The sequence below is a fragment of the Corynebacterium sp. A21 genome (genome assembly GCF_052266655.1).
In the GTDB taxonomy this organism is placed as follows: Bacteria; Actinomycetota; Actinomycetes; order Mycobacteriales; family Mycobacteriaceae; genus Corynebacterium.
This window is the reverse complement of record NZ_JBQPQY010000003.1, coordinates 1-113,810: the sequence shown is the minus strand read 5'-3', so window position 1 is coordinate 113,810 and position 113,810 is coordinate 1. Positions and strand designations below refer to the sequence as shown.

The 113,810-nt window shown below is 62.7% G+C and carries 104 protein-coding genes, 1 pseudogene and 1 riboswitch (1 of these 106 running past the window's edge); of the genes and pseudogenes, 42 read left to right on the top strand and 63 right to left on the bottom strand.

The genetic code is table 11. From position 1 onward, the window contains the following. On the top strand, positions 1 to 650 hold the 3' portion of the coding sequence (locus tag ACTU46_RS06900; protein WP_443380511.1) for a sucrase ferredoxin. The gene continues 208 nt to the left of window position 1, outside the view; the window shows 650 of its 858 coding nt (coding positions 209–858); the start codon falls outside the window, past its left edge; the stop codon is at positions 648 to 650. On the opposite strand, the gene ACTU46_RS06895 is transcribed toward ACTU46_RS06900, so the two are convergent. The 4 genes from ACTU46_RS06895 to ACTU46_RS06880 form a co-directional block, all read right to left on the bottom strand. Next, positions 637 to 1,314, bottom strand: coding sequence for a methionine ABC transporter permease (locus ACTU46_RS06895; RefSeq protein WP_443380510.1), 678 nt, complete (start codon positions 1,312 to 1,314; stop codon positions 637 to 639). The two genes, ACTU46_RS06900 and ACTU46_RS06895, sit on opposite strands and share 14 nt — an antisense overlap. Next, entirely contained in the window at positions 1,311 to 2,369 is a 1,059-nt protein-coding gene (locus tag ACTU46_RS06890; RefSeq protein WP_443380509.1) for a methionine ABC transporter ATP-binding protein, read from the bottom strand. Before ACTU46_RS06890 ends, ACTU46_RS06895 begins: the two co-directional genes overlap by 4 nt. Positions 2,370 to 2,443: 74 nt before the next feature. Beyond that, positions 2,444 to 3,322 carry a MetQ/NlpA family ABC transporter substrate-binding protein gene (locus tag ACTU46_RS06885; protein WP_443380508.1) on the bottom strand — a complete coding sequence of 293 codons (879 nt, stop codon included), beginning with the start codon at positions 3,320 to 3,322 and terminating at the stop codon, positions 2,444 to 2,446. A 122-nt stretch (positions 3,323 to 3,444) separates the two neighbouring features. Further along, positions 3,445 to 3,882: a hypothetical protein gene (locus tag ACTU46_RS06880; RefSeq protein ID WP_443380507.1), complete on the bottom strand. Its 438-nt coding sequence runs from the start codon at positions 3,880 to 3,882 to the stop codon at positions 3,445 to 3,447. 127 nt (positions 3,883 to 4,009) lie between these two features. Here ACTU46_RS06880 and ACTU46_RS06875 point away from each other — a divergent pair, with 127 nt between their 5' ends. Continuing rightward, positions 4,010 to 7,132, top strand: a complete 3,123-nt coding sequence (locus ACTU46_RS06875; RefSeq protein WP_443380506.1) for an error-prone DNA polymerase — start codon at positions 4,010 to 4,012, stop codon at positions 7,130 to 7,132. On the opposite strand, the gene ACTU46_RS06870 is transcribed toward ACTU46_RS06875, so the two are convergent. From ACTU46_RS06870 to ACTU46_RS06855, 4 genes are read right to left on the bottom strand one after another with little or no spacing between them, the layout of a single operon-like run. Beyond that, on the bottom strand, positions 7,115 to 7,972 hold the full coding sequence (locus tag ACTU46_RS06870) for a metal ABC transporter permease (RefSeq protein WP_443380505.1): 858 nt from the start codon (positions 7,970 to 7,972) through the stop codon (positions 7,115 to 7,117). The two genes, ACTU46_RS06875 and ACTU46_RS06870, sit on opposite strands and share 18 nt — an antisense overlap. Continuing rightward, positions 7,973 to 8,884, bottom strand: a complete 912-nt coding sequence (locus ACTU46_RS06865) for a metal ABC transporter permease (RefSeq protein WP_443380504.1) — start codon at positions 8,882 to 8,884, stop codon at positions 7,973 to 7,975. Then, on the bottom strand, positions 8,881 to 9,615 hold the full coding sequence (locus tag ACTU46_RS06860) for a metal ABC transporter ATP-binding protein (RefSeq protein ID WP_443380503.1): 735 nt from the start codon (positions 9,613 to 9,615) through the stop codon (positions 8,881 to 8,883). The genes ACTU46_RS06865 and ACTU46_RS06860 overlap by 4 nt, the downstream gene beginning before the upstream one ends. Next, entirely contained in the window at positions 9,616 to 10,554 is a 939-nt protein-coding gene (locus ACTU46_RS06855; protein ID WP_443380502.1) for a metal ABC transporter substrate-binding protein, read from the bottom strand. It lies immediately after the preceding gene. Between the two features lie 126 nt (positions 10,555 to 10,680). Between ACTU46_RS06855 and ACTU46_RS06850 the strand changes: the two genes are divergently transcribed. Further along, positions 10,681 to 11,352 (top strand): metal-dependent transcriptional regulator, encoded by a 672-nt coding sequence (locus tag ACTU46_RS06850; RefSeq protein ID WP_443380501.1) that lies wholly within the window; start codon positions 10,681 to 10,683, stop codon positions 11,350 to 11,352. Here the strand turns inward: ACTU46_RS06850 and ACTU46_RS06845 are convergent. Further along, positions 11,349 to 12,152 (bottom strand): glycine betaine ABC transporter substrate-binding protein, encoded by an 804-nt coding sequence (locus ACTU46_RS06845; protein ID WP_443380500.1) that lies wholly within the window; start codon positions 12,150 to 12,152, stop codon positions 11,349 to 11,351. The two genes, ACTU46_RS06850 and ACTU46_RS06845, sit on opposite strands and share 4 nt — an antisense overlap. Before the next feature lie 146 nt (positions 12,153 to 12,298). On the opposite strand from ACTU46_RS06845, the gene ACTU46_RS06840 reads away from it, so the two are divergent. Further along, on the top strand, positions 12,299 to 12,748 hold the full coding sequence (locus tag ACTU46_RS06840; RefSeq protein ID WP_443380748.1) for a PH domain-containing protein: 450 nt from the start codon (positions 12,299 to 12,301) through the stop codon (positions 12,746 to 12,748). Beyond that, positions 12,745 to 14,151 (top strand): PH domain-containing protein, encoded by a 1,407-nt coding sequence (locus ACTU46_RS06835; RefSeq protein ID WP_443380499.1) that lies wholly within the window; start codon positions 12,745 to 12,747, stop codon positions 14,149 to 14,151. Before ACTU46_RS06840 ends, ACTU46_RS06835 begins: the two co-directional genes overlap by 4 nt. 11 nt (positions 14,152 to 14,162) lie before the next feature. Here ACTU46_RS06835 and ACTU46_RS06830 read toward each other — a convergent pair whose 3' ends face one another. Beyond that, the gene (locus tag ACTU46_RS06830) at positions 14,163 to 14,639 is read right to left on the bottom strand and encodes a tRNA (cytidine(34)-2'-O)-methyltransferase (protein ID WP_443380498.1); all 477 of its coding nucleotides are present in this window, start codon (positions 14,637 to 14,639) and stop codon (positions 14,163 to 14,165) included. A gap of 33 nt (positions 14,640 to 14,672) precedes the next feature. Here ACTU46_RS06830 and ACTU46_RS06825 point away from each other — a divergent pair, with 33 nt between their 5' ends. After that, the gene (locus tag ACTU46_RS06825; RefSeq protein ID WP_443380497.1) at positions 14,673 to 15,527 is read left to right on the top strand and encodes a bifunctional methylenetetrahydrofolate dehydrogenase/methenyltetrahydrofolate cyclohydrolase; all 855 of its coding nucleotides are present in this window, start codon (positions 14,673 to 14,675) and stop codon (positions 15,525 to 15,527) included. Next, positions 15,520 to 15,852: a DUF3017 domain-containing protein gene (locus tag ACTU46_RS06820; RefSeq protein ID WP_443380496.1), complete on the top strand. Its 333-nt coding sequence runs from the start codon at positions 15,520 to 15,522 to the stop codon at positions 15,850 to 15,852. Before ACTU46_RS06825 ends, ACTU46_RS06820 begins: the two co-directional genes overlap by 8 nt. A 9-nt stretch (positions 15,853 to 15,861) precedes the next feature. On the opposite strand, the gene ACTU46_RS06815 is transcribed toward ACTU46_RS06820, so the two are convergent. The 3 genes from ACTU46_RS06815 to ACTU46_RS06805 form a co-directional block, all read right to left on the bottom strand. Next, on the bottom strand, positions 15,862 to 17,097 hold the full coding sequence (locus ACTU46_RS06815; protein WP_443380495.1) for a hypothetical protein: 1,236 nt from the start codon (positions 17,095 to 17,097) through the stop codon (positions 15,862 to 15,864). A 185-nt stretch (positions 17,098 to 17,282) separates the two neighbouring features. After that, positions 17,283 to 18,431, bottom strand: a complete 1,149-nt coding sequence (gene metX / locus ACTU46_RS06810; RefSeq protein WP_443380494.1) for a homoserine O-acetyltransferase MetX — start codon at positions 18,429 to 18,431, stop codon at positions 17,283 to 17,285. 35 nt (positions 18,432 to 18,466) lie between these two features. Further along, positions 18,467 to 19,783 carry an O-acetylhomoserine/O-acetylserine sulfhydrylase gene (locus ACTU46_RS06805; RefSeq protein WP_443380493.1) on the bottom strand — a complete coding sequence of 439 codons (1,317 nt, stop codon included), beginning with the start codon at positions 19,781 to 19,783 and terminating at the stop codon, positions 18,467 to 18,469. Positions 19,784 to 19,991: 208 nt separating this feature from the next. Here ACTU46_RS06805 and ACTU46_RS06800 point away from each other — a divergent pair, with 208 nt between their 5' ends. Beyond that, positions 19,992 to 20,468 (top strand): GbsR/MarR family transcriptional regulator, encoded by a 477-nt coding sequence (locus tag ACTU46_RS06800; protein ID WP_443380492.1) that lies wholly within the window; start codon positions 19,992 to 19,994, stop codon positions 20,466 to 20,468. Here the strand turns inward: ACTU46_RS06800 and ACTU46_RS06795 are convergent. The 6 genes from ACTU46_RS06795 to ACTU46_RS06770 form a co-directional block, all read right to left on the bottom strand. Next, complete coding sequence (locus ACTU46_RS06795; protein ID WP_443380491.1) at positions 20,465 to 21,253, bottom strand: ABC transporter ATP-binding protein; 789 nt, start codon at positions 21,251 to 21,253, stop codon at positions 20,465 to 20,467. The genes ACTU46_RS06800 and ACTU46_RS06795 overlap by 4 nt on opposite strands. Further along, on the bottom strand, positions 21,253 to 22,275 hold the full coding sequence (locus tag ACTU46_RS06790) for a FecCD family ABC transporter permease (RefSeq protein WP_443380490.1): 1,023 nt from the start codon (positions 22,273 to 22,275) through the stop codon (positions 21,253 to 21,255). Before ACTU46_RS06790 ends, ACTU46_RS06795 begins: the two co-directional genes overlap by 1 nt. Beyond that, positions 22,272 to 23,252 (bottom strand): FecCD family ABC transporter permease, encoded by a 981-nt coding sequence (locus tag ACTU46_RS06785; RefSeq protein WP_443380489.1) that lies wholly within the window; start codon positions 23,250 to 23,252, stop codon positions 22,272 to 22,274. Before ACTU46_RS06785 ends, ACTU46_RS06790 begins: the two co-directional genes overlap by 4 nt. A gap of 7 nt (positions 23,253 to 23,259) precedes the next feature. Further along, complete coding sequence (locus ACTU46_RS06780) at positions 23,260 to 24,303, bottom strand: iron-siderophore ABC transporter substrate-binding protein (RefSeq protein WP_443380488.1); 1,044 nt, start codon at positions 24,301 to 24,303, stop codon at positions 23,260 to 23,262. A gap of 199 nt (positions 24,304 to 24,502) precedes the next feature. Continuing rightward, entirely contained in the window at positions 24,503 to 26,719 is a 2,217-nt protein-coding gene (locus ACTU46_RS06775) for an NADP-dependent isocitrate dehydrogenase (RefSeq protein WP_443380487.1), read from the bottom strand. 83 nt (positions 26,720 to 26,802) lie between these two features. Beyond that, positions 26,803 to 27,711, bottom strand: a complete 909-nt coding sequence (locus ACTU46_RS06770) for a siderophore-interacting protein (RefSeq protein WP_443380486.1) — start codon at positions 27,709 to 27,711, stop codon at positions 26,803 to 26,805. A gap of 138 nt (positions 27,712 to 27,849) precedes the next feature. On the opposite strand from ACTU46_RS06770, the gene ACTU46_RS06765 reads away from it, so the two are divergent. From ACTU46_RS06765 to ACTU46_RS06750, 4 genes are all read left to right on the top strand, one after another. Beyond that, the gene (locus tag ACTU46_RS06765) at positions 27,850 to 29,064 is read left to right on the top strand and encodes an MFS transporter (RefSeq protein ID WP_443380485.1); all 1,215 of its coding nucleotides are present in this window, start codon (positions 27,850 to 27,852) and stop codon (positions 29,062 to 29,064) included. Positions 29,065 to 29,073: 9 nt separating this feature from the next. Continuing rightward, complete coding sequence (locus tag ACTU46_RS06760; RefSeq protein WP_443380484.1) at positions 29,074 to 29,970, top strand: exodeoxyribonuclease III; 897 nt, start codon at positions 29,074 to 29,076, stop codon at positions 29,968 to 29,970. Between the two features lie 11 nt (positions 29,971 to 29,981). Further along, the gene (locus tag ACTU46_RS06755; RefSeq protein WP_443380483.1) at positions 29,982 to 30,899 is read left to right on the top strand and encodes a trimeric intracellular cation channel family protein; all 918 of its coding nucleotides are present in this window, start codon (positions 29,982 to 29,984) and stop codon (positions 30,897 to 30,899) included. Between the two features lie 109 nt (positions 30,900 to 31,008). Then, on the top strand, positions 31,009 to 31,203 hold the full coding sequence (locus ACTU46_RS06750) for a hypothetical protein (protein ID WP_443380482.1): 195 nt from the start codon (positions 31,009 to 31,011) through the stop codon (positions 31,201 to 31,203). Here the strand turns inward: ACTU46_RS06750 and ACTU46_RS06745 are convergent. Both ACTU46_RS06745 and ACTU46_RS06740 read right to left on the bottom strand, forming a co-directional pair. After that, entirely contained in the window at positions 31,200 to 31,523 is a 324-nt protein-coding gene (locus ACTU46_RS06745; protein WP_443380481.1) for a hypothetical protein, read from the bottom strand. The two genes, ACTU46_RS06750 and ACTU46_RS06745, sit on opposite strands and share 4 nt — an antisense overlap. After that, a complete protein-coding gene (locus ACTU46_RS06740) occupies positions 31,520 to 31,795 on the bottom strand; it encodes a hypothetical protein (RefSeq protein WP_443380480.1) in 276 nt (91 codons plus the stop codon). The genes ACTU46_RS06745 and ACTU46_RS06740 overlap by 4 nt, the downstream gene beginning before the upstream one ends. Positions 31,796 to 31,871: 76 nt before the next feature. Between ACTU46_RS06740 and ACTU46_RS06735 the strand changes: the two genes are divergently transcribed. The 6 genes from ACTU46_RS06735 to ACTU46_RS06710 all read left to right on the top strand — a co-directional run bounded on the left by ACTU46_RS06735 (position 31,872) and on the right by ACTU46_RS06710 (position 38,144). Further along, entirely contained in the window at positions 31,872 to 32,750 is an 879-nt protein-coding gene (locus ACTU46_RS06735) for an MmyB family transcriptional regulator (RefSeq protein WP_443380479.1), read from the top strand. Between the two features lie 32 nt (positions 32,751 to 32,782). After that, positions 32,783 to 33,805 (top strand): tryptophan--tRNA ligase, encoded by a 1,023-nt coding sequence (gene trpS / locus ACTU46_RS06730; RefSeq protein WP_443380747.1) that lies wholly within the window; start codon positions 32,783 to 32,785, stop codon positions 33,803 to 33,805. Between the two features lie 115 nt (positions 33,806 to 33,920). Continuing rightward, positions 33,921 to 35,000, top strand: a complete 1,080-nt coding sequence (locus tag ACTU46_RS06725) for a YhjD/YihY/BrkB family envelope integrity protein (protein ID WP_443380478.1) — start codon at positions 33,921 to 33,923, stop codon at positions 34,998 to 35,000. Between the two features lie 83 nt (positions 35,001 to 35,083). Then, positions 35,084 to 35,941, top strand: a complete 858-nt coding sequence (locus tag ACTU46_RS06720; protein ID WP_443380477.1) for an RDD family protein — start codon at positions 35,084 to 35,086, stop codon at positions 35,939 to 35,941. Positions 35,942 to 35,951: 10 nt separating this feature from the next. Then, positions 35,952 to 36,845 carry an adenosine deaminase family protein gene (locus tag ACTU46_RS06715; RefSeq protein WP_443380476.1) on the top strand — a complete coding sequence of 298 codons (894 nt, stop codon included), beginning with the start codon at positions 35,952 to 35,954 and terminating at the stop codon, positions 36,843 to 36,845. Positions 36,846 to 36,854: 9 nt separating this feature from the next. Further along, on the top strand, positions 36,855 to 38,144 hold the full coding sequence (locus ACTU46_RS06710; RefSeq protein ID WP_443380475.1) for an MFS transporter: 1,290 nt from the start codon (positions 36,855 to 36,857) through the stop codon (positions 38,142 to 38,144). 35 nt (positions 38,145 to 38,179) lie between these two features. Here the strand turns inward: ACTU46_RS06710 and ACTU46_RS06705 are convergent, their stop codons facing one another. From ACTU46_RS06705 to ACTU46_RS06695, 3 genes are read right to left on the bottom strand one after another with little or no spacing between them, the layout of a single operon-like run. After that, positions 38,180 to 39,409 (bottom strand): hypothetical protein, encoded by a 1,230-nt coding sequence (locus tag ACTU46_RS06705; protein ID WP_443380474.1) that lies wholly within the window; start codon positions 39,407 to 39,409, stop codon positions 38,180 to 38,182. 21 nt (positions 39,410 to 39,430) lie between these two features. Continuing rightward, complete coding sequence (locus ACTU46_RS06700) at positions 39,431 to 40,330, bottom strand: C40 family peptidase (protein WP_443380473.1); 900 nt, start codon at positions 40,328 to 40,330, stop codon at positions 39,431 to 39,433. After that, positions 40,331 to 40,615, bottom strand: coding sequence for a hypothetical protein (locus tag ACTU46_RS06695; protein ID WP_443380472.1), 285 nt, complete (start codon positions 40,613 to 40,615; stop codon positions 40,331 to 40,333). Positions 40,616 to 40,676: 61 nt separating this feature from the next. Between ACTU46_RS06695 and upp the strand changes: the two genes are divergently transcribed. The 4 genes from upp to ACTU46_RS06675 all read left to right on the top strand — a co-directional run bounded on the left by upp (position 40,677) and on the right by ACTU46_RS06675 (position 44,560). Beyond that, the gene (gene upp / locus ACTU46_RS06690; protein ID WP_443380471.1) at positions 40,677 to 41,312 is read left to right on the top strand and encodes a uracil phosphoribosyltransferase; all 636 of its coding nucleotides are present in this window, start codon (positions 40,677 to 40,679) and stop codon (positions 41,310 to 41,312) included. A 70-nt stretch (positions 41,313 to 41,382) separates the two neighbouring features. Beyond that, positions 41,383 to 41,862, top strand: a complete 480-nt coding sequence (locus ACTU46_RS06685) for a helix-turn-helix domain-containing protein (protein ID WP_443380746.1) — start codon at positions 41,383 to 41,385, stop codon at positions 41,860 to 41,862. Between the two features lie 40 nt (positions 41,863 to 41,902). After that, a complete protein-coding gene (locus ACTU46_RS06680) occupies positions 41,903 to 43,093 on the top strand; it encodes a M20 family metallopeptidase (RefSeq protein ID WP_443380470.1) in 1,191 nt (396 codons plus the stop codon). A gap of 57 nt (positions 43,094 to 43,150) precedes the next feature. Beyond that, the gene (locus ACTU46_RS06675) at positions 43,151 to 44,560 is read left to right on the top strand and encodes an NAD(P)H-quinone dehydrogenase (protein WP_443380469.1); all 1,410 of its coding nucleotides are present in this window, start codon (positions 43,151 to 43,153) and stop codon (positions 44,558 to 44,560) included. Here the strand turns inward: ACTU46_RS06675 and ACTU46_RS06670 are convergent, their stop codons facing one another. The 3 genes from ACTU46_RS06670 to ACTU46_RS06660 all read right to left on the bottom strand — a co-directional run bounded on the left by ACTU46_RS06670 (position 44,561) and on the right by ACTU46_RS06660 (position 49,050). Then, positions 44,561 to 45,733 carry a hypothetical protein gene (locus ACTU46_RS06670; RefSeq protein WP_443380468.1) on the bottom strand — a complete coding sequence of 391 codons (1,173 nt, stop codon included), beginning with the start codon at positions 45,731 to 45,733 and terminating at the stop codon, positions 44,561 to 44,563. A 33-nt stretch (positions 45,734 to 45,766) separates the two neighbouring features. Then, the gene (locus ACTU46_RS06665) at positions 45,767 to 47,575 is read right to left on the bottom strand and encodes a flavin-containing monooxygenase (RefSeq protein WP_443380467.1); all 1,809 of its coding nucleotides are present in this window, start codon (positions 47,573 to 47,575) and stop codon (positions 45,767 to 45,769) included. 107 nt (positions 47,576 to 47,682) lie between these two features. Next, the gene (locus ACTU46_RS06660) at positions 47,683 to 49,050 is read right to left on the bottom strand and encodes a short-chain fatty acyl-CoA regulator family protein (RefSeq protein ID WP_443380466.1); all 1,368 of its coding nucleotides are present in this window, start codon (positions 49,048 to 49,050) and stop codon (positions 47,683 to 47,685) included. Positions 49,051 to 49,215: 165 nt separating this feature from the next. Between ACTU46_RS06660 and prpD the strand changes: the two genes are divergently transcribed. The 5 genes from prpD to ACTU46_RS06635 all read left to right on the top strand — a co-directional run bounded on the left by prpD (position 49,216) and on the right by ACTU46_RS06635 (position 57,225). Next, positions 49,216 to 50,715, top strand: a complete 1,500-nt coding sequence (prpD, locus tag ACTU46_RS06655; protein WP_443380745.1) for a 2-methylcitrate dehydratase PrpD — start codon at positions 49,216 to 49,218, stop codon at positions 50,713 to 50,715. Continuing rightward, complete coding sequence (prpB, locus tag ACTU46_RS06650; RefSeq protein WP_443380465.1) at positions 50,715 to 51,632, top strand: methylisocitrate lyase; 918 nt, start codon at positions 50,715 to 50,717, stop codon at positions 51,630 to 51,632. Before prpD ends, prpB begins: the two co-directional genes overlap by 1 nt. A gap of 74 nt (positions 51,633 to 51,706) precedes the next feature. Next, complete coding sequence (locus ACTU46_RS06645; protein ID WP_443380464.1) at positions 51,707 to 52,843, top strand: bifunctional 2-methylcitrate synthase/citrate synthase; 1,137 nt, start codon at positions 51,707 to 51,709, stop codon at positions 52,841 to 52,843. Positions 52,844 to 52,999: 156 nt separating this feature from the next. After that, positions 53,000 to 56,398 (top strand): pyruvate carboxylase, encoded by a 3,399-nt coding sequence (locus tag ACTU46_RS06640; protein WP_443380744.1) that lies wholly within the window; start codon positions 53,000 to 53,002, stop codon positions 56,396 to 56,398. A 221-nt stretch (positions 56,399 to 56,619) separates the two neighbouring features. Continuing rightward, on the top strand, positions 56,620 to 57,225 hold the full coding sequence (locus ACTU46_RS06635; protein ID WP_443380463.1) for a PadR family transcriptional regulator: 606 nt from the start codon (positions 56,620 to 56,622) through the stop codon (positions 57,223 to 57,225). Here ACTU46_RS06635 and ACTU46_RS06630 read toward each other — a convergent pair. From ACTU46_RS06630 to ACTU46_RS06615, 4 genes are all read right to left on the bottom strand, one after another. Next, positions 57,222 to 57,749 (bottom strand): GNAT family N-acetyltransferase, encoded by a 528-nt coding sequence (locus ACTU46_RS06630; RefSeq protein ID WP_443380462.1) that lies wholly within the window; start codon positions 57,747 to 57,749, stop codon positions 57,222 to 57,224. The two genes, ACTU46_RS06635 and ACTU46_RS06630, sit on opposite strands and share 4 nt — an antisense overlap. A gap of 34 nt (positions 57,750 to 57,783) precedes the next feature. Next, on the bottom strand, positions 57,784 to 58,218 hold the full coding sequence (locus ACTU46_RS06625) for a DUF1707 SHOCT-like domain-containing protein (RefSeq protein ID WP_443380461.1): 435 nt from the start codon (positions 58,216 to 58,218) through the stop codon (positions 57,784 to 57,786). A gap of 53 nt (positions 58,219 to 58,271) precedes the next feature. Then, positions 58,272 to 60,044, bottom strand: a complete 1,773-nt coding sequence (locus ACTU46_RS06620; protein ID WP_443380460.1) for an acetyl/propionyl/methylcrotonyl-CoA carboxylase subunit alpha — start codon at positions 60,042 to 60,044, stop codon at positions 58,272 to 58,274. Between the two features lie 208 nt (positions 60,045 to 60,252). After that, a complete protein-coding gene (locus ACTU46_RS06615) occupies positions 60,253 to 61,110 on the bottom strand; it encodes a sulfurtransferase (protein ID WP_443380459.1) in 858 nt (285 codons plus the stop codon). Positions 61,111 to 61,412: 302 nt separating this feature from the next. On the opposite strand from ACTU46_RS06615, the gene ACTU46_RS06610 reads away from it, so the two are divergent. Continuing rightward, the gene (locus ACTU46_RS06610) at positions 61,413 to 62,480 is read left to right on the top strand and encodes a Cj0069 family protein (RefSeq protein ID WP_443380458.1); all 1,068 of its coding nucleotides are present in this window, start codon (positions 61,413 to 61,415) and stop codon (positions 62,478 to 62,480) included. Here ACTU46_RS06610 and ACTU46_RS06605 read toward each other — a convergent pair. Together ACTU46_RS06605 and ACTU46_RS06600 are read right to left on the bottom strand one after the other, a co-directional pair. Continuing rightward, positions 62,477 to 63,331: an endonuclease/exonuclease/phosphatase family protein gene (locus ACTU46_RS06605; protein ID WP_443380457.1), complete on the bottom strand. Its 855-nt coding sequence runs from the start codon at positions 63,329 to 63,331 to the stop codon at positions 62,477 to 62,479. The genes ACTU46_RS06610 and ACTU46_RS06605 overlap by 4 nt on opposite strands. Continuing rightward, positions 63,294 to 63,707, bottom strand: coding sequence for a DUF3151 domain-containing protein (locus ACTU46_RS06600; protein ID WP_443380456.1), 414 nt, complete (start codon positions 63,705 to 63,707; stop codon positions 63,294 to 63,296). The genes ACTU46_RS06605 and ACTU46_RS06600 overlap by 38 nt, the downstream gene beginning before the upstream one ends. 91 nt (positions 63,708 to 63,798) lie before the next feature. Here ACTU46_RS06600 and ACTU46_RS06595 point away from each other — a divergent pair, with 91 nt between their 5' ends. Further along, positions 63,799 to 65,919, top strand: coding sequence for an acyltransferase family protein (locus ACTU46_RS06595; RefSeq protein WP_443380455.1), 2,121 nt, complete (start codon positions 63,799 to 63,801; stop codon positions 65,917 to 65,919). 10 nt (positions 65,920 to 65,929) lie between these two features. On the opposite strand, the gene ACTU46_RS06590 is transcribed toward ACTU46_RS06595, so the two are convergent. From ACTU46_RS06590 to ACTU46_RS06565, 6 genes are all read right to left on the bottom strand, one after another. Then, entirely contained in the window at positions 65,930 to 66,331 is a 402-nt protein-coding gene (locus tag ACTU46_RS06590) for an META domain-containing protein (protein ID WP_443380454.1), read from the bottom strand. A gap of 67 nt (positions 66,332 to 66,398) precedes the next feature. Next, a complete protein-coding gene (locus ACTU46_RS06585; protein WP_443380743.1) occupies positions 66,399 to 66,659 on the bottom strand; it encodes an META domain-containing protein in 261 nt (86 codons plus the stop codon). A 368-nt stretch (positions 66,660 to 67,027) separates the two neighbouring features. Further along, positions 67,028 to 67,624 (bottom strand): Maf family protein, encoded by a 597-nt coding sequence (locus ACTU46_RS06580; RefSeq protein ID WP_443380453.1) that lies wholly within the window; start codon positions 67,622 to 67,624, stop codon positions 67,028 to 67,030. After that, the gene (locus ACTU46_RS06575; protein WP_443380452.1) at positions 67,625 to 67,849 is read right to left on the bottom strand and encodes an acyl-CoA carboxylase subunit epsilon; all 225 of its coding nucleotides are present in this window, start codon (positions 67,847 to 67,849) and stop codon (positions 67,625 to 67,627) included. It lies immediately after the preceding gene. 28 nt (positions 67,850 to 67,877) lie between these two features. Beyond that, the gene (locus tag ACTU46_RS06570; protein WP_443380451.1) at positions 67,878 to 69,482 is read right to left on the bottom strand and encodes an acyl-CoA carboxylase subunit beta; all 1,605 of its coding nucleotides are present in this window, start codon (positions 69,480 to 69,482) and stop codon (positions 67,878 to 67,880) included. Between the two features lie 118 nt (positions 69,483 to 69,600). Then, positions 69,601 to 71,235 (bottom strand): acyl-CoA carboxylase subunit beta, encoded by a 1,635-nt coding sequence (locus ACTU46_RS06565; protein ID WP_443380450.1) that lies wholly within the window; start codon positions 71,233 to 71,235, stop codon positions 69,601 to 69,603. Positions 71,236 to 71,359: 124 nt separating this feature from the next. Between ACTU46_RS06565 and ACTU46_RS06560 the strand changes: the two genes are divergently transcribed. Genes ACTU46_RS06560 through ACTU46_RS06545 form a run of 4 tightly spaced genes read left to right on the top strand, consistent with a single transcriptional unit; the run spans position 71,360 to position 74,978 of the window. Then, positions 71,360 to 72,130 (top strand): biotin--[acetyl-CoA-carboxylase] ligase, encoded by a 771-nt coding sequence (locus ACTU46_RS06560; RefSeq protein WP_443380449.1) that lies wholly within the window; start codon positions 71,360 to 71,362, stop codon positions 72,128 to 72,130. 11 nt (positions 72,131 to 72,141) lie between these two features. After that, the gene (locus ACTU46_RS06555) at positions 72,142 to 72,633 is read left to right on the top strand and encodes a PH domain-containing protein (protein ID WP_443380448.1); all 492 of its coding nucleotides are present in this window, start codon (positions 72,142 to 72,144) and stop codon (positions 72,631 to 72,633) included. 4 nt (positions 72,634 to 72,637) lie between these two features. Further along, positions 72,638 to 73,831: a 5-(carboxyamino)imidazole ribonucleotide synthase gene (locus tag ACTU46_RS06550; RefSeq protein WP_443380447.1), complete on the top strand. Its 1,194-nt coding sequence runs from the start codon at positions 72,638 to 72,640 to the stop codon at positions 73,829 to 73,831. Between the two features lie 52 nt (positions 73,832 to 73,883). Continuing rightward, on the top strand, positions 73,884 to 74,978 hold the full coding sequence (locus ACTU46_RS06545) for a serine hydrolase domain-containing protein (protein ID WP_443380446.1): 1,095 nt from the start codon (positions 73,884 to 73,886) through the stop codon (positions 74,976 to 74,978). Here ACTU46_RS06545 and ACTU46_RS06540 read toward each other — a convergent pair. After that, positions 74,975 to 75,475, bottom strand: coding sequence for a VOC family protein (locus tag ACTU46_RS06540; RefSeq protein WP_443380445.1), 501 nt, complete (start codon positions 75,473 to 75,475; stop codon positions 74,975 to 74,977). The genes ACTU46_RS06545 and ACTU46_RS06540 overlap by 4 nt on opposite strands. Before the next feature lie 5 nt (positions 75,476 to 75,480). Here ACTU46_RS06540 and ACTU46_RS06535 point away from each other — a divergent pair, with 5 nt between their 5' ends. From ACTU46_RS06535 to ACTU46_RS06520, 4 genes are read left to right on the top strand one after another with little or no spacing between them, the layout of a single operon-like run. Next, on the top strand, positions 75,481 to 75,633 hold the full coding sequence (locus ACTU46_RS06535; RefSeq protein ID WP_443380444.1) for a helix-turn-helix domain-containing protein: 153 nt from the start codon (positions 75,481 to 75,483) through the stop codon (positions 75,631 to 75,633). 41 nt (positions 75,634 to 75,674) lie between these two features. Further along, a complete protein-coding gene (gene purE, locus ACTU46_RS06530) occupies positions 75,675 to 76,175 on the top strand; it encodes a 5-(carboxyamino)imidazole ribonucleotide mutase (RefSeq protein WP_443380443.1) in 501 nt (166 codons plus the stop codon). Next, positions 76,172 to 76,630 carry a YdcF family protein gene (locus tag ACTU46_RS06525; protein WP_443380442.1) on the top strand — a complete coding sequence of 153 codons (459 nt, stop codon included), beginning with the start codon at positions 76,172 to 76,174 and terminating at the stop codon, positions 76,628 to 76,630. The genes purE and ACTU46_RS06525 overlap by 4 nt, the downstream gene beginning before the upstream one ends. 27 nt (positions 76,631 to 76,657) lie before the next feature. Beyond that, on the top strand, positions 76,658 to 78,064 hold the full coding sequence (locus ACTU46_RS06520) for an aldehyde dehydrogenase family protein (protein WP_443380441.1): 1,407 nt from the start codon (positions 76,658 to 76,660) through the stop codon (positions 78,062 to 78,064). 240 nt (positions 78,065 to 78,304) lie between these two features. Here the strand turns inward: ACTU46_RS06520 and ACTU46_RS06515 are convergent, their stop codons facing one another. The 4 genes and pseudogenes from ACTU46_RS06515 to ACTU46_RS06500 form a co-directional block, all read right to left on the bottom strand. Beyond that, on the bottom strand, positions 78,305 to 78,502 hold the full coding sequence (locus ACTU46_RS06515; RefSeq protein WP_443380755.1) for a hypothetical protein: 198 nt from the start codon (positions 78,500 to 78,502) through the stop codon (positions 78,305 to 78,307). After that, positions 78,482 to 78,860, bottom strand: a pseudogene (locus ACTU46_RS06510) (LLM class flavin-dependent oxidoreductase); the annotation flags it as partial. The gene ACTU46_RS06515 and the pseudogene ACTU46_RS06510, both read right to left, overlap by 21 nt. A 7-nt stretch (positions 78,861 to 78,867) precedes the next feature. Next, positions 78,868 to 79,647: a 3-oxoacyl-ACP reductase gene (locus ACTU46_RS06505; RefSeq protein WP_443380440.1), complete on the bottom strand. Its 780-nt coding sequence runs from the start codon at positions 79,645 to 79,647 to the stop codon at positions 78,868 to 78,870. Between the two features lie 70 nt (positions 79,648 to 79,717). Further along, positions 79,718 to 79,816, bottom strand: a riboswitch (TPP riboswitch). 37 nt (positions 79,817 to 79,853) lie between these two features. Next, on the bottom strand, positions 79,854 to 80,414 hold the full coding sequence (locus ACTU46_RS06500; RefSeq protein WP_443380439.1) for a dihydrofolate reductase family protein: 561 nt from the start codon (positions 80,412 to 80,414) through the stop codon (positions 79,854 to 79,856). An 85-nt stretch (positions 80,415 to 80,499) separates the two neighbouring features. Here ACTU46_RS06500 and ACTU46_RS06495 point away from each other — a divergent pair, with 85 nt between their 5' ends. After that, positions 80,500 to 80,940: a VOC family protein gene (locus ACTU46_RS06495; protein WP_443380438.1), complete on the top strand. Its 441-nt coding sequence runs from the start codon at positions 80,500 to 80,502 to the stop codon at positions 80,938 to 80,940. 10 nt (positions 80,941 to 80,950) lie between these two features. Here the strand turns inward: ACTU46_RS06495 and ACTU46_RS06490 are convergent, their stop codons facing one another. The 5 genes from ACTU46_RS06490 to ACTU46_RS06470 all read right to left on the bottom strand — a co-directional run bounded on the left by ACTU46_RS06490 (position 80,951) and on the right by ACTU46_RS06470 (position 84,106). Continuing rightward, entirely contained in the window at positions 80,951 to 81,166 is a 216-nt protein-coding gene (locus ACTU46_RS06490; protein ID WP_443380437.1) for a hypothetical protein, read from the bottom strand. A 10-nt stretch (positions 81,167 to 81,176) separates the two neighbouring features. Beyond that, a complete protein-coding gene (locus tag ACTU46_RS06485) occupies positions 81,177 to 81,620 on the bottom strand; it encodes a DUF3995 domain-containing protein (protein ID WP_443380436.1) in 444 nt (147 codons plus the stop codon). Beyond that, positions 81,620 to 82,456 (bottom strand): carbohydrate ABC transporter permease, encoded by an 837-nt coding sequence (locus ACTU46_RS06480; RefSeq protein ID WP_443380435.1) that lies wholly within the window; start codon positions 82,454 to 82,456, stop codon positions 81,620 to 81,622. The genes ACTU46_RS06485 and ACTU46_RS06480 overlap by 1 nt, the downstream gene beginning before the upstream one ends. After that, positions 82,453 to 83,451: a carbohydrate ABC transporter permease gene (locus ACTU46_RS06475; RefSeq protein WP_443380434.1), complete on the bottom strand. Its 999-nt coding sequence runs from the start codon at positions 83,449 to 83,451 to the stop codon at positions 82,453 to 82,455. The genes ACTU46_RS06480 and ACTU46_RS06475 overlap by 4 nt, the downstream gene beginning before the upstream one ends. A gap of 148 nt (positions 83,452 to 83,599) precedes the next feature. Further along, positions 83,600 to 84,106: an SRPBCC domain-containing protein gene (locus ACTU46_RS06470; protein WP_443380433.1), complete on the bottom strand. Its 507-nt coding sequence runs from the start codon at positions 84,104 to 84,106 to the stop codon at positions 83,600 to 83,602. 117 nt (positions 84,107 to 84,223) lie between these two features. Between ACTU46_RS06470 and ACTU46_RS06465 the strand changes: the two genes are divergently transcribed. After that, complete coding sequence (locus tag ACTU46_RS06465; protein ID WP_443380432.1) at positions 84,224 to 84,466, top strand: hypothetical protein; 243 nt, start codon at positions 84,224 to 84,226, stop codon at positions 84,464 to 84,466. A gap of 163 nt (positions 84,467 to 84,629) precedes the next feature. Here ACTU46_RS06465 and ACTU46_RS06460 read toward each other — a convergent pair whose 3' ends face one another. The 4 genes from ACTU46_RS06460 to ACTU46_RS06445 all read right to left on the bottom strand — a co-directional run bounded on the left by ACTU46_RS06460 (position 84,630) and on the right by ACTU46_RS06445 (position 88,492). Beyond that, a complete protein-coding gene (locus ACTU46_RS06460) occupies positions 84,630 to 85,907 on the bottom strand; it encodes an ABC transporter substrate-binding protein (RefSeq protein WP_443380431.1) in 1,278 nt (425 codons plus the stop codon). A 96-nt stretch (positions 85,908 to 86,003) separates the two neighbouring features. After that, entirely contained in the window at positions 86,004 to 87,008 is a 1,005-nt protein-coding gene (locus ACTU46_RS06455; protein ID WP_443380430.1) for an ABC transporter ATP-binding protein, read from the bottom strand. A gap of 82 nt (positions 87,009 to 87,090) precedes the next feature. Continuing rightward, positions 87,091 to 87,597, bottom strand: coding sequence for a DUF4282 domain-containing protein (locus ACTU46_RS06450; RefSeq protein WP_443380429.1), 507 nt, complete (start codon positions 87,595 to 87,597; stop codon positions 87,091 to 87,093). Positions 87,598 to 87,691: 94 nt separating this feature from the next. Beyond that, on the bottom strand, positions 87,692 to 88,492 hold the full coding sequence (locus tag ACTU46_RS06445; RefSeq protein ID WP_443380428.1) for an alpha/beta fold hydrolase: 801 nt from the start codon (positions 88,490 to 88,492) through the stop codon (positions 87,692 to 87,694). A 229-nt stretch (positions 88,493 to 88,721) separates the two neighbouring features. Between ACTU46_RS06445 and ACTU46_RS06440 the strand changes: the two genes are divergently transcribed. After that, positions 88,722 to 89,141, top strand: a complete 420-nt coding sequence (locus tag ACTU46_RS06440; RefSeq protein ID WP_443380427.1) for a hypothetical protein — start codon at positions 88,722 to 88,724, stop codon at positions 89,139 to 89,141. A gap of 80 nt (positions 89,142 to 89,221) precedes the next feature. On the opposite strand, the gene ACTU46_RS06435 is transcribed toward ACTU46_RS06440, so the two are convergent. Together ACTU46_RS06435 and ACTU46_RS06430 are read right to left on the bottom strand one after the other, a co-directional pair. Beyond that, the gene (locus ACTU46_RS06435; RefSeq protein ID WP_443380426.1) at positions 89,222 to 89,872 is read right to left on the bottom strand and encodes a TIGR03089 family protein; all 651 of its coding nucleotides are present in this window, start codon (positions 89,870 to 89,872) and stop codon (positions 89,222 to 89,224) included. Between the two features lie 169 nt (positions 89,873 to 90,041). Next, positions 90,042 to 91,433, bottom strand: a complete 1,392-nt coding sequence (locus ACTU46_RS06430; RefSeq protein WP_443380425.1) for an NAD-dependent succinate-semialdehyde dehydrogenase — start codon at positions 91,431 to 91,433, stop codon at positions 90,042 to 90,044. A gap of 264 nt (positions 91,434 to 91,697) precedes the next feature. Here ACTU46_RS06430 and ACTU46_RS06425 point away from each other — a divergent pair, with 264 nt between their 5' ends. Further along, complete coding sequence (locus tag ACTU46_RS06425; protein ID WP_443380424.1) at positions 91,698 to 92,585, top strand: hypothetical protein; 888 nt, start codon at positions 91,698 to 91,700, stop codon at positions 92,583 to 92,585. A gap of 102 nt (positions 92,586 to 92,687) precedes the next feature. On the opposite strand, the gene ACTU46_RS06420 is transcribed toward ACTU46_RS06425, so the two are convergent. After that, positions 92,688 to 93,140, bottom strand: a complete 453-nt coding sequence (locus ACTU46_RS06420; RefSeq protein ID WP_443380423.1) for an Lrp/AsnC family transcriptional regulator — start codon at positions 93,138 to 93,140, stop codon at positions 92,688 to 92,690. A gap of 118 nt (positions 93,141 to 93,258) precedes the next feature. Here ACTU46_RS06420 and ACTU46_RS06415 point away from each other — a divergent pair, with 118 nt between their 5' ends. Then, complete coding sequence (locus ACTU46_RS06415; protein ID WP_443380422.1) at positions 93,259 to 93,870, top strand: LysE family translocator; 612 nt, start codon at positions 93,259 to 93,261, stop codon at positions 93,868 to 93,870. Positions 93,871 to 93,958: 88 nt separating this feature from the next. Here the strand turns inward: ACTU46_RS06415 and ACTU46_RS06410 are convergent, their stop codons facing one another. The 7 genes from ACTU46_RS06410 to ACTU46_RS06380 form a co-directional block, all read right to left on the bottom strand. Further along, a complete protein-coding gene (locus ACTU46_RS06410) occupies positions 93,959 to 94,963 on the bottom strand; it encodes a GIY-YIG nuclease family protein (protein ID WP_443380421.1) in 1,005 nt (334 codons plus the stop codon). Positions 94,964 to 95,259: 296 nt separating this feature from the next. Then, on the bottom strand, positions 95,260 to 95,427 hold the full coding sequence (locus ACTU46_RS06405; RefSeq protein WP_443380742.1) for a GMC oxidoreductase: 168 nt from the start codon (positions 95,425 to 95,427) through the stop codon (positions 95,260 to 95,262). A gap of 40 nt (positions 95,428 to 95,467) precedes the next feature. Beyond that, positions 95,468 to 100,291, bottom strand: a complete 4,824-nt coding sequence (locus ACTU46_RS06400; RefSeq protein ID WP_443380420.1) for a DEAD/DEAH box helicase — start codon at positions 100,289 to 100,291, stop codon at positions 95,468 to 95,470. Positions 100,292 to 100,328: 37 nt separating this feature from the next. After that, a complete protein-coding gene (locus tag ACTU46_RS06395) occupies positions 100,329 to 104,018 on the bottom strand; it encodes a hypothetical protein (protein ID WP_443380419.1) in 3,690 nt (1,229 codons plus the stop codon). Between the two features lie 158 nt (positions 104,019 to 104,176). Then, complete coding sequence (locus ACTU46_RS06390) at positions 104,177 to 106,525, bottom strand: UvrD-helicase domain-containing protein (RefSeq protein WP_443380418.1); 2,349 nt, start codon at positions 106,523 to 106,525, stop codon at positions 104,177 to 104,179. A 20-nt stretch (positions 106,526 to 106,545) separates the two neighbouring features. Further along, entirely contained in the window at positions 106,546 to 112,851 is a 6,306-nt protein-coding gene (locus ACTU46_RS06385) for a DEAD/DEAH box helicase (RefSeq protein WP_443380417.1), read from the bottom strand. Positions 112,852 to 112,854: 3 nt separating this feature from the next. Then, positions 112,855 to 113,052: a hypothetical protein gene (locus tag ACTU46_RS06380; RefSeq protein ID WP_443380416.1), complete on the bottom strand. Its 198-nt coding sequence runs from the start codon at positions 113,050 to 113,052 to the stop codon at positions 112,855 to 112,857. Positions 113,053 to 113,810 lie beyond the last annotated feature (758 nt).

The window sequence follows — 113,810 nt, the reverse complement described above, 5'->3', positions numbered from 1 at the left end:
GCGAGGGGAGAATTGAGGGGCCGCGGGCACTTTTCCTGGCGTTCACTGCGGAGGGTGTCACCGAGAAGCTGACCCTCAGTGATCCGGCGGAGATCCTGGAGCTGGATCTCTCCGGACCGGGCCGCAATGGTGCTGAAACCGTGACCCACCCCCTGGTGCTGGTGTGCACCCACGGCAAGCGTGATCTCTGCTGTGCGGTGAAGGGCCGACCCCTGGCGGCACAGTTGGCGCAGCGTTTCCCCGGTGATGTGGTCTGGGAGACCTCGCATACCAAGGGCCACCGCTTCGCCCCCTCGATCCTGCTGATGCCCTGGGGCTATTCCTTCGGCCGCCTCAACACTCAGGCGGCGTCAGCGCTGGTGGCCACGGCGCAGCGGGGCGAGTTTTTCCTGCCCGGCAACCGTGGCCGTGGGCTCTGGCGGCCGGAGGACCAGGTCGCGGAACTCGCCGTTGCCCTTGAGCTTATCGACGCCGGGCGCTCCCTGTACTACGGCGACCTCGCCGTCGAAGGGGGCGTCGTCACGCATGCCGACGGCCGTTCCTGGACCGTGGAACTGAAAAAACAGGAGGTGACCGGGGTGGTCTCCTCCTGCGGGGATGAACCGAAGGTCGGTTCTGCCTGGGTGGCGGTTTCCGTTAGCGGCGCATGATCTTCTTCGACAACCAGTTGCCCAGCAGCTGGGCGATCTGGACGATGATGATGATCGCGAAGGTGGCCACGTAGGTGACCTCCCAGTCGTAGGCGCGGTAGCCGTAGACGATGGCGAAGTCACCCAGACCGCCGCCGCCGACGTAGCCGGCCATCGCGGACATGTCGATCACGGCGATGAAGATGAAGGTGTAGCCCAGGACCAGGGGCCCCAGGGCCTCGCGCAGAATCACCGTGGTGATGATCTGCCAGGGGCTGGCACCCATCGCCCGGGCCGCCTCGATCACGCCGGGATCGATGGCCACCAGGTTCTGCTCGACGATACGCGCCACCGCGAAGGTGGTGGCGATGGCCATGATGAAGGTAGCGGCATCACGACCGATGGTGGTGCCCACCACCGCCTGGGTCAACGGTCCGAAGGCGGCGATCATGATGATGAAAGGGATCGGCCGGACGAAGTTCACCAGCACGTTGATCACGGTGTAGACCACCGAGTTCTTCAGGATGCCCTGGCTGCGGGTGGTGTAGAGCAGGACACCCAGCGCGAGGCCCAGGACACCACCGGCGATCATCGCGATGGCCACCATGACGAGGGTGTCCCCGATGGCATCGAGGAAGGTGGGACCTAGCCGGTTCCAATCCGCGGCGAGAATCATGGTGTTCATCGGATGATCTCCTTGATGTCGGTGGTCGCCGCAAGGGTTCGGTAGAACTGCTCGATGGCGGGTGTCGGACCGTTGAGTCGGACCGTCATCTTGCCGAAGCTGTGCTGTTGCAGGGTGGTCACGCCACCGTGGACGATCGAGATCTTCACGCTGGCCTCCCGGGCTGCGGCGGCGGCCCCGAAGAAGCCGGAGTCCTCGCTCAGTTCGACGGTGAACAGCCGTCCCTCATGGGCCAGCAGGTCATCGGTTTCCACCATGTCCGGGGTGTTGCGCAGTGCGGTGGCCACGAAGCGCTGGGCGACGGCGGTCTTCGGGTCGGAGAAGACCTCGTAGACGGAGCCGTACTCCACCACCTTGCCGGCCTCCATCACGGCGACCTTGTCGGCGATGGAACGCACCACCTCCATCTCGTGGGTGATCACCACGATGGTGATGCCTAGCTCGCGGTTGACCTTGCGCAGCAGCGAGAGCACCTCCTGGGTGGTCTCCGGGTCGAGCGCAGAGGTGGCTTCATCCGCTAGCAGGAGGGAGGGGTTGTTCGCCAGCGCGCGGGCGATACCCACGCGCTGCTTCTGCCCACCCGAAAGCTGCTCCGGGAAGTTGCGACCCTTATCTCCCAGGCCGACGAACTGCAGCAGCTCCGCGACCCGGCGCTTGCGCTCCTCCTTCGGGACACCGGCCAGCTTCAGCGGGTACTCGATATTGCCGGCTGCGGTGCGGGAGGTGAAGAGGTTGAACTGCTGGAAGATCATGCCCACACCGGAGCGGATCTTGCGCAGCTGCGACTCCGACTTGCCGACCACATCAACTCCATCGAGCAGCAGCTGCCCGGAGGTGGCGTTGTCCAGACCGTTGATCAGCCGAACCAGTGTCGACTTACCGGCGCCGGAATAGCCGATGACGCCGAGTACCTCGCCGGGTTCAACGGACATCGACACATTATCGACGGCGATGGTGGTCGCCTTCTTATTGTTGTTGAACACCTTGGAGATGTTCCGGAACTCGATGCGGGTTCCGCTTCGTTGCTGGGTGTCAGACACTGTTCGTGTGCTCACTTTGCTTTGATGACAGGGCCGGTACAAGATTAAACCCCACCGTGGGAAACGGTGGGGTTGGGTGCGCTGGTGTCTTACTTCTGGGCGTCCGCTTCCAGGCGATCCAGGATCTCCTGCAGCTCAGCGGCGGTGCGCTGAACCGGAACGGAGGTGCCGGCGGAATCCTCGTCCACGGCAGCCTGAACCTCGGGGGAATGCCACAGCTCGACGAGCTCGGCCACGCGCGGATCTGCGGCATCCTCGGCCTTGGTCACGAAGACGTTGATGTAGGGCTCGGCTTCCTGGGACTCCGGATCATCCTCGAAAACCGCGGTGTTCGGGTCGATACCGGCGCGGTCCAGGAAGGAGTTGTTGATGATGGCAGGGGTGCCCTCGCCGTAGGCGACGGTGGTCTGGGCGGCATCAACCGGGGTCAGGGTGACCTTGGAGGCCTCTTCGTCGATGTCGAGCTCAGTCGGGGAGATCAGGCCCGGGGTCTTCAAGGTGATCAGATCAGCCTGCACCAGCACGTTGATGGCACGACCCAGGTTGGAGGGGTCATTCGGAACGGCGACAGACTGACCCTCGATGCCGTCAATGCCCTCGTGGTCCTTCCAGAACAGTGCCAGCGGCACGATCTCGGAGGCACCGACCGGGGTCAGGTCATCATTGTTTCCGACGTTGTACTCGGACAGGAACAACAGGTGCTGGAAGAGGTTGACATCGATCTGATCCTGGCTCAGGGCCTGGTTCGGGGTGGCGTAGTCGCTGAAGGGGACGACCTCGATGTCGACACCAGCGGCATCTGCCTGCTCTTCGAAAGCGACCCAGGCCTTCTTTCCGGCATCGGTGGTGCCGATGCGGATCGGGCCCTCGGCGGACTCGGAATCGGAGTCGGAGGAAGAGCAGGCGACCAGTGCGGTGGCGGCGAAGATGGTGGCGGTGCCGCCAGCCAGGATACGGCGCAGGTTCATGATGGTGTCATCCTTTGCTGGAAAATATTCAGGGGGTACTGGGGGAAGACATTAACACGCGCCGAACAGCTTGGTCTAGTTTTTTCGAACCGAGAGGGTTTGGGAGGTGGGTTCTGGCGGACTCAGTCGCACTCGGCCATCATGCCCAGGATCTCCTCCGGCGCACCATCAGCCCGGGCGCGGTCAAGGTCGAAGCAGGGGTATTCAGTGACTTCGGAACTGCCGTGTGCCTCATATTCCACCCAGCGACCGTTGTTCCAGAAGGCATATATCACCCAGTCGGTCTGCCACCGGCCGCCGCGCAGCCACTGCCCGTCGCAGTAGAGGACGGTGTCGAGGCCGGGGTCAATATCGCGGGCCAGGGCCTCCGGAGTGCATTCGATGAAGGGATCCGTGGGGCTGGAGGTGGTGGGAGTGGTTGGGGTACTGGTGGCTGCCGAAGTGCCGGGGCCTTCGGTGACGGTGACCGTCTCGGTGGGGGTTCCGGTTCCGGCACCGGTGCAGGCGGTGAGCAGTGTGGCCGTGGCGAGGAGCAGGATGGTGCGGAAGGGGTGTCTCATGACGGCCTCCTATCGGCTTTTTCTGAGCCTAGCCTGCGGGTCATCGGGCTGAAAAGAGTTTTCACCGGTTCTTGCCCATTCTGAGATATTGGAACATATGTTCTAATGTTGTGCTAGGTTCTGAGATGTGAGATTCACTGGCGGTGCCCCGTTGAGTTGGTCCCGGCTCGAACAGATTCTTTCCGGCCGGCAGGGGCCGGAACCGGTTCCGGTCGATCATCTGCGCGAAGCCCCTGCCCCGGGGCGTCGAGAAGCATCCCGCGCCTTCGCTGAATTACACGCCATCTCCAGCTACAGCTTTCTCAGTGGTGCCTCTGATCCGGAAACCCTGGTGGCGCGTGCCGCTGAGCTGGGATTATCCGCTTTGGCGGTGGTGGACCGCGATGGTTTCTACGGGGCCATCAAGTTCGCCGAGGCTGCGGCCGAGGCGGGGCTGCCCACGGTCTTCGGCGCCGAACTGACGCTTGCGGCGGACCGCGTGCTCACCCTGCTCTGCCGTGATCCGGAAGGTTATCGTCGGCTCTCCCGCTTGATCGCTGCGGCACATATGGCCGGCGGCGAGAAGGGCCGGCTGTATTACCCACCGCTGGAGCTGATCGCTGCGGCAGCTGAGGGGCACTGGTTGATACTCGCCGACCATTCCTGGCTGGGGGAGATAGACCGGCTGATCGACGGTTTCGGCGCAGCGAATGTGATCCGGGAATATGTGGTGAGCATGTTGCCGGAGGATGCCGACCACCACGCCAAATTGGATGAATGGCCAAAACTGCGGGCCATCGTCTCGGCGCGCCCGGCCGCCGCCACGCGTCATGACGCCCCGCTGGCCCGGGCGAAGCGGTCGCTTGCACGCCGGGAGGCGATGAGCCAGGCGGAGTCAGCACTCCATCCGATGGGGGCGGGGTGGCTGCGCTCCGGCGAGCAGGTGTCCATCATGGTGCCCGGCCGTCCGGAGCTGCTGGTCACCGCGGTTGAGATCGCGCAGGAATGTTCCTTCACCCTCGACCTGCTCGCGCCGAATCTGCCGCACTGGAAGACCCCGGAGGGTCAGCCGGAAATGTCTTGGCTGCGCCACCTGGTGCGCACCCGCGCCGAAACGAGGTATGCCAGCCGCCCGCCGGAGATCCGGGCGAGGGCGCAGCGGCAGATCAAGTATGAGCTCGGGGTGATCGGGCAGCTGGACTTTCCCGGCTATTTCCTCATCGTCAATGATCTGGTGGATTTTTGCCGCCGGGAGAATATCCTCTGCCAGGGGCGGGGCTCGGCGGCGAACTCGGCGGTGTGTTTCGCACTCGGTATTACCAACGCCGAGCCGATTTCCGCCGGGTTGCTTTTTGAACGGTTTCTCTCCCCGGAACGGGAGGGGCCACCCGATATCGACATTGATATTGAATCCGGTCGCCGGGAGGAGGTCATCCAGTACGTCTATGAGAAATACGGCCGGGATTATGCCGCCCAGGTGGCCAATGTGATCACCTACCGCACCAAGGGGGCGATCCGTGATGCCGCCCGCGCGCTCGGCTACCCACCGGGCACCGCGGATGCCTGGTCCAGGGGTACAGCAGCACCTCCGGCTGACGTGGTGGAGCTGGCGGAGAAGTTTCAGGGGCAGCCCCGTCACCTGGGAATCCACTCCGGAGGCATGGTTATCTGTGACCGGCCCATCGCGGATGTGGTGCCCACCGAATGGGCCCGGATGGACAAGCGCTCCGTGGTGCAGTGGGACAAGGATGACTGCGCCTCTGCCGGGCTGGTGAAATTCGACCTGCTGGGCCTGGGCATGCTCGAGGCCCTGCACCACATGATCGACCTGGTCGAGCAGACCACCGGCAGACGGGTGGAACTCTGGGATCTGGATCTGGCTGAGCCGGAGATCTACGAGATGCTTTCGCGTGCCGACGCCGTGGGAGTCTTCCAGGTGGAATCCCGCGCGCAGCTCTCCACGCTGCCGCGCCTGAAGCCACAGAACTTCTTTGACCTGGTTGTTGAGATCGCGCTGATCCGGCCCGGCCCCATCCAGGGTGGCTCAGTCCATCCCTATCTGCGGCGGCGCAGCGGGGAGGAGGAGATCAGTTATGAGCACCCGGTGCTGGCGAAATCCCTGGCCAAAACCCTGGGGATCCCGCTCTTCCAGGAACAGCTGATGCAGATGGCCGTCGATGCCGCCGGATTTTCCGGGGCCGAGGCGGATAATCTGCGCCGGGCGATGGGTTCCAAACGCTCCCCGGCGAAGATGGCGGCCATCCGTGCCCGCTTCTTCCAGGGCCTCGCCGACACCAACGGCATCACCGGGGAGGTCGCCGAGAACCTATGGAATAGGGTCGTGGCCTTTGCCGCCTATGGTTTCCCGGAATCCCACTCGCAGTCCTTCGCCTCCCTGGTCTACTTCTCCGCCTGGTTCAAGTATCACTATCCGGCGCAGTTCTGCGTTGGTCTGCTCCGGGCGCAGCCGATGGGCTTTTATTCCCCGCAGTCCCTGATCGCTGATGCCCGCCGCCATGGGGTGTCGATCCTCCCGATCACCATCAATGACTCCGGCGTGGAAGCCGACTGCGAGGCCGGTGCCATCCGTCTGGGATTGAACCTGGTGCAGGGCCTGGGTGCTGCGGGAGCTGCGCGCGTCGAGAAGCAGGCGCCGTTTTCCTCGATCCCGGATCTCTCGCGCCGGGCCGAGCTGAAGGTGGCCCAGGTCGAGGCGCTGGCACGCGCCGGTGCACTGGAATGCCTGGGAATGGACCGTCGCCAGGCGCTGTGGCAGGCCGGGGTCGCCGCGACCGAGAAACCCGGGATGCTGCCTGGGCTGTCCGCTATTTCGGCGCCGCACCTGCCGGGGATGAATGCTTTTGAGCTGCTGGTCGCCGATATCGCCAGCACCGGGGTGAGCCACCAGATGCAGCCGATGGCGCTGATCCGGAGCCAGCTTGCCGCCGCCGGGATCACCACCGCGGAGCAGCTTCTCGACGCCACGGACGGCACCCGGATCCGCATCGCCGGGGTGGTCACACACCGGCAGCGCCCGCAGACCGCCGCGGGGGTGACCTTCCTCGGCCTGGAGGATGAGACCGGGCTGATGAATGTGATGGTGTCCCCGGGGCTCTGGAAACGCCACCGTCAGCTAGCGCGTGGCGCCAAAGCTCTGGTGGTGCGTGGGATCATCCAGAATGCCACTGGGGTGGCGAGTCTGGTGGCTGATCACCTGGAACCGTTGGGCATCGGTGAGCTGCTCAGCCGGGGATCACGGGATTTTCGCTGAGGGCCGCCGGATCCGGCTCAGGATGAGGACTACCGCGAAGATCAGTCCGTAGCAGACCGCCATCGCGGCGGAGGTGGCGGCATCGAGCCGGTAGGCGACCAGGAACCCACCGAGTGCGCCCACTGCAGCGATCAGGAGAGTCCAGCGGATCAGCTGGGGCAGGCGGTTGCTGATCAGGTGGGCGGTGGCTGCCGGGGTGACCATGAGGGCGATGGCGAGGATAGCTCCGGCAGCGTGAAACGCCGCAGTAACCGTGACTGAGACCAGGAACATCAGCGCCAGGTTCAGCCCGCGGGTGCGGATACCGATGAGCTCAGCGAACTGCAGATCAAAGGTGGAGACCTTGAGCTGGCGGTAGCACGCGGTGATGAATACCGCATTCAGCAGGAGTACCCCGAGCATCAGATACATATAGGAGGGGCCGAAATCCCGACCGCCCAAGATCAGATGGTCAAAGGACGCCAGGTTCAGGTCACCGACGAGCACCACGTGGGTGTCCAAGTGAACATTCTGCAGGCGCGAGCTGACCAAGATCACGCCGAGAGCGAAGAGGGCGGGGAAGATCAGGCCCTGTGGGGCATCGCCGCTGAGCAATCCAGTGCGGGAGAGCCATTCAGATCCCACCGCGACCAGGAGTCCGGAGACCGCCGCCCCGAATACGAGCCAGGGGGAGCGGAGATCCGAGGTCAGAGCGTAGCCCAGGACGATTCCCGGGAACACTGCGTGGCTGATGCCGTCGACGATCATCGAGTTTCCCCGCAGGACGACAAATACCCCAGGAAGGGCGCAGGCCAATGCGGTGACCAGCGCCAATAGTGCGGCACCGAGTGCGAAACCCATCTACGTCACCGCCTTGAGCTCGGCGATCGTCCGGCGCTGCCGGAGGATGCGTCGGAGGATACTGCGCTCCGGGGCGGCGATCAGGGAGAAGAGGAAGATCAGGGAGAGGGTCACCACGATGACGGGGCCGGTGGGCAGCGGACCGAAGGTGATCGAGGCATAGGTGCCGGCTGCCGAACCGAGGCCGCCGATGACCCCGGAGAGCAGCACCATGCCGGGCAGGGTGCGTACCCACTGACGCGCGGCGGCCGGGGGGATGACCACGAAGGCGACCATGAGCACCAGGCCGATGGCCTTGACCCCGATGACCGTGGCCACGGCGATCGTGGCGAACATGAGGGTGTCGGTGATCCGGTTGTTGAATCCCATCACGGCGGCATGCTCCCGGTCGAAGGTGGTGAGCGCGAACTCCTTCCACAACAGCAGGACCACCAGCAGCGCCAGGCCGCCGATGAGCAGGGAGACAGTGAGGTCCGCCCGGGTGATGGTGGAGGCGTTGCCGAAGAGATAGTCCTGGATACCGCCCTTATCGGGAATCGGGTTGTTCTGGATGTACTGCATGAGCAGCATGCCGAAGCCGAAAAGGGAGGACAGCACCACCGCCATCGCGGTGTCGATCTTGATCCGCGAGATCCGGGGGATCGAGTTGGTGCAGAACACCGCGATCGTGCCGACGCTGACGGCGCCGATGATCAGGGCGAACATGTTGCGGCCGTGAAACCCGAATGCGCTGAGCACCAAAAAGGCGATGAGTGTGCCGGGCAGGGCGGCGTGTGAGATGACATCGCTGATCAGGGACTGCTGGCGCAGATAGGCGAAGGAGCCGAGAGCCCCGGCCACCACGCCAATGATGGTGGTGCCCCAGAACACCATGGTGAAGGTGTGGTCACCGAAGAAGTCCATCGGGTTCATCGGGGATCACCGCTCAGGCCGTAGGCGGTACGGATGGCGGCCTCGGTGAAGTGGGTGCTGACATCGCCGGTGCTCACCACCCGTCCGGAGTTCAGCAGGGTGATCCGGTCACAGTAGTCCGGCACCGTGGCCAGATCGTGGTGCACCAGGACGATGGTCTTCCCCTTCGCCCGTAGCTCATGGAGCACCTCGACGATCGCCTGCTGGCTGAAGGCATCCACCCCCTGGAAGGGTTCATCCATGCAGTACAGGTCCGGTTGCTGGGCGAGGGTGCGGGAGAGGAAGACGCGTTGCCGCTGGCCACCGGACAACTGTCCGATCTGCCGGTTCGCCAGGTCACTGATCCCGGTTTGCGCCATCGCCGCAGCGGCGCGCCGGCGTTCCTCGCTGCCGGGGCGACGGAACCAACCCAGGCGGCCATAAGTCCCCATGAGGACCACATCTGCCACGGTGGTGGGGAAGTCCCAGTCAACGCTGTTGTGCTGCGGCATATATCCGACCCGCTGCCGCGTCCGGTTCAGGGGCTGGCCGAAGAACTCGCTGTGCCCGGCCAAGGTGGGAACCAGGCCGAGCATCGCCTTGAGCAGGGTGGATTTTCCGGAGCCGTTGGGCCCCACCACGCCCATGACCAGGCCCTGCGGGACCGCGAAGTCCACCGCCCGGAGCACCGGCTCAGCGTGGTAGGCGACGGAGAGTCCGGTGCATTCAACTGCCAGGGATGAGGTGCTCATCTATTTCCCCAAGGCTTCGGCCACAGTGCTGACATTGTGCTCATATACACCGAGGTAGGTGTCCACCGGTGCGGTGGGGCCCAGCGAATCTGCGAAGAGTTCCGCTTCGGAGACAGTTATGTTCCAGCCGCGGGATTCAACCGCCTCGCGTAGTGAGGTGATTGCCTGCGGGTTGGTCTGATTGTCCTGGAAGATCACGGGTACCTCATTGTCGGCGATATAGTCGGCCAGTTCCGAGAGCTCCCCGGCGGAGAGCGCGGCCTGGGTGGAGATGAAGTCGGTGGCCCGAACCTCCAGGCCATAAGTGTCGCCGAAGTAGCCGAAGGCATCGTGGCCGGTGACCAGGATCCGGGGTGCCGGGATATCGGCGAGCAGTTCTGCGGACTTCTGGTGGAGTGCGGTGAGTTCAGCCTGGTAAGACTCAGCATTGGTCCGGTATTCCGCGGCCTGTTCCGGGTGCTGCTCGGCCAATCGCTCGGCGATGACCCCGATGACGAGGTTCCAGGCCACCGGGCTATTCCAGATGTGCGGGTCGAACAGCGGATTGCCCTGGGCATCGGTTTCGGGCCAGCTCAGCAGCAGTTCGCTCGGGAGCTGATCGCCGACGGCCAGCTGCTGATCACCGAGGCTCTCCAGCTGGTGGATCATCTGGGCCTCCAGATGCAACCCATTCCAGAGCACCAGGTCAGCATTGCGCATCGTCTCGATGTCCCGGGTCGAGGGCTGGTAGGTGTGGGGATCTCCACCGGGGCCGACCATGGTGATCACCTCGGCATCCGGGGCGATGCTACTGACCGCGTCAGCCAGGTAGCCGGTGGTGGCGTAGACCGTGAGCGCGGTACCCCGGGCGGTGGTCTCGGCGGTGCTGCAGGCGCTTAGCGACAGGACCGTCACGGAGAGTAGTACAGCTCCACCCAATAAGCGTCGGGTTAGGGTCACAGAACATCTCCCGGATAGTGTTGAAGTTAGAAGTTCAATGAGTTGAACTTATAGGAATGGTAGTCATGAACTTGCGGAGAGGGCAAGGTGGAGATCTTCGCGCCGGGCTCAGATAGTCTGGGGATCATGCACGTGAGTGAGCTGCCCGACCGATCCCAGGACTACCTGAAGGCCATCTGGAATGTTGCTGAATACTCCGGTGAGCCGGCTGCTCTCGGGGAACTGGCTGCCCGCGTAGGGCAGAAGACGACGACCGCCGCCGAGGCGATCCGCCGGCTGGCGAGCAAGGGGCTGGTGGAGAATGAGCCCTACCGCGGCATCACGCTGACCGAGGCAGGGCGTGAACTCGCGGTCGCGATGGTGCGCCGACACCGCCTTTTGGAGACGTTTCTGGTCCAGGTCCTCGGATACTCCTGGGATGAGGTCCACGAGGATGCGGAACTGCTCGAGCATTCCGTCTCCGACCGGTTCGTCGCGCGTATCGACGCCCACCTGGGTCACCCGGCGCGGGATCCGCACGGCGACCCGATCCCCGATGCCGAGGGCCAGCTCCCGCCGGTGGAGTGGATCAGCCTGGCAGCGGTGGTAGCGGGGGACACCGTCACCGTCGAGCAGGCCGATGACCGTGATCCGCAGCTGCTGCGTTATCTTTCCGCCCACGGACTCATCCCCGGCACGCAGCTCACCGTGCTCGGGCCGCCGGTGGCAGGGATGTTGAAGGTGGAGGTCGCCGGCGAAGACGTGGTGCTCGCGGAGACCTCACTCGCCGATATCCGGGTCCGCCGGAACGGGAACTAGCTGAGCCAGCCTTCGACGGTGCCCGGGTGGCGGCGGGCCCATTCCTGGACGGCGGGCAGAATGTCCATGCCCTCGACATTGACCAGCAGGTCCATCTCATTGACATCAGCGACGCTGTAGCGGATCTTGGCGAGCGCCTCGCGGGTGCCTGCCGGCAGCTGCTCCCAGGCACCCCGATGGGCGATTAACGACGCCCGGTCCGGGGCCGGGAAGGCGCCTTCCGGATCCTCCAGCGGGCGCAGCTCATGGACCTCATTGAGGTACATCGGCTGCCACAGCGGAGTGATGAACCACTCGCCGGCGGCGTAGCGTCGGTTGACCGTCTCGATGATCGCGTCGATGTCACCGTGTGGCTGGGTCCACCCCAGTTCCGCGAGTCTGTAGGCTTCCAGCAGCTGGTCGCCGCGCATGGTCAGCCCCGCCGCCGAGGTGGTTCCCTGCACCACCTTCCCGCCGAATTTCTCGGCGACCGCCGGCTTGGCGAGGTCGTGCAGGCTGGCGACCTCGGTTTCGGGGACATAGCCCGGGACGGCCCAGAAGAACTTCGCGGCGTCATAAAGCGTGCCCACCTCAACGACCGCATCCTTGACCTGTTCCCAGTAGACGGCGTGACCGCCGGGCAGCCAGGCATCGGCGAAAAGATGGTGCTCACCGGCGGCGATCTTCGGGTACATCTCGGGGTGCGGGCCCTCGTGGACCTCAACCTCATGGCCCAGCCGCAACAGCACCTCCTCGACCACCGCGGCGGCCACCTGGTGGAAGGATTCATTGATACGGCCGAGGATGATCGGTTCGGTCATGGTGCGGGCTCCCGTGTGTGAGTGGTGTGGTGGTCGTCACGGTGAGGCTATCAGTTTCTCAGCAGGGCAGACTGTACTTCGCAGTTTTTGGCAGAGTGTAAGACATGGACACTCAGCAGGAACCACCTTCCGGCGAGCTGCCGGAGATGAACCCCGTCTCCCCGAAGCTCACCACCGCCCGCTACCTGGGCCGATTGCCGTGGATTCTGGTGGTCTTGATCGTCTTCCTGGTGCTGGGATTCGTCTTCAGCCACTGGTGGCAGCTCGGCAGCCTCGTGGCCCTGCTGTTGTTGGGCTGGCAGGCGTGGCTGATCCCGCAGCAGGTCAAACGGCTGGGATGGTTGGAAACCGAGAATGAACTGCTGATCACCAAGGGAAAACTCTGGTACACCTTCACCGTCGTTCCCTACGGCCGCATCCAATTCGTCGACGTCAAGGCCGGACCCATTGAGCGTTCCCTCGGGCTCAAATCAGTCGACCTGCACACCGCATCCGCCACCTCTGACTCCTCGGTGCAGGGACTGCCGGCCGCCGAGGCGGAGGCTTTGCGGGAACGCCTAGCAGTGAAAGCACGGGAGAGGATGAGTGGGCTGTGACACAACCTGCTGCTGTCCCACCTGCTGCTGAAGAGTTCCGGCGGGTGCACCGGCTAACCCCGCTGCTACGTTTCTGGACCCTCATTCTGGCGGTCTTCGCCGCCCTGATCTTCAACTTCAACATCTCCACCCTCAACAGCCTCTGGGGATTTTTCAGCGGGGAGTTCAGCCAGGCCTGGGTATCCCTCCTGATTGGTGTCGGCGGACTGGTGCTCGCCTTCGTCCTGATCTGGTGGGTGTCACAGATCTGGTGGAAAGCCACGGGTTTCCGCATCACAGATGAAGAAGTACAGCTCAAACGCGGTGTGCTGAACACCCAGCTGCGCACTGCCAGGTATGACCGGGTCCAGGCTGTCGACGTCGTGGAGTCGGTCATCGCCCGCATCTTCCGGGTCGCCGCAGTAAGAGTGGAAACTGCTGGCGGCGGAAACTCCGTCATTGAGATCGCCTACCTGCGCAAAGCCGAAGCCGAACAACTGCGCCAGGAGCTGTTGGCCTACACACGGGGTCCGGCTGTTGCTGAGGTCCCCGTTTCTGAGATCTCTGGTTTGGATGTCTCCCCGGTACCCGGGGAACCGAAGTCTGATGTCCTGGTGCCGGAGATTCCGATCCAGCGTTCCCTGCTCGGTGCCCTTCTGAGTATTCCCGCGATTATCTCCGCGGTGGGCATCATCATCCTGCTGCTCACCCCGATTGCCCCGGCCTCAGCTCTGCCGGTGTTGGTTGGTGTGCTGCCGATCGTCTGGGGGCAGATCGACCGCAGCTGGAAGTTCAATGCCAGGCTGGAAGGTGAGGTTGTCCACCTCTCCTATGGGCTGGCTGACCGACGTCGCCAGTCCATCCCGCTGCATCGGATCCATGGTGTGAAGATCCGACAGCCTCTTCTTTGGCGGTTCATCGGCTGGTGGGCAGTGGATGTCACCGTCGCGGGGTACGGCCAGGAATCCGACAAGAAGACCGGCACATCGACGCTCTTCCCGGTCGGCTCTCGGGAACAGGCGGTCGCGGTGGCTGCGGTACTGGGTCCGCTGAGCCTGGCAGAGATTGAGGAGCAGGCCCGGCCGGAAGGGCCGACCCACCCCGATTTCAGCAGTCCTCGGATCGCCCGCTGGGTGTCACCGATCGACCGGAAACAGCAGGGTGTGACACTCCTGGATCACGCTGTCATCGTGCACAAGGGCCGGCTGAGTCGGCGGGTATCCATGATCGAACCCTCACACATTCAGGAAGTGACGCTCAGCCATGGTCCGCTGCAGCAGCTCGTCAACCTCTGCACGGTGCGGATGGACCTGGTCGCAGGGCCGGTACGCATGGCTGGTGAGGACCTCAATGCAGCCAAGGGGCGGGAGCTGGTGGACTGGCTGCAACGCCGGAAGCTACCGGAGCTGGAGCTTCGGAGTTAGGTTCTGGCTGGTCAGTTCCCACCGGGGAAACCCAGCTGGCGCCAGGCCTCATAGGTGCCCACCGCGGCACAGTTCGAGAGATTCATGGAACGCCGCCCCGAGAGCATCGGGATCCGCACCTCCTTGGTGATACGGGGGTGAGCGAGAGCAAGCTCCGTCAATCCGGTGGGCTCAGTGCCGAAGAGCAGGGCATCACCAGGTTGGTAGGTGATCTCGGTGTGGAAGGAGCTGGCCCGGGTGGCGAAGGCAAAGATGCGGGACTCCGGGATGGAATCGAGGCAGTCGTTGAGGGTCGGGTGTACCGTGACCTCCGCCAGATCGTGATAGTCCAGACCCGCTCTACGCAGATGTTTTTCACTCAGATCAAATCCCAGGGGTTCTACCAGATGCAGGTGGGCCCCCGTTCCGGCACACATTCGGATGGCGTTTCCGGTGTTCGGTGGGATCACGGGGTTCTCAAAAATCACGTGCAGTAGGGGAGCAGGCATGGAATTCATTCTAAGCGTGGAATAATGGGGCTCGTGACTGCGATCAAACTTGACGGAAAACTGTACCGCGAAGAGATCTTCGCTGACCTGGCCACACGAGTGGCCGCACTCAAGGAGAAGGGGATCACCCCGGGCCTGGCCACGGTGCTGGTCGGCGAGGACCCCGGCTCCCACTCCTACGTGAAGATGAAGCACCGGGATTGCGCGGAGATCGGGGTCAATTCCATCCGCCGCGATCTGCCGGCCGATGTGACCCAGGAGGAACTCAATGCCGTCATTGACGAGCTCAATGCGGACCCGGCCTGCACCGGCTACATCGTGCAGCTGCCGCTGCCGAAGCACCTCAATGAGAACGCGGTGCTCGAGCGCATTGATCCGGCAAAGGACGCCGATGGCCTGCACCCGGTGAACTTGGGCAAGCTGGTTCTCAATGAACCCGCTCCGTTGCCCTGCACCCCGAATGGTTCGATCCAGCTGCTGCGCCGTTTCGGTGTCGAGCTCAACGGCGCCAAGGTGGTCGTCATCGGTCGTGGTGTGACCGTCGGTCGGCCGATCGGTCTGATGCTGACCCGCCGCAGCGAGAACTCCACCGTCACCCTGTGCCACACCGGCACCAAGGACCTCAAAGCTGAGACCCTGCAGGCGGACGTCATCATCGCGGCAGCCGGTAAGGCACACATGCTGACCGCCGACATGATCAAGCCGGGTGCCGCCGTTCTCGACGTCGGAGTTTCCCGCGTTGAGGGCAAGTTGCTTGGCGACGTCCACCCGGATGTCTGGGAGGTCGCTGGTGCGGTCTCCCCGAACCCCGGTGGTGTCGGTCCGATGACCCGCACCTTCCTGCTGGCCAATGTCGTGGAGCGGGCCGAACGGCTCGCCAATGCCTGATTTATCGGCGACCGCACTGAGCAACCCACATGATGTGGGCTTGCGACCTTCAGTGCTGCCCCGATTCCTCCAGCTGCTGGGCATGGCGGCATTCCTACTGGCCTTTGTGGTGGCCTCAGGGTTTGCCCTCACTGAGCACTGGCGGCGGGCAACCTTCACCCTCGGGGCGGCGATGATCTGGCTCGCCGTCCTGAGGTTGAGCTGCGATTCGAAGGTGCTCGGCGTCTTGGCGGTCCGCTCCAGACGATTCGACACCATCTTCAACCTGATGCTCGGCGGGGGACTGGTTTTTCTCTCCTCCTCGATTGATGCGTTGGGAAGCTAGCGCCCGGAACTAGAAGGGCGGCTCCTCCTCGAAGTCCGGAGTCAAGGGAGGCTCTGGAGCTTCGTGGCTCTTTCGCCGTTGCTCGATGCGCTTGGCACGTCGCTGTGCGAAGGTCTGGCCGAAGAGCTTGTTGTCCTTGGTCAGCGGTCCCTGTGGGAAGGTGACCACTGTGGTGCCATCCGGATATTTCCAGGTCACGACACCGTTCTTATCCATGGATGCGGTCATACGGCGACCAGTCTTGACATTGTGATGATGACCGCACAGAGATTGAAGATTCTCTACTGCTGTGGCACCACCAGCTGCATGATTGATCACATGGTCCAGCTCGCAGTGCTCGGCTGCGATGGTGCAGTCAGGGAAACGGCAGGTGCCGTCGCGGCCCTTGACCGCCTGCGCAATACCGGTGGTGGGGCGGTAGGCCGGGGTGATCTCCTGCTCTGCCGCATCCATGTCTCGGACATCGGTGACCCGTTCTTCCCACTCCGCAGATTGTCGGTCATCTAACCAGCCTCCACCGGATAAGTAGACCGGCTTGCCACCCACCGGGCCATAGACGTTGAAGGTTACCCGTGGTGGAAGCTCGCCCCGGATTAGTTTCAGGAAGGCCCCGAGCAAGGTGCCGTTCTTCTTGCGTGCCGCAATCATTGCCAGGACCTTCCGGATCTCGGCGGCTTGGTCGTCGGGGACGGTCATCTCGATCCTTGTGGTCCCACCGCCGTCGGAAGAGAAATGGATGCCATGACCCCTCGGGTCGGATTCCTTCTCGGCGGCTTCCGGATCGAGTTCTGCGAGCAGCTTCCGGATGAGGGCCCGGATGGCCCTTGCGCCGGGTAATACCTGGCTCTTCCTGATGGGGGTCAGATATGTGGTGATCCTTCGGTCCAGCTCTGCAATGATCTCCGGTTTGGTGACTGCTATCAGTCCATTTTCGATAGCCTTCAACCGTGGGAAATCCAGGAGCCCAAGATCTCGGTTATGGGTGGCGATGAGCGGGTAGAGCTCCAGCAGATCGACGATAGCGGCCCACCTCAACACGGCGTTCTTGGTCAGGCCGGTGCGATTGCCCAGCTGTGAGGCGATAGTGTCGACATCCTCTTCCATCGCTGGGGCGAGCTGGGTCCATAATTCCAGGTCCATCCGGTTTCGCTGCATATTCCATAGAGCTGCGGGATCGGTGGGGTCGGTGGAACGGTAGTAGGGCTGTATGGGTTTCTCGGTTGCTGCTTCCTTGGGATTCATCATGGTCCTCCCCGAAGTCCACCCCAGGACTTCAACCAATAGAAAATATGTTCGATTCAGAACCTAGGGGAAGGGCCGGACACATTGGCCCCTTCGGGGGGATTTTGATATCAAAACAGCAGGTGGGAAGGCTTTCCGAGGGGGCGCCCATTGGGGTACCGGCGGGATGGCGGCCGCGCCGATACATGCTAGATGTAGAACTCGATCTTGCCGGTCAGCTCCGGAAAGTCCGGGAGATTGAGGGTGGGCTCCGCCAGGGCGATGAAGCGGCGGAGGATATTGTCCATCTGCCGGAACTCCGCGAGGAAGGCGTCATGGCCCACCGGGGAGGAGATCTTGCCCATCGCCAGCAGATTGCCCAGATTTCGGCTGAGGTGTTCCTGCTGGTGGTAGGGGTACAAAATATCGGTGTCCACGCCAACGACCATGGTGGGCACGGTGGAGGCTGCCAGGGCCTTGTTCAGCCCGCCGCGGCCCCGGCTGATGTCATGCCGGTTCATGGAATCGGTGAGGATGACATAGGAGCCGGCGTCGAAACGCTCCATCAGTTTCCGGGCCTGGTGGTCGAGGTAGCTCTGGACCGCAAAGCGCTGTTTGCGGTCGCGAAAGGTGCCTAGTGGGTTTTCACCGGTTTGAGCATCGGAACCGAAGCGCTCGTCGACCTCCAGTTCGCCACGGTAGGTCAGGTGGGCCAGCTTGCGGGCACCGCCGAGTCCGGCGCTCGGGGTGTAGCCGGTGTCGTGGTAGTCACCGCCGTGCCAGAAGAGATCGTTCTCGATCATGGAGATCTGGGCGGACTGGATGCCGATCTGCCAGGCGCTGGCACGGGCGGAGACCGCGATGACCAGGGCGGAATCGACCAGTTCCGGGTACATCAGAGTCCATTCCAGGGTGCGTGCCCCGCCCATGCTGCCACCGATGACCCCGGCGAGGCGGTTGATGCCCAGGACGTCGAGAAGCGCTTTTTCGGCGTCGACCTGATCGCGGATGGACAGTGCCGGGAAGCGGGAGCCCCAGTGGTCGCCGTCGGGATGGCGGGAGGCTGGGCCGACCGAGCCCATGCAGCCGCCGATGACATTGGTGCAGATGATGCAGAAGCGGTTGGTGTCCAGGGCCATGCCCGGGCCGACGAGGCCCTTCCACCACTCCACCACATCGGAGTCGCCGGTGAGGGCATGCTCGATGAGCAGTACATTGGTGGCACCGTCCGCGGTGATCTGGAGCTCGCCCCACCGCTGGTACGCGATGAAGGCATCGTCGATCAGGCCCCCGGCCTCGGTGGGGAAATCACCGATGGGGACGACGGCCAGTTCTCCGGCCGGGGCGAGCTTGGTCATGGGAGGAACCACCTGTGCTTTCTGGTGCAGCTGTACTAGTTGAGAGCGTCGAAGCCGAGCTGCAGATCGGCGAGGATGTCATCGATGTTCTCGATGCCGACAGAGAGGCGCACAGTGGACTGGGTGATGCCAGCGCGGGCCAGGCCGTGTTCATCGGACTGGGAGTGGGTGGTGGTGGCCGGGTGGACGACCAGGGAACGCACATCACCGATATTGGCCAGGTTGGAGTGCAGCTTCAGGCTGTCGATGAAGGTCCAGGCGGTGTCCTTGCCACCGTCGATCTCGAAGGTCAGCACCGAACCGGTGTACTTCAGACCCAGCTTCTCCTTGGTGGCGTACCAGGGGGAGGACTTGAGCCCGGCGTAGTTGACCTTCGTCACCTTCGGGTGAGCGTCGAGGAACTCGGCGACCTTCTCGGCATTCTCATTGTGACGCTCGATGCGCAGGGAGAGGGTATCCAGGCCTTGTGCGGTCACCCAGGCGTTGAAGGGCGAGGGGGCGGCACCGGTGTCGCGCAGCAGGCCGACGCGTGCCTTCAGGCCGAAAGCCGGAGCACCCAGGTCGGCGTACTTCAGGCCATGGTAGGCCGGATCCGGGGTGACGAAGTCCGGGAAGACGGGCTTGCCGTTGCGTTCGATGGTCCAGTCGAAGGTGCCGCCGTCGACGAGCACGCCGCCCAAGGCGGAGCCATTGCCGGTGTAGAACTTGGTGGTCGAGGCGACGACGATATCAGCGCCCAACTCCAACGGGCGGACCAGTGCGGCGGTGGCCACGGTGTTGTCGATGATCAGCGGCACGCTGTTGCGGTGTGCGACCTCGGCGATGGCCGGGATGTCCAGGACGTCTGCCTGCGGGTTCGCGAAGGTCTCGCCGAAGAAGGCGACGGTGTTCTCCTGGACAGCTGCCTGCCAGGACTCCGGGTCATCCGGGTTGGTCACGAAAGTGAACTCGATGCCCAGACGCGCCATGGTCACCTGGAAGAGGGTCTCGGTGCCGCCGTAGAGGCGCGGGGAGGTGACCACGTGGGAGCCGGTGCCGGCGAGGTTGAAGATCGCGGCGGTGGTGGCTGCCTGGCCGGAGGCGAACATGACAGCGTGTACCCCGCCCTCGAGGGAAGCGAGACGATTCTCCACGGCCTCCACCGTCGGGTTGGTCAGCCGGGAGTACACCGGGCCGAGATCCTCCAGGGCGAAGCGCTGCTTGGCGTGCTCTGCGGAGTCGAAGACGAAGGCGGTGGTGAGGTGAATCGGCAGGTTGCGGGCACCGGTATCGGAGTCCACCGGCTGACCGGCATGGATGGAGCGGGTTTCAAAACCCCACTCGGTGGCATTGGAGTTGTCATACTTCGGCATGTCAGCGCATCCTTGGTTTCATTGGGTGTGGGTTAGCTGTCCACGACGATAACCCTGCTCCGGGAACTTGGCAAACAGCTCGGTCTACTTTTAGCTGAACTCCCTGTTCATGGGGTGAAAATATGGCCAGACCAAGCGGTGTGCCCCCGGGTGGATGGTCGCCCCCCGAGGCCCTTTCCCGTCGGGTGGCGAACTATCCTTGGAAGGCATGAGTACCCCTGCCAAAGATTTCACCGACACGTTTGCCCGCTACTGGTCGGCGAACGGTGGTGCCGAGATCCAGGGAAGGATCGTCGGACAACTGATGTTGGATGAGGGCAACGGGGTCAGTGCCGCCCAACTGGCCGAGGAGCTGGCGATCAGCCGCGGCTCAGTGTCCACTGCGGTGCGTCGGTTGGAGCAGGCGGGATTCATCCGGCGTACCCGTCGTCCGGGCAGTCGCGCGGACTGGTTCATCATGGATGATGACGTGTGGGCCGGCTTCCTGGAACACGAGTACAACTACCTCGCCGCGCAGCGTGATCTGGCCGCGGCAGCTCTGGCGGTGATGCCCGCCGAGAGCCCGGCGCGGCCGCGCCTGCGCAATATGCATGACTACATGTCCTGGCTCACCGAGGAGCTGGATCTGCGGAGTGCCTGGCGGGAGCATAAAAAAGAGCTCGCTTTCCGACGTCGCGAAGACTAGCCGGGATCCTCCACCGGCACCACCATCGGGGTGCCGGACCAGGGGTCGGCGGCGATCATGGCTTCCAGGTTGAAGACCTCCCGGACCAGGTCGGCGGTGAGCACCTCGGCGGGTTTCCCCTGGGCCACGATCTTTCCCTGCTGCATCACCACCAGTTCATCGGCGTAGCGGGCGGCCTGGTTCAGGTCGTGTAGCACCGCTACCACGGTGCGGCCGGTGGCCGTGATTTTCCGGCACAGGCGTAATACTTCGATCTGGTGGGCAATGTCGAGGAAAGAGGTGGGCTCATCAAGCAGCACATACCGGGTCTGTTGGGCGAGCACCATGGCCAGCCAGGCGCGTTGCCGCTGCCCGCCGGAAAGATCAGCCACGGTGCTCTCCGCCAGTGCGCTCAGACCGGTATCTGCCAGGGCTTCGGTGATGGCCTTCGGATCCTCGGCGGACCACTGCCGCAGTGGGCCGTGATAGGGGTAGCGGCCACGATTGACCAGGCCGCGCACCGTCACCCCCTCCGGCACCACCGGGTGCTGCGGGAGCAGTGCCAGCTGCCGGGCGAGCTGGCGGGGACGGTAATCGCCGAGTTCGCGGTCGTCGAGAAGCACCATGCCGGGAGCGGTGCGCAGCACCCTGGTCAGGGACTTCACCAGCGTGGATTTACCGCAGCCATTGGGGCCGATGATCGCGGTGAAGCAGCCCTCGGGCACCCGGAAATCAAGGTCCGGGATAACGGGATCCCCGCCATAGCCGATTCTCAAACCACGCGCCTGTAATCCAGTTGTTGACATCAGTGTCCCTTCTTCCATTCCTTGATCAGCAGATATCCCAGGAACACGCCACCGATGCCGGCGGTGATGACACCCACCGGTAGTCCCTCGAAGAGCGGTATCTGTTGGGTGGCCAGGTCGGCGAGCACGAGGAGGACTGCGCCGGTCAGTGCGGAACCCACCAGATTCGGCCCCGAGGTGCGGGTGAGCATCCGGGCGGCATGTGGGCTCATTAACGCCACGAAGGCGATGGGACCGGCCACCGCCACCGCCATCGCCGCGAGCACCACCGAGAGCAGGATCGCCCGGGACCGGGTGTGTTCCGCTCGGCCGCCGAGCGAGGTGGCCAGTTCATCGCCGAGCTCCATCAACTGCAAGCGTGGGGAAATCGAGAGCAGCAGGGGAGTGGCGATCACCAGCGTGGCCGCGATCACCGCGACCTGGCCCATATCCCGGGAGTTCAGGGAACCCACAATATAGGCCGAGAGCTGGCTGGCCTCATCACGCAGGGTTGCGGTGACCACGAACTGGGTGATCGCGGTGGCCATTGCCGCCACCGCAATGCCGGCAATGATGATCCGCGAGGTGGAGGATAACCCCTTGCCGGTGGAAAATGCCACCAGCGAGATAGCCACAACGGCACCTGCCAGCGCGCCGACCGGAGCGGGCAGCGGAACCGGGGAGAGCAACGTCACCAGGGCCACGCCGGCACCGGCACCGGCCGCGAGGCCCAACACATCGGGGCTTCCCAGCGGGTTCCGGGTGACGGTCTGAAAGAGCGCCCCGGAGAGTCCGAAGGCGGCGCCGGCGAAGATCGCCACCAGGAGGCGGGGGCCACGGACCCGGGTGAACACGAACTCGGTGCTGGCACCGGCTTCGCCGCGTAGCAGCGCCAGGAGCTCCCCGGCGCCGAGGCCGAGTCGGCCCAGGCTCAGCGTTGCCAGTCCCAGAAGCAGGAGCAGCAGGCCGGCAAGAGACCAGATCAGCACGCTGCGGCGTCGGTAGGGCAGGGCGATGTGCCCACCGAGGTGAAAGAGGCTCATTTCATCACGGCCCCACGGCGGACCGCCCACAGGAGGAAGGGGGCCCCGAGGAAAGCGGTGAGGATGCCGACCATCAGTTCCTGCGGGCGGATCAGAATGCGCGCCAGAATATCTGCGGCGACCAATGCCAGCGCGCCACCGATCAGGGCGGCGGGGATCCGCCAGCGGAAGTCCTCACCGAAGAGCGCCCGCAGAATATGGGGGACCGCCAGCCCGATGAAGCTGATGGGGCCGGCGATGGCGGTGGCCGCGGCAGCCAACAGTGCTGCCGAGAGGATGCCGGCCAGGCGGGTGGCGCCGACCCGGAAGCCCAGCGAGATCGCGGTTTCCTCGCCGAGTGCCAGGGCATTGAGCCCCCGGGCCGTTCCGAGGGCCAGCACGGTACCGATCAGCAGCACCGGGCCCAGCTGCACCAGGTGTGCCAGGTCCACCCCGTTGAGGGAACCCACCATCCAGTAGCGGTAGGAGTCGAAGGTCTGGGGTCGGAGCAGGATCATCGCGTTGATATAGGCGTGCAGTACCGCACTGACCACTGCACCTGCCAGGATCAGCGGGACGATGCCCCGGGAACTGGAACGGCCTCCCAGTCCGAGCACGACACTGACCGCCACGAGGGCTCCGATCAGGGCCAGAATCATGGTGGCGGTGCCACCCAGCGCGCCTAGTACAGCCGTACCAGTGACAATCGCCGCGGCGGCACCGACACTGATGCCGAGTAGGCCAGGCTCGCCCAGCGGGTTGCGGGTGATTCCCTGGATCAGGGTCCCGGAGACCGCCAGGGTGGCACCGACGATCATTCCCATGATCGTCCGCGGGATCCGGGAGTCCACCACCTGTTCGAGGTAGGGGTCGCCGTGGCCGGTGAGCACTGTCACCACCTCCGCCATCCCATTGGGGCGTGAACCCAGGAAGAGGCTCAAAATACACGTCACCCCCAGGAGGACGGTGAGGGTGAAGAGGATCAGGGCACGAGGCATCCGTGGCTTAGTTTTCCTCGAGGTGGGCCACGGCCTCATCGATCATCGGCTGGTAGCGCTCAATGACCCAAGGGACGGTCAGTGGATTGATCAGCGAGGACGCGGTGACGAAGGGTTGGTCAGCGGCGGCGACAACAGATCCGCGTTCCACGGCGGGGATGGCACCGTAGAGCGGCTGAGCTTCTGTGGCCTCGCGGTTGGCTTCATCGGAGTAGAAGGTGAAGATCAGATCGGAGTCCTGCAACTTGTCCGCGTTTTCCAGGCCGATCAGGGCGGACTGGGTTCCGGGGGCGTCGAATTGCCCGCGCAGTTCCTCGATCACCGGATCCGGGGTCAGTCCCATGGCCTCGACCATGGCGGCGCGCTGTTCCTCCGGGTAGAACACCCCGAGGGTGCCCGGCCCGGAGTTGTAGATATAGGAGAAGCTCAGGCCCGCATATTCCGGGACGGCGGCCTCGGACAGCTGGGTCTCGATGTCGGTGATCAGGTCCGCAGCTTCCTCGTCCTTGCCCATGGCCTGGCCGATGAGTTCGATCTGCTGCTCCCATTCGATGGTCCACGGCTGCTCCGGGTAGGCGACGGTGGGGGCGATGTCGGAGAGCAGGTCATACTGCTCCTGGGTGACTCCGGACCACGGGGCGAGGATGAGGTCCGGTTCCAGCTCGACGATGGCCTCGATGTCGAGTTCGGTGGCGCCGGTGAACTGGGTGGGCAGTTCCTCGCCGCGCTCGGTCACCGCCTCGTGGATCCAGGGCAAATAGCCGGTTTCATCGGAGCCCCAGGAGTACTCCTCAATGCCGACCGGAGTGGTGCCCAGGGCGATGGCGGTCTCGGTGGAACCCTGGCCCAGGGTGACAATGCGCTCCGGCTCTTCCTCGATGGTGGCGGTTCCCAAGGCACTGTCGATGTTCACCGGCGTCCAGTCACCATCCGTGGCTGCGTCTGGCTCGGCGGAGGTGTCGGTGTTGGTGCAGGCACTCAGCGCGAATACGGCACCCAGTGCGAGTATCGCGGATCGACGGCGGGCGGGGGAGGTGTTCCAGATTGCCATGGGTCTCCTTTATCGGAAAATGAGGTGCGTGACCTACCGCCACACAGGTTTCAGATAAGTTAGCCTACCCTATACTTTCAAAAATATTGAACATTGGTGGTGGGTCGAAGGGGGAAAGCAGAACACCCCGCCACCGCACAGGGCGGTGGGCGGGGTGTTCTTCCAGCTCAGGACCTAAGGTCCGGGCAGGAAAAGAAAGTTACTTGACCAGCGTTGCGATGATCTCGTTGAACTTCGTGGAGGGGCGCATAGCGGCCTCGATCTTCTCGTCGTTCGGGGCGTAGTAGCCGCCCAGGTCGACAGCGTTGCCCTGGTTCTCGATGAGCTCCTGGTCGATCTCCTCGGCAGCTGCGGACAGTGCCTCGGCGACGGGGGCGAAGAGGGCGGCCAGCTCGGCATCCTCGGTCTGGGTGGCCAGTTCCTGGGCCCAGAAGTTGGTCAGCCAGAAGTGGGAGCCACGGTTGTCGATCTCGCCGACCTTGCGGGAAGGGGACTTGCCCTCGTTGAGCAGCTTCTCGGTGGCCTTGTCCAGGGCATCGGCCAGGACGGAAGCCTTCGGGGCATCACCGGTGTTGGCGAAGTGGCGCAGGGACTCAGCCAGGGCCAGGAACTCGCCCAGGGAATCCCAGCGCAGGTGGTTCTCCTCCTGGAGCTGCTGGACGTGCTTCGGGGCGGAGCCACCGGCACCGGTCTCGAAGAGTCCGCCACCGGCCATCAGCGGCACAACGGAGAGCATCTTGGCGGAGGTGCCCAGCTCGAGGATCGGGAAGAGGTCGGTGTTGTAGTCACGCAGGACGTTGCCGGTGACCGAGATGGTGTCCTCGCCGCGACGGATGCGCTCGACGGAGACCTTGGTGGCCTCGACCGGGGAAAGGATCTGGATGTCCAGGCCCTCGGTGTCGTGGTCGCCCAGGTACTTCTCCACCAGGGTGGTCAGGTTGCGGTCGTGGGCGCGCTCGGGGTCCAGCCAGAAGATGGCGGGCATGCCGGAGAGGCGGGTGCGGTTGACGGCCAGCTTGACCCAGTCCTGGATCGGGGCATCCTTGGCCTGGCAGGCACGCCAGATATCGCCCTCGGAGACCTCGTGCTCGATGATGACCTCACCGGCGGCGTTGCGGATCTCGACCTTGCCGTCGGCGGCGATCTTGAAGGTCTTGTCGTGGGAGCCGTACTCCTCAGCCTTCTGTGCCATCAGGCCGACGTTCGGGACGGTGCCCATGGTGGTCGGGTCGAAGGAGCCGTTGGCCCGGCAGTCCTCGATGACAGCCTGGAAGACACCGGCGTAGGAGGAGTCCGGGATAACGGCCAGGGTGTCCTGCTCCTGGTCGTCCTTGTTCCACATGTGGCCGGCGGAGCGGATCATGGCCGGCATGGAGGCGTCGACGATGACGTCAGAGGGGATGTGCAGGTTGGTGATGCCCTTGGCGGAGTTCACCATGGCCAGGTCCGGGCCGTTTTCCATGGCAGCGTCGAAGGCGGCCTTGATCTCGGCGCCGTTGTCCAGGGAGTCCAGGCCGGCGTAGATCGCGGCCAGGCCGTTCTCACCGTTGAGGCCGGCGGCCTCGAGCTGCTCGCCGTACTTGTCGAAGACCTCGCTGAAGAAGGCGCGGACGACGTAGCCGAAGATGATCGGGTCGGAGACCTTCATCATGGTGGCCTTCAGGTGCACGGAGAAGAGCACACCCTCTTCCTTAGCGCGGGAGACCTGCTCGGCCAGGAAGTGCTTGAGGGCCTCGGCGCGCAGGACGGTGCCGTCAATGACTTCACCCTCGAGGACCTTCAGGCCCTCCTTGAGGATGCTCTCGGAGCCGTCGGTGCCGACGTGAACGATGTTCAGGGTGTCGGCGGCCGGCATGATGACGGACTTCTCGTTGTGGCGGAAGTCATTGGCGGACATGGTGGCGACATTGGTCTTGGAATCGGCGGTCCAGACGCCCATGCGGTGCGGGAACTTCTTGACGAAGTTCTTCACCGCGATCGGAGCGCGACGGTCGGAGTTGCCCTCACGCAGGACCGGGTTTACGGCGGAGCCCTTTACCGCGTCATAGCGGGAGCGGGTGGCCTTCTCCTCATCGGTGTTCAGGTTCTCCGGGTAGTCCGGGATGTCATAGCCCTGGGCCTGTAGCTCCTTGATGGCAGCCTGCAGCTGCGGTACCGAAGCGGAGATGTTCGGCAGCTTGATGATGTTGGCATCCGGGGTCTTGGCCAGCTCACCGAGCTCGGCGAGGGCATCGTCGACGCGCTGTTCCGCAGTCAGGCGCTCCGGGAACAGGGCGAGGATGCGGCCGGCCAGCGAGATATCGCGGGTCTCAACTTCGATGCCAGCGGTCCCTGCGAAAGCCTCGACAACGGGCTTGAGCGAGTAGGTCGCGAGCAGCGGTGCCTCGTCGGTGCGGGTGTAGATGATCTTAGCCAATGTGACTCCCTTGATATATGAGTTCTCTGTCTATCGGCACTAAGGATACCGATAAGTAGGTGGCTAATGCGTCGGCAGGGGTGTCAGCCACGCATCGAGACCCCCAACTTCCAATACCCCATGAAGGCCACCTGACGGCGTTCCACCCCCGCGCCCTGCACCAGATTGCGTCGCAGTTGCTTGACGACGCCGCTCTCCCCGGCGATCCAATAATAGGTACCGGTGGCCGGTGTGGACGCCGGGGACAATTCCTCCCCGGTGCCGGAGAAGGCCGGGGTTTCCCAGACCAGGTCGGGGCTCTCGTCTGCCTCGGGTTCCTCGCTCAGATGCAGGCCGAGCGCCGGGGCCAGCCGACTTCCGTGGGGAGCACCCTCCCGGGCGAGCCAGTGCACATTGAACTCCGAAGGGGCGTCGATAAGCAGGGCATCCTCGGGGCCGGGCACCTCTATATATGCGCTGCCACGCAGCCCCGTGCCCTGCAGGTCCTCCAGCATCCGGGCGATCGCCGGGGCGGCGGTCTCATCGCCGAGCAATACCACCTCCTGCGCCTGGCCGGGGTTGAATTCCACGCCCAGCTGCGACTGTCCCCGGCGCGGGCCGTGGATCAGGATCTCCTGGCCCGGGGTGGCCTGCGCGGCCCAGGTCGCAGCGGGGCCGGACGTGCCCTCGGTCAGATGCAGCACGAAATCCACGGTGATGCGGGTTCTGTTGTCGTCCTGCGTCAGCTGGCGGATTGAGTAGGTGCGCATGATGCCACGCTCCTCCCCGGGCAGTGCCAGCCAGTCCCGGTACCAGTCAGCGGATCGGGACAGATCCGGGAGTGTTCCGGCCGGCCCCGGGAAGATCAGCTTGATGCGCTGGTCATAGGCGGGGCCGTCGGTACCGAGCGCCGCCAGCTCGGGGCCGCCGAAGGCAATGCGGCGGAAATTCGGGGAGAGCTGGTGTACCTCCTCCACGATCGCTCGGACGGGTCCCTGCGCGGTGAATGTCATGTGGCGTTCTCAGCTTTCTGGGTGAGCTACGGGCGCGGATATTGATTAGCAAAGCCTAACCTACCTGTTCTGGGGTTTGGTACGTGTCGAGGGAATCTACGAAGGAATGTAGGGTGTCACCTTGTGCAAAAACGCTCATTGAGTCCACTGAATCGCCGCCCCCTGCCGCGGCAGACTGAGATCACCAATACCCGCCGCATCATTGTGATGGTCGCCCTGGCGATCGGTGGATTCGCCATCGGTACCACCGAGTTTGTCTCCATGGGCCTGCTCAGTATGATCGCCGATGATTTCCGGATCGCCGAGGATCAGGCCGGCCACATCATCACCGCCTACGCCCTGGGCGTGGTCATCGGCGCCCCGCTGATCACCGCCTTAACCGGCCTCGTGCCCCGGCGACGTCTGCTGCTCATCCTCATGCTCGCCTTCACCATCGGAAACGCGCTCTCGGTCTTCGCCGACAGCTATGGGCTCCTCATGGCCTCCCGTTTCCTCGCGGGCCTGCCCCACGGTGCCTACTTCTCCATCGCCGGTCTCGCCGCCGCATCCATGGCACCACCCGGACAGCGCGGCCGGGCCATTGCCTTCGTCGGGATGGGACTGTCGGTGGCCACGGTCGCCGGCGTCCCTGCCGCCCAGGCCCTGGGGCAGGGCTTCGGCTGGTCCTGGGCCTACGCCCTGGTCGCGGTGCTCGGCCTGATCACGATCACGGGACTGTGGTTCCTCATGCCGCACATGACCGAGATGAAGCCGACGGACCCACGGACCGAACTCGGCGCGCTGGGGAAATCCCAGGTCTGGCTGACACTCGCGATCGGCACCGTGGGCTTCGGCGGCATGTTCGCCGTCTACACCTACATCTCCTGGACCATGACCGAGCGTGCCGGGTTGGATGCGAACTGGATGTGGCTGGTGCTCATGGTCTACGGCGTCGGTTCAGTGGCCGGCAACTGGTTCGGTGGCCGCCTGGCGGACCGTAATCTCGAATTCGGCATTCTCTTTGCCCTGGTCATGATCGCCCTGGTGCTCACCGGTTTCTACTTCTCCTCGGTCAGCCCGATCATCGGCACCATCAACTTCGGACTGGTCGGCTTCTTCGGCGCCGCCCTGATCCCGAGTCTGCAGATCCGCCTGATGGATGTGGCCGGCAAGGCGCAGACCCTGGCCGCCGCGCTGAACCACTCCGCCCTCAACTTGGCCAACGCCGCCGGCGCCGCCCTGGGCGGCACAGTCATCGCCGCCGGTTATAGCTACTCCGCACCCGCGCTGGTGGGTACCGGACTCTCCATTGCCGCGATCATCATCTGGGTTCCGGCCTACCTGCTGCGACGCCGGGCAAAATCAGCTGGATAAGGTGGAGCCATGAGTATCACCATCACCTCGGTCAACGTCAACGGTATCCGCGCCGCAGTCAAGGAACGCAGCCCCGAAAATCTCGGCATGCTGCCCTGGCTGCAGAATTCCGGCACAGATGTGGTGCTGCTCCAGGAAGTTCGTGCCACCCTCGCCGAAACCGAAAAGGCCCTCGCCCCGGCACTCGATGCCGGTTGGCACTACGTCGGCGCCCCGGCGGCAGCCAAGGGCCGCGCCGGGGTGGGTATCCTCTCCCGCGCCCCGCTGACGGATGTCCAGGTCGGTTTCGGTTCCTTCGAGGATTCAGGTCGCTGGATCGAAGGTGACTACCTCGGCATCACCGTCGCCTCCCTCTACCTGCCCTCCGGTTCCGCGGACACCGAGAAGCAGGACGAGAAGTATCACTTCCTTGATGAGTTCACCGGGGTACTCGCTGACCGGGCACAGCGGCAGAACATGGTTATCGGCGGCGACTGGAACATCTGTCACCGCCGCGAAGATCTGAAGAACTGGAAGACCAACCAGAAGAAGTCCGGCTTCCTGCCCGATGAGCGCCGCTTCATGGACTCCGTCTTTGGAGTATTCCCGGAGGAGAGCTCCCAGGTGGAGAAGGGCGCCGGGGAGTATTTCGGCGCAGTGGAGTACACCTCCGGTCTGGTGCGCGAGGCCGCCAAGAACCCGCAGTGGTTCGATGTCGCCCGCCACTTCCATCCTGAAGAGGCGGGCCCCTATACCTGGTGGACCTACCGTGGTCAGGCCTTCAACAACAACGCTGGCTGGCGTATCGATTATCAGGCGGCGACGAAGAACATGCTCGAGCGCGCCGAGCGCACCTGGGTCGACCGGGCCGCCAGCGTCGAAGAACGCTGGTCAGATCACTCACCACTCAATGTCACCTACCGCTAAAGTTAGTCTCCATGCTGCTCTCGGTTCTCTTCGTCATCGGGATCACCGCTGAAGCGGTGACCGCCGCTCTTTCTGCTGGTCGTCAGCGGATGGATCTCTTCGGTGTCCTCGCCATCGCCAGTATGACCTCCCTCGGTGGTGGCACCGTCCGCGACGTCATGCTCGGCCACTACCCGCTGACCTGGGTGGGGGAGCCGAGATATCTGCTCGCGGTCTGGGCAGCCGCACTGATCACCGTTTCGATCTCCTGGTTGATGCACTATTTTCGGGTGATCTTCCTGGTGCTCGATGCCATCGGACTTTCGGTCTTCGCGGTACTCGGTGCCCAGACGGCATTATCCATGGGGCACGGCCTGGTTATCGCGGTCGTCGCCGCCGTGGTCACCGGGGTGTTCGGCGGGGTGCTGCGTGATATCTTCTCCGACCGTATGCCGCTGGTCTTTTCCAGCGAGATCTACGCCATGGTGGCGGTGGTGGCGGCACTGCTCTACGTGGGACTGCTGGAGCTTCAGGTGGAGGAGAATGTCGCGATCATCGTCACCCTGATCGTGGCCTTTGTGATCCGTCTGTTCGCCATCTACTACAAGATGGGACTACCGGTCTTCGAGTACCGTGGCGCCGATCAGCCGATCGATCCCCGGGTCCGGCTGTCCTACCGGATCCTGCGCAAGGGGTGGCGCACGGCCCGGCGTCGCTCTGGTCTCGACAACGCGCGTTACCGCCTCCTCAACCGGCAGGAGCGGCGGCGGGAACGCCGGCAGGAACAGGACACCGAGTGGTCCTTGGAGGTGGACATGAAAAACCCGGGTACCGGGAAACCTGCGAAACCCGGGAAACCTGGGAAGTCGGAGAAGTCTTCAGATGATCGGGTGCAGAAGTGGCCGCGGGAGAAACCGCCCGAGGAAACCGAGGAAACCGGGGGAGACTAGGGCACTGGGGTAGGTCACCTGGCTGGCACCTGCTATTTTGAAGCTAGATGAGAAACCGGTGAGAATCGGTTTCCGGAGTGCCTTTCAACCAGTAATAGGAGCAGAATTCATGAGCGGAATCATCACCCTTATCCTCGGCATTGTGGCCCTGGCCGGTGGCATCTGGATTGTCGGCACGGTCGGCGCTTCGGTGATGGCCATCATCGGTGGTCTGGTTATCGCCCTCGGTGCGGCCCTGACCGTCAGTTCCATCGCCCTGGCCTTCAATAAGCTGAGTCCCACCAGCAAGAAGCTCGGCCGCTAAACCTCCAACCTGCGCCCGACCCACCAGGTCAGGCCGAAGGCGATGATCGTGGCGGGGATGCCGGCCCAGAGAATCTCCGCGGCGAAGTGATGGTTGACCAACCAGATGCCGAAGGCCGTGATTCCCGCCGCCATAACCGCACTGGTGAGTAGTGCTCGGATCATGCCGCCGTTGATCCGGATCACGCCCACCAGGGATCCGATCCCGGCACTGAGCAGGAATGCGAAGACATGGGCCAGCAGGCTCAGCAGGATTGTCCCAACGGTCATCCCGGCGCCCTCTACCACGTAGGGGGCGCCGTTGGTGTCTATCCAGTTCACCGGGCCCGAGGTGAACCGGAAGTTGTCGAATGCGGTGTAGTGGCGGGAAGCGCCAAGATCGCCGACCAGAGGACAGCGGTGGCGGCCAGCGCGTCGTCGAGAAGCGGGTGGCCGACCCAGTCCTCGGCGAGGGGATCACTGATCCGGCGATCAGCCGCAGCAGGGTAGCAGGCACACCGACCTGTCGCGGGGCAGGAATTAGGAGCTGAGGAAAGCTCCGGTGGGATCAGGGTATTGTTCGGGGCATTGATTGCTGTGGGTACGGCGATCATGCTCAAGACGCTGTACCCCGGGTTGACCGAGGGAAATGTCGTGGGCCCCTGCTGAGAAGGTGGTGCGAGGTAGTCGATGAGCGAAGAACTCAAGGAAGAGATCAATGAGTTCCTCTCATCCCGGCGGGCTCGCCTCACCCCACAACTGGCGGGCATCCCGCTGGACGGCACCGCCCGACGCGTACCGGGCCTGCGCCGCGGGGAAGTGGCGGACCTCGCCGGTATCTCCGTGGACTATTACGTCCTGATCGAGCGTGGAAACCTTTCCGGCGCCTCCGCAGACATCCTGGCTGCCTTGGCCAGGGCCCTCCAGCTGGATGAAGCGGAGCGGATCCACCTGGCCAACCTGGCCCGGGCGAGCCGCCGAGACCATGGTGTGGCCAAGCGAAAGCCCCTCAGGATCACCCCGATGATGCAGGGCATTCTCGATGCCATCACCGAAACCCCCGCCTGGATCCGCAACGAACAATTCGACATTCTGGGCACCAATGTCCTGGGCCGGGCGCTCTATGACCCGATCTACCGGGAGCTGCCGGATCGGCCGAACACCGCCCGCCACTGCTACCTCGGCGAATCCGCCGAGAGCTTCTGGGTCGACCGCGACCAGTTCAGTGAGGACTTCGCCGCCAGGCTGCGGATGGAAGCCGCAGTCACCCACGTTGACCCGGCACTGAAGGAACTGCTGGATGAGCTGCTGCGCAAGAGTGAGACCTTCCGGCGGCGCTGGGATACCGCTGATGTCGCCCTGCTGCGCAGCGGTCTCAAACGCTTCCACCATCCGGCGGTCGGCCAGCTCGATCTCAATTACGAGACCATGAACCTCAACAGCGTTCCGGGACTGGTGCTCAGTGTCTATCTGCCGCGCCCCGGTTCGGATGCCGCCGCTAAATTGGTGGCCCTGGGCGAGTGGGCACGGACACAATCATTTGCCCCGGAGAGCCGGGCACTAGAGTGATCAGCATGACTGAGCAGCCGCCCCAGAGCGAAATGAAGCAGAGCGAGAAGAAGCAGCGCGTCCTCTCCGGTATCCAGCCGACGGCGGATTCCTACCACCTCGGTAACTACCTGGGAGCCGTGAAGCAGTGGATTGACCTGCAGCACGACTACGAGGCCTTCTACTTCATCCCGGATCTTCACGCCATCACCGTGGATCAGGATCCGAAGGAACTGCGTCAGCGCACCATCTCCGGTGCCGCTCAGCTGCTGGCCCTGGGCATCGACCCGAACAAGTCCACCCTCTTCGTGCAGTCGCATGTCCCGCAGCACGCCGAGCTGACCTGGGTCCTGACCTGCATGACCGGTTTCGGTGAAGCCAACCGCATGACCCAGTTCAAGGACAAGTCCGCCAAGCAGGGTGCGGAGCGGACCTCCGCCGGCCTATTCACCTACCCGATGCTGATGGCCGCCGATATCCTGCTCTACCGCCCGCAGTTCGTGCCGGTGGGCGAGGACCAGCGCCAGCACCTGGAACTGACCCGCACCCTGGCGGAGCGCTTCAACAGCCGCTACAAGAAGACTTTCGTGGTCCCGGAGCCGCTGATCCCCGAGGGGGTGGCCAAGATCTACGATCTGCAGAACCCCACCGCCAAGATGTCTAAGTCCGGGGACAACCCCAAGGGCATCATCAACCTGCTCGATGATCCGAAGATCTCCGCCAAGCGGATCCGCTCCGCGGTGACCGATAATGACGGTGAGATCCGCTTCGACCGGGAGAACAAGCCCGGGGTGTCCAACCTGTTGGTCATCCAGGCTGCCCTGACGGGAACCTCTGTCGATGACTTGGTCACCAGCTATGAGGGCCAGGGCTATGGCGCACTCAAGGGGGATACCGCCGATGCCCTGGAGGCCTTCACCACCCCGCTGAAGGCCAAATATGATGAGTACATGTCAGACCGCGCCGAGCTTGAGCGCGTCCTGGCCATCGGCGCCGAGCGGGCTGGGGAGTACGCGGAGAAGGTCATTGAGCAGGTCTATGACCGGGTGGGTTTCCTGGCACCGAAACGTCGCTAGCGCCGCTTGGCCCTGGGTTTCAAATCGGCTTCAATAAGCGCTGGTGTGCTGCGTGACATAGTAATCCTCCGTAACCTTGGGGAAAAGTTCATCTCGGAAGCGAAGGATGGCAATTGTGGTTACCAGCACCCAGCCGGATCGTCGGCACACAGATGAGTACGGTATTGAGAGGGCAACCAGGGACGAGCCCGGCCTGGTGGAGAAGCAGCGACGCAAGTGGGGCTGGTTCGACCATGTGATGTCCATGAATGAGCGATACTCCGCCATGGGCGGCAACCAGTACGCCGCCGGTATCACCTACTTTTCGGTGCTGGCGATCTTCCCGATTCTGATGCTGGTCTTCGCCACCCTGGGTTTCATCCTGGCTGCCAATGAGGAACTGCTCATCGACATTCAGGACCGCATCTCGCAGTCCCTGGAGGGACAGATGGGTGACCTACTCAACTCTATCCTGGAGACCGCCATCTCCCAGCGTGGCTCCGTGGCCGGCATTGGTATCCTGACCACTCTCTGGTCTGGTCTGGGATGGATGGGCAACCTGCGCTACGGCGTGTCCAAGATGTGGCGGCTGGACCCCACCGAGGGGGCCTTTCTGGGCAAGAAGCTCAAGGATCTGCTCGGCTTGGTTGGTCTGCTGCTGGCCCTGGGGGTGGCCTTCGGTGTCACTGCGCTCGGTTCTTCCGGGTTGACCTCCCGGTTGATTGATCTGGTCGGTCTCGCTGAGGTCCCGGGAATCCACTTCATGACCACTATGCTGGCCATCCTCTTCGGAGTGGCGGCCAACTTCCTGGTCATGGTCTGGATGATCATCTTCCTGCCGCGCACCAAGGTGCCGCGTCGCTCCGGTCTACAGGCGGCGCTGATCGGTGCCCTCGCCTTCGAGGTGATCAAGCAGGCGTTCTCACTGTTCGCCTCCAATGCGCTGTCCAACCCGGCGGGTGCCACCTTCGGTCCGATCATCGGCATGATGGTGGTGATGTACCTGATCTGGCGCGTGGTGCTCTACTGCTCCGCGTGGGCGGCAACCACCGAGGAATCCCGGGCGATCACCCCGGTACCGGCTCCGGAACCGGCGGTGATCCGGGTACGCAATGAGGTGGGGAACCGCCGCAACAACCCTAATGCGATGCTGGGGGCCGGTGCCGTCATCGGCGCGGCGGGAGCTGCGGCGCTGGCGCTGTTCAACCGGAAGTAGGTGTTTTCTCAGGGCTTCCCCCGATATCCAGCGGGCTGATTTCTCCTTAGAGTAGGAGATATCGAACAACGAAAGGACCCGCCATGAACATCAATCAAGGGGACCTCTACCAGAGCCTCGGACTTGACCGCTCCGATGACACCCAGGCGCTGCGCACCCTGCTCAGCGGCCGTGACGCCCAGCTCGAAATCCAGGGCTTCCCGGCCCACCACCCGCAGCGCCAGCAGCTACAGACCGCCTACTCGGTGCTCGGTGAGCAATCCCGCCGCGCGATCTATGATGCCGCCATTGACAGTCACCGTCAGTTGTCCTGGCATGAGATCGAGCACCTGGGTAACTTCGGCAAGCTGCCGGAGGCGATGTTCCCGCAGCCGACCCAGGCCCAGCCCGGAGCACAGCTGCCCTTCTACCAGCAGACCCAGACCCAGCAACCCTTCCCGAACCAGGGCATGCCCTCCGGTTTCGCCGGCAGCCTGGGTTATCCGTTGGCGCAGAGTGGGCCGCAGCAGCACCTGCAGAGCAATCTGAGCAACCGGCCTTCGGCAGGCCTGCGACTGCTCATGATGGTGGTGGACATGATCATCTTCTCCGTCGCTGCGGGCGTGGTCGGTCTTGCCTTCTTCTGGTCGGACACCCTGACTGGCATTGTCATGTTCCTGGCTTTCCTGCTCTACTTCCTCGGCTTGGAGTTCAAGACCGGAGCCACCCCGGCCAAGCACCTCTTCGGATACGAGGTGCGGGATCTGGCCACCGGCGGCCGACCGAGTCTGCTGCAGTCCGGCAAGCGGCAGCTGTGGCGTCTGGTGGCGGTGGTTCCCGGCATCGGTTGGCTGATCTCCTTCATCGGCGCGATCTACATCGGAGCCTCGATCAACCAGTCCAACCAGTATCTCGGCAAGCATGACACCTGGGCGGGCACCGAGGTAACCCGCAAGCGTTAAGCTGAGAGGTATGCATGAATCCCCGCAGATCAGTCCCGAGTTCAAATCCCTCAACCCGCAGCTGATCGCTGAATTGCCCAAGGTGGTCCTCCACCACCAGGTCACCGCCGAGAACATCGCCGCCGAGGTCCAGAACCTGGCGGCTGATGGCGTGGTCTACGCCGAGCTGCTGCTGGAGGTGGGGGAGCAGGCCGCCCTCGAGGCCGCGATCGCCGCCCTCAAGACCCCGCTTATCGACGCCCGCCTCGTCCTCAGCGCCGCCCACGGCGGCGATGTCGCGGGCGTCGCCAAGTTGGTGGTCGATAACTTCGGCCCCCAGGTCGTCGGTTTCAACCTCTCCGGCGTCGGTGACGCCCAGTTGGCCTCCGTCTACGCCGGGGAACTGAGCGAGTTGCGTCGCAACTTCATCCCCTTCAGCGTCGGCCTGGGCGAGGACGCCGAGGTCATCGCCATTGGCGATGCCGTCCTCCAGGGTGCGGTCCGGCTGGGTAACGGGGTCCGCATCTTCGAGGATTTTGTGGTGGATGTCGAGGGCATCCACCTGCAGCGGATGTCCGCCTGGGTGCGTGACCGCCGCGTGCTGCTGGTGATGGCACCCTCCAACCTCGTCGATGAAGATCACGCCCTGGTGGATCACCCGCTGCCACTGCTGCAGGAACTGGGTTTCACCTGCGCCGTGCACCCGGGGACCGGCACCCTGAGCGCAGAGCTCGACGCCCTGCGCGAGACCTTTGACTACGGCATCGATGAGTTCTTCGAAATGTGCATGAGCGCGATCGACAACTCCTTCGCCCCGCAGGATCAGCGCGATGAGATTCTGGCGCACCAGATCCTCCCGGCTTATCGTGAGTTCGAGGACAGCGAACTGAGCGAAGACGCTGCAACGGGCGACACTGATCTCTAAGCTGACGGGGTGCAGAATAGCCCCGCAGTAAAAGCCGAGGAGCGGCGCATCGCCGCCGCCACCTTCATCGGGACCACCATCGAGTGGTTCGACTTCTTCATCTACGCCCAGGTGCTGGCCCTGGTGTTCGTCGGAGCCTTCTTCGAACCGATCACCGGATCCTCAGCCGCCACTCTGGTGGCCTTCGCCAGCGCCGGTGTCAGCTTCGTCTTCCGACCGCTGGGGGCCATCCTCGGGGGTTATCTCGGCGACCGTTATGGTCGCCGCTTCGTGCTGGTGTTCACCCTCTCCCTGATGGGCGGAGCCACCTTTGCCATTGGCCTGCTGCCCACCTACGCCACCATCGGGGTGGCCGCCCCGATCCTGCTGACGCTGCTGCGGATACTGCAGGGTCTTTCCGCCGGTGGTGAGTGGGGTGGCGCCGCCCTGATGGCGGTCGAACATGCCCCGATCGGAAAGCGTGGCCGCTATGGGGTCTATCCGCAGCTGGGCGCCCCGGCCGGCATGATCCTGGCGATCAGCGTGATCGCCGGGCTCTCGGCGGTCCTCACTGAACAACAGTTCCAGTCCTGGGGTTGGCGCGTCCCCTTCCTGGCCAGCGTGATACTGATCGTCATCGGCTTCATCATCCGCCGCCGGGTCTCCGAAAGTCCGGTGTTCACCGAGCTCAAGGAAAAGAAGGAGGCGACTTCCTCACCGCTGCGCCTGCTGTTCGCCCACCACTGGAAGCCACTGGTGCTGTGCGCCCTGATCTTCATGGGCAATGGCGTCGGCGGTTACCTGTTGGTCGGTGGGTATATCACCTCCTACGCCACCGGGGTGCTCGATATGGATCGCAATCCGGTGCTCTTCGCCATCCTCATCGGATCCTTGAGCTGGCTCTGCTTCACCTGGATCGGTGGTGTGGCCTCTGACCGCTTTGGCCGGATCCGCACCTACCAATTCGGCTTCATCTTCCAGGTGCTGGTGGCTTTCCCGATCTTCTGGCTGATCAACGGCCAATCCCTCGGACTGCTGATCGCTGCGGTCATCGTGCTATCGATCGGGCAGGGGCTGACCTATGGTCCGCAGTCCGCACTCTTCTGCGAGCAGTTCCCGGCGGTGGTGCGCTACAGCGGTGCCTCCATCGCCTATGGACTCGGCGCCTTGATCGGTGGCGCCTTCTCACCGATGATCGCCACCTGGCTGCAGTCACTGAGCGGCAGCACCACCCTGATCTCGCTCTACCTGATCCTGACCTCGGTGATCGCCCTGGTCGCGGTATCGCTGCTTCGGGACCGGAGCGCAGAAAAGCTCTGAACCCGGGAGGTCCAGAGCTGTGAACAGCAGGAGAACTAGAAGCGGGAGAAGCGCTTGACCAGGATCTCCTCGAGATCTTTCCAACCCTGGGCGTGGTCGGTGAACGGTGCACTCGGAACATAGCCTGAGGTGCCGGGGGAGCCGAGCATGTAGGAGATGTAGTCCTGCATGCGCGGATTGGCCAGGAAATAGGAGTTCAGCGAATCATCGCCGGCCCAGTCAGCGGCATCGGCCATAAGCTCATAACCGGCGCCCATCTGATCGGTGTCCACGGCATTCGGTCCTTCACCGATATCCTTGACCAGGCCGGTGAAGGAGTAGGAATTATCCTTGTGGACCATCATCTCCAGCTCGCCGGCATTGGCGGAGAGCACCAGATCCTCCCAGGTGGCCACCTTAGCCAGATCATGGTCATCATTTTCCACCATCCAGCGCAGCAGCAGCTTGCCGGAGTTGAAGGTGAAGATCTCCCCGAACTTGCCCAGGAACACCGGCTCCTTAGCGAGGTAGGTACGCAGGGTATAGATGGTTTTGCCCTGGATGGAGATCCGGACCGGGTCGATACCGGCGGCCGCCCACGGCGAGGTGTCATAGGGATCAGCCTTCTCAGCTTCCTCCTTGCGCTTCTCCTCCGCGGCGAGACGGGCGGCTGCCGCGGCTTCGGTCGCGGCGTCGATACGGGCTTGGGCGGCGGCGGTCTCGGCGGCATCCTCTGCCGGGAGGGTGACCTGCTCATCCAATGCGGCGACTACCTTGGCCCAGTTGCCCAGCACCGCACGGCCGATGGCGGACCATTCGTGGAGCCCGGAGTCGGCGGAGAAGTGATCGGTGCCGCGCTCCACATTGCCCACCACCGAGTGGGAGGCGAAGAAGACGGTGGCATCGGTGGCGTGGGAAACCTCAGCCAGACTGCGGGCCAACCGGAAGGCGCGGGCCACCGCACTGACATTGAGGTGTGAGGGGCGCTCGGCCAGCAGCGCCGGGGCACCGATGATGTCGTAGTAGTCCTTTTCACCCGGTACCACTCGGGCATCACCGGTGGCGCTGAAGGCCTTCCACTTCGGGTGGGAGCTGAGATCATGCTGCGGATTCTCATCGAGATAGGCCAGCAGCCGCGCCGGGGACGTGAAGAAGAGGACATCTTCCTCATTACCGAGGAAAGCCTGCCATTCAGCACCGTGCTCCTTCCACATCGGAGCCCAGAGGGTGTAGAAATCCCCCTCGCTCAATGACACCTTGACGGGGAGGATCGCATTTTCGCTCATGGTGGTGAAGTTTAGCTGAGATCAACCCGTCGGCCGGTAGAAGCCCTTGAAGGCCATCCCCATGTTTGAGGTACGCAGCGGATTGGTCTGCACCGGATCCCCGGCCTCAATGATCTGCCCCTCCCCGGCATACATCGCCACATGTCCATCCCAGACCACCAGATCCCCGGGAATGAGCTCATCGGCGCTGAGCGCCCGCCCCACATTCTGCTCCTGTGCCAGCCGGGGTAACTCCACCCCGGCCTGCCGCCAGGCCCACTGGGTGAGTCCGCTGCAATCAAAGCCGGAAACCGAGGTCCCACCCCATTGATAAGGCGTGCCCAGGGTGGTCATCGCCGCTGCGACGGCTGCCTCCCCCTGGGATGAGGACACCGGGGCAGGGGACTCCGCTGGCGCTGCTTCCGGTTCCGCCTCCGGCTCTACTTCGGGAGCTGGGGTGGGGGCTGGGATTGGGGCGGCGTAGGGGGCGGGTGGAGTTGCCGCCATCAGTTCCAACTCTGCTGCGGCCGGGGCGAGGTTGCTTTCCAGCTCATCGACCACCGCTGCTGCGGCGGCCAGGTGGGTCTGTGCCAGCGCCCTCAGCTGCCCGGGCAATTCCGCCCAAGTCGCTGGATTCAATCCCAGGGTGAGTACCTGCTGGGAGGCCTGCCGCAACAGACTCTCAGCCACCTCCCGAAAGCCCTCGGTGGCCTGGGCCAGCGGGATCTCCGCGCTGTGCAGCAGTGCCAGGATCTGTTCCTGTTCCGCATTGAGGGCGGATGACAGCTCCGGTAGCCGCAGGCCGGAGCTCTCCGTCGCACCCAGATATTCAGCGAGGGGGACCGCCGCTGAAAAGTCCGGCAACTTCGGCAGCTCAATGTGGGGCAGCCGCGGGGGACATGCTGCAGTTAAGGTAGCCACCGCTCGGACGATCTGCTCCATTTAGGTCCGCTCCAATCGGCCGGCGAAACCGGTATCCGTATCCGCGATCTCACTCACTGATGAGAAAGAGGATTCTGCCAGCTCCCGGGCCTGCTGGCGGGCAAGATCGCCGCGTGCGGTATTCGCCTGCAGCGCCGCCCCGGCGGCTGCCAGGAAACGGCGGGTACCGGGGCTCTCGATAAGTGTCGGTGGGAGGAAGGGGAGTGCTTGCCCGCTGTGTGCCAGATCCATCGCGAGATGACGTGCGTGTTCAGTATCAATGCTCAGTTCAGTGTGATCACCCATACTCACTTTGACTGGCCGGGGCTGGGTGAGGTTCCCTCTGATCGTGGCCTACGATGGCACCATGCGAATCTCGATCGTCGATCACCCCCTGGCGCAGGCGCGCCTGACACTTATGCGCGATGAGCGCAGCGATAATGCCGCTTTCCGGGCGGCTGCTTCTGACCTGGGCACGATGCTCATCTACGAGGCTTCCCGCGACCTGCCGCTGGAGCATTTCCCCACCCAGACGCCCGTTGCTGTAGCCGATGGCGCCCGTCTGAAGAACCCGCCGATCATCGTCCCGATCATCCGCGCGGGACTGTCCATGGTCGAGCCCGCACTCTCGATGATCCCGGATGCGCAGGTCGGCTTCATCGGGATGGCACGTAATGAAGAGACCCACGAGCCGGTGCCCTACCTGGAGGCACTGCCCGAGGATCTGACCGGACAGCCGGTTTTCGTGGTGGATCCGATGCTGGCCACCGGCGGCTCCCTGCTGCATTCCATCCAGCTGCTCGCCGCCCGCGGCGCCACCGAGATCACCGCCGTGTGCATGGTCTCCGCGCAACCCGGCGTGGACGCCCTGGCCGCCTCCGGACTGCCGGTCAAGCTGGTCACCGCCGTGATCGACCCCGGCCTGGATGACAATGCCTACATCGTTCCCGGCCTCGGTGATGCCGGTGACCGCATGTACGGCCCCCGCAATATCGACCTGTAGCTCCTCCCCGGCCACCGCTGCCCAATACAATTGGCGGTGATTGCCCAGTGCGCTGGGCATCGTGGGCCGCATGGTGCGGAGACCGGAACGTCGATTTTGGATAAGCTACGGCAGTCGCCTCGGCCGTAACCTGTACGAACTCCGGAAGATGCGGGGGCTGACCCAGGAGCGGCTGGCGGAACTGGCCGGAGTCAGTCGGAACATGATCTCGAATATCGAGCGCAATGAAAATAACGACAAAACAAGTGACCCGGTCCTCTCCACTATTTATCTGCTCGCCAGGGCTCTCCACATCCCGCCTTCGGTGCTGCTCCCGGCCGGCGACCAATATGTCGAAGATATCTGCACCGCCGAAGGCCCGCGGGTCGATCTGGTGTGGCCCGCGCATCCGGAGGACACCCTGCCTTTCGATGCCCGCCACCTTTATAAGGGCCGCCAGGGGGACCACCCCGGATTCAACCGAAACCCACCGTTGAGTGCGGCTGAGGAATCTGCCGACCCCAAGCCGCCCCGGGACCCGGAAATACAGGGACACCTGCCGGGCGACTAGGCTTGATGGAACTAGTCAGAAGCTCGGGAAAGGACACCTCATGGGGATTACCGCGAGCGTCGACACGTGGCTCATGGCCAACCATGAGCGAGTTATCGGTTGGCGTCGACACCTGCACCAGCACCCGGAACTCTCCCACCTGGAGCACCGCACCACCGACTATCTTGAACAGGTGCTGCGCGAATACGGCCTGAACCCGAAGCGTTTCCCCGGGACCGGTCTGATGGTTGATCTCGGGCCGGAGGAAGGGCCCCGGGTGGCCTTCCGCGCGGATATCGATGCCCTGCCGATCACCGAAGCCACGGGCCTGGACTTCAGTTCCGTGGAACCCGGCGTCATGCACGCCTGTGGCCATGATGTCCACACCACCGTGGCACTGGCCACCGCCTGTGCCCTGAGCGAGGTGGAGCTGAGCACCGGGGTGCGCATCATCTTCCAGCCGGCCGAGGAAGTCATGGAGGGCGGCGCCTCTGAGGTTATTGAATGGGGCGGCTTGGCCGGGGTCGGGGCGATCTTCGCCATCCATGCGGAGCCGAAATTGCGGGTCGGCCGGATCGGTGTGCGCACCGGTGCGATCACCTCCGCCTCCGATGTGGTCAAGATCAAGGTCACCGGTCCCGGCGGGCACAGCTCTCGTCCGCACCTGACCGGTGACATCATCTACGCGCTGTCATTGCTGGTGACCAGCCTGCCGGGACTACTCTCCCGGCGGGTGGATCCGCGGACCGGAACGGTGCTGGTTTTCGGCACCATCAATTCCGGTTACGCCCCCAACGCCATCCCGGAATCCGGCACCGTCAGCGGTACCCTGCGCACCGCCGACCTGAAGATCTGGCGGACCATTCAGCCCCTCTTCGAGGAGTTGGTGGCTCAGGTGCTCGCCCCCACAGGCTGCGGCTTCGAGGTCGATTACACCCGTGGTGTGCCGCCGGTGATCAATGATGACCTGGCCACCGCCATGCTTGCCGACGCCGCGCGGGTCATCGATCCGCAGGCCGTTGTCCAGGCTCCACAGTCCTCCGGCGGCGAGGACTTCTCCTGGTACCTCGAGCATGTCCCGGGCTCCATGGCGCGGCTCGGCTGCTGGTCCGGGGAAGGCTCGCCCCAGGATCTGCATCAGGCTGATCTGGTGGTCGATGAACGGGCCATCGGGGTCGGGGTCCGCCTGTTCGCCTCCGTGGCGGAGCAGTACGGGGCCGGTGCATCGGCATCGGAACCTTTCTTAGATTAGGGTTAAAGGACGAAACACCCATTTTCGTGAGACATTGAACAGCGTGGAGGAAACCCCTTGACCAAGAGAATCGTCATCATCGGCGGCGGTCCCGCCGGTTATGAGGCAGCCCTGGCAGGCGCCAAGTACGGCGCCGAAATTACCCTCATTGAGGACCAGGGCATGGGCGGTTCCGCCGTCATTCACGACTGTGTCCCCTCGAAGTCCTTCATCGCGGGTTCCGGGATCAAGACTGACCTCCGTCGGGCAGATGACATGGGCCTGAACAAGGGCATCGGTGATTCCACCATTGACCTGGATGCGCTGAACCAGCGTGTGAAGGCCCTGGCTGAAGATCAGTCCGCGGACATCCGTTCCCAGATTGAGCGCATCGGTGTGCGCATCATCGACGGCCGCGGCCGCTTCGATGATTACTCCCCGAAGCAGACCCTCCACTTCATCAAGGCCACCCACCGGGACGGCACCGTGGAGACCATCGAATGTGACCTCGTGCTCGTGGCCACCGGTGCCACCCCGCGTGTCCTGGAGGGAGCACAACCCGATAATGAGCGCATCCTGACCTGGCAGCAGGTCTATGACCTCAAGGAAACCCCGGAGCACCTCATCGTCGTCGGTTCCGGTGTCACCGGTGCTGAGTTCGTCTCCTCCTTCGCTGAGCTGGGCGTCAAGGTCACCATGGTCGCCTCCCGTGACCGCATCCTGCCTCACGATGACGCCGATGCCGCCGACGTCCTGGAGACGGTGCTCGCCGAGCGGGGAGTCTCCCTGGAAAAGCACGCCCGGGTGGACACGGTCACCCGTACCGAGGATGGTGGCGTCTGCGTGCGTACCTCCGATGGCCGTGAGATCTTCGGCTCCCACGCCCTGATGTCCATTGGTTCCATCCCCAAGACCCAGGACCTGGGCCTGTCGGGGATCGGTGTGGAGACCACCCGCTCCGGCCACATCAAGGTCGACCGGGTTTCCCGCACCAACGTCGCTGGCGTCTACGCCGCCGGTGACTGCACCGACCTCTTCCCCCTGGCCTCGGTCGCCGCCATGCAGGGCCGCGTGGCCATGTACCACGCACTCGGCGAAGGTGTGTCCCCGATCCGGCTGAAGACCGTGGCCACTGCGGTGTTCACCCGCCCGGAGATCGCGGCCGTGGGTGTCACCCATGAGCAGATCAAGTCCGGTGAGGTCTCCGCCCGCGTGATCGTGCTGCCACTGCGCCGCAACCCGCGCGCCAAGATGCGTTCCCTGCGCCACGGTTTCGTCAAGCTCTTCTGTCGCCGTAACTCCGGCATCATCATCGGCGGTGTCGTGGTCGCCCCGACCGCCTCCGAGCTGATCCTGCCGATCGCGGTGGCCGTGACCACCCGACTGACCGTTGCGGATCTGGCGGACACCTTCTCGGTTTACCCCTCCCTCTCTGGTTCCATCACCGAAGCTGCCCGCCAACTGGTTCAGCACGACGACCTGGAGTAGTCACTCTCCTTCGACAGGCTCTTCCCGCCGCGGCTCGATCTTCTTCGCGATGCTACTGAGCCCGTCGGCCGTTGCCTGGAGAGTTTTCCGGCGGGCCCCGTTGAGCACTCCCAGATAATGGTTGAAGGCATCCTTCACTCGGGCGGATTCCGCCAGGGACCAATCTTCGGCCTGCCCGGCACGGTGCCGCACAAACTCCCGGGCAGCATCATGTAGTTGCGCCCGGAGCTTGTCCATCCGGCGTCGGTTGCGCACATCGAGTCCCTCGGCGGGGCGGAGTACCGCAAACTCGCTGAGCATTCGGCTGAGCTGATGAGCCACTGACATGTCATCGTCGATATTGTTCTCCAACACCAGTTGGATGCTGCGGACGGTCTGATCCATGGCCTCGGGCTCAGTGCGACGCACCCGTTCCAGCCGGATCCGGTGATAGAGCGCGAGCGATTCCTCTGCTACCACGAGCAATTTGAGATGATCGACGAAGCGACCGGATTCCATGAACTTCTGGAGCTGTCTGACCCGCTTGGTGGGGGAGGCCTCATAGTCGAGCTCGCGTAGGGAACCTTCGAGGTAACTGCGGAGCTTTTCGGTACCGATCTGAAGGTCCGGGCCCATGCTGGCCAGCCCATCCCAGTCTGCGGAGCTGAGGCTCTCACCCAGGTTCAACCCCTGGATCACCCGCCGCAGTACTTTATTCCGACCATAGATATCACCGAGCCGGGCAGCCTCTGACTGCTTCAGCAGTTCCTGGACGCCTTCCTTGACCTCCTCCAACTCCTCGCGGATCTCCGCTAGAGATTGCGCGAAGACCTCGATCGCGGCCTGTACCAGGATCAGCTTCGGATCAAGTGTGAGGAATAAGGTGGGGTTCAACAGCTCACTGCTCTGGATCCTGCCGTCCTTGCCGAAGACAAGCCGGCGGATCTCTGGCTCCCTGCCCGAGGATCCGGTGCCGGCGGAGGTCCTCCCAGGTAGGGAGGGCAGGAATCGACTCGGTACGGCCTGCCCCAGGGAAAGAAGTTGGCTGAAGGCGGTGAGGTCCAGTCCCTCCGGAGTCCGGGTCTGGACCCCGGAACCTACGGAGTGCTGCCACATCTTGAGTGAGGCCTCCGTGCCGATTGCGAGGATGCCTTCAGCACCTTCTACCAGCACCAGATCCTTGTCATTGTCCATGGCGCTATTCTTCCATGGCCCAGCGACCATGGCTCAGGAAATGTGATGCACTTCCGCCAACTGGTATACCGGGGTGTCCAGTCCCTCCGCCCGGGCCTTGAGCTGCAGCGCGAGGTAGCGCGAGTAGTGGCGGGACTGGTGGAGATTGCCGCCGTGGAACCATAGATTCGGCTGATTCGTCGGTTTCCACATATTGCGAAGTTCGCCCTCCCACGGGCCGGGGTCCTTGGTGGTGTCGGAGCCCAGTCCCCAGCATTTGCCCACCTTGTCGGCGACCTCTTGGTTGATCAGCTGGGCGGCCCAGCCGTTCATGGAGCCGTAGCCGGTGGCCAGCACGATCACATCGGCAGGGAGCTCGGTGCCGTCGGTGAGTACCACGGAACGTTCCTTCACCTGGGCAATGCTGACCCCGGAGCGCAGCTTCACCTTGCCATCGGCGATCAGCTGGGAGGCGCCGACATCGATGTAGTAACCGGAGGCACGGCGCAGGTACTTCAGGAAAAGGCCGGAGTCATCATCGCCGAAGTCCAGCAGGAATCCGGCATCCGTCAGCCCGCGGTAGAACTCGGCGTCCTGTTCCTGGATGCTGTCGAAGATCGGTTTCTGCACATCGTTGAGGATCTTGTAGGGCCAGGAGGCGAAGAGCAGGTCAGCGGAGTCGGTGTCCAGACCGGACTCCAGGGCTTCCTCTGAGTAGAGCGGACCGAACACTTCCCGCATCAGGGTTTCGGAGCGGGTGATGTGGGTGCTGGAGCGCTGGATCATCACCGGGTGCGCGCCATTTTCGTAGAGATCGGCACAGATGTCATGGGCGGAGTTGTTGGCGCCGAGCACGATGACATTTTTGCCTTGGTCACCGCCACCACCGGGGTGCTCGGAGGAATGTCGGATCTCGCCCCGGAAATTCTCCTGACCCGGAAGGTAGGGGCGGTTCGGCAGTCCTGACATGCCGGTGGCCAGCACCACGTGTTCGGGGTGGAGTTCCAGTTCCTGTCCGTCGCGGTTGACCTTCACACTCCAGCGGCCGCTGTCCTCATCGAATACCGCTTGTTCGCAGTGGGTGTTGGTCCAGTAGTCGAGATCCATGATGCCGACATAGTGCTCCAGCCAATCGCCCATCTTGTCCTTCGGGGTGAACACCGGCCAGTGGTCGGGGAAGGGGAGGTAAGGGAGGTGGTCGTACCAGACCGGGTCGTGGAGACACAGGGAGGCATAACGCGAGCGCCACTGATCTCCCGGACGTCCGTGCTTATCGACGATCAGGGTGCTCACCCCCTGGCGCTTGAGTCGGGCGGCCAGCGCAATGCCACCCTGTCCGCCACCGACCACGAGCACGAAGGGCTGCTCGGTGGTTCCGAGGGCCGCTTGTCGCTCGGCTTTGCGGGTAGCCCAGTTCTTCCGTTCCTCCTGGACCCCGTGTTCGACGCCGAGCTCGCGGCTGCGGCCCTGCTTCTCCGGGAAGTCGATCAGCTCTCGGGCGGAGGTCATCAGGGTCCAGGCCCTGCCCTCGCGCAGGCGTAGCACCCCACGGCAGTGGAAGTCCTGGGAGTCAAAGGTGAGGAAGGCCCGCAGCACGCCTTCGCCCTCATCGGTGACTTCGCCGTCAATCTGCAGGTTCTTCAGCGTGCTGCGCGGCCAGGTTTCCTGGATCATCCGGGAGATCTCATCCTGGCCTTCGGCGGTGGTGAGGTTCCAGGAGAAGGCCAGCAGGTCGCGCCAGAAGCCCTCTTCCTCGAAGAGTTCGGTCACGGCGAGAGCAGCGTCCTCGGCGGAGTTCTTTCCGGTGGCGGTGGCCAGGTCAATCAGCCAGGATTCCACTGCGGTGTGGTTCGGGTCGGTCATCCTTGAACTCCTTGCAATTGTGACGGCGCTAACGTTGAGCGTCACAATAGGTGTGAGGCCAGTGGCGGTGCCCCCGCAAGCTAAGGCCGCTAAGGTGACCTACCCCACTAGACGCTGCCGGGTTGTGTGGTTTGCGAAGCTAATCGGGCACCCCCTTTCAGGGTTCGGTAGGGTTCGTCGGCGGTCACGTTCAGATCCAGGTCCAGGGGGCGCTCCGCTTGGGGGAAGGCCCGCTGTGGGCAGTGGGGGCGGGGGCATGCGGTGCAACCCGGGCCGATCGGGGTGGCGGACTCCGGGCTCAACTCCAGGCCCTGGCTGTAGATCAGTCGGTCAGCCTGGCTGAGATCGCAGCCCAGGCCCACCACAAACTCCTTGCGTGGGGTGCCGAAGCCGTGCACCGGACCATGTACGGTCCGGGCCACCCAGAGATAGCTCCGGCCGTCTGGCATGGTGGCCACCTGGCGCACAAAACGGTTCGGCTGTTCGAAGGCGCGGTGGATCACCCATAGGGGGCAGGAGCCGCCGGAGCGGGAGAAGTGGAAGCTGGTGGCGGACTGTCGTTTGGAGATGTTGCCGGCCCGGTCGGTGCGGACGAAGAAGAAGGGCACGCCTCGGGCGCCCTTGCGTTGCAGGGTGGACAGCCGGTGGCAGGTGGTTTCAATGCCGGTGCCGAAATGGGCGGCGATCCGGTCGATATCGTAGTGGTAGTCCTCGGTGACCTGAAGGAAGACCCCATAGGGCAGCACCACCGCGGCGGCGAAGTACTGCGCCAGGCCGAGGTGGCCCACCTTGCGGGAGGCGGCGTCGGGAAGCGGGGCGGCGATCCGGTCGAGAATCTCGCCGTGTATGAGCAGGGCGAACTGCAGGGTGATTTCAAAGAGATTCTGGGAGTCGGTCAGTCCGGTGCGCAGGTGTAGCTCACGGGTCTCGGGGTCGAAGATCCGGCGGGGGCCGGTCTCGTGCCGGCGGAACCGCACACTCACCCCGGCCTCGGTGTCCAGGCGGGCGGCCATGCGGCTGAGTCGGAACTGGGGGTCCCCGAGTTCGCTGGCGAGTGATTCGCCGAGCCGGTCAAGTTCGTCGATATAGTTGCGGGCGTCGTAGAAGAAGTCACGTACCGCCTCATAGGGGCCTTCCTCACGGTGGTTGCTGCGGGTGCTCAGCTCGATGATCTCGGGCACCAGGTCGGGGTAGCGGGCGGCGAGATCGCCGAGCTGCTCCGCCGGAACCTGCGGGAAAGCCGATTGGAGGTCGGCGATGGTGCGCGCGTCCCGGTCGGGGGAGAAGTAGGCGGCATCCACGTCGAAGGTGGTGGTCAGCGCCATGAGAACTGTTGCGGTCAGTGGCCGCTGATCATTTTCCAGCTGATTGAGGTAACTGGTGGACAGGTCCATCTGCCGGGCCATCTCCACCTGGGTCAACTTGGCGCTGCGGCGAAGCGTGCGGATTCGTGCCCCCGCGAAGAGCTTGCTCATGGTTCCCTCTTGCTTTCTTCCGTGTCCCCACCTGCGGATTCCACAAGTTTCGCAGAGAACACCAGATCTTTACGCCATAATATACAAACTTTGCTGTGACTATACACACAATTTGCCGCCTAGCATGAGGGCCATAACATTTTCCCCGTGACTCAGGAGAGATACATGATCAACCACAAGGTGCGCACCCACCGCTCGGCGGAGGACTTCCCCAAGCAGGATCACCTCGCGTACAAGATCGCCCGCGTCGCTGCTGATCCGGTTGAGGTTCCCGAAGAGACCCGCGACATGATCATCAACCGCATCATCGACAATGCCGCTGTGTCCGCGGCATCGGTGCTGCGTCGTCCCGTCACTGTCGCCCGTCGCCAGGCGCAGGCGCACCCGGTTTCCGCCGCCGGGGCCGCTGTCTTCGGTATCCCGGGCAGCTTCTCCGCCGAGTGGGCCGCCCTGGCCAACGGCGTGGCCGTCCGTGAGCTGGACTTCCATGACACCTTCCTCGCCGCCGAGTACTCCCACCCCGGCGATAACATTCCGCCGATCCTGGCCGCCGCCCAGCAGGTGGGCGCCAGCGGTGAGGACCTGGTCCGCGCCCTGGCCACCGGCTACGAGATCCAGGTCGACCTGGTTCGTGGCATGTGCCTGCATGAGCACAAAATCGACCATGTCGCACACCTCGGCCCCTCGGCCGCCGCCGGCATCGGCACCCTGCTGCACCTGGACGTAGACACCATCTACCAGGCTGTCGGCCAGGCGCTGCACACCACCACGGCTACCCGACAGTCCCGCAAGGGTGAAATCTCCTCCTGGAAGGCCTTCGCCCCGGCCTTCGCCGGCAAGATGGCCATCGAGGCCGTCGACCGGGCGATGCGCGGCGAGGGAGCACCCTCCCCGATCTGGGAAGGCGAGGACGGCGTCATCGCCTGGCTGCTCTCCGGCCCGGACCACGAGTACACCATCCCGCTGCCGGCTGAGGGCGAGGCCAAGCGCGCGATTCTGGACACCTTCACCAAGGAGCACTCCGCGGAGTACCAGTCCCAGGCGCCGATCGACCTCGCCCGCCGCATGGGTGCCCAGATCGCGGACACCACGCAGATCGAGTCCATCGTGCTGCACACCAGCCACCACACCCACTACGTGATCGGTACCGGCTCCAACGATCCGCAGAAGTTCGATCCGGACGCTTCACGTGAAACCCTGGATCACTCCATCATGTACATCTTCGCGGTGGCCCTGGAGGATCAGTCCTGGCACCACGAGCACTCCTACTCCCCGGAGCGCGCACACCGCCCGGAGACCATCGAGCTGTGGCAGAAGATCTCCACCGTCGAGGACCCGGAGTGGACCCGCCGTTACCACTCCACCGACCCGAAGGAGAAGGCCTTCGGTGCCAAGGCTGTGATCACCCTCAAGGACGGCACCGTCCTCGAGGATGAGATCGCCGTCGCCGACGCCCACCCCTACGGCGCCCGTCCCTTCGCCCGCGAGCAGTACATCAACAAGTTCCGCTCGCTGGCACAGGGCGTGATCTCCGAAGCTGAGCAGGAGCGCTTCCTGACTGCCGTGCAGTCCCTGCCGAACCTGGCTGACCTGCGCGAACTAAATATCGAGCTGGCGCCTGAGATCCTGGCGCAGGCTCCTGAAACCGGAAAGGGCCTCCTCTGATGTCCGGTCTCTACTCCAGTCTGGTGAGCCCCCATGATCGTCGGGTGACTCTCCGTGAGGGTCTGACCTCCGGCACCATCCAGCGACTGCCCGGCGCGTTCTCGCCGCTGGTGGGCCGCGCCATCCAGGACGCAGGTTTCGAGGGAGTCTATGTCTCCGGTGCCGTCGTCGCTGCTGATCTGGCGCTGCCGGACATCGGCCTGACCACCCTGACCGAGGTGGCCGCCCGCGCCCGTCAGATCGCGCGCTCCACGGACCTGCCGGTGCTGGTCGACGCCGATACCGGCTTCGGCGAGCCGATGTCCGCCGCCCGCACCATCAGTGAATTCGAGGATGCCGGAGTCGCCGGTTGCCACCTCGAGGACCAGGTCAACCCGAAGCGCTGTGGCCACCTCGACGGCAAGGAGGTGGTCCCCACCGAGCTGATGCTGCGCCGCATCACCGCCGCGGTCAACGAGCGTCGGGATGATGCCTTCGTCATCTGTGCGCGTACCGACGCCGCGGGGGTGGAGGGGATCGATTCCGCCATCGAGCGGGCCAAGGCCTATGCCGATGCCGGCGCGGACCTCATTTTCACCGAGGCGCTGCACACACCGGCCGAGTTCGAGAAGTTCCGCGCTGCGGTCGATGTGCCGTTGTTGGCCAACATGACCGAGTTCGGCAAGACCGAACTGCTCTCGGCCAAGACCCTGGAGGAGATCGGCTACAACGCGGTGATCTACCCGGTGACCACCCTGCGTATCGCCATGGGCCAGGTGGAGGCGGCACTCAAGGACATCAATGAGACCGGCACCCAGACCGGTTGGGTCGACCGCATGCAGCACCGCTCCCGACTCTATGAGCTGCTCCGCTACAACGAGTACAACGCCTTTGACCAGCAGGTGTTCACTTACTCGGCGGAGAACTACTCCAGCTAGCTCCCTCGCTCCAGGATTTACCACCCACACTCACACCACCCCATCGCACCACCCAGCTAAGGACGGAAAACCTCATGAGCAATGAAACCGAAATCCGCAAGGGCCTGGCCGGCGTCGTCGCCGACTACACCGCCGTTTCCAAGGTCGTTTCCGAGACCAACTCGCTGACCTACCGGGGCTACCCGGTGCAGGAACTCGCCGCAAACTGCACCTTTGAAGAGGTCGCCTACCTGCTCTGGGAAGGTGAACTGCCGACCCCCGAGCAGCTGGAGAGTTTCAACGCCGCGGGCAAGGCGCTCCGCACCCTGGATCCGGACCTGATCAAGCTCATCGACGTGCTGCCCACCACCTGTCACCCGATGGATGTGCTGCGTACCGCAGTGTCCTACCTGGGTACCAAGGATCCGGAGTTCTTCACCACCAGCGAGGAGCACATCCGGAGCATCGGCCTGAACCTGCTGGCGCAGCTACCCACCGCCGTGGCCTATGACATCCGCCGCCGCAAGGGGCAGGAGTTCATCGAGCCCTGCCTCGACCGGAGCTTCACCGAGAACTTCCTCTACATGGTCTTCGGCGACGGCCCGGATTCCCCGGCGAATAACGCAGAGGACATCAAAACCTTCGAGCAGTCCCTGATCCTCTACGCGGAGCACTCCTTCAATGCCTCCACCTTCACCGGACGCGTGATCACCTCCACCCGATCTGATGCCTATTCCGCCATCACCGGTGCGATCGGTGCGCTGAAGGGCCCGCTGCACGGTGGCGCCAATGAATTCGTCATGCACACCATGCTCGAGATCGATGATCCGGCCAAGGCTGCGGACTGGGTGAACAACGCCCTGGACAATAAGGACCTGATTATGGGATTCGGTCACCGGGTGTACAAGAAGGGGGATTCTCGGGTGCCCACCATGGAGGCCGCGTTCAAGGAGCTGGCCGCCCGCAAGGACGGCGAGAAGTGGGTTGAGATGTACGACATCATGGCCGAGACCATGAACGCGCGCACCGGCATCAAGCCGAACCTGGACTTCCCCTCTGGACCGGCCTACCACCTGCTGGGCTTTGATGTGGAGTTCTTCACCCCGCTGTTCGTGCTCGCTCGCGTCACCGGCTGGACCGCGCACATCGTCGAGCAGTACAGCTCCAACGCCCTGATCCGCCCGCTCTCCGCCTACAACGGTGTGCCGCAGCGCTCCGTTTCCGAGCGCTAAATATCCCTGAAGCGCAGCTTCCGCAGGCCGCTTGGCGAAGTCTGCGAAGTTTGTGACTGAAACCCGGCGTTCGCATGGTGTACGTGCGTTATGCTGGGTTTCGTAATTTGTCTCACAATCTCTCCTTTGGAAAGGATGCCTCACGTGGTATCGAAAATGCTGCCGACCTTTAGCAAGGTCCTGGTTGCCAACCGCGGCGAAATCGCAGTCCGCGCCTTCCGTGCCGCCAACGAGACCGGCGCCCAGACCGTGGCCGTCTATCCCCGGGAAGACCGGGGCTCCTTTCACCGGACCTACGCCTCAGAAGCCGTGCGCATCGGGGTGGAAGGCTCCCCCGTCAAGGCCTACCTCGATATCGACGAGATCATCCGCGCGGCGAAGAAAACCGGTGCGGATGCGGTCTACCCCGGTTATGGTTTCCTTTCCGAGAAAGCCCAGCTAGCCCGTGAATGCGCGGAGAACGGTCTGACGTTTATCGGTCCCACCCCAGAGACCCTGGATCTGACCGGTGACAAGGCCAAGGCCGTCACCGCCGCCCGCAAGGCCGGACTGCCGACCCTGGAGGAGTCCGAGCCCAGCGAGGACATCGAGGTCCTGGTCAAACAGGCCAAGGGGCATATCTATCCGCTGTTCGTCAAGGCTGTCGCCGGGGGCGGCGGCCGCGGCATGCGGTTCGTCGACAAGCCTGCGGACCTGCCCCGGCTGGCCGCCGAGGCTTCCCGTGAGGCTGCCGCCGCGTTTGGTGACGGCAATGTCTATATCGAGCGTGCAGTGCTCAAGCCGCAGCATATCGAGGTGCAGATCTTAGGTGACCATACCGGTGATGTGATCCACCTCTATGAGCGTGACTGTTCCCTGCAGCGTCGCCACCAGAAGGTCGTCGAGATTGCCCCGGCCCAGCACCTGGATCCGGCACTGCGCGAGCGGATCTGCGCGGATGCGGTGAAGTTCTGCCGGTCGATTAACTACGTCGGTGCCGGGACCGTGGAATTTTTGGTCGATGAGGCGGGCAACCACGTCTTCATCGAGATGAACCCGCGCATCCAGGTCGAGCACACCGTGACCGAGGAGGTCACCTCCGTGGACCTGGTCAAATCCCAGATCCATCTCGCCGCCGGGGCGACCCTGAAAGAGCTGGGCCTGACCCAGGACTCCATCACCACCCGGGGGGTGGCCCTGCAGTGCCGGATCACCACCGAGGATCCGAGCAACGGCTTCCGCCCGGATACCGGGACCATCACCGCCTACCGCAGCCCGGGTGGCGCCGGGGTGCGCCTGGATGGTGCGGCCTCGCTGGGTGGTGAGATCTCGGCGCACTTTGACTCGATGTTGGTCAAGATGACCTGTCGTGGTTCTGATTTCGAGGTCGCGGTGACCCGGGCCCAGCGTGCGCTGGCGGAGTTCACCGTCGCCGGGGTGGCCACTAATATCGGCTTTTTGCGCGCTCTGCTGCGCGAGGAGGATTTCCAGTCCAAGCGGATTTCCACGGACTTCATCAAGGATCACCCGCACCTGTTGGCGGCCCCGCCGGCCGGTGATGAGGCTGGCCGGATCTTGGACTTTCTGGCTGATGTCACGGTCAATAAGCCCAATGGGACACGTCCCACGCAGGTGCGTCCGGCGGAGAAGCTGCCGATCTTTGATGAGCAGGCGGCGGTGCCGCGGGGTTCGCGTGACCGGTTGCATGATCTGGGGCCGAAGAAGTTCGCGCAGGCACTGCGCAAGCAGGACGCCCTGGCGGTGACGGATACCACCTTCCGTGATGCCCACCAGTCGCTGCTGGCTACCCGGGTGCGGTCTACGGCGTTGACCAAGGCTGCCAGCGTGGTCTCCCGGACCACCCCGGAGTTGTTGTCCGTGGAGGCCTGGGGTGGGGCGACCTATGACGTGGCGATGCGCTTTCTCCATGAGGATCCCTGGGGGCGGTTGGATTCGCTGCGCGAGGCCATGCCGAATGTGAATATCCAGATGCTGTTGCGTGGGCGCAACACCGTGGGCTATACCCCCTACCCGGATAGTGTCGCCCGTACGTTTGTGAAGGAGGCGGCGGATTCCGGGGTGGATATTTTCCGGATCTTCGATGCGCTCAACGATGTTTCGCAGATGCGGGTGGCGATTGATGCCGTGCTGGAGACCAATACCACCGTCGCGGAGGTGGCGATGGCCTATTCCGGTAACCTGCTCAGTCCGAAGGAGAATATCTACACCCTGGACTACTACCTGAAGCTGGCCGAGCAGATCGTCGGTACCGGGGCGCATATTTTAGCCATCAAGGACATGGCGGGGCTGTTGCGCCCGGCGGCCGCGGCGAAGCTGGTCAAGGCGCTGCGTCGGGAGTTTGACCTGCCGGTGCACGTGCATACCCACGACACCGCCGGTGGCCAGCTGGCCACCTATCTGGCTGCCGCGGAAGCGGGGGCTGATGCCGTTGACGGTGCCTCGGCACCGATGTCGGGTACCACCTCGCAGCCCTCCTTGTCGGCGATTGTCGCCGCGTTTGCTGATACCTACCGTGATACCGGTCTGTCCTTGGCGGCGGTGGGTGATCTGGAGCCGTATTGGGAGTCGGTGCGCCAGCTCTATGCCCCGTTTGAGTCCGGGATCCCGGGCCCGACCGGGCGGGTGTATCGTCACGAGATTCCGGGTGGCCAGTTGTCCAACCTGCGGACCCAGGCCACCGCGTTGGGGTTGGGGGATCGTTTCGAGTTGATCGAGGATGCCTACGCGGAGGTCAATGATCTGCTGGGTCGGCCGACCAAGGTCACCCCGTCGTCGAAGGTGGTGGGCGATCTGGCCCTGCATCTGGTGGGGGCGGGGGTCAGTGTGGCGGATTTCGCGAAGGATCCGCAGAAATATGATATTCCCGACTCGGTGACCGCGTTTCTTCGTGGTGAGTTGGGGACCCCGCCGGGTGGGTGGCCGGAGCCGTTGCGTACCCGGGCGTTGGCGGGTCGGGCGGAGAAGACCACCCATCTGGTGGAGGTCCCGGCGGGGGAGGTGGTCAAGCTTCAGTCGGCGGATCATGCGGTGCGTCGTGAGGCGTTGAGCCGGTTGCTCTTCCCGAAGCAGTTCGAGGAGTTTGTGGAGCATAACCGTCTCTTCGGTAATATCTCCGCACTCGATGATCGTGAGTTCTTCTACGGTCTTGATGAGGGGGTGGAGACGGTGATCCGGATGCCGGGTGAGACCTCGCTGGTGGTGCGGCTTGATGCGATCGGTGAGCCCGATGATAAGGGGATGCGGCGGGTGGTGTGCAATGTTAACGGTCAGATCCGTCCGTTGCAGGTCCGGGATCGCAAGGTGGAGTCGGTCACCGCGGCGGCGGAGAAGGCCGATCCCAAGAATGAGGGTCATGTCGCGGCACCCTTTGCCGGGGTGGTGACCGTGTCCGTGGCGGAGGGGGTCGAGGTTAAGGCGGGTGATCCGGTGGCGGTGATCGAGGCGATGAAGATGGAGGCCACGATTACCGCGAGCAAGGATGGCACGGTCTCTCGGGTGGTGCTCAAGCAGCCGGAGAAGGTGGAGGGCAACGACCTACTCGTCGTCATTGAGTAGCTCCGCAGTGGGTTAGCTTGAAGAAAAATGCGGTGCCGGTACTTCCGATAGGGGAGTAACGGCACCGCATTTTTCTGTCCACGAGTGCCCTGAACTGCGAATATCACTAAGTTTACGATATATCGTTGACTTTTAGATATGTCACGATATATCGTTAACTGCATTAACGGTGGTCCGTACATCAGGGACCGCCACCACATCCAGGAGAAAGGCTCCACAACATGAGCTACTCACATGAGAACCACGCCCGTGGTTTTGATCATCTCGACGGTTCCGGGCGCGGCGGCCCCTGCGGTCACGGTCGTGGGCCCCGACGGGGCCACAGCTACAGTCACGGCCACCGCAACCGCGGTGAAGGCGGTGGCTACGGCGGATTCCGCCACGGGAGAGGGCGCGGTGGCCGCGCCGGTCGCGGCGACCTCCGCAATGTCATCCTCTTCCTGCTGAGCGAAGAGCCGATGCACGGCTATCAGTTGATCAGTCTGATCGGCGAAAAAACCAACAGTCAGTGGACCCCCAGCCCGGGCGCCATCTATCCCACCCTGAACCTCCTGGAAGATGAGGGGTTGATCACCATCACCACCGATTCCGGCCGTAAGCTGGCCACCCTCACTGAAGTAGGGGCCACGCTGGTCGAGGAGAACAAGGCCGAATGGTCCCAGATCCTCAGCGGCTATGCGAACCCTCAGAACCCGCAGGATCCACGTTTCCGCCACCGCGAGGCGATGTTCCGGCTGCGCAACGCGGTCAAGGCCACCAGAATGGCGGACCACGAGCAGGCTATCGAGATTCTCAACCGTGCGGCCAAGGAGATTGAGGAGCTCTAAGCATCCCGGTTTTCCCCCGGTGCCTGAGTGGGGAAACGGTAGATCATCGCCTCGGTCCCCAGCCCCGCCCGATCCTCAAAGACCTGGAATCCAAGCATCAGATAGAGGTTTCGGGCGCGATCGTTGCCCTCATCCACGGCCAGCGAAACCGCCGGGGCACCTGTTTCCCGGGCGGTGACCAGGACATCGCGAATCAGGCGGGTCGCTAGACCCTGCCCGGAGTAACGCCGCTCCACGGCGATGGCGAGCTCGGGAATATCGGCCCCGATGAGACCGTAGCGAGGGCGATTGAGCTCCCCGGAACGCAGCCATACGGCACCGGCGGGGATGCCATCCGGACTGAAAGCGACCAGGCCACCCTGCGCTGGGGTCCAGGAATCGACATATTGATGGAGATCCTTGGTGAAGCCCTCACTGGGGCGGCGCGTTTCATCGCCGAGCACATCGGTCAGATAGAACATGCGGGCCAGGAAAGTCCGGTCGGCCTCAGTGGCCGGCCGGATGCTGAATTCAGAACTGTCCATGATTAAGGAATCCTAGTCACAAGAACACAGATTCCTAGTTCCGGTAGAAATTGGAGGGACCTTTGCCACTGAGCCAGGCACCGAGGGTGATCACCGGGACCAGGATGAGCAGCCAGGGGAGGGCGAGGATGGCGGCAATGAACACCACCCCCACCGAGCTCAGTGCGATCGCGGCAACTTTTCGCTGGTCCTGCATCGTCTCTACAGGCGCGATCTCCCCCGTGGTTTCATGCGGCTCCGGCAGATCTGCCATGACCTCATCCAGCTGGTTGCGGGTACGCGCTTCGGCGATGAGCCGGGAGCGTTCCTCAAATTCCGCCAGATCCAGGTGGCCGGTGCCGGTCATCTCGGAGAGCCAGGCCATGGCCTGGTTGCGCTCGGTGTCCCCGATACGCTGACTGTCAGATGGTTGCTGCTCCGGGAGGTGCATACCTTCATCGTAGAACTCTCGACCGCCAAGCACACCCATGGCAGAACCCCCGCTGAAAACAGAGTTTTCAGCGGGGGTTTTGAGTAGTGAAACTACTTGATCTCGAGCAACACGGTGCCCTTGGTCACGCCGGCACCAGCTTCGGTGACCAGGCCGGTGACCTTACCGGACTTGTGGGCCTTGACCGGGTTCTCCATCTTCATGGCCTCGAGGATGACGATGGTCTCGCCTTCGGTGACCTCCTGGCCTTCCTCGACATTGACCTTGATGACGGTGCCCTGCATCGGGGCGACCACGGCATCGCCGGAGGCACCACCCTTGGCGCCGCCGGCGCGACGCTTCTTGGCCTTCTTCTTGGTGGAACCACCGGAGGTGATGCCGAAGTTGCCCGGGAGGGCGATCTCCACGCGACGACCGTCAATCTCGACGACCACTTTCTGGGAAGGCTCGTTCTCATCGGCTTCGACATCGGCCGGGTCGACGAAGGGGGCGATCGGGTTGTCCCAGACCTCTTCGATCCACTTGGTGTAGATGTCGAACTTCTCGCCGTCACCGACAAAAGCCGGGTTCTCCACGATGTGGCGGTGGAAGGGGATCACGGTGGGCATGCCCTCGACGACGTACTCGTCCAGGGCACGCTTGGCGCGGCGCAGGGCCTCTTCGCGGGTCTCACCGTGAACGATGAGCTTGGCGAGCATGGAGTCGAACTGGCCGCCGATGACGGAACCCTCGACCACACCGGAATCCATGCGGACACCCGGTCCGGAGGGCTCGCGGTAGGTGGTGACGGTGCCCGGTGCCGGCATGAAGTTGGCGCCGGCATCTTCGCCGTTGATGCGGAATTCGAAGGCATGGCCGGTCGGCTTCGGATCCTCGGTGAAACGCAGCTCCTGGCCCTCGGCGATACGGAACTGCTCGCGGACCAGATCCAGGCCGGTGGTGACCTCGGTGATGGGGTGCTCGACCTGCAAGCGGGTGTTGACCTCCAGGAAGGAGATCAGGCCGTCAGCGCCGACCAGGTACTCCACGGTGCCGGCACCGTAGTAGTTGGCTTCGCGGCAGATGGCTTTGGCTGAGCTGTGGATGGTGGCACGCTGCTCATCGCTGAGGAAGGGGGCCGGAGCCTCCTCCACGAGCTTCTGGAAGCGACGCTGCAGGGAGCAATCGCGGGTGCCGGCGACAATGACGTTGCCGTGCTGGTCAGCCAGGATCTGGGCCTCGACGTGGCGGGCCTTGTCCAGGTAGCGCTCCACGAAGCACTCACCGCGACCGAAGGCGGCGACTGCCTCTCGTGTGGCGGACTCGTAGAGGTCAGCGACATCCTCGAGCTGGTAGGCGACCTTCATACCACGACCGCCGCCGCCGAAGGCGGCCTTGATGGCGATCGGGAGGCCATACTCCTCGGCGAAGGCGACCACCTCGGCCGCGCTCTTGACGGGCTCCTTGGTGCCCGGTGCCATCGGGGCGTTGACCTTGGTGGCGATGTTGCGGGCGGTGACCTTGTCACCGAGGCTGCGGATGGACTCGGGTGAGGGGCCGATCCAGATCAGGCCGGCGTCGATGACGGCCTGGGCGAAGTCGGCGTTCTCGGCGAGGAAACCATAGCCCGGGTGGATGGCATCGGCGCCGGACTTGGCCGCAGCGTCGAGGATCTTGTCGAAGACCAGGTAGGACTCGGCGGAGCTCTGACCGCCGAGGGCGAAGGCCTCATCGGCGTAGCCGACGAAGGGGGCATCGGCGTCCGGCTCGGCGTAGACGGCGACGCTGGCGATACCGGCATCCTGAGCGGCCCGGAACACGCGGATAGCGATCTCGCCACGGTTGGCCACCAGGACCTTCGTGATCTTCTTTGCCTCAACTGACACTGGGGGTCCTCCTGGGTTTGATCAGTTCGATGTGATGTCGATCGGGGTCGGACGTGAGGGAATACTCACGTTCTATTCGCATAAAGCGCCCATCGTTTGATGGGCAATAGGATAATTGTGGCACAACCGGCCACACTTTCATGTCGGTGGGGCCGGGTGAGTCGTTACTTTAGGGGTAGCACGGATAACTTTCCGTTGCCTAATTATCCTACTTATCGTCGCGGGCAATGGGCATCCGGACCATGTTGCCCCACTCCGCCCAGGAGCCGTCGTAGTTGCGGACGTTCTCAAATCCCAGCAGGTACTTCAGGACGAACCAGGTGTGTGCGGAACGGTCGCCGAGCTGGCAGTAGACGATGGTCGGATCCGCCGGGTTGAGATCGGCGTAGACCTCCGCCAGCTCCTCGCGGGAGCGGAAACGGGAGTTCGGGTGGACGGTCTTGCCCCAGGGCAGGTTCCGGGCGGTGGGGATGTGGCCACCACGCAGGACAGTGGGGACCTCGATCTCCCCGGAGAATTCCTCGGGGGAGCGCACATCCACCAGGGCGGTGTTATTCGCGATCGCGGCGCGGGCCTCGTCGACGAAGGCCCGCAACGGGACGTCGTCACGCTTGACCACGGGATAGTTGCTGGCAGGCAGATCGGGAACCATGAAAGAGGTGTCGCGCTCCTCGGCCATCCAGGCATCGCGACCGCCGTCGAGCAGGCGGACATCCTCGTGGCCGAAGAGCTCGAAGACCCAGAGGGTGAAGGAAGCCCACCAGTTGGATTTGTCACCGTAGATGACCACGGTGTCATCGCGCTTGATGCCCTTGGAACTCATGAGCTTGGCGAAGCCCTCGCCGTCGATGAAATCACGCAACAGCGGGTCATTGAGGTCCTTGGCCCAGTCAATGCGCACCGCGGTGGGGATGTGGCCGATGTCGTAGAGGAGGGAATCCTCGTCGGATTCGACGACCCGCAGTCCTGGGGTGCCGAGTCGGGCACTGAGCCACGAGGCGGAAACGACGCGCTCTGGGTGTGCGTAATCCGCGAACATCGGGGCGGGATCGTGGGGAACAGCCATGGTATTGGTGCCTTTCGAAGTGCTGCGGTTTTTGTCCTGGTCCAAGATTAGTGCCTCGGGGCCTGAAATGGTCACCTGAGGCAGTTCTATGTGTTCTGCATAACGCTTAAGAAGGGCTGGCCGTAGGCGGAACCGGCTATGATCCGGCCTCGGCGAGCTGCCCGAAGTGGTCACCGGAAGACTCTGATGTGTCTTTAGTAACTTCACCGGATCTGATGCGGCAGCAGGTGCCACCGGTGCTCTATTCTTTCGGGGCAGGACCGCTATGGCTTGCACCACCACGGTTTGAAAAGAGGGTTCCCGTGCTTCAGAGCATCGTCATTTTTGAGGTCGAGGGTGGGGCCGACAAATTTATGGACGGTCACCGCCGAGACACCATGCCCATCGTTGAAGCACTGCGAGCGCAGAGTTGGAACGCTGAGGTCCTGTACTTCCGTCCCGAGTGGACCGAAGATCTCTACAGTTATGTCACCGAGAATTTCAGCGGCTACATCTCCCGGGTCAATCCGGGCAATATCCCCGGCGGCGAGAAGGGCTACTTCGACCTGCTGACCCGCCTGTCCGAGGCCGGCTTGGTGGGCATGTCCACCCCGGCCGAGATGATGGCCTACGGTGCCAAGGATGCGCTGGTCAAGCTCAGGGACACCGATCTGGTGCCTTCGGATACCACGGCCTACTATGACCTCACCAGCTTCTTCGAGACCTTCCCCACCTCGCTGTCCTATGGCGAGCGGGTGCTCAAGCAGAACCGTGGTTCGACCGGCTCCGGGATCTGGCGAGTCCAGCTGGCTGACAAGGAACTGGCCGCGAGGACAACACCCGGTACCGCGCTGCCGCTGGACACCAAACTCAAATGCACCGAGGCAGTAGACAACCACACCGAGCTCCGTGAACTGGGTGAGTTCATGGATTTCTGCGGCCAGTACATCATCGGCGACAACGGCATGCTGGTGGACATGCGCTTCATGCCGCGCATCGTTGAAGGTGAGGTCCGCATTCTGCTGGTCGGCCCGCACCCGGTGTTCGTGGTGCACAAGAAGCCGGCGGCAGGTGGGGATAACTTCTCCGCCACGCTCTTCTCCGGGGCGAAGTACACCTATGATCAGCCGGCGGCGTGGCAGGAACTCGTCGATGAGTTTGCCGCCGCCCGCCCCGAGATCGCCGAGAAGCTCGGCGGGGACAATATCCCGCTGATCTGGACCGCGGATTTCATGCTGGACACCGCCGAGGATGGTTCGGACTCCTACGTGCTGGGCGAGATCAACTGCTCCTGCGTGGGTTTTACCTCGGAACTGGACATGGGGATCCAGCAACTGGTGGCGCAGGAAGCCATCGCCCGGGTGAAGGCTGCCGTACGCACCCCGGCTTAACCCAGGACAATATCCGCCCACACCCCACGGTGATCGGTGCCGGGCACCGCGAAGGTGCCGGCTCCCGAGCATTGCGCACCACTGATCACGATATGGTCCAGATGCAACCCGGAAACCGGCATCGGCCAGGTGGGAACAGGCAGGCTGCAATCCGTGCCCGGCAGGTCCCGGAATCGCGGGTGAGCTGCGGTCGCATTGAAATCCCCGGCGGCGATCACCGCGCCGGGTCGTTCCAGGGCAGCAGCCACCCTGGTGAGATCCTCACCCCAGAGTTCTGCCAGGCGAGCGTTGATTGGAGCCGCAGAATGCACGCCGATGACGGTCACCTCCGCTAACGCGACTGAGGGTCGCTGGTGGAACCCCTCAGGGTCTTGTTCCGCAGGGGTATCCGTCTGGGCGAGCACCGCCACGGCGTGCCCTCCCGAGGCCACCTCCCCGGTCAGGTTCAGCCCCAGCAGTTCGGCCACCGCGGCAGCCTCGGCGGAATTGGTCTCCACCAGCACGACGATATCGGGGGACAACGCCAGCAGCTCGGCATGCAGCGCTGTTTCCTCCGCCCGTGCGTGCAGGGAATTTAAGGTGGCTACGCGCACGTCCGATGCTGAACCGGGAATTGACAGCAGGGGAGAGCCAAGCAGCCCCACCAGTGCCAGCGCGCCGGCGGACAGTCGGCTGCGCCAGCCGGGCAGCAGGCTGAGAATCAACAGCCCCACCCCGAGCCAGGCGGTGGCCTGGACCGCGATCCAGAACGGCTGTGCGACATCGATCAGCGCCGTGGCAGCCCAGGCCGCGCCCAGCAGTGCGAGGGCGAGCCTAGGCGTCGAGAAGATTGGCGACGCTCGCGGGGTCACTGTCTGAGAGCAGCGCCCGGCAGCGGTCGTATTCAGCCTCCTCGCCGATAGCCCGGGCCGCCAGAGCCAGTGCCGCGATAGCCCGCAGCACGCCCTGGTTCGGTTCATGATCGAAGGGGACTGCGCCCCAACCCTTCCAGCCATTGCCGCGCAGCCGGTCCAGACCACGGTGGTAGCCGGTGCGGGCCAGTGCGTAGGCGATGAGCTTATCCTCGGTGCTTTCCGCGGATTTCAGGGCTGCTTCGGCCCGGACAGCCCACACCAGTGGACTATCGGGGTGGGCGAGTGCGGTGTCATTATCAAGGGGGTTCTGGGCCACGGCCGGATCCACCGGGAGCTTCACCGGCGGCGGTGCCATCATATCTTTCATCTGCATGCCCTCCACTCTAGAGCTAGATTCCGTTAGGGGGCGTGTAGCGTATGACGGGTTCATCAGACCTAAACTTTTGCGGAGGCATGTAGTTCTCATGGGTACCACCCGGGATTCATTACGGACGGCTCCCTACCGATACGATCTTGACGGCCTCCGCGGCATTTCCATCGCCTTCGTTGTGCTCTTCCATGTCTTCGTCGGTCGGGTCTCCGGTGGCGTGGATGTCTTCCTGCTGCTGTCGGGATATTTCTTCCTCGGTTCGCAGTTACGCTACGCCGGACGGCCGGATGCCTCACTGAATGTATGGTGGCCGATCTGGCGGACCCTCCGGCGACTCTTGCCCGGCCTGGTGCTGGTGCTCGGGGCCACCGCGATCGGCATTATTACCCTGGCCCCGGAGCTCCGCACCCTGGAGATCGTCCGCCAGATGACGGCCAGTCTGCTGTACTTCCAGAACTGGGAACTCGCCTCCCAGGGCGCGGACTATAACGTCGCCTCCAACACCGTCAGTCCCTTCCAGCATCTGTGGTCGATGGCGGTACAGGGGCAGTTCTATCTCTTCGCCATCCTCATGGCCACGGTCATCGCGTTTGTGCTGCGGGAGCAGCGCCGCCGACGGATCGGGGTATCCGAGGTGGAGAGACTGGCGGGTCCGCTGTTGCTGGCGCTGACGGTCTTCTCCTTCGGCTACGCCATCGTCATGCATTTCATTGATCAGTCGCTGAACTACTACTCCACCTGGACCCGCTTCTGGGAGCTGACGTTGGGTGGTCTGCTGGTGCTCTACGGCTCCCGGCTGAGCCTGGCCCCCTGGGTGAAGGAGATCTTCACCGTCGTCGGCCTGTTCATGGTGCTGACCACCGGTTTCTTCTTCGATGGTGCCGCCCAGTTCCCCGGACCGACCACGCTCTACCCGCTGGGTGGTGCGGTGCTGGTGATTCTCGGCGGCGGCAAGGTCGCCGGACTGCTCGGGTCGAAGCTGATGCGCTGGTTCGGTGATATCGCCTACCCGCTCTACCTCTGGCATTGGCCGCTGCTGATCCTGGCGACCATTGTCTTGGACGTCGAGACCCCCGGCCCGGTGCTGGGCGCCGTCGTCGTGCTCGGCTCTCTGCTCCTGGCGGACCTGACCCACCGCTTCGTCGATAAGCCGCTGGCACAGCACGCCAAACGGCCCACCCGCGAGGAGCAGCGGGGAAGAACCGCCTGGCGGGGGGTGCGCACCCAACGCCCGGCACAGCGCCGCGCCGCCGGTGGTGTCGTGGTTGCCGTGGCGATGGCGGCACTGCTCAGCCTCCAGCCGGCGCTGCAGGCCCGACTCAACTTTGTCGACGGCGAGCTTCTCGACCCCCTGACCTACCCCGGTGCCGCCGCCCTGGCCGGGGCCCCGGTGCCCGAAGCGAAATTCAAGCCGGACCCCACCCTGCTCAGCCAGATGCTGCCGCCTTCCTGGCTCTCCGGCTGCATGTCCACCTTTGAAGACGACCCAGGCATGCTGCCTGTGGATCGGGAGCAGGAACGAGATCCGGAGGCCTGCCGCTTCGGCACCATCGGCGCCGACACCGTGGTGTATCTGACCGGTGGTTCCCATGCCGAGCAGTGGATCACCCCGCTGGATGTGCTGGGCAAGGAACACGGCTTTGAGATCGTCCCGATGGTGCGCCAGTCCTGCCCGAACTTCGTCGAGGACCTGGACGGGCTCTTCCTGTCTGATTGCGCGGAATTCAACCAGACCGTGCTGGACCGGATCTCCCAGGATCGCCCGGATGTGGTGGTCTCCACCTCCACCCGGCCCTTCGTGGAACAGGCCAGCGCACTGGAGGAAGTCCCCGCCTCCTATCCGACCTTCTGGCGATTCCTCGCTGATGAGGGGATCCCCTTCGTCGGGCTGCGGGACAACCCCTGGTCCATGTTCGAGGACGGCACCGAAAGAAGCATCCCGCTCTGTGTCTTTGACACTGGGGACGTGATCGGTTGCGGCGTACCCCGCGCAGCTGTCTACCTCGATGAAGACCCCGCAGCCGCCTACCTCAACGACCAACCCGGAATGAAGGCCGTGGACACGTCCGACTGGTTCTGTCCGGATGAGAACTGTCCGGCCGTGATCGGCAATATCCACGTCTACCGCGATGCCAACCACATGTCGAATGCCTACGCGCTGACGCTGGCACCCTTACTCTGGGAGGAGATCTGGGAGTTCTTCCCGGTAGCGTAACCAAGTTGAGTCAGCGACGGTCCATGGTCCCCAGCAGCTCACCGGATTCATCGAAGACGAGGAGGGTATTCCCCTCGAGCGTTCCGGAGGTGGCCTGCTGAATCCAGGGGTTGATGCCCTCACACCACATCTCGGTGAAACCACCGTTGCTGAAGGAGAAGGTATCGCCCTGACGGATCCACTCGCCGAAACCGGAGTTGCAGCCGTCAGAGGCCCGGAACTCCCCATCCGTTTCCAGGTGCAGCCAGGGCAGTGGCCGGGCCTGTTGGGATGAAGAGAGCACCGAGGAACCGGCTGCCGGTGGCTGTGCCACGTAGAGTTCGCCGTCATCGGGAAGGGTGGGGGCCACCGGGGCGGAGGAATCAAGGAATAGGGCGCTGGACAGGGCGAAGGTGCTCAGCAGTGAAGACATGGGTTCAATTTAGCAAGTCCCGGGAACCCGGTGGGAGGATTCACAGGATCGGTGACCTCGAAGGGGTCTAAGCCGGAATCATGGTGCCCAGCAGCTCGCCGTCTTTGAAGAGGAGCAGGTCATCGCCGTCGAGGATGAAGGTATCGGCTCTCGCGAGGGCCTCATCGTGGCCTTGGCACGCCATCATCGTGGACATGATCATGCCGTGGAAGACGATGTGGTTGTTTTCCTGCGTCCAAAACGGGCCTTCGCAGCAATCCCAGGGAATATATCCGAAGCTATTACACCCATCGTGGCCATGTACGTTGCCGCTGTCAGACAGTGTCAGGCGCGAAGTGGGGCCAGGCGCATCTAGGACCCAACTCTATCCGCTCACTTCCGGTTCGGGCAGCACATCGGGGGTCAGCGGAGTGGAGGATCCAAGAACCGGGGCGGACAGCAGCGCGCTGGATAGGGCAAGGGTGCTCAACAGTGAGGACATGAGTTGGAAACTAGTAACCCTCACCGCGAATGGGTGAGGATTGATTTCAACGGGCGCCCCCGCAAGCGTTGGCTGATGGTAGAGCCCGGCCCGGCAGGTCAAACCCGGAGTGAAGGGTAGGTCTCGAGGATCGCCCCAATGACCCTCAAATCCAGGTAATTGGCGCGATCCTCGAGACCTAAACGTCAGCCACTCTTTATCAGCCCCACCAACGCTCAGCGGTTCCAGAACTCCGAGACCGAGTAGCCGAAGTCATAGAGGGCCCCGCGCACCAGCGGCAGGGAGAGTCCGATAACCGAGGAGGGGTCGCCCTCGATGCGGTCGATGAACCAACCTCCGAGGGCTTCCAGGGTGAAGGCGCCGGCGCATTCCAGCGGCTCCCCGGATTCCGCATAGGCCCGGATATCCACGGCGGAGGCTTCCGCGAAGTGCACCACGGTGGAGGAGGTGGACACCACCCGCTGGCCCTCGGGCCCCAGTACACAGTGCCCGGTGAGCAGCTCGGCGGACTTGCCGGCCTGCTGCTCCCAGCGAGCCACGGTGGCTGCCACGGTGTGTGGTTTGCCTTGCAGTTGGCCCTCGAGCAGCAGCATGGAGTCGCAGCCGATCACCACATCATCGGGGTAGTCGGCGGCCACGGCCTCCGCCTTGGCGGTGGCCAGCAGGGCGACCTGGGCGGCGGCGTCGAGGGACGCGGCATCGCTCAGCAGGGCGTCCTCATCCACGTGCGCGGGGTGGATGAGCGGCTCAATCCCCGCCGAGCGCAGGATGCTGAGGCGGGAGGGGGATTGGGAGGCTAAAACGATGCGCATTTAGCGGTAGGTCAGGTTCAGGAAGGCGTTCGGGTTGTAGATGGTGTTGTCGTGGAGACGACGGTCCAGCTCGCCCCAGCGGTTGCGCTCGCGCGGCACCGCATCTGCCTTGGACTGCTCAGCAGCCTGCTGTGCTAGTCCGGCCAGGACGGTGGTCAGCGCGGCGATCTGGGTGGGATCGGGGTTGCCCTTGACAATACGGAACAGCGGCTTCTGCTGGGACATGTTGATTACTCCAGGTTCTCGTTGGGGTTTAGAGCGGAATGTTTCCGTGCTTCTTGGCGAGCGGCTGCAGGACCTTCCGGTCGAGCAGTCGCAGGCCCTCAATGATGTTGCCGCGGGTCTCCGAGGGCGGGATCACCGAATCCACCAGTCCCCGCTCGGCGGCGAGGTAGGGGTTGATGTGGGATTCTTCATATTCGGCGGCGTAGGTGGCGGCCAGTTCCGCGGCATCCTCGCCCTTCTCGGTAGCGCGGGTGAGCTTGTCCGCGTAGATCGATGCCACGGCAGTCGGGGCGTCGGTGACGGCGATCTCCGCGGTGGGCCAGGCGAAGACCAGGTCCGCGCCCAGATCCTTGGCACCCATGACCACGTAGGCACCACCCAGGGCCTTGCGGGTGATCACGGTGATCTTGCCGACGCTGGCTTCCGCGGTGGCATAAGACAGCTTTGCGACGGCCGCGAGAATACCGCCGTGCTCCTGCTCGGTACCGGGCAGGAAGCCCGGGGCGTCAACGAACTCGATGATCGGGATGTTGAAGGCATCGCAGGTGCGGATGAAACGGGCGGCCTTGGTGGCGGCCTTGATGTCGATGCAGCCGGCGAGCACGGTGGGTTGGTTGGCCACCACGCCGACGGTGCGGCCCTCCACCCGGGCGAAAGCGGTGATGATATTGCCGGCGTAATCGGCCTGCAGCTCGGTCAGTTCGCTCTTGTCCACCACCCGCGAGATGACCTCATGGATGTCATAGCTCTGGGCATCGGAATCCGGGATCAGGGAATCCAGTTCAAGGTCGGTCCCGGTGACATTGTCCTTGATGGCCCCGGCCAGCCGCTCCGCCTGAATCCGCGGCGCCTCGGCCCGGTTATTCGCCGGTAGATGACCCAGCAGCCCGTGGACCCATTCCAGGGCAGCCGTATCGCTGGCTGCGGTGTGGTGGGAGGTGCCGTTATCGCGTTGGACTCCCGAACCCCCGAGCTGCTGCCCGGTGATCTCGGTGCCGGCGACCTGGGCGGCGATCTCGGCCTCGGTGAGTGAGAGCTCGGCTTCGCCCTCCACGGTGACCAGGACATCCGCCAGTGCCGGAATCAGGGCATGGACCCCGGAGGTGACCCCGGTGACCACGGCGATCTGCGGAATGACCCCGGAGGCCTGGGTGCTGAGGCGGAGGACCTTGGCGTACATCGCCAGTGAGACCACCCCCTCCTTCACCCGGGCGCCGGCGCCCTCGTGGATACCGATCATCGGGACGCCGGTCATGGTGGCCAGCTCGAGGATCTTGACCAGCTTTTCGCCGTAGACCTCACCCATGGCGCCCTCGAAGACCGAGGCATCCTGGGAGAAGACGCACACCTTGCGGCCGTCAATGGTGCCGTAGCCGGTGACCACACCATCAGTGACGGGGCGGTTGGCCTCCATGCCGAAGGCGTTGGCACGGTGGCGGGCGAGGGCATCCACCTCGACGAAGGAATCCTGGTCGAGCAGATGGGTAATGCGCTCGCGGGCGGTCGCGTGACCGGCGGCGTGGGTGGCCTCCACGGCGGCCTCGCCGACCGGGGCATGCGTCTCGGCCAGGCGGTTGCGCAGGTCCGTGAGCTTGCCCGAGGTGGTGGTGAGATCTGTTTCAGCGGCTGTCATGGTGCTTAAGTCTAAAGCTTGATCCTCAGATAATGGGAACGGGCGGGGTGGAGGGGAAATAACGAAGGCCCATCGCGGGGACGGCGATGAGCCTTCGGGGCTGGGAACAGCCGGTTTCTTAGAGCGGGATGTTGCCGTGCTTGCGGGCCGGACGGGTGACGTTCTTGTCCTTGTACAGGCGCAGGTTACGGACGATGTGGCCGCGGGTCTCCGAGGGGAGGATCACGGCGTCGATCAGGCCGCGCTCAGCCGCCATGTACGGGTTGAGCATGTGGTCCTCGTACTCGCGCTCGAAGGACTTGGAGAGCTCGGCGACGTCGATGCCCTTCTCCGCTCCCGCCTTGAGCTCCTTGCGGTAGATGAAGCCGACGGCGCCGGAGGCACCCATGACAGCGATCTGGGCGGTGGGCCATGCCAGGTTGACATCGGCACCCAGGCCCTTGGAACCCATCACGCAGTACGCGCCGCCGTAGGCCTTGCGCATGGTGACGGTGATCTTCGGGACGGTGGCCTCGCCGTAGGCGTAGAGCAGCTTGGCGCCGCGGCGGAGGATGCCGCCGTACTCCTGGCCGGCACCGGGCAGGAAGCCCGGGACGTCGACCAGCATGACGATCGGGATGTTGAAGGCATCGCAAGTGCGGATGAAGCGGGCGGCCTTCTCGGAGGAATCGATGTCCAGGCAACCGGCGTACTGCAGCGGCTGGTTGGCGACGAAGCCCACGGACTGGCCCTCGATGCGGCCGAAGGCGATGACGACGTTCTCGGCACGCTCAGCCTGGATCTCCAGGTACTCGCCATCATCGGTCAGGGACTCGATGACACCACGGACATCATAGGGAACGGTCGGGGAGTCCGGGATGATCCCATCGAGCTTGAGATCATCGGCGGTGATGTTCTCGGAGACAGAACCCTCGTCGGCGGAGAACTCAGCCAGGGGAGCGAACTGACGGTTGTTGGAGGGCAGGAAGGACACCAGGTCCTGGACCCAGTCGAGGGCTTCCTCGTCGTTGGCGGCGGTGTAGTGGGAGTTACCGGCGGTGGCCATGTGGGTGGTGGCGCCACCGAGCTCTTCCTGGGTGATTTCCTCACCGGTGACGGTCTTGATCACGTCGGGGCCGGTGACGAACATCTTGGAGGTCTTGTCCACCATGACCACGAAGTCGGTCAGCGCGGGGGAGTAGGCGTTGCCACCGGCGGAGGCACCCATGATCACGGAGATCTGCGGCACCACGCCCGAGGCGTTGATGTTGTGGTAGAAGGTCCGGGCAATCATGTCCAGGGAGACCACACCGTCCTGGATGCGGGCGCCGGCGCCCTCATACAGGCCGATCAGCGGGCGACCGGTGGTGACCGCCAGCTCCATGATCTTGATCATCTTTTCGCCATAAACCTCACCGAGGGCGCCACCGAAAACGGTGCCGTCCTGGGAGAAGATGCAGACCTCGCGGCCGTCAATGGTTCCCCAGCCGGTGACGATGCCATCGGTGACAGGGCGCTTCTTGCCCATGTCGAAGTCGGTGGTGCGGTGGCGGGCAAGCTGGTCGGTTTCGACGAAGGAGCCTTCATCGAGGAGGTAGTCGAGTCGTTCACGGGCGGTGAGTCGGCCAGCATCGTGGACCTTCTCGACGGCCTTCTCGCCCATCGGGAAGTGGGCCTCGGCACGTCGAGCCTTCAGATCGGCGATCTTGGCGGCGGTGGTGTTGGAGTCCTCCGGCAGGTTCGCAACATTCGTCAAAGGTGAGGAAATGGTCATGTTTTGAAATGATAGACCCTTTGGCCGATAGTTTCCATAACGAAACTCGGGTGATTACCATCACTTCTGGGTTCTGAAACGGAAACGGGTGCCCTGGCGATAGGGCAACTAAAGTTCATCTACCATGGCTTTTGTGGACATTCAGACCTTGACAGACACCCTCGTAGCCAACGGCCCCTACACAAAACTTTCTTTTGTGGACAGCACGGGTTCGACCAATGCAGACCTCCTCGACGATATTGACGCCCCAGAATGGTCGGTGCGCCTGGCCGATCACCAGAGCCTCGGCCGGGGCAGATTAGGGCGTGCCTGGAGCGCACCCACCGGCTCCCAGCTGATCTGTTCCCTGCTGATCCGGCCCCGGGACCTGGCGGCGGTGGGCACCATCCCACTGGCCGTCGGTGTGGCCCTGACCGATGCCATTCCGCAGGCCCGGCTGAAATGGCCCAATGATCTCCAGATCGAGGGGCGGAAGCTCTGCGGCATCTTGGCCGAGGCCCGGTTCACGCCCACCCCGGCGATCGTCATCGGCTTCGGAATCAACGTCTCCCTCACCCGGGAACAGCTGCCGGTGCCACACGCCACCTCACTACTGCTGGAAGGACTGGACACCGACCGGACCGCCCTGGCGGAGCAGGTCCTGCTGGCCGTGCACCGCCGCCTGCGGCAGTGGGCGGAAAAAGACCCGCAGCTGATGGCGGACTACCGCCGGGTCTCCGCCAGCATCGGCCAACAGGTCCGGGTGGAACTGCCCGGAAACACCAACCTCTACGGTGAGGTGACCGCCGTCCTCGAGGACGGCCGGCTCCAGGTCCGCTCTTCCGAAGAAGGGGAACTCCATGAGCTCTCCGCCGGTGATGTCACGCATCTTCGTCTCCACGAGGACCCCAGGTAACCTCTATAGCCATGTCGGGATTTCAGCTGGAGCCAGGAGAACAGGTACGCATTGATCTGACCTCGCCGCTATCCAGTCTGACCTTCCCCGTCCTGGAACTGATCCTGATCACCGGACTGTGCTGGATGGGCATCGGCTACTTCGACCGCCCCGACCTCGCCGGCACCATCCCGCTGGACCTGCGCAATGCCGTGGTGGTGATCTGGCTGCTGCTGGCCACCTGGCGCTTCCTGCTGCCGGTGGCCCGCTCCCGACGCCGCCGCTTCGTGGTCACCGACCAGCGGGTCATCGTCCGCGCCGGGACCTTCCAGGCCAAGGCTGATTCCATCCCGATGCACCAGATCCAGGGGGTCAACCGGCGCCGGAACCGGATTTCCCTGGTGCTGGGTGGTTTCGAGCGTCCGCTGTACTTCAGGGACGTGCCCAAGGCGAAGAAGGTGGCCACGGTGATTAACCAGTCGATGGGGATTAACCGGCCCCTGGGGCCCCCTCGCTATAGTTGAGCCCGTGACTGAAGCCAAAGGTAACCCCGCCGCCCATGCCCCTGGAATGCCCGTCGTCGCGGTGATCGGCGATGGCCAGCTGGCCCGGATGATGCAGACCGCAGCCATCGAACTCGGCCAGTCCGTCCGACTCCTGGCCGGGGCGAAGGACGCCTCCGCCGCCCAGGTCGCCGCCGATGTGGTGCTGGGCGACTACACCAGCCTCGATGATCTCCGGATCGCGGTCCAGGGCGCAGATGCCGTGACCTTCGACCATGAGCACGTGCCCAATGAGCACCTGCAGGCCCTGATCGACGAGGGCATTAACGTTCAGCCGCAGCCCGCTGCCCTGGTCTACGCCCAGGACAAGCTGCTGATGCGGCAGAAGCTTGCCGAACTCGGGGCACCCGTGCCGGAGTTCGCCGCGATTGACTCGGCGGCCGAGGCCGAAAGTTTCTGGGACCAGGTCGAGGGCGCGGTCTGCCTGAAAGCCCGCCGCGGTGGCTATGACGGCAAGGGCGTCTGGATGCCCGCCTCACGCGAAGAACTTTCAGCGCTGGTCACCGAGCTGCTCGCCAAGGGCACCCCGCTGTTGGCCGAGCGCAAGGTGGCGCTGGCCCGCGAACTCTCCGCCATGGTGGCGCGCAACCCCTCCGGGCAGACCGCCGCCTGGCCGGTCGTGGAATCCGTGCAGGAGAACGGGGTCTGCGCCGAGGCCACCGCCCCGGCACCGGGGCTGGATCCGGCGTTGGAGCACCAGACCCGGGAAATGGCCGAGAAGATCGCCTCCGAGCTGGGGATCACCGGGGTGCTCGCGGTGGAACTCTTCGAGGACACCGCAGGTGAGATCTCGGTCAATGAGCTGGCCATGCGCCCGCACAACACCGGCCACTGGACCCAGGACGGCTGCGTGACCGACCAGTTCGAACAGCACCTGCGCGCCGTGCTGGACTACCCGCTGGGCTCCACTGAAACCAAGGCGGAGTACACCGTCATGGCCAATACCCTCGCCGCTGAGGAGGATCCGGCGCAGCCGATGGCACAGCGGATGGCTGAGGTCTGGCGTCGCTACCCGAACGCCAAGATCCACCTCTACGGCAAGGGCCACCGCCCGGGCCGCAAGATCGGCCACGTCAACATGGTCGGCTCGGATGTGGAGAAGGTGCGCCAGCAGGCCCGCGAAGCTGCGTTCTACATCGTGCACGCGCAGTGGCCGTGACTTAAGCTCAGGGGCATTTGCCGCAACCTGATCTGGAAGGGTGCTGAGCGCCATGCGGAAATCCCTGGGTGCACTATCGATCGGAGCCACCGCGGTGGGCGGTGCGGTGGCCGGCTGGGCTGTTCTCGGGGTGGGGCAGCGGCGAAAACTTATCGACGCCGCGTTCGCCCTCGATCCGCGCATCACCCGCGCCATCATCGCGGTTTCTGATGCCGAGGGGGAGGTGCTCCTCGAAAGCGCTCAAGGCCAGCAGACCCAGGATGACCCCTTCGTGCTGGCCTCGGTCACCAAGCTCTATACCCACGCGCTGATCTTCCAGCTCATTGATGACGGCCTGCTCGACTATGAGCTGACTCTCGGGGAGCTGCTGGAGCCTGAGTTGTGGCAGGGCATCAATGTCTACCGCGGGGAGGATATGAGCGGGGCGATCACCGTCCGCCAGCTGCTGGACGCCACCTCCGGGCTGGCGGACTATGAAAGCGACGCCGGGGTGATGAAGCGGGTGATTGAGGAAGATCTGACCCTCAGTGTTGCAGAGGCGGTAGAACTGACTCGTGCGTGTGGAGGCCGTTCGCTGCCCGGCGCCAAGGCGCACTACTCCAACCTCAACGCGGATCTGCTCGGCCAGATCGCCACGAAGGTGACGGAGACAGCGCTGCCGGAATTATTCGAACGCCACCTCTTCGAACCACTCCAGCTGACGGATACCTATCTGGCACAGCCAGCGGAACCCATACCGAGTTTCTGGTACGGCCGGCGGGAAATGCAACGGCCGAACTACCTGGCCAGCCAGCCCGCCTCCGGGGGACTGATCTCCACCAACGCGGAACTCCAGGACTTCCTCCGGGCCTTCTTCACCGGCCAGCTCTTCGATATCCAACACCTGCAGAATCTCAACCTGCACCCCATCCAGTTCCGCCCGCTCAGCTACGGGGCCGGGATGATGAGCATGGCGATGCCACGCTGGGCCTCACCGTTCATGCCCACCCCGCGGATCCTGGGTCACTCCGGAGCCACCGGCAGCTTCGCCTTCTACGAGCCGGAAGGCGGACGTTTCATCAGCGGCACCATCAACCAGGTGAAGGTGCATCCTTTCTCCTGGTTGTACGCCTACCTCGGGGCGGCCGGCCGGTCCCGAGGAAACTAACCTTCCTGGCTAGCCGCCCAGGCAGCGACCCGTTGGGCGCTCTCCGCATCAGAGAGATCCGCCACCCGTGACATCACCGACCAGCGGACACCGAAGGGATCCTTGATCGAGGCGAAACGGTCACCGCTGACAAACTCCGCCACCGGTTCACGGACGGTGGCACCGGCCTCCTCAGCCCTGGCCACCACGGCATCAACATCCGCGCAGTACACGCCGAGGGAAAAGCAGGCCTCGTCGGTGCTGGACTGCGGGATCAGCCCATAATCTGGATTCGCTTCGCCGAGCTGTAGTCGCCCCTCACCGAAATTGAGCTCGGCATGGGCGATCACGCCGCACATCTCGGTGACATCGAGGACATGGGCACCAAAGACCGTGCGGTAGAACTCGATGGCGTTGCGGGCTCCGCTCACCGCCAGGAAGGGAGTGAGGGTGGTGAAGCTGTGGGGGCGGCCGTCGGTGGTGTGGGTTCCGGCGCTACCGGCTCCAAGAGGCGGCACAGCAGTTGCGGGAAAAGCCTGAGGTGACTGTGGCCGAGGTGGCCGCCGGGCTGGGTTATGCGGATCATTCCCATCTGGCCGCCGACTTCCGGGACATTCTGGGGATCACCCCGAAGGACTACCGCCAAGACTCCGCCGGGGATGCTCTGGCACAATAAGCGGAGATTGACACCGCGCTCACACAGAATGGAGTTCTTCAATGGAACCGCTCGTCGGACTGATTATGGGTTCGGATTCGGACTGGGACACCGTCGCCCCAGCCGCCGATGTACTCGTCGACTTCGGCATCCGCTTCGAGGTCGGCGTGGTATCCGCGCACCGCACCCCGGAGAAGATGCTCACCTACGCCAAGACCGCCCGTGAGCGTGGCCTCAAGGTGATCATTGCCTGTGCCGGCGGTGCCGCCCACCTGCCAGGCATGGTCGCGGCCGCCACCCCGCTGCCGGTGATCGGGGTGCCGCGCGCCCTGAAGGACCTCGACGGCCTGGACTCCCTGCTCTCCATCGTGCAGATGCCGGGCGGCGTGCCGGTGGCCACCGTCTCCATCGGCGGTGCCAAGAACGCCGGCCTGCTCGCCGTGCGCATCCTCGGCGCCGGCATGCCGGAGCTGGTTGATCGTATGGCTGAGTACCAGAAGGACATGGCCGCTGAAGTGGAAAAGAAGGACGAGGCCCTGCGCAATCGTCTGATGGGTCAGTGAACCCGGTCCTCGTACTCGGGGCGCTCATCGACGATGACGGCCGCCCCTCGAATATCCTGGCCGCCCGGCTGAAGCGCGCCCAGCCGCTTATCGACGCCGCGGGGGTCGGCGTTGTCAGCGGCCGCGGCGAAGCTGAGGCCATGGCCCAGTGGCTGATCGAACACGGGGTGGACGCCGCGAAACTCCTGCTGGAGACCGAGGCGACCAGCACTAATGAAAACCTGGAGAATGCCCAGGCACTGCTGCCGGACACCCGCTGCTGGATCGTGGTCACCAGTGATTTCCATGTGCTGCGCACTCGGATCTGGGCCTGGCACCTCGGGGTCCCGGTGCAGGTGATCGGGGCACGGACCGAGGGGCGCGCGTGGGTGAAAATGTTCCTGCGGGAGTGTCTGGCACTGCCGCACTCGGTGCTGCGGGTGGGATGGCGAAGGGTGCGGGGCATCCTTGAATGATCCGGGTATTGCGCGTAGACAGGGGCCATGAGCACATTCGCATTGGAAAACCCGAGCACCGGACAATCTGAACAAGAATTTGACCGAATCAAGGATACCGACCGCGATGACATTCTGAACCGTTCGACCGCCGCCTTTGCACAATGGCGCACAACCGATATCGATGAACGCGCCGCCGTTCTGGCCAGGACCGCCGACTTTTATGAGGAACGGGCAACTGAACTGGCCGATCACATTGGCCGGGAAATGGGCAAACTGACCCGCTGGGCGAAGATGGAGCTGGGCATCGTCGCCGACATCTACCGCTGGTACGCCGAGCACGCCCACGAGCTCCTGGCCGATGAGGCACTACCGGCCCAGGGGGCCGAACAGACCTACGTCCGTAAAGACCCACTCGGACCACTGCTGGGCATCATGCCCTGGAACTTCCCCTATTATCAGGTCGCCCGCTGGGCGGCACCCAACCTCCTGCTGGGAAATTCTCTGGTGCTCAAGCACGCCTCCCTCTGCCCGCTGTCTTCCCAGGCCTGCCAGGAGCTGCTGGAAGAGGCCGGGCTGCCGAAGGATGTGTTCATCAACATCTACGCCTCCGGATCCCAGATGAATGACTTCGTGGCGGATCCACGGATCAAGGGTGTCTCGCTCACCGGCTCTGAAGCCGCCGGTGCCGCCGTAGCCAGCACCGCCGGTGAAAACTATAAGAAATCGCTGCTGGAATTGGGCGGCAATGATCCCTTCCTGATCCTTGATGATGAGAATTTGGACTGGGTGCTGGAGAAGTACACCAAGATCCGGATGTACAACACCGGTCAGGCCTGTAACGCTCCGAAACGGCTGATCGTGCTGGCGGATTTCTACGACCGCACCGTCTCATATCTGAAGGAACAGATCGCTCAGATTGAAGTCGGTCCTTATGACGACAAGGACGCTGGCATGGGGCCGCTGTCCTCGATCGGTGCTCGTGACGAGATCGTCGAGCGACTGACCGAAGCTGAACGCAGCGGTACCGCGAAAATTCAGGTCGGTGGGGGAAAGATCGACCGCGCAGGCGCATACATGGAAGCCACCCTGCTCACTGATGTCGACCGCAGCGCGGATATCGGCTGCAATGAGATCTTCGGGCCGGTGGCCATCGTCTACAAGGCGAAGGACATCGATGAGGCGGTGGAGATCGCCAATGACTCGGAGTACGGCCTATCCAGCTCCGTATGGGGCACGGACCTGGCACAGGCCCATGAGGTGGCAAGCCGACTCAAGGACGGCATGACCTTTGTCAATGAGCACGGTACCACCGCTGCTGGCCTGCCCTTCGGCGGTGTGGGGCGCTCAGGTTACGGCCGCGAACTCGGACGCTGGGGCGTGGGGGAGTTCGTCAATGAACACCTCTTCCGCGTCAGCGACCAGTCGAATGCCGGACAGTCACCGGCGTCCTGACCCCTTCAATCTGTCTAAGCCTGGTCAGCCTCGGACACCAGGTCCTCCTCCGCACTCCCGAGGCTGATGGTGCAGTGGACAGTCTTTTTGATCGCTGATTCCACCAACCGACACAGGTTTCCCGACGGTTCGCGAGGAACCGTGAGGAATTCCTTCGGCATCCCATGTCGGGATGTTTGCCCTCCTTTCCCGATACTCCAGCCTCAACAGGCTAGACAACCGGCCAGCCGAACAATTTCCCTACTCAGGTCTGGGCAACCCCAGGTGCGACCTCAAGGTGGCGCCCTCATAACAGCGGCGGAAGCGACCGCGCTCCTGCAGCACCGGAACCACCTGGTCCACAAAGTCCTCAATGCCTTCAGGCAGGGTCGGCGCCATGAGGTTGAAGCCGTCGGCACCGCCGCCATCGACCCAGCGTTCGATTTCATCGGCGATCATGACCACGTTGATGCCCGCCCTGCTACTGGAGCTGTGGTCGAGGCTTGCCAGCAGCCGGGCAGCGTGGAAAAGGCTGCCAGAAGGTACTGGATACGGTGGTCACCAGGCCGATATTTTCGGTGGCCCGGGCCATGGCCATGAGCGTGGTGATCGGATCGAGGAACCAACCGGGACCGTTTCCCATGCCGCCGAACCCAGCCGATTGGCTGTCCGCGAGGAATACCGCACCCAGGAGGCCGCGTTTCGCGGTGCGCGCGAGTTCCTCCCAGTAGGTGATGTCTCCCAGTCGGCTGGCGCTGGACTGCGGAGCCCGACAGGCGCCAGAGTGGTGCCCGGCGGCGAAGGTGAAGCGATTCAGGTGGACATCAGTTCATGACCAGTCCGCCGTCGACGATGAGGTTTTGGCCGGTGATGGCCCGCGACCACGGGGACGCGAAGAAAAGCGCGGCGTCGGCAAGTTCCTCCGGGGTGGTCACTGAGCCGAGTGGGGTGCCGGTGGCGATGGCGTCGAACACCTCCGGCGGGGTGGTTGAGCTGGCGTCAGTGGTGCGCAGCAGACCACCGCTGAGCATGTTGACGGTGACCGCATGTTTGCCCAGATCGACGGCCAGCGTTCGGGTCAGTGAGAGCAGAGCCGCTTTGGCGGCGTTGTAGTCGTGGTAGGGAACCACCGGATGCTGCACGAGGTTGGTGCCGATGTTGAGCACCCGACCGAATCCGGCCTCCTTGAAACCGGGGAGTGCCGCCTGCACCACGTTGAGGGCACCTGCCACGGTGCCGGCGAATTGGTTGTCGAAGCGTTGGTAGGAGATGTCCTCGGCCTTGGGTCGGGCATCACCGTCGAAGGCGAAGTCCACCAGGGCGTTGTTGATCACGGTGGTGACCGGGGTGCCAAACGCTTCTGCGGCCTGCGTGATCAGAGTATCGACCTGGCTGCGGTCGCGGACGTCGGCTGGGAGCGCAATCGCCCGGCCGGGATGCGCCGCAGCGAACTCTTCAGCTGCCGCGCGGCTGGAGTGGTAGTTGACGGCGACGCGGGCGTCCTCATTGAGGAACGCCTCTGCAATGCAACGGCCGAGTCCCCGGGCGCCGCCAGTCACCAGGACCACCTGCTCGGAAATCGGGGTGGCGAGAGAAGTAGTCAACGCTGTGCCTTTCTGCTGCGAGGCGAAGGCACCGCCGGAAGGCTTCCCGCTGCCCCGGAGGGGCGCGGGTAAGCGGCATCGTAGACAGTCCCTTCGCCAGTACTAACTGGATCAGGTTCAACGGGTGTGTTCTCAGCCCTCCGAATGGAGGGCACCCCGTGTCACATAAGCGACCCTAGCAGTTCCACAGCGAAGGCAGGCGGGATTTAGCCCGGGAGCACCTCAAAGGTAACCTCAAGAAACCTACCCACCTGCCGGGTCCCTGCGGTGCGCAGCTGCGCACTCTCGATCCGTCGCGGCAGCGTCGGCGCACCGGCGGGGAGGAAGACCGGGGCCATGGTCAAGATAATGCGGTCCAGGGCGCCGATATCAAAGAACTGGCCGACCAGATCACCGCCGCCCATCACCCAGATATTTCCCTCACCAGCGGTGTCCCGGATACGGGGGAGTGCATCTCCGACCGAGCTGTTGATGACCTTGATATTGGTCCCCTCCGGAATCGGTAGATTGCGGCTGGAGAAGACCCAGTTCGGCCGGTCACCATAGGCATCGATCCAGGCCTGGGGATTATTGAGCAGATCCATCTCTCGGATCAGCCATTCGTAGGTGGTGGACCCCATGACCAGGGTGGATACCCCGGCCAGGAAATTTCCGATGTCGTCTTCGGCTTCATCACTGCCGGCGACTTCGAAAAGCCACTGCAGGGAGTTGTTTTCATCCGCGATGAAGCCGTTCATGGTCGTCGCTGCGTTATAGATGATCGCCATGGTTCGAGTGTAGATCAGCTGAACCCGGGCAGCTCCGGAGCGAGGATCTCGCTGGGAGCAGGCCGCCAGAGGTAGTCTCGCGGGTATGACCATCCAACGCATGGATAATACCGCCATCGTCGTCGAGGACCTGGATCACGCCATCGATTTCTTCACCGCACTCGGTATGGAGCTTGAGGGCCGACAAATAGTGGAAGGGGAGTTTGTCGATCTCACAGTGGGAATCTCGGGAGTGCGGAGCGAGATTGCGCTAATGAAGACCCCTGATGGCCATGGCCGGATCGAATTGACCAGGTACCTCCAGCCGGAAGCGTTGGCAACCTCGCCGGCGGAGCTTGCCCCCAACACCATTGGCCTGCACCGGGTCATGTTCGCGGTCGATGATCTTGAGGCCACTCTTGCTAAGCTGCGCCCGCATGGTGCCGAGCTACTCGGGGAGATCGCCAACTACGAGGACATCTATCAGCTCTGCTATCTGCGCGGGCCCGCCGGGATTATCGTGGCGCTGGCGGAGCGGATCGGCTGAGCAGCACCCGCTATCGGGAACGCCCTGCCCGCCAGCTCATTACCGCGGCAATGACCAATACCAGCGCCAGCAGTGCCGGCCAGACCTTCGGTTCGGGCTGGACCACATTGATCACGGCCTGAACCAGGGCGATGAAGGCGAAGAATCCCAGGAAGCCGGTCAGCGTATCCAGCTGCATCTTGCGGCGCCGATCTTCGGAATGGTTCTGGGGTTCAGTGGGGCTCATGGTCACCAGCTTAGGGGGTTGGCTCAGGGCTGCTCCGCTGCGTGGCCAGCAGACCGACCACGAGGGCAGTGCCCCAGAGGAGAAAGAGCGGGTCCCAGAGCCAGGCGTGACCTGCCATGGCGGCGAAGTCGAACTGTGCACCGCGGGGGATGACCTCGACCAGTATCAGGTTGGCCACCACGGTGTTCATGCCACCCCAGATGATCAGGACTGCGGCGCCGAGCCAGTAGCACCACCGCCAGGGCGGGGCGTCGATAAGCCGCAACGGCAGGAGTGCGAAGCTGATCTTCAGCGCCCCGAGGATCAGCAGCAGCCAGCCCATCCCGACGAATCGGCCGGTGACCTGCTCGCCGACGGTGTTCAACAGCCACTGCCCGCCCAACCCCCAGTACACACTTGCGGCGCCATGGAGGCAGCCGGCGAGTGCGGCGAGGAGGAGGGCTGGGTGCGGCATCAGGCTTTTACACCACCGGCCGTGAGTCCGGAGACGATCCGACGCTGGAAGATCAGCACCATGATGATCAACGGGATGGTGACCAGTGCGCCGGCAGCCATGACTGCGGCGTAGGGGTACTCGAAGGAGCTCGGGCCGGAGAATCGGGCGATGGCCACGGTGACGGGTTCGGTCGCGGTCGTCGAGAGCTGGCGGGCGAGCATGAACTCGTTCCAGGTGGCGATGAACGCCAGGATCGCGGTGGTGAACAGGGCAGGTGCGGCGAGCGGCAGGAGGATCAGGCGGAAGGCCTGGCCGCGGCTCGCGCCGTCGACACGCGCTGCTTCCTCGAGCTCCCAGGGCAGCTGCCGGAAGAAGGAGACCAGGGTGTAGATGGTCAGCGGCAGCGCGAAGGAGATATTCGGGATGATCAGTGCCTGGTAACTGCCGATCCAGCCGATATCGCCGAAGAGCTGGAAGAGCGGGGTGACCAGGGCAATGCCGGGGAACATCGAGGCGGCGAGGATGATGCCGGTGACGATGCCCTTGCCCGGGAAGTTCAGCCGCGCCAGTGCGTAGGCGGTGAAGACCCCCACCACGACGGCCAGCGTGGTGGTGGTCACGCTGATGATCAGCGAGTTGCCGATGGCGGCGAGGAAGTTATTGCCCTTGTCGGTGGCCAACGCATCCTGGAAGTTCTGCAGGGTCACATGCGTGGGCCAGGGGGTGGTGTCGAAGGTGTGCGCGGAATCGCGCAGTGCGGTGATCACCATCCAGTAGAAAGGCGCCAAGCCCCAGAAGAGGATGAACACCACCCCGGCGTAGTTGAGGATCTGTGACTTCAGTTTCTTGCTCATGATACCGTGACCTCCTGCTTGGTCCGTTTCTTGCGGCTACCCGTGGGTTTTCGCCTGCTCACGCTGCGTTGCCCCGAGACATCCGCGCCCAGGAAGCGGATCATGATGAACGCGACCGCGAAGATGAGCAGGAAGATCAGGGTGGACAGCGCCGAGGCGGAGTTGAAGTTATTCTGCCGCATATCCTCCACTACCAGCTGGGAGATCACGGCGGTAGGGGAGTTGGAGGAGCTGGAGATCATGATGACCGGGAGATCGTACATGCGCAGCGCATCCAGGGTGCGGAACAGGACCGCCACCATCAGGGCCGGTTTGACCAGCGGCAACGTGATTTTGGTGAACTGTTGCCAGCGGCTGGCACCATCCACCCGGGCGGCCTCATAGGTGTCCTTCGGGAGCATCTGCAGGCCAGCGAGGATCAGCAAGGCCATAAAGGGCGTGGTCTTCCAAACATCGGCCAGGATCACCGCGGCCCGCGCAGCCCAGGGATCGGTGGTCCAACTGATGTCCAGATTGAAGAGCTCATTGACGATGCCGCGCTCGGCGAAGATGAACTGCCAGAGCTTCGCGGTCACGGCGGTGGGGATCGCCCAGGGGATCAGCACCGCGGCGCGCACCAGGGCACGGCCACGGAACTCCTTGTTCATGATCAACGCCATGCACATGCCCAGGACGGTCTCCAGGGCAACAGTGACCACGGTGAAGAAGAGGGTGATCCGCACCGCCGGCCAGAAATCGGTGGCCAGGGTGCCCGGCGGACACTTGCCGACGGTCCCGTCGGCGCCCATGCAGCGCTGGGTCAGCCAATAAAGATAATTCTCGAAGCCGGCGAAACCGCCAGCGGTGAACAAGCCGGTGGTGGGGTCAAGTCCCTTGTCGGCCTGGAAGGACAACCAGATGGCGCGGATGATGGGATAGCCGATCACCACCGCCAACACGATCATGGCGGGGGCGATCAACCAGATGGCCGATCTCGCCTGCCTCATTCTGGACATATCGCCAGAGCTCCTTGCTCTCGGGGGAGTCTATGTTGTGCCTGCTGGGAAGCAGTGTTACTTGGATCATAGAGCCACCTCAAGGGTGAAGTCGCGAACTTCGGTGAAGAAGGGTGTAACTATTTGGCCGGGGTGGGTTCCGCGCAGCCTATTTGTAGAAACCCTCACGGAGGTTGATGCCGTGCTCGAGCCAGACCTTCATCGCGGCGAGCATGCCGGTCCAGCCCATGGAGTTGCCGAAGGCATCTCGCGCGCCGGCTTCGGTGGGCTGCCAGGAACCCTCGGTGATGATGACCTTGGTGCGGGTGTCCTCATCGATGGGCACGAACTCGAAGGTGACGATGGTGGTTGTTTCCTTGGTGCCCGGGGTAGCGGTCTCGCTGGGCCAGGCGATGAGGATCTTCTTATTCGGCTCAGCCTCAAGCACCTGCACCGGGAAGGCGCCGGGGAAGTCATGGAAATCCCAGGTGACGGTGGCCCCGGTTGCCAACCGTCCGTTGGTGGCGGTGCCGGTGGCGAAGTACTTCGAGAGCTGCTCGGGATCGGCCACGGCCTCATAGACCTCGGCGGTGGGCTTCGAGATGAAACCGAAGGTGGAGAACTTGAGTTCGCTGAGGGGATTATTGGCTGAGGTCTGGCTCTCAGGAGTGGTCATGGGGCCGAGCATAGTAGGTGGGGTGGACATACTCAGTGCGCAGTGAAACGCGAGCGGACACCGGCGGCTGTGGTGGTACCGTCCCCGGTGATATTCAAGAATCAATGAGCGGAAGTTATGCGTGAAACCAAGAGAAGTACCATGATCGGGGCGCTCTTCCTCGTGGTCGGGTGGCTGGTGGTGCTGTTCCTCAACCCCGGAGAGTGGATCACTGTGCTCCTGGGGTTGGTGGTCAGCGTGGGAGTCTTCATTCTGATATCCAGGTTATCCAGGTTGGTGGAAAAACAGCGTGAACTCAACCGCAATTGGGATGGCAGGCAGCTGCCCGAGCGGGATGGCGAACAAGGATTGCCGCGTTGAACTTGACCGGGGAGAATCCCTCATCAGCGGTGGCCCACGTGGTCCAGCACATGCGTGATGCTGCTGACGCACAGCGGCGTCGATAAGCACCCAAAGATAAGCACCCAAAAGCGGGCCGCACCCACTTGGGTGCGGCCCGCTTCAGCGAACAGGATGAAAGAGACTACTGCGTGGCGTTGTCGATCGCGGCCTTCATGTCCGCGGTGGCCTGGTCGACGTCGACGTCACCATTGATGGCGGCGTAGGCGTTGTCCTGGATGGCCTTGGAGATCGCCGGGTAGAAGGGGGAGACCGGACGCGGGACCGCGTTCTCCAGAGATTCCTTCAGTGCCGGGAGGTAGGGGTACTTCTCCACGAGGGACTCATCATCGTAGATCGAGGCGAGCACCGGCGGGAAGGAGTTGTCGGCGAACCAGGTCTGGTTCTCCTCGTTGATCACGAACTCGATGAAGTCACGCGCGGTGGCCTTGAACTCGGAGTTGACGTTGATGCCGTTGTTGTAGCCACCGAGGGTGGACACACCGACACCGTCCTGGCCGACCAGCGGCTGGACCTCGAAGTTGCCGGCGACAGCGGAGCCCTCGGCCTCGGCGTTGGTGAACATATACGGCCAGTTGATGGCGAGAGCGGTATCGCCCGCGGTGAAGGCGAGGTTGGTTTCTTCCTCGGTGGCGGCGGTCGAGTTCGGGGCGATGGTGCCGTCGGCATAGCCGTCGACCAGGGCCTGCAGGCCGGCCTTGGCTTCGTCAGAGTCGACAACGGCGTTGCCTTCATCGTCCAGGACGGTGCCGCCCCAGCCCTCGATGAAGCCGATGGTGTTCACGGTCAGGCCCTCATACTGCTTGAGCTGCAGGGTCAGGCAGTCGACGTTGGCTTCCTCGGCCTGGGTGCAGGAGTCGACCAGATCGGCCCAGGTTTCCGGGGCCTGGGAGATGATCTCGGTGTTGCGGAAGAGTAGCTGGCCGTTGGTGTTCTGCGGCAGTGCGTAGAGGGTGTCGTTGTAGGTGGCGGAATCCACGGTGGACTCCAGGAGGCCGGAGGTGTCCACCTCCAGGTCGCCCTCGAGCGGGGCGAGCCACTGGTTGGCGGCGAAGTCGGCGGTCCAGATGACATCCAGGGCCATGACATCGTAGTCGGAGTTTCCGGCCTGCAGGGACTGGACGAGGGTTTCACGCTGGGCATCAGCCTCGCCCGCGAGCTCGTTCAGGGTGACCTGCTCATCGGGGTTCGCCTCATTCCACCGCTCGATCACCGGGATGATCTTGTCGGTGTCGTTCTTGCCCATGGCGAAGGTGATGGGGCCACGGGCATCGGCGTTGTCGACGGCGGGGGCATCTCCGGTGCCGGAATCGGAGCCAGTGGAACAGCCGGCGAGGGCGAGGGCGGCGAAGAGGGTGGTGGCAGCGAGGGTTACGCCAGTCTTGCGGGGGAGTGCGGACATGAAGTCACCTTTCTAAGCAACAGTTGACTTCAATCTAATGACCTGGGACACGTTTCATTGTCAAAATTGCCCAAATCACCCCCGGGGTGGGGTGGCTCAGCTGAGACTTTCCCCGCTCTTCACATCAAAGCGGTGCGCCTTTCCGGGGTCATAGGCAAAACGCACGGTATCGCCCGGAGCGGGAGCCTTCCCTTCACCCAGGCGCGCCACCAAGCGGTGCCCCTCCCAGTTGGCGTAGACATAGCTCTCCGAACCGAGCTCCTCGACGATATCCACGGTGCCGGCCACTTCGCGGAACCCGGCAGGGACCTCCCCGGTGACCACGAGCATGTGTTCGGGCCGGACCCCGAGGGTCACGCCATCGCCGGGGAAGAGGTTCATGGCGGGGGAGCCGATGAAACCGGCGACGAACTCATTGACCGGGGCGTCATAAAGTTCGCGGGGCGGGGCGACCTGCTGGAGATTGCCATCCTTGAGCACCGCCACGCGATCCCCCATGGTCATCGCCTCCACCTGGTCATGGGTGACATAGACCGTGGTGGTGCCCAGGCGACGTTGCAGGGCGGCGACCTCGGAACGGGTCTGCACGCGTAGCTTCGCATCCAGGTTGGACAGCGGCTCATCCATGAGGAAGACCTTGGGGTCACGCACCAGGGCCCGGCCCATGGCCACCCGCTGACGTTGACCGCCGGAAAGGTCCTTGGGTTTACGCTCCAGGAATTCCGTCAGTCCGAGGATCTCCGCAGCCTCCCGGACCTTGGCATCAATCTCCTGCTGGGGCAGTTTGGCCAGCTTCAGGGCGAAGCCCATGTTCTTGGCCACCGTCATGTGTGGGTAGAGCGCATAGTTCTGAAAAACCATGGCGATGTCACGGTCGGCGGGTTCCTCCTGGGTGACGTTCTTCCCGTCGATGAGGATCGCACCGCCCTCCACCTCCTCCAAACCAGCCAGCGCTCGCAGCGTGGTGGACTTGCCACAGCCCGAGGGGCCGACGAGTACCAGGAATTCGCCATCGGCGATCTCCAGGTTCAACTCAAAGACGGTGGGGCGTTCCGCATTGGGATAACGGATGGTGACATTTTCAAAAGAAACCGTGGCCATGTCTAAAAAGTAGCAGGCGTCACAGGTGCGCGGGGCGAAATCACCCTCGGGGCTCCGCTTATCGACGCCGCGCTGGCCCCGCTCAGCGCTGCGCGACCAGCTTGGAGGTGTTCTCGGCGGTCTTGATGGTGGAGACCACGAACTCCAGGAAAAGACGGATACCAATCAGCTGGAAAAGCGCGACTAGACCGATCGGGATCCAGCCGAAGAGCAGCACCGCAAAGGCCAAGAAGGTGCTGCCGTTTGCCGGTGAGAAGAGCAGCGTGAAGAAGGGGATAACCCAGCCGAAGAAGAGCGTCGCCGCAGCAAAGATAAGAGCCAGAGTGTAGATGAAGCGGGCGAACTTCAACGCGATCATGTTGTCGAAGCTGGTGTCGAAGAGCGCACCGAAGAAACCCTTGCCGGTCTTCTTCACCTCATTGCTGTTGAAGCCGGCGAATTGCTGGCCACCCTGCTGGCCATCCTGCTGCGGGTACTGGTTCGGGTTATAAGGTGCGCCGCCATAAGGCTGGCCGCTCTGCGCGCCGGGCTGCTCACCGTTATTCTCGCCGCCGTTGTGGGGGTTGTCGCCGTATCCGGGAATGCTCATGCCAGGCCTTTCATGTTGGGTTAAGGGCTGTCACAGCATAGCGATGAATATCGGGATATGCAGATTCATCGTTCATCAGCAGCAGGTGGCCACACTAATGCCCTGCCGCCTTCGCCACATGCGCCGCGAACTCCACCGGGGCGGTGACATGACTGAAGTGATCCAGCCCCGGCATCGTGGTCAGGCCAGCACCTTCAATATGTCCGCTGAGGAAACGGGTGGCGGCCTTCAGCATCGGCGTGGTGTTGGAGCCCACCAGGAAATGCACCTTCGCGCCAGGGAGGGTGCGATAGCGGCGGTGGTCGAAACCGAGGGCATCGATACGCTCAAACTCCCGGGTCCAGGTAGGGGCGAGTTCCAGCAGCTGTGGCCACAGCGGAGACTGTGAGATTGCCTCGACCGCCTCGGCGGGCAGATCCACCATATTCAGCAGGGCGATTCGCATTGCCGTGTCATTATCGCCGGCGGCGATGGCCTCGCGGTAGCGCGGCAGTTCCGGGCCGGCGACAAGCTTATCCAGGTTCAAGGGTGGTTCGAAGAGGATGAGCTCATTGTCCACGTCATTATGCATGGCGTCGATAAGCGCGCAGAGGGCGCCATAGGAGTGGGCGAGGACGCGCGCGCCGGGGCAGGCGACCTTGAGAATGGCGCGCAGATCCTCAGATTCCTTGGTGAAGGAGTAGTCCTCATTATCGCCGCTGCTGCCACGGCCGCGCCGATCATAGATGTAGACGGTGAAGGTCTTGGCCAACTCATCAACGGTCGACTGCCATTGCGCGATATCGCCCACGCTGCCATGGACGATCACCAGCGCCGGACCGACCCCCTGCACGAGATAGCCGATCTCGGTGCCGTCTGCACTGGGGGCCTTCTGGAGAAATTGGTGATGGGGCATGGTGCTGGGGGTCCTTTCGGAGAGGCCACAGCGGAACTGTGAGCTAGGTCATGAATAGCTCCGAGTCTAAGGCAGGGCGGCCGGGGAGTCCATGACTTTCGGAGGATCCAGCACTGGAGTATCTCATATCGTCATAGCCGGTCACTGCCAAGTCCTCCGCCCTACTGTTGACTATTAAGGATGAATATTTGACCGAGAATAGTTGCCCAGAACGGACTGGAACCAGCCGATGTTCATAGATTCAGATGCCGTCCACCTCTTCTTTGTGACTGAAAGAGAAACCCGCACCGAGTGCTTCGTGGGGCTCTTCAAGGGCACTGAAAGAATTAAGAAGATCGTGAAGTCAGCGAATCACGAAAACTACTATTTCGAGTGGGAAGAAATCAGGGATTCAGTGGTCCGCAATGCGTCGGAAGACACTATCGTCCATCTCGTGTTCCATGGAGTGCCGAGGGAACCAAATTCAATTGTTTTCGGTATTCCGGGCAACTCCCTGCAGCATGTCACCCTGGATGAAGAGGAAGCAGACATCTCCCTCGGAGTGGAGCGGCTCACCTACAGCGAAGAACACATGCACTTGTGGTCTCTTCCCGTGGGCTGGGAATCCTCAGAGCTGAAAGCCTTTCTCAAAGACAACTGCAGCTTCTAGATCTCAGGGTTCGGTTGGCTGCGGGGTACAGCCTCAAGTCGCAGGCTGGGGGAGCCTCCCGCCAGCAGAGAACAAAACCCCTAGAGCCGAACAGTGACCTTTTCCGCCGTGGCGATCTGCTCGAAACGCTCCGCGGTGACCATGCCGGCGACGATGACCGCAGAACCACCCACCGCCAGTGGTTCGAGCACCAGCCGCTGGAAACTGGCCTTATCGGACCAACCGGAGCTGAGCGCCCGCGCGCCGGGTTCGATATCGGATTCGAAGACCTCGGAGAGCGCGGTGGTGGGTGGGTAGAACTGATCCCCGTAGAAGCGGACCGTTGGCCCGAAATCGATCATGCCGCGCGGTAGTTCCCCGCCGGACTCCACGACGCCGCGGCCGAAGGGGTCCTCGGTGACCAGGACGATATCGCTGGAGCCTTCATGGTTGACGGCTCGGTCGGGGGCGGTGAACACGGCGTCGCCAGGCTGCTGTCCGAAGTGCGTATCGACGCCCGCGGCCAGCGCCCCCAGTGCGATGGCCGCCGCCTGCCAGCTCACCGGCAGATCGATGGTGATGGTGGAATCAGCATCCAGGTCGAGTTCCTCGAGCAGCATATTGCCGACCTTGGCGGCCCAGTTATCCAACGTCTGGGCGGAAAAATCCAGCCGGGCGCCGGTGTTTTCGTTGTAGACCGTCAGGCGGGGTGCGGCCGGATCGGCCTTGAGCAGGTGAGAGAGGAGTTCCATGTACTCAAGGGTAAGCATTTTCCCGGGATGGAGTCTTGAGGCGGCGTTTCCTTTGGGGGTATTGAGCTTGGGGAACGAAAAACTGGGCCCCGGCAGGTCGAACTAACCCGCCAGGGCCCAGTGATGGGGTGCCAAGGACCTCACTTCATGAGGTCTGGCACAGTTGCGGCTAGAAGCTGCCGTCGATGTCGCTGACCACGACGACCTTCTGGTTGATGAACTCCTTGATGCCGAGATCAATCAGTTCGTGGCCGTAGCCGGAGTTCTTCACACCACCGAAGGGGATGTCTGCCTTCACACCGGTGGGCTGGTTGATGTAGACCATGCCGGTGTCGATGCGGCGGGCCACCGCCTGAGCGCGGGCGATGTCCTGGGAGAACACCGAGCCACCGAGGCCAAAGGGGCTGTCGTTGGCGATGCGAACCGCATCATCCTCATCCTTGGCGCGGTAGAGCTGGGTCACCGGGCCGAAGAATTCGGTGTGGGCGGACTTGGAGCCGGCCGGGATATCGGTCAGCAGGGTCGGGCGGAAGAAGGCACCCTTCGCAGGGACCTCCGCACCGATCTCCTCGACGGTGATGCCCTCGCCGCGGGCCATCTCCACCTGGGCGGCCAAATCATCGGCGGCCTTCTGCGAGGACATGGGTGCCAGGGTGGTTGCGGGATCCATGGGGTCACCCGCCACAAGCTTGTCGACGTGCCCGCGGTAGGCCTTCATAAATTCATCGGCCACGGAGTCGACCACGATGAGGCGCTTGGAGGAAACACAGACCTGACCGGCGTTCCAGTGGCGACCGAAGGCGGCCCACCTGGCGGCCTTCTCGATGTCGGCATCCTCCAGGACGATGAAGGCATCGGCGCCGCCGAGCTCCAGGGTGGACTTCTTCAGGTTCTTTGCCGCACTGGCAGCGACGACCGAACCCGCCCGCTCGGAACCGGTCAGTGCGACACCACGGATACGCGGGTCGGCCAGGATCTTGTCAGTGTCATCATGGGAAGCGAAGACGCTGGTCAACAGACCTTCCGGTGCGCCGGCATCGCGGTAGAGCTGTTCCATCGCCAGTGCAGCCTGCGGAACGTTCGCAGCATGCTTGAGCACGATGGTATTTCCCGCCATCAACTGCGGCGCGGAGATGCGGATGACCTGGTAGAAGGGGAAGTTCCAGGGTTCGATGGCATAAAGTACGCCCAGCGGCTCATTGACCAGGGCGACATCAGTGTCACCGAAGCCCTCTGCGCGCAGGTAACGCGGCGTCAGGTGCTCGGGGCCGAACTTTGCGTAATATTCGAGGATCTTCGCCGAGAGCTCGACCTCAGCTTCGGCCTCGCCGATCAGCTTGCCCATCTCGAGGGTAAGGATCTCGGCATAACGGCGGGAATCCTTGCGCAGGGCATCAGCCGCACGCTGCAGTAGGGCCGCACGCTTCTCGACGGGTTCGTCCTTCCAGCTCAGGAATGCTTCCTGGGCGCCGGAGAGGGCGGTTTCTATTTGTTCGGGAGTAGCATCCTCGAAGGTTTTGACTACTTCACCGGTGTAGGGGTTGGTGGTTTGAAAAGCCACTTTGATTGTCCTTTCCTAAAAGTTTTCTCTAATTGTTGGTGCATCACCTATCGTAGCAGATTGTTGACATGTCATGTTTTTGCTTCTGGTTTGGAGTGGGTTTTAGCCGGGGTGGCATCGGCAGGTTGCTGCCGGGACTGCTTATCGACGCCCGCGGTCCGCGCCCGGGCAGGCGCAGTTCAACTGGCAGGAACTTCGGTGGGAACCAATCGGGGTTGAGGTGAGTCCAAGACAGATAGACACATCTCAAGCAAAGGGGAAACCATGCCGGTAATCACTGCTGACCGCCTTGAAAGAATCAGAAACATCATCCTGCAGAAAGTGCTCCCGCACTTCCCGGAAGCGCGCTATATCACCGACACCCAGATCGTGCTGGACTCTGCTTCCGGTGCGGTGATGAACCTGGACAACCTGCTGCGCATCATCGAATCCAATGATGAGAGCTTCGAGGACGAGATCATCAGCGACTACGCCCGAACCATGGCACCGATGATGGCAGCCGGAGCGGCCGGGCACTTTCCCCTGGACCGCCGCACCATCCTGGGATCGGTGACCAAGATGATCTATCCCGCAGGTTCCATGCCGGCCTATGCGGATCCGATCGCGCTTACTAACTCATTGGAATACGTCTATGCGCTGCACGAAAATGATGTGATCCAGGCGCATCCGCTGAGCAGGTTGATGGAGTTTGTGAGCCGGGAGGAGCTCGATGCAGCGGCGCACGCGAAGCTGCGGGCCTACGCCCGGGGCGTGCGTGTGATCCGTGAGATGGGAGGCGTCATCCTCGATGGGCGAAAGCAGACTCCGTCGATCGCATTCTGCATCGAAGACTGTGCCAAGGCACTCAAGCTGCCGAAATGTGAACTTGGTTGGTTCGTGGCGGTACCAGCGCGCAATATTCTGGTGATCCTGCCGGCCTCAGACCCCGCTATGATCCTGCCGTTGGCTGAGCTCTGTGCTGGCACAAACATGGATCACCCAGCGCCGATGACCCCTTCCATTTTTTATGTCCAGAACGGTCAGTTCCACGAGCTGCTAGGGGCGGCGGGACCCGATATTCCCCGGGAATTGCTCGACCTGCACGGGCCTTTTGAATCTTGGCCTGTGGCGGAGGGGTATTGGGAGGGGAGTTACTCGGGCAACCTGGGGTGATTTCCCCGGTCAATTTCCCGGCTCAACGGAGAAGGAGCGAAGCCCGAGTTCAAAGATCTGGGGCCCGAAAGGCGTGGATGGGGTAGATCTTGCAGTTGAGGTTTAGAGCGGCAAGGGCCGGGAATCCACCACGGACTTCATGATCAGGGTGGTGCTGAGCTTGAGCACACCAGGCAGGTGGGTCAGTGAATCGTCATAGAGCTTCTGGAAGGCAGCGAGATCCTTCGTGGTCACCCGCACCAGAAAATCCGGATCACCGAAAAGACGATGCGCCTCGGTGACCTCCGGGATGGCGGCCAGGGCCTGCTCGAAATCCTGCAGCACCCGGCCCTCACCCTCGCGCATCTGGACGAAGACGATCGCCTGGAAACCTAGCCCCACCGCAGCCGGATTCAGCTTCGCGGTGTAGCTCTCGATGGCACCTGCGCGCTCCAGATCGCGCAGCCGACGGTGGCAGGCGGAGACGCTCACATGTGCCAGATCCGCGAGTGCCGTGATGGTGATCCGGCCATCCTCCTGGAGAGCTGAAAGAATCTTCCGATCAATGGGGTCCATGCAGGAAATTCTCCCACAAAGTAGTGTTCCCATGGGAAAAGTAGGGAAAATATCCAGGCTGACCTGGGCTAACCTTTCAGAGTCTTGAGAAGGGTAGCGAAAGGGAAGCACTATGGATATGGGACTGGTCATCACATTCTGGAGTGTGTCCGCGCTACTCTGCATTACCCCGGGAGCCGACTGGGCGTACGCCATCGCCTCAGCGCTGAAGAATAAATCACCACTGCCGGCGGTGATCGGCATGCTTGGCGGACACCTCCTTGCAATCCTGGTGGTCGCCGCCGGCATCGGTGTGCTGGTGGCTGAGGTTCCCTGGGTGCTCACAGCGCTGACCGTCATTGGATCGCTCTACCTGATCTGGTTGGGCATCGGGATGTTCCGCAACCCGCCGGAGGTCCAATCCAGCAAGAATGTGGCTCGAGACTCCGTGCAGAGACAGCTGCTCAAGGGGTTGAGTGTCAGCGGGCTAAACCCGAAAGTGTTCCTGCTGATCCTGGTGCTGCTGCCACAGTTCGTCTCTGCGGGGCAGACGATTCCGGTGGGATTCCAGATGCTCATCATCGGCCTGCTTCACTTGATCAACACCGCAGTGGTCTACATCGGTGTCGGCTACAGCGCCCGAAGGCTACTGCGCACCCGGCCCGGCGCCGCGCGGATAGTTTCCTACCTTTCGGGGACAGCGATGATCCTGGTGGGGGCGGGGTTGTTGGTGGGAAGGGTGGTGGGGTGAGGGGTCAATTTGTGGACCATAATTGCTGGCAGGTCCTTTAAGTGGCTTCTCCAATGTTGTTTTCATGGCCAAGTTGAACGGCCGCACGCTATTCGTCGTTGTCCCATTTCAGTGAGGCCGCCAGGAGGTCGCGGGCGAGTAATTCATTGTGAAAGCGGCCGAACATTGTTCCTCCTTGTCGCATCAGGCGGACATTCAATTGGTAGGCGTTCTCAAGAAGCAACTTGAGGTGAGGGAATGGAAGTGTGCCATTTAGGATGTCTTCGAATGATTCCATCGTGAAGCGCCAGGTTGTGACAGCTGAGTGAGAATATGAACCGTGCTCGACAAGCCATTGACCCTCGGGATCTTGAAGCGAGCTAAGGTCCATATCGACGGTACTGGTATTGATGAATAGATCAGTTACTGCTGTGCCATCGATGATGTTCTGGTACACGACGAAAATCTCGAGGTTTCCCGCGCTCAAAGCGAGGAGTCTCTGGTGAGACTTTGAATGATTCGTCGATGGGAGACAAGAAGCTATCCATAGGTGTCTTTGCGTGTTGTATGGGTCTGGCAGTGTCTCGTAGATGAACCAGCCTACGAGATCCCGAAGCACTTCATACTCATTTAATCGGGCAATTTCGTTGAACTTCTGCGCTTTCTTGCCTGAGATATTTTCTCCCGGGCGGACACGCTTATCCCGATCCCAGGGAAGGAATGTGCTGACTCCTTCTGTCGAAGTGAACTCATGATCAGCTTCACCGTGCGGTCTTTTCGTATCCCGGATATTTCGGACCGGTGCTGCCGCTTCGGTCTCAGTGATGAGCGTGCGTTCTGGACTATTTAGGTCGTCCACTGGTATGGGGAAGAACTCGAAGGTGACGATGTCCTCCCACCGTTTGCGGTGGGAGGTGAAGCGGGAGACTACGTTGATGGACTGCCCGACATAGGCACCGCCATCTGCGAATCCGAGACGGTATAGCCCCCTTAAGCTCGGTTCACCTACCAGAATGATCGCGACTGAGTCGAGCTCTCGGACATCGTAGATCCGTCCTGTCAGCTTGATCCGATTGTTGCTGGAGGAGGCAGTCCGTGGTTGTTTAGGCGACATTTTCTAAGTCTGCCTGATTCTCTGCTGGCCGGATGAGAATTAGCATCATCAATGCAAAAGAGACCACATCCCCACGGTGCGTCCTCTTTCTGTGTGGCGGCCAGCTAGAGCTTTCTTCTCTGGCTTACTGTCCGACCACAGCAGAGACGGAGTCGGGAGCAACCTCTCCTTCTACTGGCACATCCTGCAACAGTCCGGTGACCGTGGCGGAGACATCCTCGAGGCGATCCAAGCAGCGGAAATCGTCGGGCCATTGTTGTTATCTCAGAGTTGGGCGAGGAATACGGAGGCTTCTACTACCCACAGTCGTCGACACCACGGACGCGCAGGCGCTCATCGCCTACGTCCTCGGGGTCTGGGCTGAGCCGGCAGGTTCCCAGGGTGTGGTAGCCAGAGGCTCCCTTATTGAGGGCGTAGTTGAGGACCTGTTCACCAGTTGAGAATACAGCGGGTTCAGGTTTGATCTGCCTGACACGTAGGGGTCTGGTGCTGTCTTGGTGTTATTTAGTCCGAGACCGCTATCTTCATATGGTTGAGCAACTCCAGTGCGGTATCTCGACGAAGTTCACGATGGAAACGTTGGTTGCCGTAGGACCGCAGGCAGGCATAGCAGGAGGTGTCTTCGCCGCAGCTACAGTTGGAAACCCGGTGAATCGCTGAGTCCAATACCTCAGGGAAGTTCTCCCGGACCTTGCGAGTAATGCCTGCCCCGCCAGGGACAGTGTCGAATAGAACCATGGTGGGTATCCCGTCGTACCAGGCCATTGTTCCGCTAAGGTCGTCGCGGTTGATCTCGAGTTTCTCGGAGGCCGCTTCGATCAGCGCGTACATTGCGGGGCGCCACTCAGTGAATTTGGGTAGGAGGAATGTCGGGACCGCGATGGTAGCGATATCCGTCTGATAGGTGTGCCCAAGGGAGCGAGGTGAAACATATCCCTGGCAGTCATTAAGCGTGCGCGGATTCTGATGGCTCTTTTTAGGTTTGTCTTCCGCGGGTACCGCGAAACCGCAAGACTCGCAGTACCAGTAGCCGCGGGAGTTTGACCCGGATTCCAGCGCACCCATTTCAGTGCGGGCCCACGCACGGGTGAGCACCTGGGACTGCTCATTCCCCGTAAGATTCCGGTATTCCTCAGAAGCAACCTCTTCACCGAATTCTTTGACGAACTCCCGACGCCCCCAGGCGCGAGTTGGCGGGGTCATTCCGACTTGCCCGGGGGTGTGCTTGGCCACGAACCCGAACTGTGGAATCAGAAACTTCTTCGGGCTACCTGACGGAAGCACTCCGCCGCACTGGGAACAAAGATCACCAGCCTCGAACTCATTCCATGATGTTTCGACATGGCTGCAGTGATTGCATTCAACCCAGCTGTGGCTGTGTAGTTTCTTTCCTGGCAGGTGGCGGATTCCGGCGGATTCCCAGATATTGCCACCCGCGACGACCTGCGCGCCGGGTGCGTAGTCACTGATGGCCAACTGCAGGTCGCGGGAAAGACTGATTTTGTTTCCAGCTTCGGTGAAGTTGGTCTGCAGGTCCACCGTGTCGACCGGGAAGCTATATTTGGGCAGCAGATTCTTTTTGGCCAGGTATCCCAGTAGATCCTGATCCGTGAGAGTTTTGATGGTGAATTTGTAACCGTCGGCACGGCTACCGGCGCCCTCATTGAGCAGAAGATTGCGCATCTTGAACAAGGTGGAGAAGTCATCCTCGACCTCAGCGGCCACCAGGTTGAAAAGATCCAGGTATTCTCGTGCCCACTTGCCCTCGGAAATTCCAAGGTCTTCATGCAGACTTGCTGGCATGATCCGTTCCAGTGCTGTGGTGATTTCCGCAGGAACGGGGTCGAGGAACTCCTTGAGATGGGGTAGACCAGCTTCGGAGGCGATGATCTTCGCATTGAACTGCGATGCCCGGTCGGCAAGGAAATAGTCACCAACCTTGGACCAGGTGCGGTCCTTCGTAGCCTGTCTCCGGAGGAAAGCGGCGAAGGCAACCGAGAAAGCGTGCCTACGGGCGATGCGTGGGTTCGCGATCTGCAGATAAGGTGCAGTCATCTCACCGTCGATCATGGCGACCGGGTCCTTGAAGATGGTCATGTCATGTGCCGCGCGTTTGGCAAAGGTCAGTACGAAGGCCGCTGAGCCGGCACGGCGGCCAGCTCGGCCTGCCCGCTGCACATAGTTCGCGGTGCGTGGGGGAACATTTCGCAGCATCACTGATTGGAGGTCACCGACATCCACGCCTAGTTCGAAGGTGGTCGAGCAGCTGAGCACGTTAACGTCACCGTTGATGAACTGTTTTTGTACTTCGGCCGCCTCGGTAGGGGTCCATTGGGCGGTGTGCTCCTTGGCCGCAAGTGGGAGGATCGCCATACTTTCCGCCAGACTGCGGTAATGGTTGTCCAGGAAATCTGGGTTCTCCGGATTAATGCGGTGCAGGGTCCCGGGACAGAAGCCATTGGGGCAGAGGTTCTCTACATTGAAAGCGGAAACAGTCCGACAGGTGTCACACTGGAACCAGTCGTGGCCCCCGCCGGGGCTAACCCGAAGATCCCGGTCATTGACGGCCCAGCCGGCGGCCTTCTCACCTGGTCTGCGGAGGATCTCCGAGTGGGTGAAGTCCTCCCAAGTGGCCTGCAGCAGCGTGCGGACAGACTTGTCCCCCACACCAGCATGATTGAAGTGCCGGAGCACCTTGGTCATCAGATCCTTGCGGTTGTTAGTACCCCGCTGCGGAATCCAGGAGTACAGGCGCTGTCGGGAATCCCTGCCGCCGTCATAGCGGAAGAAGTGCTGTCCCTTGCGGGGCTCGAACCTGGCATCATTCATCGTGACGAAGTCAGGGGTGGTGATCGCTCCCTTGTGCCGGACATCCTGCACTAGGAGGTTGATGAAGTCCCGGGCGGAGTTCTCACTATCGAAGAGTCGGCTTAGTTTCGGAAGAATCCTCAACCGGGATAAGGCTTCCTCGCTCAGCTCGACCCGTGCCAGCCCCAGTCCCTCGGTGGAGAGGCGTCGGACAGTGGAAGCCAGGTCAGCATAAACCCAGGGGCCAGATTCCTCGAGTACCTCACGGTTCGAAGCGGATTCAGAGAGCACACGCTCTTTTTGCGCTAGCTGACCTGCCCGAACCATCCAGCGTTCAATCGAAGCCCCCTGGGAGAATTCCTCATCCTTAAGCGTCTCCACCAGGATGCGCCGCTCCAACAATCGGCCGTAGGAATTCTCAAGATAGGGAGCCGCGTATGCGGCGGCCTGCCGAGAGTCGGAGAAGGACAACAGCTTCCGGCCGGCACCAACTTTCCGGGCGGCTTTCTCGTCATCAGCTTCCGGAAGCAGCTGAAACAGTGAGGTGGTCAGCACTGAAGGCGCGGCGTTGGCATCGGTGAGAAGGCGGCGTACGAGTCCCTTGGCACGGCCACCACAGACGATGCAGGTTTCCAATTTGCCAGTGGGTTTGGGAAGCACCCGGACTGAGATCAGTTCTGTACTCCGGCATGCAGCGTTGGGGCAGGAACCGAATTCATGATCCATCAGGCGACCGCAAACCACGCAAAGTTTGGTTAATTTTGGTTGGTCGGATTCACCTTCAAGAGCAGACTCTAGATCGTCTTCATCCAGAGCCGCTGTCTCAGCATCCTCGGAGAGCACCACCCAGCGCGGATCAGCATCCGAGTGAGTGTTGTCCGGGGGCATTAGGATGCCCTCCTCGGGGACACCGTTGATGTGGACCGCACCACACTTGATGCAGGTGCCCATCTCATAGGACGGGCGCTCGGTACCAGCCAAAGTGACATGCCGGTCCAGAGTGATCTCTGGCTTTCCGTTTTCGTGGAAGCCCAGGTAAGCGCCTTCGGCAGCACGAACAAACATGTGATATCGGGCGGAGATCACTGGTATTCCGGTCTCGGAAAGCACCACGCTACCCAGCAGAACCAGCATGTGGGCGCGGTGCATTGCGGCTTCCTGTGGGACACCCGGCCACAATCGCTGACCAGCTTCCGAGAGGGTGATGCTGTGGGTGGCCGCCAGTTCGCGCAGGGCCACCACGTGTTTTTCCGCTGAGAGCATCTCGTATTCGCTCTCCCTGCCGCGGGAGTTGGCCTCGCTGGTCACCGCATTGAGAAGATCGGGGCTGCCAATTTCAGTGTCGAAAAGCTCTTCCGGTAGTTCCCAGGCAGCGTGGTCAGGAAGGGGCAGCTTCTCTGCGACTACCAGATCCTGCCGGTCTGGGTCGTCGTGCACGAACTCGAAAGGCTCCCCGAAAATATCTGAACCAAATTTCACGATATTGGCAGGATCCCCCTCCAGGGAGGCACTGGTGGCGATGCACTGCATCGGGCGATCACGTTGGACTCGGTCTTTGAGCCGGCGCAGCAGCATACCCACCTCAGTACCCTGGGCACCGGCGTAGACGTGGGCCTCATCAAGAACGATGAAGCGCCACTCTTGGGAGAACTCATCGTCGAAGAAGGCATTGTCTGAGGGGCGCAGCAGCAGGTATTCCAGCATGGCGTAGTTGGTCAGCAGCAGATGAGGCGGGGTGGCCTGCATTTCTTCGCGGCTAATTAGCTCATTTTCCAGGGGGACGGCATCCTGACCGTTGATTTGGCGGTAGAGAACCTCTGCATCCTCCCTGGTGGGTTTGGTTTCCCCGGTGTAGCGCCCGAAGGTGATCTCCGGGGTGTTTGCAAGTAGCTCCCGCAGCCGTTTGACCTGGTCATTGGCCAGGGCGTTCATCGGATATAACAACAGTGCGCGAACTCCGGGTCCAAGTTTTCCAGCGGTATGTTGACGGAGAAGTTCATCGACGATGGGGATCAGGAAGCTCTCGGTCTTTCCGGAGCCGGTACCGGTGGAGACGATGAGATTTCGGTTCTCATGAATTTTGCGCAGTGCTTTTTCTTGATGCTTATAGAGCGGCCGATCCAGGGAGAAGTTGGAGCCAAGGGAAGCGAAGGACTCATCAAGAACCCCCTCGGCCATGAGCTTTCGGGCGCTAGAACCTGGTGCATAAGGTGGAGTGAGCTGCAGGATTGGCCCCTTGGTCAGGTTCGGGGCCTGGTCAACTGCGCGGTAGAATTCCTCGGAGATCAGCTCATTGCTGGGGCGAAGCATGGTCTTGAGATAGCGGCGGTAGTCCTGGCTGATGCTTTCCGCGGCGGCCACCGGATCGATGTTGCGGGAACCAGCGGACTGGGCCTCAGCACGATCCATTTCGTTGACGGTTGCCGCGGTGGTTTGAGACTTAGTCGAGGAATCGGAGCTGGGGTCGACATCCCAGTCCGCGAAAATATCATCGAAGTTGTTGGAATCAGGTGTGGGCATTCTCGGTCCTCAACGTAGTTATGTTAGGGAACATTTACTAAATGTTTGTGGTGGCGAAACTAGCGGCATAGAGTGCGGCAGCTTCTGCCGCCACTAGATCGAAGCCGGTGAGGGACGGGACATGGCGTGACATCGTGGCCCAGGCGTGCCGGAGTTCTCGGAGCTCGGCGACCGGCCGAATTAGGCCGTGTGCCAGCATCCGGGCGAGGAAACTGAACACGAAAGAGATGTAGGGAACGTAGAGCCAGTTGTCCAGGTCGCTGTGGCGTTGGCCTTCATGAAGTTTAGAGAGATCGAGTGCGGTCCGTTTGAGCTCTGGATCATTGAGATGATCGATGAGATTCTCCCAGCGGGAGGCGGCATCGAAGAGTTCCTGCAACCGTGGGTTGGTGGCTAGATCGCGGCGGTGGTCTAACCATTCCAATTGAGCTAAGAGCCGGGAATCTCCCGAGATGAAAGCGGAACCCAATGCTTGGATTCTCAGCTGCTCTTGGGTGGATTCCACTCCCTGAGTACGGATCATGCTCAGCTCGACGGCGCTGGGTGTGTGCTTGCGAATTACCGGTGCACCGGTGCTGGCACCGGTGAATATCTGCCACAGGTCATTGCCGCCGATTGAGCGGATATAATGCTCGGATTCTGCTCTCTCAGCGTAGAGCGAAGTATCAGTGGCGAGGCGGGAACGCAGGACCCGGAGATCATTCATCTCCTGGATCAGACCGATCCATGGCACCGGGTGGATGTCTCCGGCGGTGTCCCAGGCGCTGAAGGACTTGGTCACTAACCCAGATCTGAGGAAGGCCTCAAAATGACGTTCCTGTGGAATCGAGCTCTTGTCCAGCTCTTCGAGGGAAACCCGGGGGGCGCGCAGCAGATACGTGCTGCTGGCCTCATCGAAGGCATGCAGACTGGGGATCTCCTGGTTTTCCCGGCGGCCGAGGACGTGGTGCAGTTTGTCGCGGGCCTCCCAGACCACCTGAACCTCATTGGGTAGGAGCTCGCGCTCTGTGTTCTGGGCGAAAAGCCAGCGGTGCTTAATTAAGGGATCAAGGTGGGGTTCCAGAGTTGAGAATTGATCGGCGACCACCGCACGTGGGGAGGGAGATTCTGGTTGCCAGAAAGAGAGGAAAGCCTCTTCCCGGGCTTCGACGATCAGCGTTCCTTCGCCCACCAATTCTGCTGGAATGGTGCCCGTAAGTTTGTTCATAGGCACCTGCACCGGTGGATCAAGGGGTTTATGAACCAACCACACCCAGGTTTCCAGGGGTTGGGTGGTGGCTCGTCCCAGAGTCAATTCCAGCTGGTCTCCCTTGATCTGAGCCCCTGATAGCAGTGGCTTCTTACTCATGTAGAAAAGCGGCGCATGGGCGGCTTCCCGGGGATCGCGCCGCTGATCTCGGGGCAGTTCGAACCGGTCTTTGCGAGCCCATTTACTCATTTTTTCGGAGATGAACTCATCGATGGTGAGCACCTTCCAAATTGCCACTACGGCGTACTGAGCCTCAGATTCCATAGCGGAGCTGATCCGAGTCAGCGGGGTCGTCCAGACATGGCTGTTGCCCTTGCGGCTGAGGCTGATGCGTTCGCTGCGCCCGATGCGGCCCTGGCGGAGAATCTCGGAAACCACCAGTTCGACCTCATTGACCTTGGAAGGGAAACGCAACTGGAAGTCTTCGGAGTCAGTAAGCTCGTCAAAATTGAAGGTTTGCAGTGAGGCGGACCAGGGGGCCACCTCATCACGAAGTGGCAGGCGATACTGCAGGCGGGGCGCGTCTACCTTCACATCGAGGGAGTACGCCGCCGGGTCCTCGGCGCTGGCGATGGTAAATGTCTGGGAAGGACTTTCGGTGTGAATTTCCTTCGGACCCTGAGGGTGCCGCAGTCCAGAGACCCCTTCGGAGGTGAACTCAGCGAGCGCTTTGCTGAGGGAAGGGCCTTTATCAGTCTGCTCCGGCACCTGGAACTGGCCGTTGACTTCATATTTTCGGAACCCTAGTTTGAGATCCAGGCCTTCCGCCAAATTGAAGGAGCGGCGGTCCCGGAGTTTGGCATCCTTATATACTTCCACCTGGAACCTGCCTACCCAGGGATCATCGGCAGCATCGAAGACTTCGAAGGCGTTGCTGCGGAGATCATCTTCGACTTCGTAGGCATCCATGGGAAGCCGTTCTCCGGTGGGGAGTAACTGGTAGTAGCGGAGGACCCAGGTGGAATTATCTTCCGGAATCCGGAGTCGGGGGGTCTGTCGGTACACCGGCATCTGGTCGGGGCCCTTGAGATGGGCAACTGTGGTGCCCTCTTCGATCCAAATCTCCCCGTTGGCCCGGTTGACCTTGACGCGCTCGCGATTGCCGAGGTAGGAAACCGTGAGAGACTTGACGTATTCGAGCGGTAATTCGCGGGCCACCCAGTCCTGCCAGCCGTGAATCGGGCCGAGGTCCTGGGCGGTGAACCCGTGGCCGTTCAAAGTGCTGGCGCTGATGACAGCTGCTGCGGGCAGGATAGCGATGGTGTCACGGCTGCTCAGTTTTGATTGGTGCTTGAGCACGTGACCACTGGGGCGGAGAAAGAGCATCGGGCGCTTGGGCCCGAGGTGTTCCACGAGTGTATGGGTACCACCGTTGGGAACGACCACGGCCAGCTTTGCGAAGGGCTTGGTCAGCGGAAAGCGGTGTTCCTCATAACCACCGGTGGACCAGTCCTCCCGGGGCACCACGGTGGTCGGTGCATCATCTATAAGAACGGTCCACTCCGGAGCGGTGCGCTCGGTACTTCTGACCTGGGGCGCCTCGGGGAAGACCAGGTGGAATTCGAGGAGGTTCGGATCGAGGTGAAGATAGGGAGCCGGGTACGTCACTGCGCCGGTCGGCTCAACCACACCCGCCTGCTCATCGACTTCGCCGCTGAGCAGCTTTAGGAGGAAATGGAAGGTGGGCTCCGGTAACCCATGGGTGCCTTCGAAGATTTCTGTCTCAGTCTTGTCCTCGAGGCCGTGATACCACTCGTGGATCTCGTAGACACGGGCAAACATATCGGTGGCGCGGACTGGGAGGTGGGTAGCAAGCAACCGAAGGGCGGGTGATGTGGGGTGCCCACCCCGGTCACTTGCAAGGGAGTTCACCGCATATGCAGCGAATCCTTCCGAATGCGCCAATGTGAGGTTCTGAGTCCTGGTCTCGTCGATGAGCTCCAGCAGGAACCCGAGGTCCCGGGTAGGGATGCCTGCGTGCAACCGGATGGTTCCGACGTAGTCTTTGCCGATCAGGTCAGCATTGCTGAAGGTGGCGAGCTTTTTTCGGCTCAGCTCACGGTTGAGTTCCCGGCGGAGCAGGTTGTAGAGGGGATCTGGAGTGCGGATCCGCATCCGACGCCAGAAACTCTCCCAGTAGCTATCCGAGGTATCAAGCAGCGCAGTGCCGGTTAGCGCGGCAATAAATATCATGGGGTAATTGGAGAACATCTTCTCCAGGGCTTTCTGATACTTGATCGCGCCCTTAAGCGCCTCGCTGAGTAGCTCAATGAGCCACTGGTATTCCTCCGTGTTTAGTTGCAGGTCGACAGCCAGCAGTGGGTCGGGGAGCTCGACCTTTTTGCCTCGGTTGTCGATGGGGGAGATCCGCTCGTGGAGGATGCGGTTCGCTGCCTCGAGCTTCTCTGTGAGGGTTCCGGTTCCGTCTAATTCCTGAACGAAATCGCGGACCGTCTTCTCTCGTCTGCCACTAGTCATTTAAGTAGGTTCTTTCGATGAAAAGTATTGGGCTAATATTCATTCAACCTTATAACTTGCCGTGTGCATTCACATCTCAAAGTGGAACATATGTGTGGATCAGCACAGCGGAAAATGGTCAATGGCAGCTGCTCTTCCCTGCGCAACTACCCCCAGCCTCACCCGGCTACCGGCAGCAATTCCGTCGGTTCGGTGTGCGTGGTCAGCACCAGCGCATCACGGGCGCGGGATGCCGCTACATAAAGCAGGGCACGTTCACGTTGCAGGGCATCCTTGCGCTCGCCCTCGCCCAGCCCCCTGAGCTGGTGTTGCTGGGGGAGTAGGTCCCTGCCCATGCCGAGCATGATCACGTGGGTGAATTCCATGCCCTTGGCACCGTGCATAGTCATCACACTGACGGTTTCGTGGGCCGCGAGCTCGGCGTTTTTGGTCTTTACCGCGGAGATGCCGTGGTCCGCCAGAGCGTTGACCACACGGTTGATCAGCGGGCGGCTGCGAGCGAGGATACCAATCCGGGCTTCGGGGTTTTCTTCCTGCCAGTTCCCAATCAGTTCGGCGGCGGCGTCGAACTCATCTGCCTCTGATCCGAAGCGGTAAAGCCTGGGCAGTGGGCCGGAGCGGGCGGAGCGATAACCGAGCATGGTGTCGTCTTCGCCTTCGGAGTCGACCCATTCGCCGGTGAGCATGCCCAAGGCGTAATCGAGGTTCTGCCGGGTGGTGCGGTAATTCAGCGTCAAACGGGTTGAGGCCCGGCCGCGGGTGGAGATACCGAAGTGGCTGAGCACATGGTGCTGGCCGTAGATGCGCTGGTGGGAGTCTTCGGCGAGGAAAATGTCATTGGCGGATTTATCCACGCAGGCGCGGAGGAATCGCCAGTGCCCGGCATGGAAGTCCTGGGCTTCATCGATCAACACATGGTCGAACAGTCGTGAGCCACCATCTGCGGCGCGGTTGTCCAGCAGGGTCGCAGCTACTGCTGAGAGAGCTGGCCAGGCAAGCTTGCCGTCGCGGGCGCTGGCATTCATGTAGGCGCTGATGATCACCCAGACTTTTTTGCGGTTGGCACGGCTGAGCGCGGTGCCGCGGCCTGGTCGGGCGATGCGAAGGTAGTCCTTCTCAGAGGTGATCTGGTTGGCCAGGACCACGGACTCGAATTCTTGCTTGAGGAATTCGGTGTTGGCTAGTTCACCGGGGAGGTCTGACTGATCGGCGACCATGAGGGCATCGAGCCAATAGGTGCGTTCCTCATCACCTGTGTAGGCCTTGACCCGCCGGGCGGCGCGGCCGAGGACTAATTCGGAAGCACGTCCTACTTCGGCCATCGGCGCTTTGGCGAGAACCTGGTAGGCCACTGAGTCGATGCCCCCGATCCAGAGGCCTTGATCACCGGGATGGGAGGCTTCGGGGAAGGTCGGGTTGAGGACATTCATCTGGGACTTCAAGCTATCGGCCAGCCCGCGGGTGAAGGTAGTTAAAAGCACCCGAGGTGAATCATCCTGGAGTCCTTTAAGGGAACCACCGCGGGTGAGCAGATGGTTGGCGCGGTGTACCACCACCACGGTTTTGCCGGTGCCGGCGCCGCCGAAAATCCGGGCGGAGCCGGTGAACTCGCGTTTGACCATGGACTTTTGTCCGGGGTGAATGTAGGTTCGCCAGCGGTCGAAATCGCGGGAATCGATGACCTGGCGCAGTGAGTCGGTGTTGACGTCCTCAAGGTAGGCCCATTCCATGCTGGCGGCCGGGGTCTGCAGCCCCTCATGGAGACGTTCATCTTCGCTGCGATCATCGGACTCGGCCCCGGGATCTCGTGTGGTGATGTCGAGGCTCTGGCGGACTTCCTCGATGCTCAGCCCGGCGACAAGCCCGGAGAGGGCATCGCGTTCCCACAGTGGGCTGGCAGCTAGTGCGGTATCGAGCGCACTTTCGGATTCCAGGTTGAGTACGAGGCGGGTGGCATCGGGGTCGATGCCGAGTTTGGCTTCCAGTAGTTCCGGGGTGTGCCCGGCTTGGGTGAGTTGTTCACCTGGGCTCGGTTGGTTGACCGGCAGGGCTACTTCGGTGCCTTTGGAGACCACCTCGGTTTTCTCCGCCTGCTTTCGGGCGGCGGCTTCCGCAGCCGCTGCGGCTTCGGCGGCCTTGCGGCGTGATTCGATCTCAGCTTTGCCTGGTTCAACCGGGGAGGTTTTTTCGATCAGCTCGGTGACACCATTGAAGGGGTTGACCCGGAGGGTCACCTTCTTCGCTTTCTCGATTCCCTCATCATGCGGATAAACACCCACCAGCATGAAACTCCGTGAGTTGGGCTCGGTGATCTCGAAGAGGACAGCCCGGTACTGGAGGTTTACCCGCCCGGTGCGGACCCTGGGATCAGCGGAGTTCGCAATAGGCTCGATGTGCAGGCCCGGCGCGGTGGGGTCATCCGCGAGCTTGAGCAGAAAGTCCATCGTAGGTTTGCGCAGGCTCCCGTCGAGGTCAAGGGATTCATGAATGCCGATTGCGATTGCCATTGGTTAAGACTCCTTTCCGGTTAGTGTTCGAGCAGAGTTTCTGGGATATCGTTGCTGGTCAGGCTATCAGCATGGAGCAGGATCCAACCCTCCTTGCGGAGTGCATCCTCGGCGGTTTCTTCCTCGGAGTCGAAGAGCAAGGCGATCTTCTGCGTCGGCCAGATCATGATGGTGGACATGGAGCCCAGCTCCTCACCGATGACCTCGGACGGTACGGCGACAGCCTCCGCCAAGGTGCGCAGGGCAGACTCGACATCGTCTTCGCCCTCGAATTCCTCGAGGACCGGCAGCCAGGCGGCATTGATTTCTGCGGTGACCTTGGTTTCCTGCTTTTCGACGCCCACCTGGGCCGGCGCGCTCAGAAGCGCGCTCTCGTTGGTGGTGACGCTGAGCGCATTGGGAGAGAGCCACATGAGGTTTGCCAGATTGAGGAAGGTATTCCATACTTCCAGCGATAGTTCCCCGGCGGCAGGAGCATCGAGATGCAGTTCCTTCGCGCGCAGCGCGGTTCGATTGACGGGGGTTGCCACCATGCTGATCCTGCCCATGAGTTTTCCGCGGAGCAGCGTGCCCTCGGGAGAGAGATCGCGCCGGGCGAAGACATGAGCGGCGGCCGCATCAGCCAGCTCTGGCCATGCCCCAGCTTCAGGGTCGGCGAGGTAAGCCAGGAGTAGATCGACCGGTGATGAGGCCATCAGTCGTAGGGAAGAAGGATCCAGTACCTTACTACTGCGGGCGAGTTTTTCTCCCTCGGGGTGGTACCAGGCTGGAGGGTCTGCGGCATCATCGTCGAAGCGGTCCAGGTCGGCGCTCGTCAGGTTCCACGGCATGATGGTGGGCTCTTCCCAAGTCAGACGAGATCGTTTGAAGATATCCCCGTGAACCCTGAAGTGTTCGGCCGAGATGTGGAAAGCTGCGCCGTCGAGGAAGACAGCTACCGGCCGGTGTCGGCCACTGAGTGACTCGAACCAGAAATCCGCCCGGGTATAGCCCTTGTCGTATTCCTCACTCATCCGCCAGCGCTGACTACCTGGCAGCGTGAAATCGAGCTGGGGTCGGCCGGTCTCGACCCGGTCAATGATGGTGGCGTTGCGGGCTGCCAGTGCCTCGCGGATCAGAATTCGGAAGCGCAGTTCCAACTGGGAGCTCTCAGACGGTTCCGCCCGCTCCGACTGGATCTCCCAGTCCCTGGTCAGCGGATCGACGTTCTCATCAGGATGGTGTTCATTGAGCAAGATGGAACGCAGTGCACGTTCAGCGGCTGCCCGAGAGGTGACATCAATGGCTCGGCCCCGGGCATAAGGAAGCAGACAGTCGGGGCAGGCCAATCGCTCATCATGCTGGCAGTCGCAGGAGCTTACTCGCGCCCAGGACAGTTCCAAAAGCTTGCGCACCGAGACTGGGTCGGTGAACTGGGTGAGGTAACCGGTGCCGCCGGGTACCTGGTCATGCAGCAACAGGGCATCCACCGCGCCACCACCGGTGCGCGCGACCTGTACGGTTGCCACATCCAGGTGAGTGGGATCGCCACCGAGGTATTCCTTGAAACCCAGTTTGATCGCGGCGATCAGGCTGGGCACCGCCAGGGAGTCCGCGGCGCTGGTGAAGTATTCAGGTAGGAGCAGTAGCACTCCCTGGGTACGGAGCGACCGACCCAGGGCGAAGGACACGGTGTCCTCCTCCTGGGCAGTGCGGTGCGGGCACCAGGGACGGTGGTCCCATTTGGAGTTCGCACCAGCTGCAGAGTCGACGTGACCGCAGTGGCGGCAGACGTGGAAGAGCGGGGAATCAATCTCCCGGCCACCGAGTCGGCGCTTCTCCCCGTTTCCCTTGCCGAGGTTCAACCAGCGCAGCTCCACCTGCTTGAGATGCTCCACACCGAAGCCCTCGCTGAGGTACCAACCAGGTCCCTGGCCACCTTCTGGGATGACGAAGCTGACGGTGGTGTGGAAGCGGGCGGAGTTACGTTCATCGCGGTTATCGGTGATCATCGAGCGGGTCTGTTCCACCTCGGCGGAGACTTTACGCAGCTGTAGCACCTCGATGATCTGGCCCTTGTCCGCGAAGACGGGAGAACCACATTGCGGGCAGGCTCCCGGGGTGGGGCCATCAGGCAGGAGGATCTCGGAGTGGGAGCATTCCGGGCACAACCGCCACTGTTCAATGGCAGCACCCTGATGGCCTATCTCCACCGAATCGATGGTCGCGGCGATGCCCTGAGCGTAGAAGGTCGCGCCGGGAGCGAACTCATGCAGCGCCACGGATACACCACGGGAGTACTCGAAGAGTTCGGTGTCGAAGACCATTTCCTGAGGGTTGAACTTCGACACCGCCACCGAAAGTTCCACGGAGTCATCGAGCAGGGTGAAGTTGGGCAGCAAGCCAAAGCGCTCCATCGCCGCAATCCAGTGTTGGCCGAGGACCACTCCACCCAGCTGCCCCCGCACATGCCGCAAGGAGGACAACGTGATCCGTTTTTCTTCCTTCAGCTCATCATCGTGGCTATCTGAACGCAGATCGAGTTCATCGATTCGCTCCTCCAAGCGGGTGCGCCGGTAGCTGAGTTCCTTGTGCTCATCACGCCACTGGGCCCGGGCAGTCTCTAATTTGGCGATCAGCGAGTCTGGGCCCTCACCAGTGGCCCAGGAGCGCAACTCATCGGCGGTGGACTGATCGACTTCACCATCGAGGGAGCCGATGAATTCATCAAGTAGTTCATCGATGCCCGCGCGCACCCGGGCGGTGATCACCGCGACGAGAGAGGTTTCCAGGGAAGGTCCCTGGAACACGTCCATGGCAAAGCGCAGCTCCGGCACCTCGGTGGCGGTGTCGATGGAGTCGATGAGGAAGGCGGTGAACTGGCGGTGCAGGATCTCCACCGCCGAGAGGTAGGCCACCGGTGGGGTCACTGAACCGGAGATCACCGACAGCGGCTGGTTCAGCTTCGGCAGCACCGCACCGCGACCCTGCACCAGCGCCAGCACCAGGGAGTTGCCCGTCAGACGGCCGGCTCGGCCCACCCGCTGGACATAGCTGGCCACCGAGGTGGGTAGGGAAGCGAGCATGACCGTGGAGAGATCGCCGATATCGATACCCATCTCCAAAGTCGGGGTGGCTACCAGCACATTCGGAGCATTCGGGGCGGCTGCATCGGTGGCCCGGAAAGCATTCTCCAGTGCCAGACGATCCTTCTTTTTGAGCAGGCTGGTGTGTTCCCGGGCAATGACGGTGCGCGGCTCCATCGAAGAATAGAGCCGACGGTAGTAGTTGTCCTCCGACTCCACTGATGCCAACCGGCCGGTGCAACCTAGCGTGAAACAGGGCGCGCCCTCGAGGAGTTCACGGACCGGGGTAGCAAGCCCCGAGCGGGAGTGGCAGACCTCGCACTCGAGCAGCGTGGAGGCCCCCGCGGCGTCGATAAGTACCTGCTCCGGTTCCAGGGCGAAGATGGTGCCCTGCGAGTTCGTCGGGATTCGTTTGAGCACCTCGCGCTGGGCGAGCTCCTCGAACAACCGTGCCACGGCGTTCGCAGCATCCTGGGTCCCCAGTCCGAGTAGCTTCGAGGTCCAGGCGGCAAAGCGTGCCCGCGGACTGCCGATCGGGGTGGTGCCGGTGTCGCGTCGGGCAGCAGAGGTCAACTGCGGGCCCAGGCGCGGAAACTCCGGGGAGCCACCCCGTGGAAAGGAGGGGATGCCCCCGGCGCGTGCTTGACGACGGTTCAGCAGGTAAGCGTTGCCGTCATCATGAAGGTAGGACTCGAGCCAGGGATGGTTGATGCCACCGCGGGCGCGGGTCATCTCCAGCACACCCTGCACCCAGGTCAACCGCCTGTTGCCCTCCCCGAGATCCATGGTCGGTGCAGCGACTTTGGCCAGAGCTTCATCGGCGGCGGTCCGGGCCGCGGCCTCCGGGATGCTGACACTGGCGGTCAGCGAACCCGTCAAAGCCAGGGAACGCGCCAGATCCGCTCGTTGCCCAAACTCCAGCAACAGATCAAAACTCAGGCGGTGCCGGACATGTTTGAACCCCTCGCGCCGGGCTGCCGGCGTCGCATCCGGATGCCAGGAATCCTTGAACTTGGGGAAATCCACCAGCTCTGGGGGCAGCAATTCAAAACGCGCCCGGGGATCATCTGCAGCCTGCTCCATGAGACGGTCCGGAAGCTGGTTCAAAGTCAGCTGGGCATCACCCACCGCCCGGCGGGTCAGAGTACGCAGCGCGAAAGCTCGGGAGCGAGACTGCACGAAACCAGCGCGGTGCGCAGCATCCTGCACCGAATCGGTGAAGATCAAGGTCTTCTTCTCATCCTTATCCAACTCCGGCATACCGAAGAGATTCGATAAGGACACTGAGAGCAAGGTGGCCACGGAGGAACCGATGAAACGGATCGAATCGGCGTCACCGCAAGAAGGACAACGCTGCTCACGGGCGAAACGCTCAGCCTCTGGCCCGAAATAGGTGAGTACGGGAATCGACGCCCCGGACTCTTCCTCCTCGGGGCGGGGAGCGCGGGTGGATAGCTCCCGGGAATCGGTGTGCAGCCACATCACCGCAGATTCACCCTCGGTGCCGCGGGGCCCAGCTACGTTACGGTTGGCCTGGATTGCATCACGCTGCTCAGCGGTGGCATCCAACAACGGACGCTGGCGTTCGGGATGAGCCAGCGAGCCGGCACGGATATTCGGGCCGGCCATGATGGGGGCATCAGTGCCTGGTTCGAGTGAGACCATCCAGCCGGAACGACCACAACTGCGGCAATAGCAGGCCGGAAGCCAGTGGGTGGGGCGATCCTCGGCAACCTCCGGGGGGCCGTCATCCGACCACCGGAAAAGCGAGCCTTCCTCGACAGCAGAGATAGCGCGGTCAATGCGGGAGACCTCACGCACCCAAAGGTGGGTTTCCACCCCAGGCAGACGCTTTCCACCCCAGCCATCCCGTGCGCCGAGCTCGGCGCGCAGATAGGCGATCGCGGTTAATGCATGGGTGATGAGCTCTGCGGCGGGGCCTTCCTTCAGCAGACGAGCCGTTGCCCCGAGCACCAACTCAGGCAGGGGAGTCTGCTGATCATGGGCGCGCCGGGTCAGCGGTCTGGCTTTAGAAGCGTTCGCCAGGATTGCGCTGGTCAGCTCATGGGTAGCGAAATTTCGGATGGCGCTGTCAAGGTTTTCCGGGCATTCCCAGATGCGCTTGCAGAAGATGCTGAATACGTGGTCCGCATAGGTGACGCCCTGTGGTTGCTCCGCGATCTCACTGAGCACAACATCGATGGTCTCCACATCGGGGATCCCACGGACATCCTCGGCCTGAGTAGAGGGGCCGAAGTTCTGGGCGATTTCCGCCCGCCAATCCTCAACGCCGAGCATTGTTTCGGAGACGATCGCCGCTGGGGGGAAGCTCTCACCGAAGACAGTCTTGGCGAAGTTCAACATCGGGGTGAAATCATCATCCGCGCCCAGTGTTGCCGAGGTAGCCACCGGGGTGACCCTACCCAGCGGCCGTTTGGCTTCTTCCAGATCGATCACGCTGCCCTTTCGCTCATCCCGCAACCGCAGTCCGAGGCGGCGCAGGAGCAGGGCGACATCCGTGCCCTGGGCACCGTCATAGGTGTGGAACTCATCGAGCACCAGGTACTGAAGGGAATCCGCCGAGTTCTTCCAGATCTCGCGGTCCGCGGTCCGCAGCAGCAGCTGGTCCAGCATCTTGTAGTTGGTCAGCAGCAGATCTGGGGGATCCTGTCGCATGGTTTCGCGGTCCGTGATCAGCGACTTCGCGCTCATCGTCTTCACCCCGCCTTGAGACTCACCGGTGTAGATACCGGCGGTAACGCTGGAGAGTGCGGGGTTATCGGCGATGAGCTTGGACAGACGATCTGCCTGGTCATTGGCCAGTGCATTCATCGGGTAGAGCAGTAGGGCCTTGACCCCTTTTTGCCCGAGCTTTCGCATCCGAGCGGCATGGTCGAGGACAGGGTAGAGGAAGGCTTCGGTCTTACCCGAACCGGTGCCGGTGACCACCAGCGTCGGCTCTGGGCGGCGATTCCCGGACTCATCCTGGGAACGCAACCGCTGGAAAGCCTCTGCCTGGTGGTGATAGGGCACAAAGTTCTTGGGCAGCCAGCCCAGTAGCTGATCCCAGTGTTTTGCCTGCGCATAGGGCAAACGACTGCGTACATAGGGGCCGTGGAACATGCCGGAATCGGCATCGGAGAGGAAGCGTTTGAGCTCTGCGGAGGTTTCCGAGTCCGCCAGGGAGAAGCTGGTGGCCAGGTACTCCGTGAGACCTTCCAGAATATGGTCGGCTGTATGGACAGGGATCAGCGTGGACACCGCTTATACCTCCTTGAGTTGTTGCTCGAACTTGGCGTAGGCGGCACACAGGTCCGCTTCCCGGTCGAGCACCGGGAATGGATACTTGAAGAGGTACACAACCTCGGATTGGGGGTGAACCCAGGTGCGCTGCTCCTCAGTGAGGAACTCCGCTAACCCGCTGGCCGTGGTCGCATCAGCCAGGGAGAAGCTGGTGGTCAAGTACTCGGTCAGACCATTTTCAATGTGCTCGGCCGCACAGACTGGAAGAAGGCTGGAAATGATGGCACCACTCTGACTGGATATACATGTGATTGAGTTTCCAGACAGTCTAACTGTGAGGGTTATTGGCTGTGCCCAATCGTTGCTGGCAGCAGATGAGGAGGCGAGTGAAGAAAGCCATAGCGGCCAGGCAAGTAGTCCGTCAAGCATGATTATGACAACGACTACGGGAACTGGGGAGCAGAAGATAGCCGAACACCAGTCGCAGCAACCTACCGTATCGCCTGGCGTGCAATGGCTGCGACCACTGGTTTTCGGACGTTCTACTCAAACATCATTCCCCCCGGGGCAAAGCATATTCATGGAATCCATTCGGCTGGCCCTGTGGCTAATCTCAACTCCGTAATTGCTGGGGCATTCAGCAGTTCAATCCTCAACGACTTTCTCCTTCGATCAACAGGAATTGCTAACCTTTACGGCCCCGTCTTTGAAGGACTTGCATTAGGCCAGGAAAACTTACTGTGGACTAAAACCGCACGTCTGTATCTTCGTCTTAATTGCTTGACCTCGGCTTATGCTCCTTTATGGGAGGAGATCATCGGAGAACCGTGGACAATGGAGACCCCACTTCGGAAGGCCGAGGAGCGGCAGGCGGCGCAGAATGAGATCGATGCCATCGTTGCTCTCTCCCTCGGGGTGACGGCCGATGAGTTGTGCATGATCTACCGGACCCAGTTCCCGGTCATGCGACGCTACGA

Coding starts and splice junctions, on each gene's coding strand:
- ACTU46_RS06895 (WP_443380510.1), bottom strand. CDS start 1,314: ATGAACACCATGATTCTCGCCGCGGATTGGAACCGGCTAGGTCCCACC.
- ACTU46_RS06885 (WP_443380508.1), bottom strand. CDS start 3,322: ATGAACCTGCGCCGTATCCTGGCTGGCGGCACCGCCACCATCTTCGCC.
- ACTU46_RS06880 (WP_443380507.1), bottom strand. CDS start 3,882: ATGAGACACCCCTTCCGCACCATCCTGCTCCTCGCCACGGCCACACTG.
- ACTU46_RS06870 (WP_443380505.1), bottom strand. CDS start 7,972: ATGGGTTTCGCACTCGGTGCCGCACTATTGGCGCTGGTCACCGCATTG.
- ACTU46_RS06865 (WP_443380504.1), bottom strand. CDS start 8,884: ATGAACCCGATGGACTTCTTCGGTGACCACACCTTCACCATGGTGTTC.
- ACTU46_RS06860 (WP_443380503.1), bottom strand. CDS start 9,615: ATGAGCACCTCATCCCTGGCAGTTGAATGCACCGGACTCTCCGTCGCC.
- ACTU46_RS06850 (WP_443380501.1), top strand. CDS start 10,681: ATGCACGTGAGTGAGCTGCCCGACCGATCCCAGGACTACCTGAAGGCC.
- ACTU46_RS06845 (WP_443380500.1), bottom strand. CDS start 12,152: ATGACCGAACCGATCATCCTCGGCCGTATCAATGAATCCTTCCACCAG.
- ACTU46_RS06840 (WP_443380748.1), top strand. CDS start 12,299: ATGAACCCCGTCTCCCCGAAGCTCACCACCGCCCGCTACCTGGGCCGA.
- ACTU46_RS06830 (WP_443380498.1), bottom strand. CDS start 14,639: ATGCCTGCTCCCCTACTGCACGTGATTTTTGAGAACCCCGTGATCCCA.
- ACTU46_RS06820 (WP_443380496.1), top strand. CDS start 15,520: ATGCCTGATTTATCGGCGACCGCACTGAGCAACCCACATGATGTGGGC.
- ACTU46_RS06815 (WP_443380495.1), bottom strand. CDS start 17,097: ATGATGAATCCCAAGGAAGCAGCAACCGAGAAACCCATACAGCCCTAC.
- metX (WP_443380494.1), bottom strand. CDS start 18,431: ATGACCAAGCTCGCCCCGGCCGGAGAACTGGCCGTCGTCCCCATCGGT.
- ACTU46_RS06805 (WP_443380493.1), bottom strand. CDS start 19,783: ATGCCGAAGTATGACAACTCCAATGCCACCGAGTGGGGTTTTGAAACC.
- ACTU46_RS06800 (WP_443380492.1), top strand. CDS start 19,992: ATGAGTACCCCTGCCAAAGATTTCACCGACACGTTTGCCCGCTACTGG.
- ACTU46_RS06795 (WP_443380491.1), bottom strand. CDS start 21,253: ATGTCAACAACTGGATTACAGGCGCGTGGTTTGAGAATCGGCTATGGC.
- ACTU46_RS06790 (WP_443380490.1), bottom strand. CDS start 22,275: ATGAGCCTCTTTCACCTCGGTGGGCACATCGCCCTGCCCTACCGACGC.
- ACTU46_RS06785 (WP_443380489.1), bottom strand. CDS start 23,252: ATGCCTCGTGCCCTGATCCTCTTCACCCTCACCGTCCTCCTGGGGGTG.
- ACTU46_RS06780 (WP_443380488.1), bottom strand. CDS start 24,303: ATGGCAATCTGGAACACCTCCCCCGCCCGCCGTCGATCCGCGATACTC.
- ACTU46_RS06770 (WP_443380486.1), bottom strand. CDS start 27,711: ATGACATTCACCGCGCAGGGACCCGTCCGAGCGATCGTGGAGGAGGTA.
- ACTU46_RS06760 (WP_443380484.1), top strand. CDS start 29,074: ATGAGTATCACCATCACCTCGGTCAACGTCAACGGTATCCGCGCCGCA.
- ACTU46_RS06755 (WP_443380483.1), top strand. CDS start 29,982: ATGCTGCTCTCGGTTCTCTTCGTCATCGGGATCACCGCTGAAGCGGTG.
- ACTU46_RS06750 (WP_443380482.1), top strand. CDS start 31,009: ATGAGCGGAATCATCACCCTTATCCTCGGCATTGTGGCCCTGGCCGGT.
- ACTU46_RS06740 (WP_443380480.1), bottom strand. CDS start 31,795: ATGATCGCCGTACCCACAGCAATCAATGCCCCGAACAATACCCTGATC.
- ACTU46_RS06735 (WP_443380479.1), top strand. CDS start 31,872: ATGAGCGAAGAACTCAAGGAAGAGATCAATGAGTTCCTCTCATCCCGG.
- trpS (WP_443380747.1), top strand. CDS start 32,783: ATGAAGCAGAGCGAGAAGAAGCAGCGCGTCCTCTCCGGTATCCAGCCG.
- ACTU46_RS06720 (WP_443380477.1), top strand. CDS start 35,084: ATGAACATCAATCAAGGGGACCTCTACCAGAGCCTCGGACTTGACCGC.
- ACTU46_RS06715 (WP_443380476.1), top strand. CDS start 35,952: ATGCATGAATCCCCGCAGATCAGTCCCGAGTTCAAATCCCTCAACCCG.
- ACTU46_RS06705 (WP_443380474.1), bottom strand. CDS start 39,409: ATGAGCGAAAATGCGATCCTCCCCGTCAAGGTGTCATTGAGCGAGGGG.
- ACTU46_RS06700 (WP_443380473.1), bottom strand. CDS start 40,330: ATGGAGCAGATCGTCCGAGCGGTGGCTACCTTAACTGCAGCATGTCCC.
- ACTU46_RS06695 (WP_443380472.1), bottom strand. CDS start 40,615: ATGGGTGATCACACTGAACTGAGCATTGATACTGAACACGCACGTCAT.
- upp (WP_443380471.1), top strand. CDS start 40,677: ATGCGAATCTCGATCGTCGATCACCCCCTGGCGCAGGCGCGCCTGACA.
- ACTU46_RS06685 (WP_443380746.1), top strand. CDS start 41,383: ATGGTGCGGAGACCGGAACGTCGATTTTGGATAAGCTACGGCAGTCGC.
- ACTU46_RS06680 (WP_443380470.1), top strand. CDS start 41,903: ATGGGGATTACCGCGAGCGTCGACACGTGGCTCATGGCCAACCATGAG.
- ACTU46_RS06670 (WP_443380468.1), bottom strand. CDS start 45,733: ATGGACAATGACAAGGATCTGGTGCTGGTAGAAGGTGCTGAAGGCATC.
- ACTU46_RS06665 (WP_443380467.1), bottom strand. CDS start 47,575: ATGACCGACCCGAACCACACCGCAGTGGAATCCTGGCTGATTGACCTG.
- ACTU46_RS06660 (WP_443380466.1), bottom strand. CDS start 49,050: ATGAGCAAGCTCTTCGCGGGGGCACGAATCCGCACGCTTCGCCGCAGC.
- prpD (WP_443380745.1), top strand. CDS start 49,216: ATGATCAACCACAAGGTGCGCACCCACCGCTCGGCGGAGGACTTCCCC.
- prpB (WP_443380465.1), top strand. CDS start 50,715: ATGTCCGGTCTCTACTCCAGTCTGGTGAGCCCCCATGATCGTCGGGTG.
- ACTU46_RS06645 (WP_443380464.1), top strand. CDS start 51,707: ATGAGCAATGAAACCGAAATCCGCAAGGGCCTGGCCGGCGTCGTCGCC.
- ACTU46_RS06640 (WP_443380744.1), top strand. CDS start 53,000: ATGCTGCCGACCTTTAGCAAGGTCCTGGTTGCCAACCGCGGCGAAATC.
- ACTU46_RS06635 (WP_443380463.1), top strand. CDS start 56,620: ATGAGCTACTCACATGAGAACCACGCCCGTGGTTTTGATCATCTCGAC.
- ACTU46_RS06630 (WP_443380462.1), bottom strand. CDS start 57,749: ATGGACAGTTCTGAATTCAGCATCCGGCCGGCCACTGAGGCCGACCGG.
- ACTU46_RS06625 (WP_443380461.1), bottom strand. CDS start 58,218: ATGGGTGTGCTTGGCGGTCGAGAGTTCTACGATGAAGGTATGCACCTC.
- ACTU46_RS06615 (WP_443380459.1), bottom strand. CDS start 61,110: ATGGCTGTTCCCCACGATCCCGCCCCGATGTTCGCGGATTACGCACAC.
- ACTU46_RS06600 (WP_443380456.1), bottom strand. CDS start 63,707: ATGCAGATGAAAGATATGATGGCACCGCCGCCGGTGAAGCTCCCGGTG.
- ACTU46_RS06595 (WP_443380455.1), top strand. CDS start 63,799: ATGGGTACCACCCGGGATTCATTACGGACGGCTCCCTACCGATACGAT.
- ACTU46_RS06590 (WP_443380454.1), bottom strand. CDS start 66,331: ATGTCTTCACTGCTGAGCACCTTCGCCCTGTCCAGCGCCCTATTCCTT.
- ACTU46_RS06580 (WP_443380453.1), bottom strand. CDS start 67,624: ATGCGCATCGTTTTAGCCTCCCAATCCCCCTCCCGCCTCAGCATCCTG.
- ACTU46_RS06575 (WP_443380452.1), bottom strand. CDS start 67,849: ATGTCCCAGCAGAAGCCGCTGTTCCGTATTGTCAAGGGCAACCCCGAT.
- ACTU46_RS06570 (WP_443380451.1), bottom strand. CDS start 69,482: ATGACAGCCGCTGAAACAGATCTCACCACCACCTCGGGCAAGCTCACG.
- ACTU46_RS06565 (WP_443380450.1), bottom strand. CDS start 71,235: ATGACCATTTCCTCACCTTTGACGAATGTTGCGAACCTGCCGGAGGAC.
- ACTU46_RS06560 (WP_443380449.1), top strand. CDS start 71,360: ATGGCTTTTGTGGACATTCAGACCTTGACAGACACCCTCGTAGCCAAC.
- ACTU46_RS06555 (WP_443380448.1), top strand. CDS start 72,142: ATGTCGGGATTTCAGCTGGAGCCAGGAGAACAGGTACGCATTGATCTG.
- ACTU46_RS06545 (WP_443380446.1), top strand. CDS start 73,884: ATGCGGAAATCCCTGGGTGCACTATCGATCGGAGCCACCGCGGTGGGC.
- purE (WP_443380443.1), top strand. CDS start 75,675: ATGGAACCGCTCGTCGGACTGATTATGGGTTCGGATTCGGACTGGGAC.
- ACTU46_RS06520 (WP_443380441.1), top strand. CDS start 76,658: ATGAGCACATTCGCATTGGAAAACCCGAGCACCGGACAATCTGAACAA.
- ACTU46_RS06515 (WP_443380755.1), bottom strand. CDS start 78,502: ATGATCGCCGATGAAATCGAACGCTGGGTCGATGGCGGCGGTGCCGAC.
- ACTU46_RS06500 (WP_443380439.1), bottom strand. CDS start 80,414: ATGGCGATCATCTATAACGCAGCGACGACCATGAACGGCTTCATCGCG.
- ACTU46_RS06495 (WP_443380438.1), top strand. CDS start 80,500: ATGACCATCCAACGCATGGATAATACCGCCATCGTCGTCGAGGACCTG.
- ACTU46_RS06490 (WP_443380437.1), bottom strand. CDS start 81,166: ATGAGCCCCACTGAACCCCAGAACCATTCCGAAGATCGGCGCCGCAAG.
- ACTU46_RS06485 (WP_443380436.1), bottom strand. CDS start 81,620: ATGCCGCACCCAGCCCTCCTCCTCGCCGCACTCGCCGGCTGCCTCCAT.
- ACTU46_RS06480 (WP_443380435.1), bottom strand. CDS start 82,456: ATGAGCAAGAAACTGAAGTCACAGATCCTCAACTACGCCGGGGTGGTG.
- ACTU46_RS06475 (WP_443380434.1), bottom strand. CDS start 83,451: ATGTCCAGAATGAGGCAGGCGAGATCGGCCATCTGGTTGATCGCCCCC.
- ACTU46_RS06470 (WP_443380433.1), bottom strand. CDS start 84,106: ATGACCACTCCTGAGAGCCAGACCTCAGCCAATAATCCCCTCAGCGAA.
- ACTU46_RS06465 (WP_443380432.1), top strand. CDS start 84,224: ATGCGTGAAACCAAGAGAAGTACCATGATCGGGGCGCTCTTCCTCGTG.
- ACTU46_RS06460 (WP_443380431.1), bottom strand. CDS start 85,907: ATGTCCGCACTCCCCCGCAAGACTGGCGTAACCCTCGCTGCCACCACC.
- ACTU46_RS06455 (WP_443380430.1), bottom strand. CDS start 87,008: ATGGCCACGGTTTCTTTTGAAAATGTCACCATCCGTTATCCCAATGCG.
- ACTU46_RS06450 (WP_443380429.1), bottom strand. CDS start 87,597: ATGAGCATTCCCGGATACGGCGACAACCCCCACAACGGCGGCGAGAAT.
- ACTU46_RS06445 (WP_443380428.1), bottom strand. CDS start 88,492: ATGCCCCATCACCAATTTCTCCAGAAGGCCCCCAGTGCAGACGGCACC.
- ACTU46_RS06440 (WP_443380427.1), top strand. CDS start 88,722: ATGTTCATAGATTCAGATGCCGTCCACCTCTTCTTTGTGACTGAAAGA.
- ACTU46_RS06435 (WP_443380426.1), bottom strand. CDS start 89,872: ATGGAACTCCTCTCTCACCTGCTCAAGGCCGATCCGGCCGCACCCCGC.
- ACTU46_RS06425 (WP_443380424.1), top strand. CDS start 91,698: ATGCCGGTAATCACTGCTGACCGCCTTGAAAGAATCAGAAACATCATC.
- ACTU46_RS06420 (WP_443380423.1), bottom strand. CDS start 93,140: ATGGACCCCATTGATCGGAAGATTCTTTCAGCTCTCCAGGAGGATGGC.
- ACTU46_RS06415 (WP_443380422.1), top strand. CDS start 93,259: ATGGGACTGGTCATCACATTCTGGAGTGTGTCCGCGCTACTCTGCATT.
- ACTU46_RS06410 (WP_443380421.1), bottom strand. CDS start 94,963: ATGTCGCCTAAACAACCACGGACTGCCTCCTCCAGCAACAATCGGATC.
- ACTU46_RS06400 (WP_443380420.1), bottom strand. CDS start 100,291: ATGCCCACACCTGATTCCAACAACTTCGATGATATTTTCGCGGACTGG.
- ACTU46_RS06395 (WP_443380419.1), bottom strand. CDS start 104,018: ATGACTAGTGGCAGACGAGAGAAGACGGTCCGCGATTTCGTTCAGGAA.
- ACTU46_RS06390 (WP_443380418.1), bottom strand. CDS start 106,525: ATGGCAATCGCAATCGGCATTCATGAATCCCTTGACCTCGACGGGAGC.